The organism is Streptomyces sp. NPDC017056 (assembly GCF_044332485.1).
GTDB lineage: Bacteria > Actinomycetota > Actinomycetes > Streptomycetales > Streptomycetaceae > Streptomyces.
The window spans coordinates 1-115,343 of record NZ_JBIRPD010000024.1 but is presented as its reverse complement, the minus strand read 5'-3'; the positions used below and the strand labels follow the sequence as shown (position 1 = coordinate 115,343).

At 73.6% G+C, this 115,343-nt stretch carries 85 protein-coding genes (1 of these 85 running past the window's edge); 29 read left to right on the top strand and 56 right to left on the bottom strand.

The features are described from left to right. The 10 genes from ACH4OW_RS33370 to ACH4OW_RS33325 form a co-directional block, all read right to left on the bottom strand. Nucleotides 1-1,903 carry the 5' portion of a hypothetical protein gene (locus ACH4OW_RS33370; protein ID WP_398031657.1) on the bottom strand. It extends 794 nt beyond the left edge of the window, so the window shows 1,903 of its 2,697 coding nt (coding positions 1-1,903); it begins with the start codon at nucleotides 1,901-1,903; its stop codon lies off the left edge, out of view. Next, complete coding sequence (locus tag ACH4OW_RS33365) at nucleotides 1,900-5,385, bottom strand: tubulin-like doman-containing protein (RefSeq protein ID WP_398031655.1); 3,486 nt, start codon at nucleotides 5,383-5,385, stop codon at nucleotides 1,900-1,902. Before ACH4OW_RS33365 ends, ACH4OW_RS33370 begins: the two co-directional genes overlap by 4 nt. Nucleotides 5,386-5,499: 114 nt before the next feature. Then, nucleotides 5,500-7,821: a VWA domain-containing protein gene (locus ACH4OW_RS33360; protein ID WP_398031653.1), complete on the bottom strand. Its 2,322-nt coding sequence runs from the start codon at nucleotides 7,819-7,821 to the stop codon at nucleotides 5,500-5,502. Beyond that, on the bottom strand, nucleotides 7,818-8,330 hold the full coding sequence (locus ACH4OW_RS33355) for a Pycsar system effector family protein (protein WP_398031652.1): 513 nt from the start codon (nucleotides 8,328-8,330) through the stop codon (nucleotides 7,818-7,820). Before ACH4OW_RS33355 ends, ACH4OW_RS33360 begins: the two co-directional genes overlap by 4 nt. Then, the gene (locus tag ACH4OW_RS33350; RefSeq protein ID WP_398031650.1) at nucleotides 8,327-9,718 is read right to left on the bottom strand and encodes a hypothetical protein; all 1,392 of its coding nucleotides are present in this window, start codon (nucleotides 9,716-9,718) and stop codon (nucleotides 8,327-8,329) included. Before ACH4OW_RS33350 ends, ACH4OW_RS33355 begins: the two co-directional genes overlap by 4 nt. Continuing rightward, nucleotides 9,715-12,030, bottom strand: coding sequence for a hypothetical protein (locus ACH4OW_RS33345; protein ID WP_398031648.1), 2,316 nt, complete (start codon nucleotides 12,028-12,030; stop codon nucleotides 9,715-9,717). Before ACH4OW_RS33345 ends, ACH4OW_RS33350 begins: the two co-directional genes overlap by 4 nt. After that, nucleotides 12,027-12,857 carry a hypothetical protein gene (locus tag ACH4OW_RS33340; protein WP_398031647.1) on the bottom strand — a complete coding sequence of 277 codons (831 nt, stop codon included), beginning with the start codon at nucleotides 12,855-12,857 and terminating at the stop codon, nucleotides 12,027-12,029. The genes ACH4OW_RS33345 and ACH4OW_RS33340 overlap by 4 nt, the downstream gene beginning before the upstream one ends. A 66-nt stretch (nucleotides 12,858-12,923) precedes the next feature. Then, nucleotides 12,924-13,655: a Crp/Fnr family transcriptional regulator gene (locus ACH4OW_RS33335; RefSeq protein ID WP_360134814.1), complete on the bottom strand. Its 732-nt coding sequence runs from the start codon at nucleotides 13,653-13,655 to the stop codon at nucleotides 12,924-12,926. Nucleotides 13,656-14,033: 378 nt separating this feature from the next. Next, on the bottom strand, nucleotides 14,034-16,631 hold the full coding sequence (locus ACH4OW_RS33330) for a polynucleotide kinase-phosphatase (RefSeq protein WP_398031645.1): 2,598 nt from the start codon (nucleotides 16,629-16,631) through the stop codon (nucleotides 14,034-14,036). Beyond that, nucleotides 16,628-18,211, bottom strand: coding sequence for a 3' terminal RNA ribose 2'-O-methyltransferase Hen1 (locus ACH4OW_RS33325; protein WP_398031643.1), 1,584 nt, complete (start codon nucleotides 18,209-18,211; stop codon nucleotides 16,628-16,630). Before ACH4OW_RS33325 ends, ACH4OW_RS33330 begins: the two co-directional genes overlap by 4 nt. Nucleotides 18,212-18,499: 288 nt before the next feature. On the opposite strand from ACH4OW_RS33325, the gene ACH4OW_RS33320 reads away from it, so the two are divergent. Beyond that, entirely contained in the window at nucleotides 18,500-19,423 is a 924-nt protein-coding gene (locus tag ACH4OW_RS33320; RefSeq protein WP_398031641.1) for an LLM class F420-dependent oxidoreductase, read from the top strand. A gap of 146 nt (nucleotides 19,424-19,569) precedes the next feature. Here ACH4OW_RS33320 and ACH4OW_RS33315 read toward each other — a convergent pair whose 3' ends face one another. From ACH4OW_RS33315 to ACH4OW_RS33295, 5 genes are all read right to left on the bottom strand, one after another. Continuing rightward, complete coding sequence (locus ACH4OW_RS33315) at nucleotides 19,570-19,740, bottom strand: hypothetical protein (protein ID WP_360134802.1); 171 nt, start codon at nucleotides 19,738-19,740, stop codon at nucleotides 19,570-19,572. Nucleotides 19,741-20,153: 413 nt separating this feature from the next. Further along, complete coding sequence (locus ACH4OW_RS33310) at nucleotides 20,154-20,609, bottom strand: DUF6099 family protein (protein WP_360134799.1); 456 nt, start codon at nucleotides 20,607-20,609, stop codon at nucleotides 20,154-20,156. Between the two features lie 134 nt (nucleotides 20,610-20,743). Then, nucleotides 20,744-21,097 (bottom strand): nucleotide pyrophosphohydrolase, encoded by a 354-nt coding sequence (locus tag ACH4OW_RS33305; protein WP_398031639.1) that lies wholly within the window; start codon nucleotides 21,095-21,097, stop codon nucleotides 20,744-20,746. Then, the gene (locus tag ACH4OW_RS33300; protein ID WP_398031638.1) at nucleotides 21,094-22,485 is read right to left on the bottom strand and encodes a biotin transporter BioY; all 1,392 of its coding nucleotides are present in this window, start codon (nucleotides 22,483-22,485) and stop codon (nucleotides 21,094-21,096) included. Before ACH4OW_RS33300 ends, ACH4OW_RS33305 begins: the two co-directional genes overlap by 4 nt. Nucleotides 22,486-22,539: 54 nt before the next feature. After that, on the bottom strand, nucleotides 22,540-22,929 hold the full coding sequence (locus tag ACH4OW_RS33295; protein WP_360134790.1) for a cell division protein SepF: 390 nt from the start codon (nucleotides 22,927-22,929) through the stop codon (nucleotides 22,540-22,542). A gap of 223 nt (nucleotides 22,930-23,152) precedes the next feature. Here ACH4OW_RS33295 and ACH4OW_RS33290 point away from each other — a divergent pair, with 223 nt between their 5' ends. Together ACH4OW_RS33290 and ACH4OW_RS33285 are read left to right on the top strand one after the other, a co-directional pair. Continuing rightward, nucleotides 23,153-24,313, top strand: coding sequence for a magnesium and cobalt transport protein CorA (locus ACH4OW_RS33290; RefSeq protein ID WP_398031636.1), 1,161 nt, complete (start codon nucleotides 23,153-23,155; stop codon nucleotides 24,311-24,313). Nucleotides 24,314-24,545: 232 nt separating this feature from the next. After that, the gene (locus ACH4OW_RS33285; protein ID WP_398031634.1) at nucleotides 24,546-25,055 is read left to right on the top strand and encodes a hypothetical protein; all 510 of its coding nucleotides are present in this window, start codon (nucleotides 24,546-24,548) and stop codon (nucleotides 25,053-25,055) included. A gap of 476 nt (nucleotides 25,056-25,531) precedes the next feature. Here ACH4OW_RS33285 and ACH4OW_RS33280 read toward each other — a convergent pair whose 3' ends face one another. The 4 genes from ACH4OW_RS33280 to ACH4OW_RS33265 form a co-directional block, all read right to left on the bottom strand. Further along, complete coding sequence (locus ACH4OW_RS33280) at nucleotides 25,532-26,017, bottom strand: rhodanese-like domain-containing protein (RefSeq protein WP_398031632.1); 486 nt, start codon at nucleotides 26,015-26,017, stop codon at nucleotides 25,532-25,534. A 147-nt stretch (nucleotides 26,018-26,164) separates the two neighbouring features. Then, nucleotides 26,165-27,169 (bottom strand): helix-turn-helix domain-containing protein, encoded by a 1,005-nt coding sequence (locus ACH4OW_RS33275; RefSeq protein ID WP_398031630.1) that lies wholly within the window; start codon nucleotides 27,167-27,169, stop codon nucleotides 26,165-26,167. A 68-nt stretch (nucleotides 27,170-27,237) separates the two neighbouring features. Beyond that, nucleotides 27,238-28,284 carry a cupin domain-containing protein gene (locus ACH4OW_RS33270; RefSeq protein ID WP_398031628.1) on the bottom strand — a complete coding sequence of 349 codons (1,047 nt, stop codon included), beginning with the start codon at nucleotides 28,282-28,284 and terminating at the stop codon, nucleotides 27,238-27,240. Nucleotides 28,285-28,374: 90 nt separating this feature from the next. Beyond that, on the bottom strand, nucleotides 28,375-28,731 hold the full coding sequence (locus tag ACH4OW_RS33265) for an antibiotic biosynthesis monooxygenase family protein (RefSeq protein WP_398031627.1): 357 nt from the start codon (nucleotides 28,729-28,731) through the stop codon (nucleotides 28,375-28,377). A 106-nt stretch (nucleotides 28,732-28,837) separates the two neighbouring features. On the opposite strand from ACH4OW_RS33265, the gene ACH4OW_RS33260 reads away from it, so the two are divergent. The 3 genes from ACH4OW_RS33260 (at nucleotide 28,838) to ACH4OW_RS33250 (ending at nucleotide 31,001) form a co-directional block, all read left to right on the top strand. Continuing rightward, a complete protein-coding gene (locus ACH4OW_RS33260; protein WP_398031625.1) occupies nucleotides 28,838-29,320 on the top strand; it encodes a MarR family winged helix-turn-helix transcriptional regulator in 483 nt (160 codons plus the stop codon). A gap of 116 nt (nucleotides 29,321-29,436) precedes the next feature. Continuing rightward, complete coding sequence (locus ACH4OW_RS33255) at nucleotides 29,437-30,420, top strand: hypothetical protein (RefSeq protein WP_398031624.1); 984 nt, start codon at nucleotides 29,437-29,439, stop codon at nucleotides 30,418-30,420. A 134-nt stretch (nucleotides 30,421-30,554) separates the two neighbouring features. Continuing rightward, on the top strand, nucleotides 30,555-31,001 hold the full coding sequence (locus ACH4OW_RS33250) for a hypothetical protein (RefSeq protein ID WP_398031622.1): 447 nt from the start codon (nucleotides 30,555-30,557) through the stop codon (nucleotides 30,999-31,001). Between the two features lie 16 nt (nucleotides 31,002-31,017). Here the strand turns inward: ACH4OW_RS33250 and ACH4OW_RS33245 are convergent, their stop codons facing one another. Continuing rightward, the gene (locus ACH4OW_RS33245; RefSeq protein ID WP_398031621.1) at nucleotides 31,018-32,460 is read right to left on the bottom strand and encodes a PLP-dependent aminotransferase family protein; all 1,443 of its coding nucleotides are present in this window, start codon (nucleotides 32,458-32,460) and stop codon (nucleotides 31,018-31,020) included. 107 nt (nucleotides 32,461-32,567) lie between these two features. Between ACH4OW_RS33245 and ACH4OW_RS33240 the strand changes: the two genes are divergently transcribed. Next, nucleotides 32,568-32,924, top strand: a complete 357-nt coding sequence (locus ACH4OW_RS33240) for a cupin domain-containing protein (RefSeq protein ID WP_360134760.1) — start codon at nucleotides 32,568-32,570, stop codon at nucleotides 32,922-32,924. A gap of 33 nt (nucleotides 32,925-32,957) precedes the next feature. On the opposite strand, the gene ACH4OW_RS33235 is transcribed toward ACH4OW_RS33240, so the two are convergent. Beyond that, complete coding sequence (locus ACH4OW_RS33235) at nucleotides 32,958-33,719, bottom strand: class I SAM-dependent methyltransferase (protein ID WP_398031619.1); 762 nt, start codon at nucleotides 33,717-33,719, stop codon at nucleotides 32,958-32,960. Nucleotides 33,720-33,949: 230 nt separating this feature from the next. On the opposite strand from ACH4OW_RS33235, the gene ACH4OW_RS33230 reads away from it, so the two are divergent. Continuing rightward, nucleotides 33,950-34,765 (top strand): APH(3') family aminoglycoside O-phosphotransferase, encoded by an 816-nt coding sequence (locus tag ACH4OW_RS33230; RefSeq protein WP_398031696.1) that lies wholly within the window; start codon nucleotides 33,950-33,952, stop codon nucleotides 34,763-34,765. A 106-nt stretch (nucleotides 34,766-34,871) separates the two neighbouring features. Beyond that, complete coding sequence (locus ACH4OW_RS33225; RefSeq protein ID WP_398031618.1) at nucleotides 34,872-35,534, top strand: class I SAM-dependent DNA methyltransferase; 663 nt, start codon at nucleotides 34,872-34,874, stop codon at nucleotides 35,532-35,534. 28 nt (nucleotides 35,535-35,562) lie between these two features. Here ACH4OW_RS33225 and ACH4OW_RS33220 read toward each other — a convergent pair whose 3' ends face one another. The 10 genes from ACH4OW_RS33220 to ACH4OW_RS33175 are packed head-to-tail and all read right to left on the bottom strand — an operon-like array spanning nucleotide 35,563 to nucleotide 47,049. Beyond that, nucleotides 35,563-37,167 (bottom strand): ABC transporter ATP-binding protein, encoded by a 1,605-nt coding sequence (locus tag ACH4OW_RS33220; protein WP_398031616.1) that lies wholly within the window; start codon nucleotides 37,165-37,167, stop codon nucleotides 35,563-35,565. Continuing rightward, entirely contained in the window at nucleotides 37,164-38,012 is an 849-nt protein-coding gene (locus tag ACH4OW_RS33215) for an ABC transporter permease subunit (protein ID WP_360134745.1), read from the bottom strand. Before ACH4OW_RS33215 ends, ACH4OW_RS33220 begins: the two co-directional genes overlap by 4 nt. Further along, the gene (locus ACH4OW_RS33210; protein ID WP_398031615.1) at nucleotides 38,012-39,013 is read right to left on the bottom strand and encodes an ABC transporter permease; all 1,002 of its coding nucleotides are present in this window, start codon (nucleotides 39,011-39,013) and stop codon (nucleotides 38,012-38,014) included. The genes ACH4OW_RS33215 and ACH4OW_RS33210 overlap by 1 nt, the downstream gene beginning before the upstream one ends. Continuing rightward, the gene (locus ACH4OW_RS33205; RefSeq protein WP_398031613.1) at nucleotides 39,010-40,608 is read right to left on the bottom strand and encodes an ABC transporter substrate-binding protein; all 1,599 of its coding nucleotides are present in this window, start codon (nucleotides 40,606-40,608) and stop codon (nucleotides 39,010-39,012) included. Before ACH4OW_RS33205 ends, ACH4OW_RS33210 begins: the two co-directional genes overlap by 4 nt. 45 nt (nucleotides 40,609-40,653) lie before the next feature. After that, entirely contained in the window at nucleotides 40,654-41,469 is an 816-nt protein-coding gene (locus ACH4OW_RS33200) for a class I SAM-dependent DNA methyltransferase (protein WP_398031611.1), read from the bottom strand. Then, on the bottom strand, nucleotides 41,466-42,719 hold the full coding sequence (locus tag ACH4OW_RS33195) for an MFS transporter (RefSeq protein ID WP_398031610.1): 1,254 nt from the start codon (nucleotides 42,717-42,719) through the stop codon (nucleotides 41,466-41,468). Before ACH4OW_RS33195 ends, ACH4OW_RS33200 begins: the two co-directional genes overlap by 4 nt. Then, entirely contained in the window at nucleotides 42,703-43,851 is a 1,149-nt protein-coding gene (locus ACH4OW_RS33190) for a dipeptide epimerase (RefSeq protein WP_398031608.1), read from the bottom strand. Before ACH4OW_RS33190 ends, ACH4OW_RS33195 begins: the two co-directional genes overlap by 17 nt. After that, nucleotides 43,848-44,936 (bottom strand): PLP-dependent cysteine synthase family protein, encoded by a 1,089-nt coding sequence (locus ACH4OW_RS33185; RefSeq protein WP_398031606.1) that lies wholly within the window; start codon nucleotides 44,934-44,936, stop codon nucleotides 43,848-43,850. The genes ACH4OW_RS33190 and ACH4OW_RS33185 overlap by 4 nt, the downstream gene beginning before the upstream one ends. Next, a complete protein-coding gene (locus ACH4OW_RS33180) occupies nucleotides 44,933-45,793 on the bottom strand; it encodes a Rossmann-like domain-containing protein (protein ID WP_398031604.1) in 861 nt (286 codons plus the stop codon). The genes ACH4OW_RS33185 and ACH4OW_RS33180 overlap by 4 nt, the downstream gene beginning before the upstream one ends. Further along, nucleotides 45,790-47,049, bottom strand: coding sequence for an ATP-grasp domain-containing protein (locus ACH4OW_RS33175; RefSeq protein WP_360134722.1), 1,260 nt, complete (start codon nucleotides 47,047-47,049; stop codon nucleotides 45,790-45,792). Before ACH4OW_RS33175 ends, ACH4OW_RS33180 begins: the two co-directional genes overlap by 4 nt. Before the next feature lie 174 nt (nucleotides 47,050-47,223). Here ACH4OW_RS33175 and ACH4OW_RS33170 point away from each other — a divergent pair, with 174 nt between their 5' ends. After that, nucleotides 47,224-48,747, top strand: coding sequence for an alpha/beta hydrolase (locus ACH4OW_RS33170; RefSeq protein WP_398031602.1), 1,524 nt, complete (start codon nucleotides 47,224-47,226; stop codon nucleotides 48,745-48,747). A 1-nt stretch (nucleotide 48,748) separates the two neighbouring features. Here ACH4OW_RS33170 and ACH4OW_RS33165 read toward each other — a convergent pair whose 3' ends face one another. Further along, the gene (locus ACH4OW_RS33165; RefSeq protein WP_398031600.1) at nucleotides 48,749-49,783 is read right to left on the bottom strand and encodes an alpha/beta hydrolase family protein; all 1,035 of its coding nucleotides are present in this window, start codon (nucleotides 49,781-49,783) and stop codon (nucleotides 48,749-48,751) included. 314 nt (nucleotides 49,784-50,097) lie between these two features. On the opposite strand from ACH4OW_RS33165, the gene ACH4OW_RS33160 reads away from it, so the two are divergent. Then, nucleotides 50,098-50,427 carry a putative quinol monooxygenase gene (locus ACH4OW_RS33160; protein WP_360134713.1) on the top strand — a complete coding sequence of 110 codons (330 nt, stop codon included), beginning with the start codon at nucleotides 50,098-50,100 and terminating at the stop codon, nucleotides 50,425-50,427. Nucleotides 50,428-50,490: 63 nt separating this feature from the next. Here ACH4OW_RS33160 and cynS read toward each other — a convergent pair whose 3' ends face one another. Both cynS and ACH4OW_RS33150 read right to left on the bottom strand, forming a co-directional pair. Continuing rightward, entirely contained in the window at nucleotides 50,491-50,967 is a 477-nt protein-coding gene (cynS, locus tag ACH4OW_RS33155) for a cyanase (protein WP_398031598.1), read from the bottom strand. Nucleotides 50,968-50,992: 25 nt separating this feature from the next. After that, on the bottom strand, nucleotides 50,993-51,595 hold the full coding sequence (locus ACH4OW_RS33150) for a carbonic anhydrase (RefSeq protein WP_398031596.1): 603 nt from the start codon (nucleotides 51,593-51,595) through the stop codon (nucleotides 50,993-50,995). A gap of 144 nt (nucleotides 51,596-51,739) precedes the next feature. On the opposite strand from ACH4OW_RS33150, the gene cynR reads away from it, so the two are divergent. The 5 genes from cynR to ACH4OW_RS33125 all read left to right on the top strand — a co-directional run bounded on the left by cynR (nucleotide 51,740) and on the right by ACH4OW_RS33125 (nucleotide 57,261). Beyond that, nucleotides 51,740-52,669, top strand: coding sequence for a transcriptional regulator CynR (cynR, locus tag ACH4OW_RS33145; RefSeq protein WP_360134704.1), 930 nt, complete (start codon nucleotides 51,740-51,742; stop codon nucleotides 52,667-52,669). 23 nt (nucleotides 52,670-52,692) lie between these two features. Next, nucleotides 52,693-54,210, top strand: coding sequence for an SDR family oxidoreductase (locus ACH4OW_RS33140; protein WP_398031593.1), 1,518 nt, complete (start codon nucleotides 52,693-52,695; stop codon nucleotides 54,208-54,210). Nucleotides 54,211-54,316: 106 nt separating this feature from the next. Beyond that, complete coding sequence (locus ACH4OW_RS33135; RefSeq protein ID WP_398031592.1) at nucleotides 54,317-55,144, top strand: hypothetical protein; 828 nt, start codon at nucleotides 54,317-54,319, stop codon at nucleotides 55,142-55,144. A 66-nt stretch (nucleotides 55,145-55,210) separates the two neighbouring features. Then, nucleotides 55,211-56,491 carry a VWA domain-containing protein gene (locus tag ACH4OW_RS33130; protein WP_398031590.1) on the top strand — a complete coding sequence of 427 codons (1,281 nt, stop codon included), beginning with the start codon at nucleotides 55,211-55,213 and terminating at the stop codon, nucleotides 56,489-56,491. Then, nucleotides 56,491-57,261 carry a hypothetical protein gene (locus ACH4OW_RS33125; RefSeq protein ID WP_360134692.1) on the top strand — a complete coding sequence of 257 codons (771 nt, stop codon included), beginning with the start codon at nucleotides 56,491-56,493 and terminating at the stop codon, nucleotides 57,259-57,261. The genes ACH4OW_RS33130 and ACH4OW_RS33125 overlap by 1 nt, the downstream gene beginning before the upstream one ends. An 81-nt stretch (nucleotides 57,262-57,342) precedes the next feature. On the opposite strand, the gene ACH4OW_RS33120 is transcribed toward ACH4OW_RS33125, so the two are convergent. From ACH4OW_RS33120 to ACH4OW_RS33100, 5 genes are all read right to left on the bottom strand, one after another. Beyond that, nucleotides 57,343-57,573: a phosphopantetheine-binding protein gene (locus ACH4OW_RS33120; protein WP_360140727.1), complete on the bottom strand. Its 231-nt coding sequence runs from the start codon at nucleotides 57,571-57,573 to the stop codon at nucleotides 57,343-57,345. A 5-nt stretch (nucleotides 57,574-57,578) separates the two neighbouring features. After that, nucleotides 57,579-58,211, bottom strand: coding sequence for an isochorismatase family protein (locus ACH4OW_RS33115; protein WP_360140730.1), 633 nt, complete (start codon nucleotides 58,209-58,211; stop codon nucleotides 57,579-57,581). 17 nt (nucleotides 58,212-58,228) lie between these two features. Then, entirely contained in the window at nucleotides 58,229-59,890 is a 1,662-nt protein-coding gene (locus ACH4OW_RS33110; RefSeq protein WP_398031588.1) for a (2,3-dihydroxybenzoyl)adenylate synthase, read from the bottom strand. Beyond that, entirely contained in the window at nucleotides 59,887-61,092 is a 1,206-nt protein-coding gene (dhbC, locus tag ACH4OW_RS33105) for an isochorismate synthase DhbC (RefSeq protein ID WP_360140736.1), read from the bottom strand. Before dhbC ends, ACH4OW_RS33110 begins: the two co-directional genes overlap by 4 nt. Before the next feature lie 131 nt (nucleotides 61,093-61,223). Next, a complete protein-coding gene (locus ACH4OW_RS33100) occupies nucleotides 61,224-62,015 on the bottom strand; it encodes a 2,3-dihydro-2,3-dihydroxybenzoate dehydrogenase (RefSeq protein WP_360140739.1) in 792 nt (263 codons plus the stop codon). 110 nt (nucleotides 62,016-62,125) lie between these two features. Between ACH4OW_RS33100 and fhuB the strand changes: the two genes are divergently transcribed. Together fhuB and fes are read left to right on the top strand one after the other, a co-directional pair. Beyond that, nucleotides 62,126-64,444 (top strand): Fe(3+)-hydroxamate ABC transporter permease FhuB, encoded by a 2,319-nt coding sequence (fhuB, locus tag ACH4OW_RS33095; RefSeq protein ID WP_398031585.1) that lies wholly within the window; start codon nucleotides 62,126-62,128, stop codon nucleotides 64,442-64,444. 42 nt (nucleotides 64,445-64,486) lie between these two features. Continuing rightward, a complete protein-coding gene (fes, locus tag ACH4OW_RS33090) occupies nucleotides 64,487-65,704 on the top strand; it encodes an enterochelin esterase (protein WP_398031584.1) in 1,218 nt (405 codons plus the stop codon). Nucleotides 65,705-65,739: 35 nt separating this feature from the next. Here fes and ACH4OW_RS33085 read toward each other — a convergent pair whose 3' ends face one another. Both ACH4OW_RS33085 and ACH4OW_RS33080 read right to left on the bottom strand, forming a co-directional pair. Then, complete coding sequence (locus ACH4OW_RS33085) at nucleotides 65,740-67,197, bottom strand: DHA2 family efflux MFS transporter permease subunit (protein WP_398031582.1); 1,458 nt, start codon at nucleotides 67,195-67,197, stop codon at nucleotides 65,740-65,742. A 4-nt stretch (nucleotides 67,198-67,201) separates the two neighbouring features. Then, nucleotides 67,202-74,683 (bottom strand): amino acid adenylation domain-containing protein, encoded by a 7,482-nt coding sequence (locus ACH4OW_RS33080; RefSeq protein WP_398031580.1) that lies wholly within the window; start codon nucleotides 74,681-74,683, stop codon nucleotides 67,202-67,204. A 147-nt stretch (nucleotides 74,684-74,830) separates the two neighbouring features. On the opposite strand from ACH4OW_RS33080, the gene ACH4OW_RS33075 reads away from it, so the two are divergent. Continuing rightward, nucleotides 74,831-76,015 carry a M20 family metallopeptidase gene (locus tag ACH4OW_RS33075; RefSeq protein WP_398031579.1) on the top strand — a complete coding sequence of 395 codons (1,185 nt, stop codon included), beginning with the start codon at nucleotides 74,831-74,833 and terminating at the stop codon, nucleotides 76,013-76,015. A gap of 87 nt (nucleotides 76,016-76,102) precedes the next feature. On the opposite strand, the gene ACH4OW_RS33070 is transcribed toward ACH4OW_RS33075, so the two are convergent. Then, nucleotides 76,103-77,104 (bottom strand): ABC transporter substrate-binding protein, encoded by a 1,002-nt coding sequence (locus ACH4OW_RS33070; RefSeq protein WP_360140756.1) that lies wholly within the window; start codon nucleotides 77,102-77,104, stop codon nucleotides 76,103-76,105. 154 nt (nucleotides 77,105-77,258) lie between these two features. On the opposite strand from ACH4OW_RS33070, the gene ACH4OW_RS33065 reads away from it, so the two are divergent. After that, complete coding sequence (locus ACH4OW_RS33065; RefSeq protein WP_398031577.1) at nucleotides 77,259-78,059, top strand: ABC transporter ATP-binding protein; 801 nt, start codon at nucleotides 77,259-77,261, stop codon at nucleotides 78,057-78,059. A 30-nt stretch (nucleotides 78,060-78,089) separates the two neighbouring features. On the opposite strand, the gene ACH4OW_RS33060 is transcribed toward ACH4OW_RS33065, so the two are convergent. Further along, nucleotides 78,090-79,292, bottom strand: coding sequence for a glycosyltransferase (locus tag ACH4OW_RS33060; RefSeq protein WP_398031575.1), 1,203 nt, complete (start codon nucleotides 79,290-79,292; stop codon nucleotides 78,090-78,092). 259 nt (nucleotides 79,293-79,551) lie between these two features. Between ACH4OW_RS33060 and ACH4OW_RS33055 the strand changes: the two genes are divergently transcribed. From ACH4OW_RS33055 to ACH4OW_RS33045, 3 genes are all read left to right on the top strand, one after another. Further along, nucleotides 79,552-80,322, top strand: a complete 771-nt coding sequence (locus tag ACH4OW_RS33055; RefSeq protein WP_360140765.1) for a 2OG-Fe dioxygenase family protein — start codon at nucleotides 79,552-79,554, stop codon at nucleotides 80,320-80,322. 88 nt (nucleotides 80,323-80,410) lie between these two features. Then, nucleotides 80,411-81,070: a HemK2/MTQ2 family protein methyltransferase gene (locus tag ACH4OW_RS33050; RefSeq protein WP_398031573.1), complete on the top strand. Its 660-nt coding sequence runs from the start codon at nucleotides 80,411-80,413 to the stop codon at nucleotides 81,068-81,070. 55 nt (nucleotides 81,071-81,125) lie between these two features. After that, nucleotides 81,126-81,314 (top strand): CDGSH iron-sulfur domain-containing protein, encoded by a 189-nt coding sequence (locus tag ACH4OW_RS33045; RefSeq protein ID WP_398031695.1) that lies wholly within the window; start codon nucleotides 81,126-81,128, stop codon nucleotides 81,312-81,314. Nucleotides 81,315-81,330: 16 nt separating this feature from the next. On the opposite strand, the gene ACH4OW_RS33040 is transcribed toward ACH4OW_RS33045, so the two are convergent. Together ACH4OW_RS33040 and ACH4OW_RS33035 are read right to left on the bottom strand one after the other, a co-directional pair. Continuing rightward, nucleotides 81,331-82,308 carry an iron-containing redox enzyme family protein gene (locus ACH4OW_RS33040; RefSeq protein WP_398031571.1) on the bottom strand — a complete coding sequence of 326 codons (978 nt, stop codon included), beginning with the start codon at nucleotides 82,306-82,308 and terminating at the stop codon, nucleotides 81,331-81,333. A gap of 47 nt (nucleotides 82,309-82,355) precedes the next feature. After that, complete coding sequence (locus ACH4OW_RS33035; protein WP_398031569.1) at nucleotides 82,356-83,597, bottom strand: aromatic acid exporter family protein; 1,242 nt, start codon at nucleotides 83,595-83,597, stop codon at nucleotides 82,356-82,358. Between the two features lie 275 nt (nucleotides 83,598-83,872). On the opposite strand from ACH4OW_RS33035, the gene ACH4OW_RS33030 reads away from it, so the two are divergent. Then, nucleotides 83,873-84,142, top strand: coding sequence for a hypothetical protein (locus ACH4OW_RS33030; protein ID WP_398031567.1), 270 nt, complete (start codon nucleotides 83,873-83,875; stop codon nucleotides 84,140-84,142). A gap of 159 nt (nucleotides 84,143-84,301) precedes the next feature. Beyond that, nucleotides 84,302-84,958: a hypothetical protein gene (locus ACH4OW_RS33025; RefSeq protein WP_360139646.1), complete on the top strand. Its 657-nt coding sequence runs from the start codon at nucleotides 84,302-84,304 to the stop codon at nucleotides 84,956-84,958. Between the two features lie 42 nt (nucleotides 84,959-85,000). Here the strand turns inward: ACH4OW_RS33025 and ACH4OW_RS33020 are convergent, their stop codons facing one another. The 3 genes from ACH4OW_RS33020 to ACH4OW_RS33010 all read right to left on the bottom strand — a co-directional run bounded on the left by ACH4OW_RS33020 (nucleotide 85,001) and on the right by ACH4OW_RS33010 (nucleotide 87,383). Beyond that, nucleotides 85,001-86,071 carry a DUF2637 domain-containing protein gene (locus ACH4OW_RS33020; RefSeq protein WP_398031565.1) on the bottom strand — a complete coding sequence of 357 codons (1,071 nt, stop codon included), beginning with the start codon at nucleotides 86,069-86,071 and terminating at the stop codon, nucleotides 85,001-85,003. Nucleotides 86,072-86,161: 90 nt separating this feature from the next. Further along, nucleotides 86,162-86,356 carry a hypothetical protein gene (locus ACH4OW_RS33015; protein ID WP_360139640.1) on the bottom strand — a complete coding sequence of 65 codons (195 nt, stop codon included), beginning with the start codon at nucleotides 86,354-86,356 and terminating at the stop codon, nucleotides 86,162-86,164. Nucleotides 86,357-86,744: 388 nt separating this feature from the next. Then, nucleotides 86,745-87,383 (bottom strand): HAD family acid phosphatase, encoded by a 639-nt coding sequence (locus ACH4OW_RS33010; protein WP_398031563.1) that lies wholly within the window; start codon nucleotides 87,381-87,383, stop codon nucleotides 86,745-86,747. Nucleotides 87,384-87,630: 247 nt separating this feature from the next. Here ACH4OW_RS33010 and ACH4OW_RS33005 point away from each other — a divergent pair, with 247 nt between their 5' ends. After that, nucleotides 87,631-88,578, top strand: a complete 948-nt coding sequence (locus tag ACH4OW_RS33005; RefSeq protein ID WP_398031562.1) for an ATP-binding cassette domain-containing protein — start codon at nucleotides 87,631-87,633, stop codon at nucleotides 88,576-88,578. A gap of 21 nt (nucleotides 88,579-88,599) precedes the next feature. Next, nucleotides 88,600-89,445: an ABC transporter permease gene (locus ACH4OW_RS33000; protein ID WP_360139632.1), complete on the top strand. Its 846-nt coding sequence runs from the start codon at nucleotides 88,600-88,602 to the stop codon at nucleotides 89,443-89,445. Nucleotides 89,446-89,531: 86 nt separating this feature from the next. Here the strand turns inward: ACH4OW_RS33000 and ACH4OW_RS32995 are convergent, their stop codons facing one another. Continuing rightward, a complete protein-coding gene (locus ACH4OW_RS32995) occupies nucleotides 89,532-90,335 on the bottom strand; it encodes an alpha/beta fold hydrolase (RefSeq protein ID WP_398031560.1) in 804 nt (267 codons plus the stop codon). A 253-nt stretch (nucleotides 90,336-90,588) separates the two neighbouring features. Here ACH4OW_RS32995 and ACH4OW_RS32990 point away from each other — a divergent pair, with 253 nt between their 5' ends. Continuing rightward, nucleotides 90,589-92,058, top strand: a complete 1,470-nt coding sequence (locus ACH4OW_RS32990) for a histidine kinase (protein ID WP_360139623.1) — start codon at nucleotides 90,589-90,591, stop codon at nucleotides 92,056-92,058. Nucleotides 92,059-92,100: 42 nt separating this feature from the next. Here ACH4OW_RS32990 and ACH4OW_RS32985 read toward each other — a convergent pair whose 3' ends face one another. Beyond that, on the bottom strand, nucleotides 92,101-93,039 hold the full coding sequence (locus tag ACH4OW_RS32985; protein WP_360139620.1) for a TauD/TfdA family dioxygenase: 939 nt from the start codon (nucleotides 93,037-93,039) through the stop codon (nucleotides 92,101-92,103). A 199-nt stretch (nucleotides 93,040-93,238) separates the two neighbouring features. On the opposite strand from ACH4OW_RS32985, the gene ACH4OW_RS32980 reads away from it, so the two are divergent. Next, nucleotides 93,239-93,901, top strand: a complete 663-nt coding sequence (locus tag ACH4OW_RS32980; RefSeq protein ID WP_360139617.1) for a response regulator transcription factor — start codon at nucleotides 93,239-93,241, stop codon at nucleotides 93,899-93,901. A 153-nt stretch (nucleotides 93,902-94,054) separates the two neighbouring features. Here the strand turns inward: ACH4OW_RS32980 and ACH4OW_RS32975 are convergent, their stop codons facing one another. The 6 genes from ACH4OW_RS32975 to ACH4OW_RS32950 all read right to left on the bottom strand — a co-directional run bounded on the left by ACH4OW_RS32975 (nucleotide 94,055) and on the right by ACH4OW_RS32950 (nucleotide 115,323). Beyond that, on the bottom strand, nucleotides 94,055-94,858 hold the full coding sequence (locus ACH4OW_RS32975; protein ID WP_360139614.1) for an ABC transporter: 804 nt from the start codon (nucleotides 94,856-94,858) through the stop codon (nucleotides 94,055-94,057). After that, the gene (locus ACH4OW_RS32970; protein WP_360139611.1) at nucleotides 94,855-95,805 is read right to left on the bottom strand and encodes an ABC transporter ATP-binding protein; all 951 of its coding nucleotides are present in this window, start codon (nucleotides 95,803-95,805) and stop codon (nucleotides 94,855-94,857) included. The genes ACH4OW_RS32975 and ACH4OW_RS32970 overlap by 4 nt, the downstream gene beginning before the upstream one ends. Before the next feature lie 29 nt (nucleotides 95,806-95,834). Continuing rightward, complete coding sequence (locus ACH4OW_RS32965) at nucleotides 95,835-96,512, bottom strand: DedA family protein (protein ID WP_398031559.1); 678 nt, start codon at nucleotides 96,510-96,512, stop codon at nucleotides 95,835-95,837. 287 nt (nucleotides 96,513-96,799) lie between these two features. Continuing rightward, nucleotides 96,800-97,012 (bottom strand): MbtH family protein, encoded by a 213-nt coding sequence (locus tag ACH4OW_RS32960; protein WP_360139608.1) that lies wholly within the window; start codon nucleotides 97,010-97,012, stop codon nucleotides 96,800-96,802. Nucleotides 97,013-97,051: 39 nt separating this feature from the next. Continuing rightward, nucleotides 97,052-104,248 (bottom strand): amino acid adenylation domain-containing protein, encoded by a 7,197-nt coding sequence (locus ACH4OW_RS32955; RefSeq protein ID WP_398031557.1) that lies wholly within the window; start codon nucleotides 104,246-104,248, stop codon nucleotides 97,052-97,054. Next, nucleotides 104,245-115,323, bottom strand: a complete 11,079-nt coding sequence (locus tag ACH4OW_RS32950) for an amino acid adenylation domain-containing protein (RefSeq protein WP_398031555.1) — start codon at nucleotides 115,321-115,323, stop codon at nucleotides 104,245-104,247. The genes ACH4OW_RS32955 and ACH4OW_RS32950 overlap by 4 nt, the downstream gene beginning before the upstream one ends. Between the last annotated feature and the right edge of the window lie 20 nt (nucleotides 115,324-115,343).

Genomic DNA, 115,343 nt, shown 5'->3' with positions numbered 1-115,343 from the left:
CGGCGGCGCCGTGGGCATCGTGTCCCCGGACATCGTCGGCCGTCGTGGAGCGGTCGTACGACGGGCCGAACCAGTCGTCGTCCAGCAGGTCGCCATCCGCCGGGCCGCCGTCCGGCGGGCCGTACCCGTCGTCGCGCGCACCGCCTCCCATGGCCGCCCCGTTCCGTTCCGCCGCGGGGACGGGGTCGCGGCCCTCCGCTGCGTCCGCCGCGCCGCGGATCATCCCGGCCACCGCCCGCGCCCCGTCGGCGCAGTACAGCCGGGCGTCCGCGAGCAGCCAGTCCTGCGCCACGGCGTCCGCCAGCAGGCCGTCGAGCGCGTACAGCGCGTCCCGCGCTTCGGGGCCGCCGCCCGCCGCCCACCAGTCGTCGAGGGCCGCGGTCCAGCGGCGTACCGCCAACAGCGGCAGCGCGGCCACCGCCGCCAGCAAGGTGCTCAGGCCGACCCAGGCGGGCACCGCGAGCAGCAGGCCGAGCGCGATGCCGGCGACCGCGCCCAGCAGCCCGGCGCACGCCTGGGCCAGGGCGCCCGACCGGCCGCCACCGTCGAGATGCCCGTCGCCGGTACGTCCCGGGCGGCGGGCCAGGGCCAGCGCGGTCAGCCCCGCCCCGGCCAGCGCGGTCAAGGGACCCAGCACCCAGCCGGGCCCCGGCCACAACCCGGCCGCGGCGGCGGCCGCGCAGCCCGCGGCCAGCTCCGGGTAGGCCGCGCCGGGGACGTCGAACGGCCGCGCCCTGCCCATCCGCCGCGCCAGCCCGGGCGGGCACAGCTCGTCGAGCCGGCCGAGGCGGGCCGCGCTGCCGGTGGGCGTGGCCAGGTCGGCGAGCGCGCCGAGCCGGGCCGCGGTGGAGCGCAGCGGCAGCCGGCGGGCCAGCAGGCCCTGCGCGAAGCCGCGCAGCCCCGGGCCGACCCGGTCGCGGGCGGCCTCCGGCACCCGGGGCAGGTCGACGCCGCGTTCGTGCAGCCGCCGGCGCTGCTCCGGGGGCAGTCCGACGCCGTCGCCGTCGCGGAGGGTCTCGGCGACGGTCTCGCGGTACGCGGCCAGTTCGGCGGCGGCCGCGTCCAGGCTCTCCGCGAGGTCCGCCCCGCCAGGCGTGCGGCGGAGCAGTCCGCCCGCGCCGCGCTGCCGTTCGCAGGCGTCCTCGGCCTCCGTCAGCGCCGCCTCGCAGGCCCGGAACCGCTCGTCCACCTCGCCGCCGGGCCGCCGCCACCGCGCCTGTTCCACGCTCCTGGGCAGCCCGGCGCCGATCAGCGGCGCCAGCGCGGCGGGCACCCCGCCCGCCTCCGGGTCGGCGACCGTGATCCGGCCGCCGGGGTCGTCCTGGCCGACGAGGTCGGCCAGGGCCTGCCGCCAGACGCGGGCGCGCGCGGTGTGCGACAGGTCGTGTTCCAGGACGCGCAGGCCGGGTACGGCCACGCCGTCGGGGATCTCCGCGACCGCGTGCAGGACGGCGTCGAACACGTCCGGCGCGGCGAGGAGTTCCAGGAGCGGGCGCAGGGCGCCCGCGTCCTCGGCGGGGGTGGGGCAGGGCAGCAGTCCGCAGTGCGGGTCGAGCACCCACAGCACGCCGACGGCGGGCGGGCGCAGCGGGGAGGGCCGGTCCAGGGCCCAGGGGGTCGGCGCGGGCGGCACCGCGACGCCGTCGCCCGGTTCGGCGGGCGGGGCGCCGACGGCGACGCACAGCGCGTGGCCCGGGCCGTAGGCCAGGACCTGTTCGTAGGTCCGCTGGTGGCGGGCCAGGCCGGTGGCGGTGTCCACGAGCAGGAAGCGCACGGCCTGCCGGTCCGGCGTACCGGCCAGGGCGGCGCGGACGGCGCGGTGCAGCCCGTCCGCGCCGTCCGGTCCGGCGGCGCCGTCGCGCAGGTCGAGGGTGACGACCGGGGCGGTGGGGCGGGCGCTCACAGCAGGTCCTCCTCCCCCGGCTCGTCGTCCCACGGGTCGGCCCACAGGCCGGACCCGGGCCGGCCCGCCGGGCCCGGAGGCTCCTTGATCTGCTTGATCTGCTTGGTCTCCTCGGTCGCCTCGGCCTCCTTGGTCTCCTTGCGCCCGGCCCGCCCCGCGCCGACCGGCGTCCCGTCCGGGCCGGAGTCGTACGGGCCGGAAGCGTACGGACCGGAGTCGTATGGGCCGGAGTCGTGCGGGCCCGGGTCGTGCGGCCCGGAATCGTGCGGCTGCGCTTCCCTCGGCCGCGGCACCCCGTCGGGATGGTGGCCGTTGGCGTTGCGCAGCCGCGCCGGGGCGGCGCCGGACGCGCGCGCCTGTTCCTGCGCCAGCGCCAGGGCGCGCAGCGAAGGCCGGTTGGCCCGCAGGCTCCTGGGGAAGCGCAGGTCCAGCGCGCCGTCCAGGGTCGTGGTCCAGAAGTGGCGCAGCGGGTCGATCCAGTCCCTGGCGTCCTCGTCCAGTTCGCGGGCGCGCCGCCGCAGCCGGTCCGCCTCCGCCGGCGCCACCCGGCGCAGGAAGGTCCAGAACAGCGGGTCGGGCTCCCTCGGCGTGGTGCTCAGCCCCTCCGGCAGCGCCTCCATCAGCACCGAGCAGAAGTCCTTGACCGCCGACCCGGCGTCCAGCAGCGCCCACCGCTCGTAGGCGCGCAGCAGGTCGGACCAGCTGGAGACGTCCCGGTCGTACGGCTGGAGGGCGAGCGTCATGGTGGCCGAGTCGCCGCCGCGCAGCCGGAAGCAGACGCTCTCCGGGGAGAGCGGGTTGCCGGTGACCTCGACCCGGCCGTTCCACATCGCGCACAGCATGCGCTGGAGCACCCGCTGCCGGTCGCTCTCCGTGCTGGCCAGCCAGGAGTCGCGGTAGCCGGTGCGCTGGCGCCACTGGAGGTGGTCCTCGCGGCCCTCCCGGTCCCTGGCCCGGCCCCACAGGCGCAGCACCTGCCGCACCTCGGAGATGTCGGTCAGGCTCATCTCACTGCGGAACAGCACGACGGTGATCGACTCGGTGACCACGGCCCGGAATTCCGGCGGCAGCCGGTTCTCGTCGCGCGGCAGCAGCAGCGACTGCTCCAGGAAGCGGTCCACGCTGCCCTTGGCCTTGGTCTGCGGGCGCACGATGAGCGTCTTGAGCTTTCCGGTGCCGTCCGGGGTGAAGCCGGCCGGCAGCAGGCCCGCGAGCTGGGAGCGGAACTGCTCCAGCCACTTCTCGTCCACCGCCTCGGCGGACTCCTCGTCCCCGGACGCCGCCGCGAGCAGGTCGCCGAGGGACGGCAGCAGCGGCCGCTCCCGGTGGACGCCGGCCTCCCCGAACAGCTTCTTGATGCGGGCCTCCAGGACCTGCTTGACCTCCTTGACGGCGGCGCGCGGCGAGCGCTGGACGGCTTCCAGCGCGCGTTCCCAGTGCTGCGGTTCGACGATGCGGGCGAGCAGCACGGCCTCGTCCTGGTGGTCCGCGATGCCCTCGCGCTGGAGGAGGCGGGTCAGTACGTCGTCGTAGAAGGCGTCGAGCGAGTTCTGCGGCGGGAGCAGGTACGAGACACCCGTGCGGTCCTCGCGGTACAGCTCGCGGCGCCGTTCGCGGAACAGGCCGTTCTCTTCCTCCTCGTGGTCGCGGAACGCCCGTACCAGCGCGGACAGTTCCTTCATCGCGCGGTCGGCCAGCGGCCGCCAGCGCGGCTCCTGCTCCTTCCACCGGGCGTGCCACACCCGGCAGGCCGCCCAGCGGTACCAGGCGTCCTGCTCCTGGAGGGCGGCCTCCACCTCGGGGTCGCCCCAGCGCGCGGGCACCACGCCGCCCATCCGGCGGCCGATGCGCGGCACCTGCGGCGGGCTGGTGTCCACGCCCTCGGGGCGCTGCGGGCGGTTGCGCCGGTTGTCGAGCATTCCGGAGAAGCCGGCTTGCGCGACCCGGTCGCGGTCGCCCGGGTTGCCGGTGAACACCCGCTCCAGCCGGAACGGGTCGTGCTGCTTGAGCATGGTGAGCAGGCCGCGGCGCGGGTTGAAGCGCTCCGCCAGTTCCACCGAGCGGCGGTCCAGCTGCCGGTCGAGGGTGGCGAGCTGGTCCTCCATGTCGCCGACCCGGTCGCGCAGCGCCGTGCCGATGGCCTTGGCGCCCTTGGGCACCGGGTCGGGCACCGGCACCTCCAGCGCGTCCCTGGCCCACACCTCCTCCACGCCGGCCTCCTTGAACGCCTCGGCGACCAGGCCGCGGTGGCTCTCGCCGCCCTGGCGCGCCCGTTCGGCCAGGCCGCGTACGGCGCAGGCGAGCATGCGGGCGGCGACGATCTCGGCGAGTTCGTCGACGGGCACGGTCATGGAGGCGGCGAGGCTGGTGGACATGCCCTGGAGGCCGATGCCGGTGGCGGCGGCCGCCGACCGGCTGGTGCCGCGGTTGACGAAGCTGGCCGCGAACGACTGGTAGGCGTCGTCGGCCCGGCCGCGGGTGTTCTCCTCGCCCAGGTCCGTGCCGATCAGCGAGGTGACCATGGCGGTGATGGAGCGGCGCAGGTCCTCGGGGCGCATGCCGGCGGTACGGCTGAAGAGGAACGCCGTCTGGACGGTGGAGGTGCGCAGGCTCACCGGCACCATCTCGGGGTACTTCACGCTCAGCGAGCCGCGCTGCGCCACGTCGCCGAGGTCGGCGGTGGCGTCGGCCGCGTTCTGGTCGTCGACCAGGTGCGAGAGGTCCACCAGGGCGCGGGCCGCGTTCAGTTCGGCCTCCCGGCCGCCGCCGGACTCCGGGGGGAACGCCGAGGGCATCACGACCAGCGGGTAGATCTTGGCGCCCGGCAGGTTCACCGAGTGGAAGGCGTGCCCGAGCAGGTGCAGGAAGTCGTAGAAGATGCCCGCGCCCGTGCCGCCCGCGACGGAGAACGCCACGAACACGTCGTAGCCGCGGATCTGCCCGCCGCCCAGTTCCTGGAGGTCGCCCGCCGACTTGCTGAGCGCGTCGATCGCCGAGCGCAGCGGGCCGAGTACCTGGTCGGGCCCGTTGCGCATGGTGGCGAACAGTGCGGCCCTGCCCACGGTGGGCAGTTGCCCGGCGCCGGTGTGCAGCGGGGAGACGCGGGGCTCGTCCACCCGCGGCGGCAGCCAGCCGGCGGTCTCCTCGTGCTGGGCGATCCGCAGCATGCGGGTCATCTCGGGCGAGTTGTCGTAGGTGGGCAGCAGGTTGTGCACGGCGCGTGAGGTACGGGAGTAGGCGGCGGTCTCGGGGCCGCGGGCGCTCAGGTGCGGCAGCCGGTCCAGTTCGGCTTCGCTGAAGTCCGCGTACACGAATTGCAGGCAGTCCGGCAGCTGGAAGGGGACCCGTTGTTTGCCGCGGCCGACCAGGTCGGTACCGTCCGGGCCGCACAGTTCGCGGCGCAGGTTCCGCTCCAGTTCGGCGCCGATGCGGGCGCCGGTGCCGCCCAGCCCCACGAACAGCATGGGCTGGTAGATCTTCATGGTGTCGCTCCCCTCGTCCGCCCGTCGAGGGCGGCCTGTGCTGCTTCGGGTGGTGCGGCCCGCGGTGCGGGCGGGCGTGCGCCCGTACCGGGGGCCGGTGGCGCGGGCGGCGCCTCAGAACGCGGAGTCATATCCGGCCGATCCGCCGCCCGTGCCGGTCCCGGCCTGGCCGGCCGGCCTGCCGGTGCCGTTGGCCGCGGGGTTGGGCGCGCTGCGGGGGCCCGGCATCCGGCCGGGGCGGCGGCCCGGGGAGGGCCGTTCCCGGCCCTGGCCGCGGCCGCCGCGCACGAACAGCTCCAGGTCGTGGTCGAGCGCGAGGGGCGCGCCGCGCGGCACCGGCTGCTCGCCGCCCTTGGGGGACCGCAGCCGCAGCCCGTCGCCCTTGCGCACCAGCCGGTACGCCTGTGCCGCGCGCGCGTCGCGGCGGCGCAGCCCCGGGCGGGCCGAGGCCGCGCCGTCCACCACGAAGCAGAACACCTTCGTCCTGGCGCCGCGCACCTTGAGTTCGCCCAACGTCTTCCCGTCCCTGCGCAGTTCGACGACGATCCCCTGCAACGAGCCCTGGATGCCGCCGTACCAGACGCGGACGGCGACGACGGCGGCGGCCGCGAGCAGCAGCCCGGCGCCGACGACGACCGCCCACCACCACCGGTCCCACCAGGTGGGCGCGGGCGTGACGGTGACGGTCAGGAACCCGGAGCCGACCTCGCGGCCACCGTCGGTCAGGTCGGTGACGGTGATCCGCCCGCCGGCGTCGCCCGCCGGGGTGCCGCCGCCGAACGACACGGTGAAGGGCACCGGCTGCTGGGCGCCGGGCGCGACCGTGACGGTGGCCGGGCCGACGCGCAGCGCGGCCGCCGAGGACTGGTCGGCCAGGCCGAGCCGCAGCGTGTGCGGGCGGCTGTCGTTGTTGCGGGCCACCAGCTTGCCGCCGACGGCGCCGCCGGGGTGGACGCCGTGGCCGTCCAGCGTGACGCCGGCCGTCACCAGCGCGGGCCCGGAGGAGACCCGGGTGTTGTAGGGCCGCCGGTCGCCGGTGACGCCGGGCGCCGCGATCGCGCCGGCCAGCCGCAGGGCGCCGGTGGCCGTCTTCGGCACCGTCACCGTGCCCCCGTACAGGACGTCGCCCGCCTTCTCGTCGTGGCTCGCGCCGTCGTCGCGCAGCGGCACGTCCACCGGTTCGAAGCCGTCGCCGGACAGCTGGGCGGCGGCCCGTACCCCGGCCAGCAGCCCGGGGTCGGTGATCACCACGCCGCGCCGGGTCTGGAGGCGCATCCGTACGGTGACGCTCTCGCCGGCCCGTGGCGCGGACGGCTCCAGCGTCACCGAGGAGCGCAGCACGCCCTGCCAGATGGCCCGTACGGTGGCCGGCTGGTCGCGGTGGCCCTCGGGTGCGGTCAGCTGCACCCGCCACTGCCCCGGCAGCGGGTCCTTGACCCGCAGCGCCTCCACCGGCCCGTCCTGGCCGCTCACCTCGAACCGCGAACCGTCGGACTCCCCTTGCAGGGGTACCTCGCGGCCCTTCGGGTCGAAGTACCTGGCCCGCACCTTGGGGTCGCGCTTGGTCACCGTGATCGAGCCGTCGGTGGCGATCGGCGGGATGGTGACGGTCAGCTCGCCCGGGGGCTTGCCGCTGGTGCCCTGCTCGACGCGGGCGCAGCGGGCGGCCGCGAACGCGCCCTGGAGTGCCTGGTCCACGTCCGCCGCGCCGTCGACGACCTCCGGCCGCGGGCGGGCCCCCGGCAGGTCGGCGCAGCCGTTGCGGTAGCCGGCGTCGGCCATCTGCTGGAGGGCCTGCTTGTCGATGCCCTTGCCGAAGCCCAGCGGCCAGATCTGCACGTGCTCGCGGCGCGCCTGGGCGAGCACCTCGCGCAGCTGCTTCTCGCCCTCCAGCTGCCGGGCCTCCGGGTCGGCGCCGTAGGCGGGGCTGTCCTTGACGTTCAGCTTGCCGTCGGTGAGCAGGAACACGACCTTGGGCGTTCCTTCAGCGGCGCCCTCGCGCAGCCGGGCCAGGGCCTGGGACAGTGCGGCGGGGAAGTCCGTACCCGGGCCCAGGCCGTTGTCCGTGCGGTCGTTGAGCCGGCGGGCGCAGTCGCTGATGCGCTGCCGGCCGGCGGCGTCGACGACGGTGGGCGGGCAGACTTCCCGTACGGGCTGCTGCCCCTCCTTCTCCGCGCTGCCGAAGCCGATCACGCTCGCCCTGGACCGCTCGGAGATCTCGCCCTGGCCGATCAGCGCGGCCGCTTCCGCCTCGCGGGCCAGCGCGTCCTTGTCGATGCTGGCCGAGGCGTCCACGACGACGGCGAAGTCGACGGGGTCGGGCCCGGCGGCCGGTGCGGCGGGCGCGGACGCGGCCCACGCGGGCGGCGGGCCGAGCGGCACGGCCGCGCACAGCGCGGTCAGCGCCGCCACGGCCGCGCGGCGCACCCCGCTCACCACAGCCCACCGGCCAGGGCGCAGGTGCCGCCGGCCGCCAGGCAGCCGACTCCCCAGCGCAGCCAGCGGTACTTGGTCCCGAGTATGCGCCCGAGGGCGCACGCCTGCTCGACCGCCCACAGCGCGGTGTCCCGGCCCGCGAGGCTCACCCGCGGCAGCAGGGCCTCGGCCGAAGCGCCCCTGGCCAGGTGCGGGAAGAACGTCAGAAAGCCGTCCGCCGAGGTGCGGGTGCGCGGCAGCACGGCCGCCACGAACATCGCTATGCCGGCCGTCCACAGGACGGTGCCGGCGAGCAGGAGGGCGCCGCCGGCGGACGGCGTCAGGAACCGCCCGTCCCTGCCGAGGAGCAGGACGAGCGCCGCCGTGGCCCCCGTCATCAGGACGGACGCCTTGGTGTCGGCGCGGCTGATCTCCTCCCGTACGACCTTGAGCAGGCGTTCGGCCACGAAGTCGGAGCCGGCGTCGGGCTCGGGGCCCCGGCAGGAGCAGGGGCAGGAGCAGGTGCTCATTCGTCCCCCCAGTCCAGGCCCCGGCCGCGGCCGCGGCGCGGCGCGGGGCCGTCCCCGCGGTCGTCGCGCGGCTCGTCACGGAGGTCGTCGCGAAGGTCGTCACGGAAGCCGTCACGGAAGCCGTCGGACCGGCCGGTGCGGTAGTCGTCGCGTTCGGCGGCGGGCTGCACGCGGTCGGGCTCGTAGACACGGCCGGGCCCGTCGCCCCTGCCGTACGAGTCGTCCTTGCCGTACTGATCGTTCGTGCCGTACGGAACATCCTTACCGTACGGATCGTCCGCGAGGCCCGGCTCCGGGTCCGGGTCCAGGTCCGGGTCCTGCGCCCAGTCCATGCGCTGCCGCTCCCGTACCCGCTCGCGCTCGGCGTGGTGCTCGCCGTCCTCCAGTGCGCGCCGCCGCTGCGGCTGCTCCAGGAAGGAGTCGGCGGCGCGCCCCACCACCCCGCTCGTGGTCGACCGCAGGAAGTCGATGGCCGCCAGGGTCTGGTCGTTGAGGTCCTGCCGTTCGATCAGGCCGCCGTCCACGAAGCGGAACACCGTCTCGATCGACAGAGCCCGCTCCTCCCGGCGCTCCTGGAGGATCGCCTGATGGATGTCCCAGGCGCGGGCCTTGTCCCGTGCCATGAACCAGGCGATCCGGCTGTCGTCGCTGCCACTGAGCACCTGTTGCAGCTCGGTGGCCCTCATCCGCGTCAATTCCTGTTCCCGCCGTTCCCTTTTCAGTTCTTCCGCGTGCTGCCGCCGCGCGAGGTCGCCCTCGTGGTCGATGGCGGTGCGCTGCCGCTCCGCGCTGATGCCGCGTTCGCTCAGGTCGATCCGTACGAAGACGTCGGTCTCCAGGCCGAATTCCTCGCCCGGGCGCAGCCCGGCCAGCTCGCTCTCCACCGCCCGGTCCGCCTGTTCCGCCTCGCTGATGCGGTAGCGCCTGGTCACCCCGCGCAGCGCCTTGAGCAGCACCGGCGAGAAGTGCTCCGCGAGGTCCCACACCCCGGCGCAGACCGCCGCGTACGCGTCCACGACGCGCCAGCGCACCTGCACCTCGGCGCGGAAGGACTCCGCGTCGCCGGCCGCGGGCAGTTCGGTGCGGAACTCGGTCAGGTGCCAGCCCATCCGCACCTCCATGACCGTGAAAGGCCCTCTGAACAGCGGCTTGTTGACGTCCTCGCGGCGGTCCGGCCACACCACGCTGTAGCCGCCGTTCTCGTACCTGAGCACCGCGGCCACCTGCATGCCCGGCCGCCGGAAGCGCCCCTCGGGCACGTACTCCCGTACGAGCGGCCCCCGCACCGCCGCCCCGGGTCCCGGCCCCCGGCCGTGCCCTGCCGGCGCGGCAGGGCCCGGGGCCTGCCCGTAGCCGTATCCCGCGCCGTTCCCGCCGTCTTGCGTCATCGTCGTCCCTCTCCTTCCAGCACCGCCCGCATCCGCGCGGCCGCCCGGGGGGCGAGCGGTTCGTCACTGTCCCGCTCCAGCCGGGCGACCAGCAGCAGCAACCGGCCCCGGTCCCGCCGGTCCCACACCAGCCGCGGCAGGAACGCGCACAGCACGTCGAGCTGCCGCGGGTCCTCGGCCGCCCGCCGCATCCAGCGGGCCGTCTGCTCCTGCGCCGCGGCGCCCGCCCGTGCCGTGTTCAGCGCGCTGCGCACCAGGTCCGCCAGCCAGGGCGCCCGGTCCGGGTGGGCCGCCACCAGGGCGGCGGCCAGCGGCCAGGACGCGTACGGCTCCAGGGCGGGGCTGTCCTGGAGGCCCCACAGGTGGGAGGTGCGGGTGGACAGCGCGCGCAGCACCACCAGCAGTGCGAGGTTCTGCCGTACCTGCCGCCGGTCGTTGAGCCAGCGGGCCAGCCGCCTGAGCACGACCTCCGGCTCGGGGCCCGCCAGCAGCCGCACCACGCTGTACGAGGCGGCGTCGGCGGGCTTGCCGTCGTCCCGGCAGCCGATCCTGGCCAGTTCGTCCAGGGAGCCGGCGACCGAGCCCGCGACCATGCCGTAGCCGTGCGCGAAGGCCGCGGTCTCGCAGGCCGCCGCGTCCCCGCCGCGCGCCCAGTCGCGCAGCAGGCCGCGCACGGCGAGCCGGACCTGGGGGTCGCGGGACGCCTCGGCCAGCGCGGTGGCAGCGGCCATCTGCTGGACCGGGCTGTCGGCGCGGGCGAGCGGCAGCAGCAGTTCGGAGAAGCCGTACAGGTAGTCCCAGGAGCACAGGACGCCGGCGGCGATCGCGGCGCGCACCCACATCTGGGGGCGCTGGTCGTCGCAGAGCGACCGCAGCCAGCGGGTCAGCGGCCCGCGCACGTTGTGGTAACCGTCCCATGCCTCGTACAGGACGGCGGTGGCCAGCCTGCGTCCCTGGAAGCGGGCCACCCGTACGGGGATGGCCGCGTCGCCCAGGTCTTCCATGCCCCGGCCGGGGACGGCGCGCGCCGCGGCCAGCCGGGCCGCCGTGTGCGCGGTGAACAGCGGCCTGCCGGGCGCGTACTGGGGATCGAGGGTGACCGCCAGTTCCCAGGCGAGCAGTTCGCCGGACTCCGTCACCAGGCTGTCCGCCGAGCCGTTGAAGACGGCGAGGGACAGCCGCAGCGCCGCGGCGCGCAGGGCGGGCAGCGCCTCGGGCAGGGTGCCGGGGCGGTCGGCGCCGGCGAACCACTCCTGCGCCTGGCGCGGCGCGAACCACCGGCACTCGCGCAGGAGCCGCGCGTCGTCGGCGTCGCCCTTGGCGTGGGCGCACAGGTGGGTGGCGAGCCGGGCGGCCTCGCCTGGGCGCAGTTCGTCCAGGCCCAGCGCCTCTTTCACGTCGGCGCGTTCGGCGTTGGCGTGCGCCAGGTGCCGGATCGGTACGGGCGCGTCGGCGAGCAGGTCCGCCACGTGGCGTTCGAGGACGTCGGCGGCGGGCGGCGGTACGCACAGCGCGCCGTAACGGCCGCGCACCAGCCGGTCGGCGAAGTCACCGCTGCCCACGATCAGCACGCCGTACGCCCCGCGCCCGGCCAGCAGGGCACTCAGCCGGTCCAGGTGGAGTTCGGACGGGCGGCGTTCGGTGCCGCCGTTGCGGTCGGGCCCGGTGGGTGCGCCCGGTGCGGTACCGGCGTCCTCGGCGGGCAGTTCGAGGAGGTAGCCGCGGCCGGCTTCGAACTTCTCCTTGTCGACGCTGCCGAGCGTGGTGGACGGGTCGAGGCGGGAGACCCCGGCGGCGATGTCGTGGAGGAGGGCGAGGCCCGTCGAGGCGCGGCCGGTGCCGTGTTCGCCGCACAGGGCCAGCAGGTGGGTGCGCTCCAGCCGGGTCTTCATCGCGTCGTAGCCGGGGGCCCGGCAGTAGACCCGGTCCAGGTGCTCCAGTTCCTCGGCCGGCACCGGCCCGTCGACGAAGACGTCCTCGGCGCCGACCCTGACCTGTGTCTGGTAGAAGGTGTTGCCGTCGTAGATCTGGTTGTCGCCTTCCACGTGGAGGTTGGTGCGGGCCTCCCGCGCGGTGCGGGCGCCGCCCGCCTCTCCCGCGCCGCCCAGCGGGCTGCCCTTGGGGGCGTCCAGGCGGGGCTTCTCCTCGGGCGGCTCGCCGCCGGTCCCCTTGCCGTCGGCCTTCCCGTCCTTGCCGTCCCTGCCGTCCTTGCCCCCCTTCCCGCCGTCCTCGTCCCGGCCGCCCGGCCTGCCGTCGTTCTGCGGCGGGGGCTGTTCGCCGCCGGCCGCCGCCCCGTCGTCCGCGTCGGTCACCTGCCACCGCCTTCCGTGGCGCTGCCGGTCTCCGGGCCGGACGCGGTGTCGCGGACGCCGGTGAAGTCCCCGTTGAAGGTGTTGCCGTCGAAGATCTGGTTGCTGCCGCCGATGTGCCCGAAGTGGTACTTGGCGGCGTACTCGGGCGGCGGGGCCGATCCCCCGTGGTCCGCCCCGCCGCCCTGCTCCGGCGCCGGGCCCCGGGCCGCGTGCACCCCTGTCACGCGCGGCCGTTCCGGTGCCGGAAGCGGCGGGTACGGCAGCCGGGGGACGTGGAACCACGCCTCCGTGTCTGTCTCCTTCTTCGAGACCCGGGCCTTGCGGTAGTGCTCGGGTTCGATGCAGGCGCCGCCTTCCGCCACGACGTCGTGGTACAGCGAGTCGGACACCACGAACAACAGCGGTGCCCTGCGGGCGAGTTCGATGACGTCTCTGGCCGTGTCGCTGTCGCACAGCCGGCAGGTGAGGTCCACCGCGCGCCCCGCCAGCCCCCTGGCGTCCTCGGCGACGGGGCCGGCGTGCATGGCCACGCGCATCCGCAGCGGCTCGGCGCGCCCCTCGTTCTCCTGGCGCAGCCGCTGGTAGACCCCTTCGAGCCAGGGGCCGACCAGTTGGGCGGACGGTACGTCGGGGGCGAGCGCGACGAGCACGCCGTCACCGCGGTCCTCCATGCGGAAGGAACACTCGCCGACCCCCGCGGCGTCGAACCCCGACGCGAAGACCCCGTACATCGCCTCGCGCATCCGCAACTTGGCCCGCAAGCCCAGCCGTCCGGATCCGCAGACGTCTCCGTTGACGACGAGTCGGTGCAAGGCTTCCGTGCTCACTGGACCTCCTGGATCGTGCCGACGTGAAGCAGCATGGCCGGGGCGGGGAGTGGTGGCTGTAGCCGTTTACACAGCGGGCGGGGATTCCCCGATACGTCCGGAAGCGGCGTCGCCGACCGTGCGGCCCTCGGCGAGCAGCCGCAGCAGCGCGAGGTCGAGCACCGCCAGCCGCCGGGGCCCGGTCCGCACGACGCCCTGCTCCCGCAGCAGGCGCAGCGCCTTGGCCACCGCTTCCCTGGTGGAGCCGACGGCGGCCGCCAGGTCGTGCTGGGGCAGCGGCAGGTCGACGTCCACGCCGCCCGACCCGGCGCGCCCGGTGCGTTCGGCCAGCTCGGCCAGGCGCGCGGCCAGCCGCTGCAGCACCTTCTCCGAGGCCAGGGACCGCCGTTCGCCGTCCGAGCTGCGCAGCCGGGAACTGAACTGCCGCATGATCAGTACGGTCGCGACGGGCCGGGCCGCCAGGTAGCCGCGGAACCGGTCCCCTGGCACGACCACGGCGTCCACGGGGCCGAGCGCGGTGACGGTGGCGCTGCGCGGGCGGTGGTCGACGGCCGCCTGGTCGCCGACCACCTCGCCACTGCCGCGCAGCGCCAGGATCAGCCGTACGCCGCGCTCCGTCTCCAGGGAGACGGAGGCCCAGCCGTGCACGATGGCCACGACGAAGGTGGTGGTGTCGTGCTCCCTGAGGACGACCTCGCCCGGCGCGTAGCTGCGGCCCCGGCCGAGCGCGAGCAGCGCCCGCCGGTCCTGCGCGGGCAGCGCCCGCAAGAAGGGTCTGCCGTCCTCGAAGAGACTCATCCGCCCCCTCCCCCCGCCGTGTCGGTCGCCGGCCCCGGTCACCCTCGGGCCCCGTGGACCCCTCGGTCCTTGTGCATCTGGTCGCCCTGGGGCCCCGGCCCGGTTCCTCAGCGTGGCGGAGAAATGAGCTCGCCTCTGAAATCTTTCGTTACAGGCGAGGTTCTTGCGCAAATTGATCGAGCTGCGCTCGGTTGAGTTACAGAACAGTAGGCATATGACCAGACCCCGTCAACGCTCCACCGCTCCTCAACTGCCGTTATTTTCTTGCTCGTTGAGGAAGCCGAGGAAGCCGAACGCCTGTACTTCATTCGGCTTTTCGAGCGACGGGGGCGCGGGGGCGGGGAGCACGGCGGCGGGGAGCGCGGCGGGCCCTCCGTACTACAACCGCGGATCCACCGGCTCCGACTCCAGGGCCAGAACCGCGAACACCGCCTCGTGGACACGCCACAGGGGCTCGCCCTCGGCCAGGCGGTCCAGGGCCTCCAGACCGAGCGCGTACTCGCGCAGGGCGAGGGAGCGCTTGTGGCCCAGGTGCCGGACGCGCAGCCGCTCCAGGTTCTCCGGCCGGGTGTACTCGGGGCCGTAGATGATCCGCAGGTACTCCCGCCCGCGGCACTTGACGCCCGGCTGCACCAGCCGGCCGTCGCCCTTGCGCACCAGCGCGTCCAGCGGCTTGACCACCATGCCCTCGCCGCCGCCGGCGGTCAGATCGAGCCACCACCGCACGCCCGCCGCGACCGACGCCGCGTCCTCGGTGTCGACGACCAGCCGGCCGGTGTGCCGCAGCAGGCCGGTGGCGTCGTGCTCGACGAGCCGGTCCAGCCACGCCAGCTGCTGGTCGTGAGGCACGGCGGCCAGGCTGCGGCCCGGCGCGGCCAGGATCTGGAACGGTGCCAGCCGTACGCCGTCCAGGCCGTCGACCGGCCAGCAGTACCGCCGGTACGCCTCGGTGAACGCGGCGGCGTCCGCTGCCCGTTCGCGCTGCCGCGCCAGGAGTTCCGGCACCTCCACGCCGCGCGCCGCCGCGGCCTCCAGCGCGTCCAGCGCCCCGGGGAACGCCGCGCCGGCGGCCGCACCCACCGCCGCGTACTGCCCGCGCAGCAGGCCGGACGCCTTCAACGACCACGGCAGCAGTTCGGCGTCGAGCAGCAGCCAGTGCCCGGAGCCGGCCGCGGCGGGGGCCGCGAGCTCCTCCCACAGGCCCGCGCCCTCCACGGCTTCCCGTACGGACTTCACCACCTGCTCGGTGACGGCCGGATCGTCGAAGAACGGCCGGCCGGTGCGCGTGTACACCGCACCGCTCACGCCGCCCGCCGCACCGAACCGCTCGCGCGCCGCCGACTCGTCGCGGCACACCAGGACCACGGCACGCGAACCCATGTGCTTCTCCTCGCACACCACGTGCCGTACGCCGTCCGCCCGGTAGGACGCGAACGCCTCAGCCGGGTGCTCCAGGTAGCCGTCCTCCCCGGATGTCGCGCAGGGCGCCATCGTCGGCGGCAGGTACGGCAGCAGGCGCGGGTCGGCGGCGAACCGACTCATCACCTCAAGGGCGGCCGCGGCGTTCTCCTCCTTCACCGCCACCCGGCCCATGTGACGGGTCTCCACGACCCGCCGCCCGGCCACGTCCCCCAGGTCCAGCGGGCGCCCGTCGGCACCGCCCGGCGCCTCGTTGGCCAGCGGCTTGGCCGGCTCGTACCAGACCCGCTCGGCCGGTACGGACACCAGCTCCCGCTCCGGCCAGCGCAGCGCCGTCATCGCACCGCCGAAAACACAGCCGGTGTCCAGGCAGATGGTGTTGTTCAGCCAGCTCGCGCGCGGCGCCGGCGTGTGCCCGTAGACCACGGCGGCGCGGCCCCGGTAGTCCTCGGCCCACGGGTAGCGCACCGGCAGCCCGAACTCGTCGGTCTCACCGGTCGTGTCGCCGTACAGCGCGAACGACCGCACCCGCCCGGACGTCCGGCCGTGGTACTTCTCCGGCAGCCCGGCGTGGCAGACCACCAGCGCCCCGCCGTCGAGCAGGTAGTGGCTGACCAGGCCATCGATGAACGCGGCGACCTCGGTACGGAACGCCTCGTCCTCCCCCTCCAGCTGCGCCACGGTCTCGGCCAGCCCGTGACTGTGCCGCACCTTGCGGCCCTTGAGGTAGCGGCCGAGCTTGTTCTCGTGGTTGCCCGGCACGCACAGCGCGTGCCCGGCGGCCACCATGCCCATCACCAGGCGCAGCACACCGGGACTGTCCGGGCCGCGGTCGACCAGGTCGCCGACGAACACCGCGGTCCGGCCCTCCGGGTGCCGGGCGTCCACGGGGCGGCCGAGCGCGTCCCGCACGACCTCGTACCCCAGCCGCCCGAGCAGCGTCTCCAGCTCGGACCGGCAGCCGTGGATGTCGCCGACGACGTCGAACGGGCCGGTCAGGTGCCGCAGGTCGTTGAAGCGCCGCTCGGTGACGATCTCCGCCGCCGCGATCTGCTCCACGCCCCTGAGCACGTGCACCTTGCGGAAGCCCTCGCGCTCCAAGTGACGCAGCGAGCGGCGCAGTTCGCGCTGGTGGCGCTGGATGACGCGGCGCGGCACCCCGGCCCGGTCGGCGCGGGCCGCGTTGCGCCCGGCACACACCTCCTCGGGCACGTCGAGGACGACGGCCACCGGCAGCACGTCGTACTCGCGGGCCAGCTTCACCAGCTGCCCGCGCGCTTCGGGCTGGACGTTGGTGGCGTCCACGACGGTCCGCCGGCCGGCCGCGAGCCGCTTGCCCGCGATGTAGTGCAGCACGTCGAACGCGTCGCCGCTGGCGCTCTGGTCGTTCTCGTCGTCGCTGACCAGGCCGCGGCAGAAGTCCGAGGACAGCACCTCGGTGGGCTTGAAGTGCCGGGCCGCGATGGTGGACTTGCCGGATCCGGTGGCGCCGACGAGCACCACGAGGCAGAGGTCGGGCACGGCCAGCGGGCGGCGGTCGGTGGTGGAGCCGGTCATGTCACGGCCTCCTTTTCGGGCTGTTCGGGTGCGGGGGTGGGAGGGGAGGCGGGGGTGACGGGGGCCGCGGGGGTGACGGGGGTGGCAGGGCCCACGGGAGTGGTGGGGCCCACGGGGGTGGGGCCTACGGCGGTGGTGGGGGCCTCCGCCAGCCGGAAGTACGCCAGCTGGGTCGGCGGCCCGACCTCCGGGTCGTCCGGGCCCACCGGCCGGAACTCCACCACGTACCCGTGCCGGTCCGCCACCTCGCCGGCCCACGTACGGAACTCCTCCCGCGTCCACTCGAAGCGGTGGTCGCGGTGGCGTACGTGCCCGGCGGGCAGCGACTCCCAGCGCACGTTGTACTCGACGTTGGGCGTCGTCACGACGACCGTACGCGGCCTGGCCGAACCGAACACCGCGTACTCCAGCGCGGGCAGCCGCGGCAGGTCGACGTGCTCGACGACCTCACTCAGCACGGCCGCGTCGTAACCCTTCAACCTGGCATCCGTGTACGCCAGCGAACCCTGCACGAGACGTACGCGCTCGGCCTGCCGCTCCGGCATCCGGTCCAGCCGCAGCCGGTGCCGCGCCTCGTGCAGCGCGCGCATCGACACGTCCACCCCGACGATGTCGGTGAACTGCCCCTCCTTGAGCAGCTCGCCCACCAGCTGGCCCTGCCCGCAGCCCAGGTCGAGCACCCGCGCCGCCTTCGCGTCACGCAGCACACCGAGGATCGCGGCCCGGCGCTGCACGGCGAGCGGCACCGGCTGCTCCTCGGTGTCGGCCGCCTCGTCCACCGCGTTGTCGATCTCCTCGGCGGCCGTGTCGTCCACCTCGGCGAGCCGGGCCAGCTCCAGCCGCTCCAGCGCCTCGCGCGTCAGCGACCAGCGGCGGGCCAGGTAGCGCCCGGCGATCAGCCGCTGCTCCGGGTGGCTCTCCAGCCAGCCTTCGCCGGCCCGCAGCAGCTTGTCGACCTCGTCGGGCGAGACCCAGTAGTGCTTGGCGTCGTCCAGCACCGGCAGCAGCACATACAGGTGCCGCAGCGCCTCGGCGACCGTCCGCTCCCCCGCCAGCTCCAGACGTACGTACCGCGAGTCACCCCACTCGGGAAACGTCTCGTCCAGCGGCACCGGCTCGGCGCGCACCGTCCAGCCCAGCGGCTCGAACAGCCGGTGCACGAGGTCGGCGCCACCGCGCGCGGGCACGGCGGGCAGCGCCACACGCAGCGGCAGCGGCAGCGCGGGCAGCTCGGGGCGCGCATTGCACTGCCCCTTCATCGCGCTCGCGAACACCGCGCTCAGCGCCACGGCCAGCAGCGAAGAGGCCGCGTACGGGCGGTCGTTGACGTACTGCGCGAGGGCCGAATCCGGGGCGCCACCGCGGCCCTTGCCCCGGCCGCGCCGTACCAGCGCGACCGGGTCCACCTCCAGGAGGAGCGCGGCCGTGCAGCGTTCGGCGTCCGCCTCCGGGTAGAACACGTGGGCCGTGCCGTGCGCCGTCGAGAACGCCTGCGCCTTGGCGGGGTGCTTGTGCAGCAGAAACCCGAGGTCGGTCGCGGGGCGCTCGGCGCTGCCAGTGGTGGTTATCGTCAGGAACACGCAAACGAGTATCGCCCGATAGCGGCGATATGACCTAAGCGTTTTACGGACCAGAGGCTGCGAACACGAGGATTGCCATCCCCCTCCGCCCCGCCCATACCTGCCGCACTCCCCGCCCCTCTCCTCCCTCAGTCCCTCCCCCGCCCTCCGTTCCCTCCCTTCCCGCCCTCTGCCCCCTCCGACCCTCCCCTCCCGCTCCTCCCTCCCCTCTCTCCCCTCTCTCCCCTCCCTCCGTGCTCTGCCGTGCCTCTTCCGTGCTCCCGGCACGCGCAGGGCAAGATGGGCGGCATGGAACTCCGGATCTTCACCGAGCCCCAGCAGGGGGCCACCTACGACACCCTTCTCCGCGTCGCGCGGGCCGCCGAGGACCTGAACTACGGCGCCTTCTTCCGCTCCGACCACTACCTGCACATGGGCAGCACCGACGGGCTGCCCGGACCGACGGACGCCTGGATCACGCTGGCCGGTCTGGCCCGGGAGACCACGAGCATCCGGCTCGGCACCCTGATGACCGCAGGCACCTTCCGCCTCCCCGGCGTCCTCGCCATCCAGGTCGCCCAGGTCGACCAGATGTCGGGCGGCCGGATCGACTTCGGGCTCGGCTCCGGCTGGTACGAGGAGGAGCACAAGGCGTACGGCATCCCCTTCCCCAAGGAGAAGTTCGGCCGGCTGGAGGAACAGCTTGCGATCATCACCGGGCTGTGGAAGACGCCGACAGGCGAACGCTTCAGCTTCGACGGGAAGTTCTACCAGCTGACGGACTCGCCCGCGCCGCCGAAGCCGGCGCAGCCGAAGGTGCCGGTCCTCATCGGCGGGCACGGCGCCAAGCGCACCCCCGCGCTGGCCGCCGAGTACGCCGACGAGTTCAACATCCCCTTCGCCTCGCTGGACGCCACCGAGCAGCAGTTCAAGCGGGTACGCGCGGCCGCCGAGGCTCGCGGCCGCGACGCCGACGACCTGGTCTACTCCAACGCCCTGGTCGCCTGCGTCGGCAAGAACGACGCGGAGGTCAAGCGCCGCGCGGACGCCATCGGCCGCGAGGTCGACGAGTTGAAGGCCAACGGACTGGCCGGCTCCCCCGCCGAGGTCGTCGAACGCCTCGGCCGTTTCGGGGCCGTCGGCTCCCAGCGCGTCTACCTCCAGATGCTCGACCTGACCGACCTCGACCAGCTGGAACTGATCGCCTCCGAGGTCATGCCACAGGTCTCCTGAAAACACCGCTCGGCGGACGGCTCGGGCGGGCGGGGGCGCGGCGGCGGGCTGGGGGCGTTATGGCGGGCGGGGGCGTTACGGCAGGCTGGGGCCGGGGCCCGGGCGGCCATTCACCCGGCGGGCGGGGGCCGGGGGCGGGGCAGCCGTCACCCGGCGGGCGCGTCCCCGCCCTGCTCCCAGGCCCCCGGGCACCACTCCACCAGCAGCAGGGTCGCGTCGTCGCGCAAATCCTTGGCCTGGTCGTCGACGACGAAGTGGATCAGTCGGCGCAGCGTCTCGAAGGCCAGCTCCCCGCCCGCCGTCGCACGAATGATCAAATCCGTGAGCTGGCACCCATCATCGCCTCCAAGCGGGCCTACAGCGACACGTTCATACGGCAGGCCCGCACCCCAGCCACATCCAGACGCCCCCAGCCACACCCCGACGCCACCTTGACGGCACCCAGGCATCACCCCCGGCGGCAGCCCGGCATCCCCCCCAACCGCACCCCAGCGGCAGCCCGACGCCCCCGGCAGCAGCCCGACACCACCCCCGCGCCCAGACGCCGCACCCAGCCCCCTCGCCCCGCGCCCAGACCCCTCGGCCCCGCCTAAGCCCCTCACTCCGCGCCAGACTCTGCGCCCCACACCCAACCCCCGGCCCCACGCCCAGGCCACGCGACCGGCGCCCAGCCCCCACGCCCGACGGCCAGGGTGTCGTTCGGGAGAGCACGCGCCGGCGCGTGCTCCGGTCAGGCTGTGTCGCGGTCCCGTACGGCGAGGTGCTTGAGTATTCCGGTCACGCGGTCGCGGGATTCGTCGGCGACGTCCATCGCCTCCACGCAGATCCAGTACATCCCTTCCTCGTCCGCCGCGCAGACCACGCCCACCAGCGCCTCGCACACCTCGCCGAGCAGCCAGGACAGTCCCCGCAACGCCGCCTTGGTGTCCCGTACCTCGGACAGCTGGGCCGCTCGCGGCCCGCCGATCCTCGGCGCCGGAACCACCAGGGCCGCGCTCGTCCTCCCTCCCGCATCGCCCAATCCCCGCGCCCGGGACCGCACTTCGTGCGGGCCGGATATCGCGAGATGACTGCCCACCGCCTCGGCCAGAGCCTGGGCCTGCCAAGCCTCAAGGACGATCTCCTGGACCGTCCGCGCCTGCGCCAGTCCGCGCCGGCTGGCCGCGATGATGCGCACCGCGTCCATTCGCATCCCCCTCCCTCAGACCGTGGTCAGCTTCGCCGCATCTACCTGCCACTACCCAGCGTGAACTTGAACAGCCGAAAAGGCCAGAGGAATTCGCAAATCTGTGGACAACCAAGACGATGTGGAAAGATCCTTCACTCCATAGAGTGACGATTGGCTCGTTCGGCCCCCTTCACCGGAAAGCGCGTCTCGTTGCGTTCGATCTTGGCGGCCAGCGCAGCCAGCACATCGATGCCCAGGACGTCGCAGAACTGCAGCAGGTACGCCAGCACGTCGGCGACCTCGTCCTCGACCCGCCCGGCCGCCGTCGCGTCGGACATCACCTTCGCCGACTCCTCCGGCGTCAACCACTGGAAGATCTCCACCAGTTCGGACGCCTCGACGCTGAGCGCCGCCGCCAGGTTCTTGGGCGTGTGGTACTGCTGCCAGGCGCGGGCCGCCGCGAAGTCGGCCAGCCGGCGCTGCAATGCTTGAAGATCCTCACTCATGCCCCCAGGTGTAGCACCCGCACCCCCGGCAGCCCGTCGGCGGCCGACGCGTCCCGTACCGTCCCGAGCAGCCGGACGTGCCCGCGCCCCACCATCCGTACCGCCAGCTCCAGCAATGCGCGCGCCTGCCGGCCGTCGAGGCACCGGTCCATCCCGTCCGTCACCAGTCCCAGCACCTGGCGGGCGGAGAGCACCTCGCCCACCGGATCCATCGCCAGCACCTCCGGCCCCGTCAGGAGCACCAGCGCCAGCGCGAGGTAGCGCAGCTCCCCGTCCCCGAGTTGCTCCAGCGGCGTCGCCGGCTGCGCGCCCCGTTCGACCAGGGCCCGCATGCCGACGGTGCCCGCGCGCGACACCGGCTCGGCGCGGAGGCCCTCGACCGGCCCGACGCAGCCCGCCCCCACCGCTTCGACGAGCAGCGCGTGCCGCCGGGAGCATTCGCGGCTCGTCCGCCCCAGTACGGCGGGAAGGTTGTCGCAGGCCGTACGCAACCGCCCGTCGCCGGCGGACCAGCCCCAGCCGCCGCCGAAGGTCCCCCCGTCGTCCGCCATCCCGTCGCCACCGGAAACGGCTGCAAAGCCGCCGGCCGTTCCCGTTCCCGTTTCCGTTCGCGCGCCCGGAGCGGCGGCGCCACCGACCCCGCCGGCGCGCCCGCCGGCCCCGCGACTGCCGTCCCCGGCACCGGATCCGCCACCGGTTCCGGTCCCGGTCCCGCCTCCGGAAGGGCTCGCCCCCGCGCCGTCGCCCGATCCGGCTCCGGCACCTCGCATCGCCTCCGGCCGCGGGTCGCACGCGAACACCGTCCGCAGCGCCACGACCACCTGTTCCGCCGCCGCCAGCACCAGCCGCTGCCCGGCGGTCTTGCCCGCGACGCGCAACGGCAGCAGTGCCGTACCGAGCCGGTCGTCGGGCAGCGGCGCGCGTGTCACCGGCGTCGATCCGGCCGTGTACCAGGCGGCTTGGACCGCACGCCGGGCAGGGTCGGTCAGGGCCGTGGTCAGCAGCGTCTCGCCGCCGCCGGTCAGCCGTTCGCCGACGATGCGCAGTTCGGGGTCGGCCTGTACGGCGACGTCGAGCCGGACCGGTCCGACCGGCCCGTCAACCGTGCAGCCGATGCGGAAGCCGCGTCTGCCCTGCTCGTCCGGCCGCGCCCACGCCGGTACGCATCCGGTGGCGCCGCCCGGCACCGCCGCCACGGCCCGTTCGAGCCGGGCGCCGCTGCCGAGCCGCGCGAGGATCTCGTACGCCTGCAGCACGCCGGACTTCCCGCTGCCGCTCGCGCCGGTCAACAGCGTCAGCGGGCCCAGCGGGAAGGTCGCGCCGCGGTGCGACTTGAAGGCGGACAGGCGTAATTCGGTGACCGCCGGGCGCACACTGTCAGTGTCCATACGAGGACGCTAGGCAACCGGCGAAAGCAAAACCGTTACGGCTGCAACGCCTTCCTACGATCGGGGTACGGCACCGGCCGGTGGCTCGGCGACCTCGGTCCCCACGGGCGCGAGCAGGAAGACATTGGTGTCCACCCGGTGCATCCCGCTGGCGAGGCCGAAGACGACTCCGCTGGAGAAATCCAGGATGCGTTTGGCGACGTCCGCGTCGGCGCTGCTGAGGTCGAGCAGAACCGGAATCTGCGCCATCAGGTACTCGGCGACCTCGCGCGCGTCGGCGAAGGTCTGCACCCGGATGACGACGAACCGCCGCATCTCCTCGCCCGGTTCCTCGTCGGGCAGGGCACGGTGGTCGGGCCACGAAGGCCATTCACTGCTGCTGCGAAGGGGAACGACCTCGGCGAGCCCTTCCCACTGTTCGTCGGTGGCGTCGGGCCCGTTCACCGAATCACCTCTCTCGGAGGGGCGCTGGACAACTGCGGTATCTGCATCGCGTAATTCTAGGGATATACACATATACGTCGTCGGAAGCGACACACGGATGGCGTCACCTGGTCCCTCCATCCTGCACCATGGCCACTGACCAGCGTCGACACCCTGGGCATATATCCTGCGTCGAGTTCTCCTGTACCTGTTCACCCCACTTGTCACGGAGGTCGGTTCTGTCATGGGCACTGAGCCTCCCGCCCACGGGCGGCGCGGCCTGCGCGGACTGCGCAAACCCGCGAAGAAGCGCCCCTCGGACGCCGCCCCGCCGGCCGACGCCGCAGCCGGGCCGCCGGCGCCGGACCCCGGCCCCTCCACGGCGAGCAGCGTCATCAACGCCACCCTGTACCGCGACGGTCATCGCCTCAGTACCCACGACACGCTCGCCGACACCTTCCGGCAGCTGCGCACCACCGCGGGATCCATGGCCTGGATCGGCCTGCACCGGCCGTCGTCCTCCGAATTGGTCACCCTCGCCACGGAATTCGACCTTCACCCGCTGGCGGTCGAAGACGCGCTGGAGGCCCACCAGCGGCCGAAGCTGGAACGTTACGGCGGCACCCTCTTCGTCGTACTGCGCGCCGCGCGCTACCTCGACGACCCCGAAGAGGTCGAGTTCGGCGAGCTGCACCTCTTCGTCGGCCCCGACTTCGTCATCACGGTCCGGCACGGCGGCGCCCCCGACCTGCCGGCCGTGCGCCGCCGCATGGAAGCGACACCGGAACTCCTCAAGCGCGGCCCCGAAGCGGTCCTGTACGCGATCCTCGACGCCGTCGTCGACGATTTCGCGCCGGTCGTCGCCGGCGTCCAGAACGACATCGACGAAATCGAGACCGAGGTCTTCGGCGGCGACCCACGGGTATCCCGCCGCATCTACGAACTCTCCCGCGAAGTCGTCGAATTCCAGCGCGCCACCCGCCCCCTGAACCGCATGCTGGAAAGCCTGACGGCGGGCTTCGAGAAGTACGGCATCGACGAGGAACTCCGCCGCTACCTCCGCGACGTCGCCGATCACGCCACCCACACCACCGAACGCGTCGACGGCTTCCGCCAGGCGCTCCAGGACATCCTCACCGTCAACGCCACCCTCGTGAACCAACAGCAGAACGCCGAAATGCGAGCCCTCGCGGAAGCCGGGTTCGAACAGAACGAGGAGATCAAGAAGATCTCGTCTTGGGCGGCGATTCTGTTTGCTCCCACATTGGTGGGAACGATCTACGGCATGAACTTCGAGAACATGCCCGAGCTGGGGTGGGGGTTCGGGTACCCGTTCGCGATCCTGCTGATGGCAGGGGTGTGCGTGAGCTTGTACTTCATCTTCAAGAGGCGGGACTGGCTGTAGCGAGGCGTCGCAGGGAGTGATCAACTCGCGTACCCGAAGGACTCTGAAGACTCTACGAAGCCTCCTGGGGAGAATCCAGGGAGAATGCGCGACGCTGGGGAGTGGTGCACCGCCCGCATCACCAGCCATTGCACAACCCTCGGCCAGCCAATTTCCGTCGACATCCCCGCGTACGCCGTCACGGTGGGTGTTAACTGAACGGTCTACGCAACCGCGTACACAAGGAGGACGGTTGGAACCGAGGAGTGCTGCGGCGGCAGGGAAAGACTTTCCTTACACCGCCCGTACGACGTGCTACGTCGAGGTCCACGAAGACGGCACCGTGACGCACGGGGGCGGCCACGCCGCGTACGAGCGAGCCGTGGCCGGCAAGTCCCGTCTGTTCGCGGTCTGGCCCGGCGAGTGGTCGAGCCACTTGTTCGTGATCGACGACCTGGACGAGTACGCGAAGGCGCACGGCATAAAGCATGACGAGGAGCGCACCGGCCTCAAGGAGCACGTCCACGACGTGCAATGGGAGCCGAACCCGTACGGGGAGAGCAGCCCTCGAAGTCCCTACCTCAGCGTCAGCGTCACGCTGGACTGCGGCTGCGAGATTCACGACCTGCGTACCTTCGCCGCTCAGATGAAGGCGCAACAGGGGTGGGACGTGGCCACCAGCGGCGGCTGGGGCAGCAGTGGTGCACCTGGGGGAAAGAGGGAGTACTCACTGCGCGTTCGCCGTAGGAGCCTTACGGGCTGACCCGAGCGGCGCCCCAGAGTCCGCACAGCAAGGCGGGTGATACAGCATGTGCTGTATCACCCGCCTTGCTGTCCCCTCAGGCGCTGGCAAGGTCACAGCCCTGACCGGCGAGACCATCGCCAACGCGTACGAACGCGGCATCGCCCGCCTCATTCCAGGGGCCGGTCTCTCGGTCACGGTCGGCCGCCCCAACTACCCAACCGGGCACGAGCCTGGAAGAACGCGAAAGGAGGATCAACGCAGGTCAGGTACCCGATCGGTCATATTGCCGCTGGTCAGCGCCCCCAAGTAGAGCACTTAGAAAAGATCTTGTCGTGGGCGGCCATGCTCTTCGGTCCGACGCTGGTCGGCACCATCTGCGGACTGGCTCTGAGCACGGGGCTGGCTCTGAGTAATCGTCGTCAGTGCGTGCGCGCTGCCGGCCGGACTCCGCGGAAGCGCCGGGCGGATTGCGCCGCCCGGCCGGGCGGTGTCCTTCAACACGCGCAGGAGATGCCCGAGCGCGGAGCGGTCAGGTCGTCGACGGGGCGCTGTTCGACGCCGGTTGCGGAGTCGTAGGCGAAGCCCTCGCGTACCCAGTACTCGAAGCCGCCGAGCATTTCCTTGACCTGGTAGCCGAGTCGGGCGAAGGCCAGGGCCGCGCGTGTCGCGCCGTTGCAACCGGGGCCCCAGCAGTAGGTGACCACGGTCCGGGCCGGGTCGATCAACTGCGGTGCCAGGTCGGCGATCCGTGCGGTGGGGACGTGGCGGGCGCCGGGGATGTGGCCCTGGGCCCAGGCGGCGGCGCTACGGGTGTCGACCACTACGACGCCGGGTGCGCCGGATGCCAGATCGGCGTGGACATCGGAGACGTCCGCCTCGAAGGCGAGACGGGCGGCGTAGTGGGCGGCGGCCTCGGCCGGGGTGGCGGCGGGCACGCTCAGGACGGCGCCGGTGATCTCGGCGGGGGCGGTGACAGACATCGGGATACCTCTCGTTCTTTCTGGTCGGAACGGGTTTCTGCAGGCCGTGCCGGGTATCCCCGGCTGGTTACGCCCCCATCCTCCGATCCCCGGGCCCGCCCCACGAGTGGCGTAAACGCCTGCCGTCGCCAAGATTCCGCCAGCCACTCAGCCAGCCGTACGAAGTGACCCTCCTGGATGCGCGGGGACGCGGGTGAACGTCTTGCGGTAGGCCGTCGGTGTCGTGCGCATCTGGCGGTTGAAGTGGTGCCGGTACGTCGCGGTGCTGTCGAAGCCGACCGCGGCGGCGACCTCGTCCACGGTCCCCTCGCCGGATTCGAGCAGCGGCAGGCTGGCGGCCACCCGCTGGGCGATGACCCAGCGCATGGGGCTCACGCCGTTGCGGCGGGTGAAGTGCCTCAAGTACGAGCGTTCCGACATGCGCGCGGCCCGGGCCAGGGCGGGCACGGACAGCGGTGTGCGCAGATGGCGCAGCGCCCAGTTCATGCTCTGCGTGACGCCGTCGTCCTCGGGGCTGACCTCTCCCACCGCCGCCTCGATGAACTGGGCCTGCCCGCCCTCGCGATGCGGCGGGACCACAAAGCGGCGCGCCACCGCGTTGGCGACGGCCGCACCGTGATCGGCCCGGACCAGGTAGAGGCACAGGTCGATACCGGCCGCGCTGCCCGCGCTGGTGAGGACATCGCCGTTGTCGACGTACAGCACGTCGGGGTCCACCTCGACGCCGGGATGCCGTTCGCCGAGTGCGCGGGCGTACCGCCAGTGGGTGGTGGCGCGCCGGCCCTCCAACAGGCCGGTCGCCGCCAGCGCGAATGCCCCCGAGCAGATCGACACCAGTCGCGCCCCCCGCGCATGGGCCCGCAGCAGCGCTTCCACCAGGGCGGGCGAGACCTCCGCCCCGGCCTCGGCCACCCCCGGCACGATGACCGTGTCCGCCGCGGCCAGCGCGTCGAGCCCGAACTCGGCGCGCACCGTGAACCCGCCGACCGCCCGCAGGTCCCGGCCGGGTTCCTCGGCGCACACCCGCAGTTCGTACCAGGGCAGGTCGCCCAGCTCGGGCCGGGACAGGCCGAAGACCTCCACCACCACGCCCAGCTCGAAGGGCGCCATGGCATCGAAGGCCAGCACGGCCACGACATGCGTCTTCTCCATGGCTGGATCTTAGTGGTCGGCAAGTTCCAGCCAGGACGGTCGATGGTGGCGGCCACGGGAGCGTCGCATCAGGGCTTGAGTGCGGCCAGGCGCTCCGGGGTGTACGGCTCGGCGGTGCGGGTTGTTTCAGCGACCTGGGGGAGTTCGCGGTCGGAGAAGAGAGCGATGTGCCGGCTCGCTTCGCCGCACACGCTGGTGTGGGCGATGCCGAGCGGGATCCGGACGCAGTCACCCGGTCCGAGCCTGACGATGCCGCGCTGACTGACCAGGGTTCGGTGGCCGCTGACCTGGTACTGGATCTCGTCGGCGTCCAGCGTACGGTGATACATCCGCCCGCCCCCGGGCAGCAGCCGCACGGTGCCCAGGCGGAACCCGGCGCCGCGGTACAGCCAGGTCAGCCCGGGCTCGTCCGCGCCGGTGAGGACTTGGAGGCGTTCTTCGTCCGCGTGCACCTGCCGCAACAGCCGCAGTTCGTCGACGGGCGCGACGGTGATGTCATGCCCGGGAGCCCCCATGCACTGGGTGACCGCCTCGTTGGTCTTGCCCGCCTCCCAGCCGGGGAAAGGCGGGAAGACGGCCTCTGACTGCCGGATGGCGGCGCGTTCCTCCTGGACAGGAGCGGGTGTATAGAACAGCAGGTGGCTCTCCCGGCGCCCGTAGTTGTCGTGGGCGACGCCCCTGGGCAGCCGGGAGAACTCCCCCGGCCGGTGCTCGACGACTCCCAGTTCGGTCATCAGCGTGCGTTCGCCCGCGATCTGGTAGGAGATCTCGTCGACGTCGCAGTTGCGGTGGTAGAAGGGCTGCCGGTTGTCCATCGTCTGCCACTCGACACGGACCTGGGCGCTCTCGTAGATGCCCCGTGGTGGCGCGAACGGCACGGCCTCGTACTCCACCGGGAAGTGGACCACGCCGAGGGGTTCGTGGTCCCGCCAGAGCTTTATCGGGAACGGGCTGGGGTGCGGTGGGGAGAGCAGGAGATGCTCGTCGCGCTCGACCGTGCGGGAGGGTATGCCGGATGTGCGGGAGGGCCTGGCGGGTGCGTGGGAGGGGATGGCGGGTGCGTGGGAGAGTTGGTCGGAGAAGACGAGCGCGATGCGTTCGGTAACGGTGCCCATGAGACGTCCTTGTTCCGTGTTCCGTCGAGGTGAGGGCCAGAACTTCGGGCTTCGGCTCCGCCGGTTGCCCGGTCGGGGTACGGGCGGGGCTCAGGAGCCGGCCGTATCGGCGTGGTGCACGGACCGGACCTGCGCCAAGGTCGGGTCGTACGCCTGCGCGATGCCCGCCGCGTGCTGCACGTGCTTGCGGACCTCCGGGTCCCGTAGAGCCACGGCGTAGCTGGCCTGGTCGGCCCACTGGGCGTAGTTGACGACGCGGGTGCCGTCCAGGCTGACGTGCAGGTTGGCCGAGATGAAGCCGGGCATCTTCGTGAAGATCGATCGCGTGGCCTCGTCGAGGGCCTCCACCAGGGCTTCCTGCTGTTCGGGGGCGACGGTGAACATGTTCACCAGAGTCACCCGGGGCGTACCCGTGGTGACGGAGATGGTCGTCGCAGGACTGGTCATGGTGGTCCTCCTGATGCTTCGTACCGGGGCGCGAGGGCGTCGACCGGCGCTAAGTTAGCACGCTAATTTGCGTTAGCAGGCGAATCAAAGTTGCTACGCTAACGGCATGGCCTCCCATGCAAACCCGGAAGAATCCCTGGGCTTCGCGCTCAAGACGTTGCAGCAGACCCTGAGGTCCCGGATGGACGCGGCCCTCACCGAGGCCGGCCTGACGACACCGCAGTACCTGGTGCTCGCCCTCCTCGAAGACCACCCGGGCATCTCCAACTCCGAACTCGCCCGTCGCTCGGCGGTCGCCGCGCCCACCATGCTCAGGATCCTCGACGCCCTCGCCAAGGCCGGTTACATCGAGCGCGCGGACCGCACGCCGCAGTTGCGGACCCGGGGTACGACGCTGACCAGCAGTGGCCGCAACCGGCTCGCCCAAGCGTCGGCAACGGTGGAGGAGTTCGAGAACCTTCTGCGAGGCGCGGCGGGGGCGGACGAAGCCGTCATCTTCGCGTGGCTGCGCACCTGCACCGACCTGCTGACGGGGGCACCCGCCGCGCCCGAGCCGGAGACTTCGCCGGCCCCCGAGCGACGGCGGTAAGCGCACCGCATCCACATCCCGAGCACGCCGAGCACATCGAGCATCCCGGGCACGCCAAGCACGCCGAGCACATCGAGCATCCCGAGCACGCCGAGCACGCCGAGAAAGGTACTTTCATGCCGCTTCTGCTGAGCCGCTCAGACCTGAGCCGACTCGCCGCCGACGATGACGAACTCGACGGCGCCATCGACGCCGTCGAGAAATCGGCCGTCCAGTGCGCCACCGGGGACCGGGCGCAGACCATCTTCACGGGACTGGACCTGGCCAACGGCGACGAGTTGGCCGCGCAGTTCGTCTCGCTGGCGAGCGGCCCCGCGACCTTGCGGCTCTTTCCCAACAGGGTGAAGGGGGAACGTCCCAACGCATGGCTCGGGATGCAGCTGGACGGCACCACGGGCGCGGTCGACAGCATGATCGCGCTGGACGACTTCAACGTGCTGCGCACGTCGGTCCCCGCCGCTGTCGGTGTGCGCCACCTCGCTCCCGCCGGCGCCACCACACTGACGGTGCTGGGCAGCGGGGCACAGGCCCGAAGCCACGTGCGCACCATCCGTCGCGTGATGCCGGGTCTGAGGCACCTGAAGCTCTGGAGCCCGACGCCCGGGAGCCGGACGGCGTTCGGCGCGGAGCTGCGCGCTCAGCTCGGCGACGGGATACGCGTGACGGTGGCGGACACCATCGACGACGCAGTGGACGAGGCCGACGTCATCACCGCGGCGGGCCGCTACTCCCATGGCGAGGTGGCGGTGCCCGATCCCGGGTCCGTGCGTCCGGGTGCACTGCTGGTCAGCATGACCGGCGCCGGTGGCAACCTGCTCGAACGCGGCGCCCGCTTGGCGGTGCCTACGGCGCGTCGCCCGGAACTGGTGGCCTTCGGCTTCGCCAGTGGATTCATCGGCGACACCCCTCCGCCGCCGCCCGTCGGCGCGCTGGAACTGGCAGATGTGATCGCGGGCAAGGTGCCCGCCCGCGGCTCCCACACGGACACGATCGTGTTCGAGCTGGCCGCGCCCTACCAGTGGGACGTCCCGATCCTGGCGTGGATCCGAGCGTGGGCGGACCAGCGGGGGCTGGGCACCGCGTTCGACTTCTCCGGTTGACCGGTTGCCTGGGGGTGGGCGAGGTGGGCTGCGGGGCTGCGTGAGCCGTTAGCGGGACGTTAGTCGTACGGCGGTAAAGCATAAGCAGGGGGCGGCAGCCTGTTCTTACCAACCGAAGCCGAACGGGGAAGAACATGTCGCACCGCACCGCGCTCCGCCACGTCCGCAATGCCGCCGCCGCGACGGTGATCGCTGTCGCCGCGTTCGGGCTCACCGCCTGCCAGGACAGCGGAGGGCTCAAGACCTCGTCGTCCTCGTCCGCCCCCACGGACACCCAGCAGTCGCCCGCTTCCACCGCAAAGGGCGGTACCGCCAAGGGCGGCGCCTCGAAGGGCGGTACCGCAAAGGGCGGTACCGCCAAGGGCGGCGCCTCGAAGGGCGGTACCGCAAAGGGCGACACCTCGAAGGGCGGCGCTTCGAAGGACACCTCCCCGAAGGGCGGCACCCCGGCCGGTACCCCCAAGAAGTCCGGGGTGAAGTGCACCGACCAGGTCAACTACGCGGACGACCCCCGGTCCAACGCCGAGATCAACAGCATCGGCGAGGACACCGGCTACTGCCCGCCGATCCAGCACAAGTAAGCGCCGGGCTCCCGTGTCACACCGCCATCGAGCGCGTTGCCGTGCTCCCCTTCCCCTGCTCAGGGCGTCTGCCGTAGTCGTGCCACGCGGTGGTCAGGCGGTGCACCGCCTCGGTCAGGGTTTCGGGCGTGGCCAGGAAGTGGATGCGGATGAACTGCCGGCTTCCTCCTGAGGCGTCCAGTCCGCTGCCGGGCAGTACGGCTACTCCGTGGCGCAGGGCCACCTGGTTGAAGGAGTCGCCGTCGCCGTGCGGCAGGCGCACCCACAGGGTCTGGCCGCCCGTGACGGGCTCGGTCCGCCATTCCGGCAGGTGTTGTGCCAGTTGTGCGGCCAAGTGGTCGTGGCGGGCCTGCCGTTCTGCCGCCATGTCCTGGCAGTGGGCTTCCAGGTGGGGCAGCAGTTCGGCGGCGGCCAGTTGCGCGGGAAGGCTGCCTCCGAGGTCGTGGACTGCCCGTAGGCGGGCGAGGCGGTCGGCGGCGGGGCGGGGCGCCCGTATCCAGCCGATGCGCAGCCCGCCCCAGACACTCTTGCTGAGCGAGCCGACGGCGATGGTCGTTTCTTCGGACGCGGCGAGCGGAGGCGGCGTGTGGTGGCCGGGAAAGGCCAGGTGGGCGAGGACTTCGTCGTCGATGAGCGGTACACCGGCGGCAGCGGCCGCCACGGCGAGCCGGCGGCGCGCCAACCGTGGCAGTACCGCACCGGTCGGGTTGTGGTGGGTGGACACGAGGTAGGCGAGTTCCGGACGGCGGGACGAGGAGCGCAGGACCGCTTCGAAGCCGTCCAGGCCGACGGGGAGTGTCCGCAGGTGAGCGGCGTGCTCGCGGAACGTCTCCAGCGCGCCGGGGTAGGTGGGGGCCTCGACCAGCACGGTGCCGCCGGGCTGGACGAAGGCGCGGGCGAGCAGGGAGAGGGCCTGCTGGCCGCCGTTGGTGACCAGGATCTGCCCGGGGTGGGTCGGTACGCCGCGCCGCGTGTAGTGGTCGGCGACGGCGCGGCGCAGCTGCGGGTGGCCTGCCGGGTGGTAGCCGGTTTCCTCCGCGGCGGCCCCCAGCCGCGTCAGGGCCCGTTCGTAGGCGGACAGCACGATCGGTGGTGGTGCGGTGGGCGCGGCGCACGCCAGGAGGATCACGTCGTCGTCGCGGGGTTCCAGGAGGTGGAGGAAGACCGGTGCTCCGGTGGTCTCCTGAGGTGTGGCGCGTGCCGGGCCCGCGACGCGGGTGCCGCTGCCCTGGCGCCGGACGATCCGGCCTTCCAGGCGCAGTTGTTCGTACGCGGCGACGACGGTTCCGCGTCCCACCGCGAGCGCGGAGGCCAGCGGGCGGTCGGGGGGCAGCGCGGTGCCCGGTGGCAGCTCGCCCTCGTCGACGAGGCGTCGCAGCCGGGCGGCGAGCAGGAGGTAGAGGGGGCCGCGGCCGGCCGACCACCGGCCGAGGCGGTCGGCCAGTTCGGCTGGGTCCATGGCCAAGGTCGGTTCTCTCACGTCGGGTCGAGGATTGGTTCGCCGGGCGGACCAATTATGGGGCATTGGCTCTGTGCCGGTGTTCCGCGGGCGGCGATGATCACGGCATGACGACTCGACACGAGGATTCCCGCCATTACGCCGCCGTATCGGTGCCCGCCGCCATCGCCGAACTGCCGGGGCCTTTCCAGCAGCGCAACCTGGCCATGGTGAACGACACCACCGTTGTCCGCCTCGCCCGCATTGAAGGCGACGCCTGCCCTTGGCACCACCACGACGAGGACGAGATGTTCCTCTGCTGGGACGGCACCTTCGAAATCCAGCTGGAGGGGCGGGAGCCGGTGGTGCTCAAGGCGGGTGAGCTGTTCGTCGTGCCCAAGGGCGTACGGCACCGTCCCGTCGCCGAGGAGCCCGCGCACGTCCTGCTCGTCGAGCACCCGGACACCAAGCAGTACGGAAGTTGACCAAGCAGTACGGGGTCGGGTGCGGGGCGGGCGTCATGTCGTGCCCGCGACGCCCAGGACGAAGGCGAAACGGTCCGTGAACTCCAGGACCGGCCCCGGGTGCTGTTCGGCGATCTCCCGCAGCCCGTCGCGGAGTTCGGCGTCGGAGAAGGTGGACAGGACCGACATCCAGCGGTGGGCGACCAGGTGCAGCCAGTGGTCCCGCTCGACGAGCACCCGGAATTCCTCCGTGCCGGTGGTCACCGCCAGCCCGGCCCCGCGCAGTGCGGCGGCGACCCGCGCGGGTTCGGGCTGGGCGGCGGCGAACCGGTCCAAGGCCCGTGGGAAGAGCGGGTAATCGAGCTTGGGCGGGAGGGTGACGACGAGGATGCGGCCGCGGTCGGCCAGGCGGCCGGCGAGGCCGGTCAGCGTCTCCTCCAGCGCCGTGAAGTGGTGGACCGCCTCTTTGACCAGCACCGCGTCGAAGGTGTCGCAGGGCAGCGGTACGCCGTGGGCGGCGATCTGTTCGGCGGTGGCCGCCACCGGGCGCAGGCGGCGGTCCCTGGGGAGGCGGGCCAGCATCGCCGCCGAGGGGTCGACGCACAGCAGGGGCCTGCGTTCGGTGGCGTAGGGCAGCAGCCGGCGTGCGAACAGGCCGGTTCCGCCGCCGATGTCGGCGATCCACTCCCCCGGGCGGGCGCGGAGTCCGCGGCGGATGCGGTCGTGCATCCAGTCGAGGTACTCGGGGCGGTGGGCCCACGTCTCGTCGTACGTGTCCGCCAGCTGTGCGTAGTGGTCGTGGAGTGCCTCGTTCACGCGACGGCCTCCCGGGCCGGACGTGCCGCTCGTCATGGAGTGCCGCCTCTCGTGCCGTGGTCAGGTGGCGACCGCCGGTGGGATCACCGCCGCCCGGGAGGGCAGCGGCACCCGCATCATGCCCGCGGCGCCCGGCCTTCTTCAGGCGCGCGTCGGCCTGGGGCGTGTCCGCAGGGTGCCGTCTGTCCCGCCAGGAAACCCGGGTGCGCCGCGATCACCGCTCCTGGAGGATGGGCGGTATGGACAGTGCGCTGCGTCGCAGATATCCCGACCATGACTGGACCCGAGTGACCGATGGGGCATCCGGGGCCGCCGTGTACCACCTCACCGGCGGCTCCCGGGAGTTGTACGCCAAGCTGGCGCCCGCCGGTGCCGCCGCGGCGTCCGGGCTGAGCCTGCCGGCCGAGGCCGAGCGGCTGGTGTGGCTGGCGGAACAGGGCGTCCCCGTGCCGCGTGTCGTGGAGAGCGGTGGCGCCGGTTCGGTCGCCTGGCTGGTCACCGAGGCCGTGCCGGGGCGGCCCGCGAGTGCCGAGTGGCCGGAGCACCAGCGGCACGACGTGGCCGCCGCGCTCGCCGGCCTCGCCCGCTCGCTGCACGGGCTGCCGGTGGAGCGCTGCCCGTTCGACCGCGCTCTGGCGGTGACGCTGCCGCAGGCGGCCCGCGCCGTCGCGGACGGGGCCGTCGACCTGGAGGACCTGGACGAGGAGCGCGCCGGCTGGTCGGGCGGCCGGCTGCTGGCCGAGCTGGAGCGGACCCGTCCCGCGTCGGAGGACCTGGTCGTCTGCCACGGCGACCTGTGTCCGGACAACGTCCTCCTCGACCCCGGCACCTGCCGGGTGACCGGCCTGATCGACGTGGGCCGTCTCGGCCGGGCGGACCGGCATCTCGACCTCGCGCTGGTGCTGCGCGAGTTGGCGCACGAGGAGGACCCGTGGTTCGGTCCCGCGTACGCCGAGACGTTCCTGCGCGCGTACGGGAACGGTCACGGTACGGCGGTCTCGCAGGAGAAGCTGGCGTTCTACCGGTTGCTGGACGAGTTCTTCTGAGGCGCGCCCCGGTGGTGCGGACCGGTGGCTCGCCCCGGTGGCGCGGCCAGGTGGCTCGCCCCGGTAGTGCGGCCCGGCGGCGTGGCGGCCCAGTAGGGTCCTCCCCATGACCGAACCGAACTTTCTGCTGGACACCCGGGCTTCCTACGACGCCATGGCCGACGACTACGTCGCGTTCGCGAGCGGCGAGCTGGACGCGAAGCCGCTGGAGCGGGGGATGCTCGCCGCGTTCGCCGACCTGGTGCGGGCCGGGGGCGGCGGCCCGGTGGCCGACGTGGGGTGCGGTACCGGCCGCGTGTCCGCGCACCTGGCCGGCCTGGGTCTGTCCGTCTTCGGCGTCGACCTGTCGCCGGGGATGCTGGCGGTGGCCCGCCGCGAGCACCCGGGGCTGCGCTTCGAGGAGGGCTCCATGCTGGCCCTGGACATACCGGACGGCAGCCTCGCCGGCGTGGTGGCCTGGTATTCGACCATCCACGTTCCGGCGGAGCGGCTGCCGGAGGCGTTCGCCGAGTTCCACCGGGTCCTCGCGCCCGGCGGCCACCTGCTGGCCGCGTTCCAGGTGGGCGACGAGCCGCTGCGCCTGGAGGAGGCGTGGGGGCACCCGGTCTCGCTCGACTTCCACCGGTGGCAGCCGGACCGGTTCGCCGCCCTGCTGGACCGGGCCGGTCTGCCCGTACGGGCCCGCATGCTGCGCGAGCCCGACGTCGGCGCGTTCGCCGAGCGGACGCCGCAGGCCACCCTCCTGGCCCGTAAACCGGCCGCGGAGTAGCCCGCCGGAGCGGCCTTGGCGGGCCTGCTCACCTGGCCTGGGAGGCTGTCCGCTGCCCTGCCGACGCCTCGACCAAGGCCGCCGTGAAGGGGTGCTCCGGCGCGGTCAGTACGCGGTCGGCGGGGCCCTGTTCGACGACGTCGCCCGCGTCCAGCACCACGACGTGCCCGGCCGTGGCCGCCGTGCCGAGGTCGTGGGTGATCCACACCAGTGCCAGGTCCGGCTGCTCGCGCAGGTGACGGTCGAGGACGGTGAGGATGCCGCGCCGGGTGACCGTGTCCAGGCCCGAGGTGATCTCGTCGCAGATCAGCACACGGGGGCGGGCGAGGAGCGCGCGGGCGAGCGCCGCGCGCTGGAGTTCGCCTCCCGAAAGCTGCCCGGGGCGGCTGTGGACGTGCTGCTCGCCGAGCCCGACCTCGGCGAGCAGCGCGCCGGCCTGTGCCGTGGCGCCGGCCGGGTCCGCGCCGCGCAGGCGCACCGCCGTGCGGGCCACCTGCGCCAGTACCGTGCGGTGTTCGTCGAAGGACGCCTGAGCGTCCTGGAAGACGTATTGCACCGCGGCGAGTTGGCCGGGCGTGCGGTCGCGCAGGCTGCGCGGCAGCGGGGCTCCGTCGAGGCGGACGTCTCCCACGTACGTACGGTGCAGCCCGGCCAGGCACCGGCCGAGCGTCGTCTTGCCGCTGCCGGAGCGGCCGACGACCGCCACGCGCTCGCCGGGCCGGATGCGCAGGGAGACGTCGCGCAGGACGTCGGCGGAGCGGCGGGGGCCGCCGTGGTGGTGGGCGGTCAGGTCTCGTACGTCCAGGAGTGCGTCGGCTTCCGGCTCCGGGCGCGCGTCGGGAACGGTGCTCCCGCCTTCCTCCGGGCGCGCGTCGGGATCGGTGTTTGCGCTCTCCTCCGGGCGCGCGAACAGTTCGCGCGTCCAGGTGTGCCGGGGTGCCTGGGCCACTTGCCGCACGGGGCCGGACTCCACCACCCTGCCGTCCTTGAGGACCACGACCTCGTCGGCCAGTTCGCGCACCACGTCCAGGTCGTGGCTCAGCAGGAGGACGCCGATGCCCTGCCGGGCGACCGACGCCAGCTCCGCCACGATGCGGCGCTTGGTGAGGGCGTCCTGCCCCGTGGTCGGCTCGTCGGCGACCACGACCCGGGCGCCGAGCAGCAGGGCCTGGGCGAGCACCACCCGCTGCTGCTGGCCGCCGGAGAGCTGGTGCGGGTAGCGCGACAACAGGGCGACGCCGTCCGGCAGTTGGGCGCCGGCCAGCGCGTCCGCGATGCGCGCTTCGGCGGCCCTGGAGCGCTCGCGGCGCGGCAGGTGGCGTACCTGGGCCCGGGCGATGTCGGCCAGCAGGGCGCCGGCCCTGCGGGCGGGGTTGAGGACCGCCGCCGGGTGCTGCGGCACGTGCCCGACCAGGCCGTCCGCGACGGTGACCGCACCCGAGACCCGGGCCCCTGGCAGGTACGCGCCGAGCAGGGCCAGGCCCGTCGTGGTCTTGCCGCTGCCGGACGCGCCCACCAGGGCGGTGACCGCGCCCGCGCGGACCCGCAGGCTCACTCCGTCGACGACGGCCCGGCCGCCCACCTCCACCCGCAGGTTCCCGACCTCGGCGACGACGTTCGCTGCCGCGCTCACCGGCGGCCCTCCTTCGGTCCGTGGGTGTGCCTTCGCAGCCCGTGGGTGTGCCTTTGCAGCAGCGCGTCGAAGACCAGGTTGCCGCCCATCGACAGCGCCACGATCAGCAGCGCCGGCACGACCACCGCCCACGGCTGCACGAACAGCCCGGTCCGGTTGCGGTCGACCATGACGGCCCAGTCCGCCGCGTCCGGTTCCACGCCGACGCCGAGGAACGCGGCGGTGGCGACGAGGTAGAGCACGCCGGTCAGCCGTACGCCCGCGTCGGCGGCGAAGGTGCGCAGCGCGGACCTGCCGACGTAGCCGACCGCCGTGCGCCACCAGCTCTCGCCCTGCATGCGCAGGGCCTCGACGGCGGGGCGTGCGGCCGCGGCGGACGCGGCGGCGCGGACGATCCGGGCCGCGTCGGGGATGTTGACGAGCGCCACCAGCAGTGCGAGCCCGGCGGCGCCCGGCGAGAAGACGGCGGCGACCAGCAGGATGAGCAGCAGCGACGGCACGGCGAGCAGGATGTCCAGGGGGCGCATCAGCAGTTCTTCGAGCCAGGCCCGGTGGGTGAGGGCGGCGGCCAGGCCCAGGGGTACGGCGACCGCGTAGGCGAGGACGGTGGCGGCCAGGGCCACGAGCACCACGGACTGCCCGCCGAGCAGTACCTGCCGCCACACGTCGCGGCCGACGAAGTCGGTGCCGAGCCAGTGGCCGCCGTCGAGGGTGAAGGACGCGGTGCGCGGGCCGGGGCCGCCCGCGAACAGCGGTCCGAGGAGGGCGAGGAGGAGGGGGACGCCGGCGATCAGGAGCCCGGCCAGACCGGGCAGTCGCGCCGTCGTGCCGTTCGGCTTCGGCATCAGGCCGCCACCCCCGCCCGTGGCGCGAGACGGCGGGCGACCACGTCGGCGCCCAGGTTGAGGGCCACGGCGATGACGCCGAAGACCACGGCCAGGCCCTGGACCACGGGGACGTCGCGTTCGGCGACCGCGTTCATGAGCACGGTGCCCAGGCCCGGGATGACGAACAGCGCCTCGACGACGATCACTCCGCACAGCAGCCAGTCGACGGTGCGGGCGAGTTGCTGGGCGGCGGGCGCGAGGGCGTTCGGGAGGGCGTGCGCGTACCGGATGCGGGCGGCGGACAGGCCGTAGCGGGCGGCCTGCCGTACGTAGGGGGAGCGCAGTGCGTCGATCATCCCGGCCCGTACCAGGCGGCTGATCGAGCACACCGGGCGGGAGAGCAGCACCAGGACGGGCAGGACGAGGACGGCAGGCTGGGCGAGCAGGTCGCCGCCGGAGCCGACGGCGGTCGGCGGCAGCCAGCCCAGCCGCAGCGCGAACAGGGTCACCAGCAGCACGCCGAGCGCGAACTCCGGTACGGCGTACACGGCCAGGGTCGCGGAGCTGACGAGCCGGTCGGCGAGCGAGCCCTCGCGGCGCGCGGCCAGGACGCCGAGGCCCACCCCGGCCGGTACCAGCAGCACCACGGTGATGGCGGCGAGCAGCAGGGTGGGGCCGAAGCCGTCGGCGAGGTAGCCGGCGACGGGGCGTCCGGAGGCGAGGGAGTTCCCGAGGTCGCCGTGCAGCAGCCCGCCCACCCAGTCGGCGAACCGTTCGGCTGCCGGGCGGTCCAGGCCGAGTTCGGTACGGATGGCCGCGATGCGGGCCGGGTCGGGCTGGTCGCCCGCCAGGGCGACGGCGGCGTCCCCTGGCAGCGCCTCGGTGAGCGCGAAGACGAGCAGCACCACGCCCGCGGTCTGCGCCACGCCGAGCAGCAGCCGGCGCGCGAGCCAGGAGCGCAGCACCGCCGGCCCGGCGCGTCCCGCGCGCGCCGGGGACGGTCCGGTCGGTGCGGTCACGCCAGCCACACCTTGTCGAAGCGGGCCCAGTCCAGGGTGTTGGCGGGCGCGTCGTGCGCGACGCCGTGCACGCGGCGGGAGGTGCCGACGATCCAGTCGGCGAAGCCCCACACCAGGAAGCCGCCCTCGGCGTACAGGCGGCGCTGCATCCGCCCGTAGACCGCCGCCCGTTCCTTCTTGTCCTTGGTGGACTGGGCCTGCTGGTACAGGGCGTCGAAGTCCTTGTGGTGCCACTTGGTGGCGTTGGTCGTGGAGCCGGTCAGCAGCCGCTGCGAGATGTGCGACTCGATGGGCATGGCGCCGGAGCGGTAGCAGCACAGGGTGCCGGAGTCGAGGATGTCGCTCCAGTAGCTGTCCTTGCTGCCGGACTTCACCTGGAGGGTCACGCCCGCCTTGGCGGCCTGGTCGCGGAAGATGCCGGCTGCTTCGGTGAACCCGGCGGCGACGGGCGAGGTGTCGAGAGTGATCCGCAGGTCTTCGGCGCCCGCCTGCTTGAGGAGGTGGCGGGCCCGGTCGAGGTCCTGGTGGCGCTGCGGCAGGTCGCCCGCGTAGTACTCGTAGCCCTTGCCGAACAGGTCGTTGCCGATCTCGCCCGCTCCGGAGAGCGCGCCGTCGAGGAGTTCCTTGCGGTCGGCGATGAGGAAGAACGCCTCGCGGACCCGCTTGTCGTCGAAGGGGGCACGGTCGGTCTTCATCGCGAAGGACTGCATGGCGCTGTTGCGCAGCCGTACGATCTCGATCTGGCCCTTGCCCTCGTGGGCGCGCGCGGTGGTGGGGTTGAGTTCGTGTGCGTACTCGACCTGGCCGCCGAGCAGGGCGTTGATGCGCGCGGACTCCTCGTTGGCGACGACGAATTCCAGCTCGTCCAGGTGCGGAGCGCCGTCCCAGTAGGAGTCGTTGCGCTGCACGACGCAGGAACGGCCCGGTGTGAAGGAGACGAAGCGGAAGGGGCCCGAGCCGACGGGCTTGGCGAAGTCCGCGGTGGTCGTGCCGGCCGGGATGACGTACGCGCCGAAGGCGGCCAGTACGTTGGGGAATTCGGCGGTGGGCCGCTTGAGCCGGAACTCGACGGTGTCCGGGGAGACGGCGCGGCTGGCGGCCAGGTCGATGGGCTCCAGGGACGCCTTGGCGCGGTATGCCTTCTTGGGGTCGGCTATGCGGCGGAAGCTGTAGAGGACGTCGTCCGCGGTGACCGGGTTGCCGTTGTGGAAGGCCGCCTTGCGGAGGGTGACCTGCCAGCGGTCGAGCGTGTCGTTCGGTTCCCACTTGGCGGCCAGGCGGGGGCGGGCGGCCATGTCGGTGCCGCAGTCGGCCAGCTTGTCGTAGAGGGCCTTGGCGCGGGCGACGTCGGCGAAGAGGTTGGCCAGGTGCGGGTCGAGGGTCTCGGACGCGCCGCCCCCGGCGAAGGCGGCGCGCAGCCGGCCGCCGCGCCGTGGGGTGCCGCCGCCCGTGCCCGGCGCGCCGGGTCCGGTGCCGCAGCCGGCCAGGAGGAGCCCGGCGGCGGCCGTGGTGCCCGCGGCGGCGGCGAGGAAGCCGCGCCGTCGCAGTCCGGGGTGGCCGCCGGTGTCCCGGTCGTGGGGTGGGAGTTCGGTCATGGTGGTCTCGCCTCGTGTGAGTGGGTGGGCAGGGGGGCGGGGCGGTCAGGCGTCGCCCAGGCGGGCCACGAGGTGCAGCCGGTCGCCGTCGGCAGCGCTGCCGGGGGTCCTGGACGGTCCGGGCCGCCAGGGCTGTTCCGTACGGGGGCCGGGCCCGTCGTGCAGCTCCAGCACGGTGAAGCCGTGGGCGGCGAGCGCGTACCGCAGTTCCTGGGGGAACAGCAGCCGCCACGCGGAGTGCTGTTCGACCGGTGGCCCGCCGTCCTCCGTGCTCCACACCCTCCGCCGGCGCAGCAGTTGGGCCGCCCGGTCGACGGTGAGTGTCGTGACGGACCGGTAGACGGTGCCCTCCCATGCGAAGCCGCGGATCTGCGGTGCGTCCAGGAGTTCCGTACGGCCGAGGAAGAAGGCCCCGTTGCGCATCTCGGCGACCAGCAGTCCGCCGGGTGCCAGGGCGCGGCGGCAGGAGGCCAGGAAGCCGTCGAGTTCGTCGTTGGTGTGGCAGTACAGCAGCGCGCTGTCGAGGCAGACGACGGCGTCGAACGGCTGTGGCGCGAGGTCGGCCGCGTCGAATCCGCGCAGGTCGGCCCGCGTGTAGCGGGGCCCGGGGTGGTGGGTGCGGGCGTACGCGAGCATCGTGTCCGACAGGTCGGCGCCGGTGACCGTGCGGCCCGCGGCGTGCAGCTGGGCGGCGTCCCGGCCGGTGCCGCAGCCGATGTCGAGGACGTGCGGCCCGGCGCCGTACCGGCGCAGGACGTTCTCGGTCCAGCGGGCGGCGAGCCGTTCCGGGTCGGGGAACCGGGCCTCGTACAGGGCCGGGTTGTCGGTCAGCAGGTTGCGGGCGGCGGCGCTGTCCGTCATGCCGTCACCGCCACCGGCCGTACGGGCAGGGCCCGCAGGCGGTGCAGCCAGCCGACGCCCGCCGCCGAGAGGAGGCCGAAGGCGAGGCAGCACGCCCAGGGCAGCCAGCCGGCGCCGCCGTGGCCGCCCGCGTCCATGGCCCAGCCCACGACGGTGTTGCCGACGGCGGCGGCGATGCCGGAGACGACGTAGAAGATCCCGAAGTACGTGCCGGTCAGTTCGGCGCGGCCGAACTCGGGTATCAGCTCCATGACGAACGGCTGGGCGATCATGATGCCGACGTACAGGAGCAGCGCTCCGGCGAGGACGGGTACGAGCGCGAGCGCCGCGCGGCCCGCGCCGCCGCCCGCACCGGACATACCGGCGACGGCCATCGGCGGGACGAACGCCACACCCATCAGCGCCAGTCCGGCGGCGATCCACCGCGCCCGCTTGCCCCGCTCCTTGAGGGAGCGCGTGATGCGCATCTGGAGGGTGAGGTTGGCCAGCGTGCCGACGAGGAAGACGACGCCCGCGGCGCCCTCCCAGCCGGTGGCCCGCCTGGCGCCGTCCGGGAGCAGCAGGTAGAGCTGGTTCTCCATGGTGAACATGCCGACCATGGCGAGGGAGAAGGCGAGGAAGGCGCGGTTGGCGAGGACCTCGCGCCAGTCGCCGAGCACGCTGCCCTTCGAGGCGGGCACCTCTCGGGCGGGCAGCACGACGGCCTGGGCGACGGTCAGCAGGGCGAAGATCGCGGCGGCGGTGAGCGCGGAGGCCCGGAAGTCGACGAGCAGCAGGGCGCTGCCGAGCAGCGGGCCGACCAGCGCGCCGGTCGTCGCGAAGATGTTGAACAGGGCGAACGCCTCGGCCTTGCGGTCGCCGGCCTCCGCCGCCAGGTAGGCGCGCACGGCCGGGTTGAACAGGGCCCCGGCGAGCCCGCTGAGTATGGAGGCGGCGAGCAGGACGGGCAGTCCGTCGCCGAGGGCGAACAGCGCGAAGCCGACGGTGCGCAGGGCGCAGCCCGCGATGATCACGCCGCGGGCGCCGAGCCGGTCGGCGGCCGAGCCGCCGAGGATGAACAGGCCCTGCTGGCTGAGGTTGCGTACGCCCAGCACGATGCCGACCACCGCCGCCGACATTCCCAGGTCCTCGCCGAGGTGCGTGGCGAGGTAGGGGATGAGCAGGTAGAAGCCGATGTTCACGCCGAGCTGGTTGACCAGCAGGAGCCGGATGGCGAGCGGGAAGGCCCGCATCTCAGTCCACGTCTTCACGGTGGTGCCTTTCCTTCTGTGCTGCGGGCTGTGCTGCGCGCTGTGCTGCCGGCTCTGCTGCCGGGGGTGCGGGCGCGGTCCGCTCCGGGCGCGGGGGCGCGGGCCGTACGCCCAGTCCGGCGCCCGTTCCGGCCCGTACGGTCCCGTCGGTGCCGCCGATGCCGGTCCACGGGTCGTGCGCGAGCAGCAGGTGCCCATCCAGGTCGACCCAGTGGGCGCGGTCGGCGAGGTGGACGGCGGGGGCGATGCCGAGGGTGCTCGCGGTGAGGCAGCCGAGCATCAGCCGGGTGCCGCTGCCCGCGATCAGCTCCTCGATGCGCAGCGCCGCGTACACGCCGCCGCACTTGGCGAGCTTGACGTTGACGCCCTGCACCCGCCCGGCGAGCCGCTCGGCGTCGGCGGGGCCGACGGCGTCCTCGTCGGCGATGACGGGCAGCGGGGAGCGTTCGGCGAGCCGGGCGAGCGCTTCGGGGTCGCCGGGGGCGGTGGGCTGTTCGACGGCCGCGACGCCGAGTTCGGCGAAGCGCGGCAGCAGCCGTGCCGCCAGGTCCGGCGTCCAGGCGCCGTTGGGGTCGAGCAGCAGGGCCGCCGAGGGCGCGGCGTCGCGTACGGCCCGTACGCGGGCGAGGTCGTCCTCGGGGTCCGCCGTCCCGGCCTTGACCTTGATGACGGTGAATCCGCTCGCGGCCAGGCAGCGGGCCTGCGTGCGAGCCCGGTCGGCGGGCACGATGCCGATGGTGCGGGCGGTGGCGGCGGCCGGCCGCTCCCTGGTGCCGAGCAGCCGGTGGACCGGCTGCCCGGCCCGCTTGCCCACCAGGTCGAGCAGCGCCGACTCGACGGCGGCGGTGACGGCGGGCGGGATGCCGGGCGCGGGCAGCTCGCCGTCCCGCAGGGCGGCGAGGGCGCTCTCCGGGTCGGCGAAGCGGCCGAGTTCCCCGCCGGCACCGGCCAGCAGCCGGCACAGCGTGTCGGTGCCGAGTCCGTAGTACACGCTGGTCACAGCCTCGCCGTGACCGCGCGCCCCGCCGTGCTCGACGGTGATCCAGACGGCGTTCCGCTCGGTCGTCACCGACCGGGAGATGCGCAGCGGCTCGGCGAGCCGCAGCCGTACGACGCGCAGGGTCACGTTCACGCGGCCCCCTCCCCCACAGCCGCCGCCTTCGGGTCCACGACGGTGGTGCAGCGCGCCCAGCCGGTGGCTTCGGCGGCCGTGGGGTGCGGTATCTCCACCGGGCGGGTGGCGACGGGCTGCCCGGCCAGGCCGTGGGCGGCGGCGAAGTCCTCGTCGTAGACGGTGCCGAGGTAGCGGTGCAGGCCGTCGGGGAAGACGGTGGCGACGACGGCGCCGGGGTGCACGCGGGCCGCCCAGGCGGCGACCAGCGCGACGGCGCCGGTGCTCCAGCCGCCGCTGACGAAGCAGCCGCGGGCCAGCCGCCGGCAGGCGTCGGCGGCTTCGGCGGGGCCCACCCAGTGCACCTCGTCGAAGGCCGCGTAGGCGACGTTGCGCGGGTGGATGCTGCTGCCGAGGCCGCGCATCAGGCGGGGCCTGGCGGGCTGCCCGAAGATGGTCGAGCCGGTGGCGTCCACGCCGACCAGGCGCAGCGCGGGCCAGTGGCGGCGCAGCGGGCCGATGATCCCGGCGCTGTGGCCGCCGGTGCCGACGCTGCACACCAGGACGTCGAGGTGGTCCAGGTCGGCGGCCAGTTCGGCGGCGAGGGAGGCGTACCCGGCGGCGTTGTCGGGGTTGTTGTACTGGTCGGGCCAGTACGCGTGCGGCAGCAGGGTGCGCAGTTCGCGCAGCCGGGCGAGCCGGGCGGCCTGCCAGCCGCCTTCCGGCGCGGGCCGGTCGACGATCTCCAGCCGGGCGCCGTACGCGCGCAGCAACTGCCGCATCGACGGCTCCAGTTCGCTGTCGCAGACCAGGATCACGTCGTGGCCGAGCGCCTGCCCGGCGAAGGCCAGGCCGACGCCGAGGGTGCCGGAGGTGGACTCCACGACCGGCGCGCCGGGCCGCAGTTCGCCGCGCTCGCGGGCACCGAGCAGCATGGACACGGCGGCCCGCGCCTTCATGCCGCCCGCGCCGAGCCCTTCCAGCTTGGCCCAGAACCCGGGGTGCGGGCAGGGCAGGTCACCGGTGATGCGGGCCAGCGGGGTACGGCCGACGAGGGCGAGGAGCTCCCGGTTGGCGGCGGGCGCGCGCAGAACGGCGGCGGTCATCGGACGTCTCCTTGCCCCAGCAGCGCGTAATCGTCGCCGCCGGTGTAGCGGTGGACGACGCCGGGACCGCCGTCGAGCCAGAAGAACGGGTACGGCTCGGCGCACACGGCGCTCACCCCCGCGCCCAGCAGCCGCGGCAGCACGGCGCTGCCGGTCTGGGCGAACATCACCAGCGGCTTGCCGTGCCGCTCGCAGTGGGCACGCAGCGGCTCGAAGGTCCCGTTGCCCAGCGTCATCCCGGACGCCAGCACCGCGTCGCAGCCGTCCAGCTCGGCGAGCGCGTCGGTACGGATCGGCTCGCCCCACTCGGTACGGCCGCCCTTGAGGTCGCACGGTACGCACACCAGTCCGCGGGCGCGCAGCGCCTCCAGCAGCGAGTTGACGACGCCGACGACCAGGACGGTGCGGCCGGGCGCGGCGGGCAGCAGCCCGGCGACGCCCCGGGCGCGGGCCCGCGACTTGGCGAGCGAGTCGCCGGCGGGCAGCTCCCAGGGCTGCGCGCCGTTCGCGGGCGTGTGCGGCAGGGAGTGCATCAGGTACGCGTCCAGGGCGGCGACCCGTACCGGCGCCAGCGGGTGGTCGAGCAGCGTCGCGACGTCGGCGCCCACACAGTCCTCGATCGCGGCGGCGGGCAGCGCGCCGGGCTCGACGGCGCAGGACCCCACCGCGCCGCCCAGGCGCAGGCTGAGCACCTCGTTGCGGTAGCCGCCGCTGCGCCCTTCGTGGCGTACGGCCTGGCTGGTGGCGAAGGCCACCGCGATCTTCTGCGTGCGGGGGCCGGGCCCCAGCTCCCCGGCGCGCACCCGGCGTACGAGGTCCGGGTAGCCGCTCGCCACGGCCTGTCCCGTCGCGCTCATCGGTCGCCCACCACCCGCGGACACAGGCCGCCCAGCAGTTCCTCGACGCGGGCGCGCGCACCCGCTCCTTCGCCGTCGCCGGCCATGACGTGGCCCAGGTAGCCGTTGTTGCTGCCGGTCTCCTTGACGGCCTTGCCGGGCGCGGCGAGCTGCACCTCCAGCACGCCGGCCTGCCCTTCGAGGCCGTCGGCGCCCGTTATCCCCTCCAGCACGCCGGTGCGTTCCGGCACGAGGAAGCCGATGGCGGCGCTGCGCAGCCCGGTCTCGCGCGGTACGAGGTCCGGCTCGCGGCCGAGCGCCACCTCGACGAAGGCGGCGGCCAGGTCGATGCCGGTGACGTGCCGGACCAGTTCGGTGATGCGGTTGCCCGCGGGGCGCGGGTTGACCTCGACGACGCGCGGCCCGGCCGCGGTGAGCTTGATCTCGGTGTGCGCGACGACCTGGTCGAGCCCGAGCGCCTTGAGCGCCGCACGCGCGGTGTCCGCCGCCGCTCCGGCGTCGGCGGCGGTCAGCGCGGCGGGGAACATGTGGCCCGTCTCGACGAACGCCGGGGCGCCGCCCACGCTCTTGTCGGTCACGCCGATCACGTGCACCGCGCCGCCGTGCGACACGGTCTCGACGCTGACCTCGGGCCCGTCGAGCAGCTCTTCCAGCAGGACCACGGGGGCCCGCAGCTGGCCGCGCGCGTTGACCGGGAACCCGGCGAGCGCCCGGTGGGCGCGGGCCAGCTCCGCTTCGTCGTCCACCCGCCGTACGTACATCCCGGCACACAGGTCGACCGGCTTGAGCACCAGCGGGAAGCCGATCTCGCGTGCCGCCTCGGCGGTCCCCGCCCAGTCGGCGCAGACGGCGAACCGGGGGCCCGGCACCCCGGCCGCCTCCAGGGCGTGCCGGGTGGCGTCCTTGCGGCAGGCGGCCTCCACCGCCTCCGGCGCCGGCCCCGGCAGTCCGAGGTGCGCGGCGATGCGGGCCACGGCGGGCAGGTAGTAGTCGCACGAGCTGAGGACGCCGTCGAAGCCGGTTGCCGCGTGCAGGCGCTCGGCGTACGGGAGCAGCGTGTCGGTGTCGTTGGTGTCGGCGGTGACGATGTTGCGGGCCGCCAGCAGGGGGTGGGCGGTGCCCTCGGGGGCGGCCCGCAGGTAGTGGTGCAGGTCGCGGGTGAGGAAGGTGAAGTCGTGTCCGGCCTCGCGGAGGGCGCGGGGCAGCAGCCTGCCCATCGACCCGACCCAGCTCTCGACCATCAGCAGATGCGCCACAACTCTCCTTCTGCGCAGGCGGTTTCGCGTCCGGGCACGCCGCGGGGAGGCCCCGGGCGCCGCGGTGCGGTGTTGACCGAACGCGATGCTAACCGTAATGATTTTCATTGTCACCTCGCGGTCCGGCCTTTCCCACGCCCCCGCGCCCGCCGCCTCCCACGAACTGCGAGCCCCATGCCTCCCGCCCTGCGGCGCACCGCCCTGCTCTGCGCGCTTCTGACCAGCGCCGTCCCGCTCGCCACCGCCACGGCCGCCGAACCCGGCGCCCCCACCCCCGCCCCGGCCCTGCGCTTCGGCGCCTGCCCCTCCTCGGTCCCCGCGCCGCCCGCACCCGACCGCGTCGAGTGCGGCACGGTGAGCGTGCCGCTGGACCACCGCCGCCCGGACGGCGCACACCTACGGATAGCCGTCTCGCGCGTACGCGCCTCGGGGACGCCGGCCGAACGGCGCGGCGTCCTGCTGGTCAACCCCGGCGGCCCGGGCGGCTCCGGGCTGCCGTACGCCGTCACCAAGCGCGCCAAGCTCCCGGCAGCCGTGCGCCGCGCCTACGACGTGATCGGCTTCGACCCGCGCGGCACCGGCCGCAGCGCGCCCGCCGACTGCGGCCCGATGGGCGGGCTCTTCGACGCCCCGGGAACCGGCTCGGCGCCGCTCGATCCGGTACCGCACGACCACGCCGGCGAGCGCGCCTACCTCGACTCGCAGCGCCGGCTGGCCGCCGACTGCGCGGCGGGCGCGGGCGTCGCGCTCCCCCACCTCTCCACCAGCGAGACGGCGCGCGACATGGACGCCGTGCGCGCCGCACTCGACGAGCGGCGCGTCAGCTTCCTCGGCGTCTCCTACGGCACCTACCTGGGCGCGGCCTACGCGGCACAATTCCCCGGCCGCGTCGACAAGTTGGTGCTGGACAGCGTGGTCGGCCCGGAGGACTGGCACGCCTTCGACATACGGCAGGCCCGTGCCCTGCTGCGCCAGCGGGACGTGCTCTTCGACTGGCTGGCGCGGCACGGCTCCCGCTTCGGGCTGGGCGCCACCGCGCGCGAGGTCCGCACCGCCTACCAGCGCACACGCGACGGCCTGACCGCGCACCCCGTCTCCGGCTTCGGGGCGGCCGCCTTCGACCGTGCCGTCTACCGCGCCCTCGGCCGCACCGAACGCTGGACCGCCCTGGGCGACGGGCTGCGCGACTACCTGGACAAGGGCGCGGTCGACCGGCTCCGCCCCGCGGCGCCCTTCGACGGCGCCGAGTCCCGTACGTACGAGGCCGCCAACCGCATCGTGAAGTGCGCCGACGGGCCGGGGCCCACGCCGGCCCGGGTCCTCGCCGACATCCGCGGGCTGCGGCGCCAGGACCCGCAACCCGTGCTGACCGGCCTGGAGGCGGCGAGTTGCGCGTACTGGCACGCCCGCCCCACCGGGCGCACCAGCCTCGGCAGTCCCGCAGCGCCCCCGGCCCTCCTGGTGGCCTCGGCGCACGACCCCGTGACGCCCCTCGCCGGCGCACGGGCCCTCGGCCGCACCCTCCCGGGCTCCCGGCTGGTCACCCTCCACGACGACTACTCGCACGGCGTCTTCGCCAGCCGCGGCAACCGGTGCGTGGACGCCGCGGTCGCCGCCTACCTCGTCGGCGGTACCGTCCCGGCGGCGGACGTGCACTGTGCCGGTCCCGGACTGCCCGAACCGTCACCGCGACCGTGACTCAGCCCACCGCCGTGACCTCCGCCGGAAGCACGGACGCCGAACCCGGCACGCCCAGCAGGTGCTCCTCGAAGAAGGCGCCGGCGCACATCCGGGTGATCTCGATGCCGCGGCCGCCGGGCAGGGAGCCGAGTTCGAAGGCGTAGTCCTCCGCGTCGGTGAACTCCCGGTAGCCGAGCGGCCCGGCGAGGGCGTCGAGGTCGGTGGCCGACGCGTGGCCGCCGCCGGTCACCAGCAGGTGGCGGCGGGGGCCGCGCAGCCGCTTCCAGAGCCGTTCCCTGGCCGCCGCCTCCTCCGGGTACTCCGGGTCGTCAGGTGTGAACTGGAGGATCAGGAAGGGGAGTTGCAGGCCCGTACGGAGGACTTCGCCGTACGGAGTGCCGTCGATGTCCGCACCCGCCGAGAACCCGTCATCGAGCCGCATGGCCTCGGCCGCCGCCGCGCCGCCCAGCGAGTGGCCCGCGACGCCCGCCCTCGACGGATCGAGGAGGGCATGCCACCAGAAACCGGGGGCGGCCAGCCGCTCGCGGGCGAAACACAGGTCGGCGGCGCGGGTCCGCAGATAGCGGGTGGCGAGGTCGCCGGTGTCCCCGTCTTCGAGGCCGTCCGGCTCGCGGTACGGCACGATCCGGCCATCGGGGAACTCGACGCCGAGCGCGTCCGAAGGATGGTCCAGGGCCGCCACCAGGAAGCCGCGGCTGGCGAGGTCCTCGCCGAGCGCGGTCAGGCTCGCGCGGTACTGCGCGTGGCCCGGTGACAGCAGGACCAGCGGGCAGCCGCCTGCGTCCGGCGCGGGCGGCGCGCCCTCGGCGGCGTGCACGACGACACCGGCCGCCGTGTCGCCCGGCAGCCCGGAGCAGCCCGGCTCTTCCTCCCAGGAGTCGACGACCAGAGGGGAGAGCGCGTCCGGCACATACCGGCCCGGGGCCCCGGCGCCTTGCTGCGCCGGATACCAGAGCTGCGCCATCAGCTCCCGCGGGCGGCCGGGCAGGAACGGGTCCTGCCGGTCGTCGTCGACGAGGTGGGCGGTACGCACGCCCACCGGATGGCGGCCGGTGGGGCGGGGTAACGCCGGCCGCGGATCACCGTGCTGTGTCATCGTGCTCGTGCCCTCTCCTCGGTGTCACCGGCGGCCCATCCGATCATTCCCGACGGGCGGCGCGCACCCGGTTTTCGGGGCGGGCGGCCGGTGGGGCGGCGGGGCCCGCCGGCGGATTTTCCGGGAGGGCCGGAATGCGCGGCGATCCTCCTCCGCCGGGTGGGCGGCGACGCCCACCATGGAGGCGAAGCGGGCGGCAGCCCGCCCGGCCGCGCAGGCGCAGGCCGGTCCGTACCAGCGCAGGAGCCAGCATGATCTTCATCGTCGTCAAGTTCACCGCCCGGCCCGAGTACCGGGACTCGTGGCTGTCGCTGGTGGACGACTTCACCCGGGCCACCCGGCAGGAGCCGGGCAACCTGTTCTTCGAGTGGTCGACCAGCGTCGACGACCCGAACCAGTTCGTCCTGGTCGAGGGCTTCGCCGACCGGAAGGCCGGGGACGAGCACGTGAACTCCGCGCACTTCAAGGCGGGCCTGGAGGCGATGGCCGGCGCCATCGCCACCACCCCGCAGATCATCAGCAGCGAGATCGACGCCGAGGGCTGGTCGGCCATGGGCGAGCTGTCACCGCGCGAGGCGTGAGCCCGGAGGGCGAAGCCCTCCCGCCGGCCGCGCGGGCCGCGTGCCCGCGCGGCCGTACGTGTCTCAGAACGGCTCCGCCGGCAGGTACTTGCCGTCGAGGGTGATCACTGCGCGGGTGCCGCCCTCGGGGTCGGCCACCTTCTTGACGTCCAGGCGGAAGTTGACGGCGCTGATGATGCCGTCCCCGAACTTCTCGTGGATCAGGGCCTTGAGGGTGGTGCCGTAGACCTGGAGCATCTCGTGGAAGCGGTAGATGGTCGGGTCGGTGGGGACGCCGCCGGGGAGGCTGCCGCGCAGCGGGATGGTCCGGAGCAGGCGTTCCGCCTCGGCGTCGAGGTCCAGGCGCTCGGCGAGGGTCCGGGCGGCGTCGGCGGGCAGGGCGTGCTGGCCCAGCAGCGCGGCGGTGACGAAGGCTTCCGACAGGCCGGCGGCGTCGGCCAGTTCCTGCCAGGTGAGGTCCTTGCGGGTCTTGGCCGCGACGACCGCCTGGGCCAGGTCCAGGCGGGCCTGCGGGTCGAGCTGCGCGTGGGTGTGGGGCATGGCGGGGTCCTTTCGGGGTGGGCGCTCAGGAGAGCGGGGTGAACGTGCCGCAGGCGGGGTCGAGGACGTCGACGGCTCCGGTGCGGATGTCGTGGGTCCAGCCGTGCAGCGTGACCGCGTCCCGCGCGAGGGCGCGGGCCACGGACGGGTGGGTGGCGAGGTGGGCGAGCTGCGCGACGACGTTGTCGCGGACCAGCGCCGGGACGGCGGTATCGCCGCCGCTGCCGTCCCCGGCCGTGGCGGGCCCGGCCGCGTGCAGCCAGCCGGCGACGGCCGGCAGCCCGGCCAGGTCCTCGCCGGCGGCCAGGGCCGTCATGGCGCCGCACGCGGAGTGGCCGCACACGACGACGTCGGTGACGCCGAGGACGGCGAGCGCGTACTCGATGCTCGCCGAGACCGCGTCGGGCTCCGGTCCGTACACCGGGACGAGGTTGCCCGCCGTGCGGATCACGAACAGCTCGCCCGGCTCGGACTGGGTGAGCAGTTCGGGGACGACCCGGGCGTCGGAGCAGCCGATGAACAGCGCGGCCGGGCGGTGGGTGGCGGCGAGCCGCTGGAAGAGCGCCGCTCTGGCGGGGTGGACGTCGCGCCGGAAACGCAGGGCGCCGTCGGTGAGGTGGTCGTGCACAGCAGCTCCTCGCGGGTCGGGCACCGGCCGGAAGCCGATGTCTCCACCATGGATGGCCTGCCGCTATAGCGTCCAAGACGCACAACTCATGGCAGCCATCAGCGCTGCCTATACCTGCTGTCCAGCCCGCCTACAGTGGGCGGCATGGCTCTGGAACTGCGTCATCTCCGCTATCTGCTCGCGGTCGCCGAGCACGCCAGCTTCACCCGCGCGGCCGAGGCCCTGCACGTCTCGCAGCCCACGCTCTCCCAGCAGGTCAAGCAGCTGGAGCGGGCCTTGAAGGTGCAGCTGCTGGACCGTACGGGGCGCACCGTGCGGCTGACCGACGCGGGCCGGGCGTACGCCCACTACGCGCGAAGCGCCCTGCGCGACCTGGACGCGGCCGAGCGCGCGGTCCTGGACGTACGGGACCTGACCCGCGGGACGCTGCGCCTGGCCACGACGCCGACCTTCACCGCGTACCTCGTCGGCCCCCTGGCCGCGGCGTTCCACACCCGCTACCCGGGCATCTCGCTGATCCTGCGGGAGCTGCCCCAGGACCGGATGGAGGCCGCGCTGCTGGCCGACGAGCTGGACCTCGGCATCGCGTTCAGCGGCCCGCACCTGCCGGGCGTCACCGGCACCGCGCTGTTCACCGAGACGCTCGGCCTCGTCGTCGGCCCCGCCCACCCGCAGGCCGGCCGCACGGCGCCGCTGCCGATCCGCTCCCTGCGCGACCACCGGCTGGCGCTGCTCAGCGCCGACTTCGCGACCCGCCTGCACATCGACACGCACTTCGGCGCGCACGGCGTGCAGCCGCGCATCGCCGTGGAGGCCAACTCCATCACCACGCTCACCGAGCTGGTCCGGCGCACCACCTTGGCCACCGTCCTGCCCGACGCCATCACCCGCGAGCAGCCCGGCCTCCACCCCGTCGGCCTGTCCCCCGCGCTGCCCGCCCGCACGGTGACCCTGCTGCGCCGCGAGACGGCTTACCGCAGCGCCGCGTCCGGCGCCTTCACCGGGCTCGCCCGGGAATGGGGGCGGGAGCACGAGGAGGGCGCGGGTCAGGGGCACCATCGCGGGTACCGGTAGGGGCCGGAGACAGGAGGCGCGGCATGGAACGGTGTCTGGTGACCGGGGCCAGCGGGTACATCGGCGGGCGGCTGGTGCCGGAGCTGCTGGCCGCGGGGTATCCGGTGCGGTGCCTGGCGCGTACGCCCGGCAAGCTGCGGGACCACCCGTGGTCCGGGCGGGTGGAGACGGTGCAGGGCGACGTCACCGACGAGCGGTCGCTCACGAAGGCCCTGGAGGGCGTCGGCGTCGCCTACTACCTCGTGCACGCGCTCGGCACGGGCAAGGACTTCGAGGAGACCGACCGCAGGGCGGCCCGTACGTTCGCCGAGTGCGCGCGGAAGGCGGGTGTACGGCGAATCGTCTACCTGGGCGGGCCGGTGCCGCGGGGCGCCGACGAGCAGCGGCTCTCGCCGCACCTGCGGTCCCGCAGCGAGGTGGGGCGCATCCTGCTGGGCTCCGGCGTGCCGACCGCGGTGCTGCGGGCCGCCGTCATCATGGGGTCCGGCTCGGCGTCCTTCGAGATGCTGCGGTACCTGACCGAGCGGCTGCCGGTCATGGTGACGCCGAGCTGGGTGCGTACCCGCATCCAGCCGATCGCGGTACGGGACGTGCTGCACTACCTGGTGGGCTGCGCCGGGCTCCCGGACACGGTGAACCGGGGCTTCGACATCGGCGGCCCCGACGTCCTGACGTACTGGCAGATGATGCAGCGCTACGCGCGGGTCGCGGCCCTGCCCCGGCGTCTGATCGTGCCGGTGCCGGTGCTGACGCCGGGGCTGTCCAGCCGGTGGGTGGGGCTGGTGACGCCGGTGCCGGCGGCCATCGCCCGTCCGCTGGCGGAGTCGCTGCGCCACGAGGCCGTGGCCAAGGAGCACGACATCGCCCGGTACGTGCCGGACCCGCCGGGCGGGCCGGCCGGCTTCGACCGGTCGGTGGAGCTGGCGCTGCGGCGCGTACGGGAGGCGCGGGTGGCCACCCGCTGGTCGTCGGCCTCGGTGCCCGGCGCCCCCAGCGACCCGCTGCCGACCGACCCGGACTGGGCGGGCGGCAGCCTCTACACCGACCGCAGGGCCCGTGTGGTGGACGCCTCGCCCGAGGCGCTGTGGGACGTCATCGAGGGCATCGGCGGCGAGCACGGCTGGTACTCCTTCCCGCTCGCCTGGGCGTTGCGGGGCCGGCTGGACCGGTTGGCGGGCGGCGTGGGGCTGCGCCGGGGGCGGCGGGACGCCGAGCGGCTGCGGGTCGGCGAGGCGCTGGACTTCTGGCGGGTGGAGGAGATCGAGCGCGGCCGGCTGCTGCGGCTGCGCGCGGAGATGCGGCTGCCGGGGCCGGCCTGGCTGGAGCTGGCGGTCGCGCGGGACGCGGCGGGCCGTACGGTCTACCGGCAACGGGCGGTGTTCCATCCGCACGGGCTGGCGGGCCACGCGTACTGGTGGAGCGTGGCGCCGTTCCACGCCCTGGTGTTCGGCGGGATGGCCCGCAACATCGCCGCGGCGGCCCGGGACCGGGTGGGGCGGAAAGCCTCACCCTCCGTCGACGACATACCGGCGAACGGGTGATACCCGCGGGTACCGCGTCCTCAGTCGGACGCAGGGGTGACGCGATCAACCGGTGACGTGGAAGGGCTTGTGTAGTTCAGGCACTACCGGCAATGGAGGCAACAGCATGCCCGCACCCCGTTCACGCACCGGCCGGCGACGGCTCGGTCCTTGGTATCCCCTGCTCGTCGGCGGCGTCGTCGCCGGACTGGCGGCCCCGGCGGCGCTGGCCGCCGACCCCGGCACACAGGACACGAAGCCCCGGCCGAACACGGCCCCGGACGCCGCCCTCCTGCAAGCGGCCAAGCAGGCCAAGCAGTCAGGCCGGCGGGTGGAGGTGCAGTCGCAGCGCACCGCGACCGCCCGTGTCTACGCCAACCCCTCCGGCACGTACACCACCGAGCTGCGGCTGCCGGACACGCGCGCCCCGAGAGGCGGCGTGGGGCTGTGGACCAGCGTCAACAAGAGGTATCCCAACACCAAGTACTGGAACCGGACGGGGAAGGTCGCGCGCGTCGGCCACGAGAACCAGTCGGGCGGCACCTGGCGCTCGTACATCACCATGAACACCAGGGACCTGCACAATACGGGCCCGATCCGCAGCGCCCGGTTCCGGATCCTGAACACCTACTCCTGGTCGTGCGCCGCCCGGCCGGTGCAGATCCGGGACACCAACACGGTCGACGAGAACACGACGTGGAACAGCACGGTGAACCGTAACTGGGACCGCTACAAGGTGCTGGACACGGTCAACGCCGCCAAGGGCCACGACGCGAACCGCTGCCCGGCGGGCAACCTGTACTTCCGGGTCACCGACAGCGCCAAGGCCGCCCAGAAGTACAAGTGGCGGACCATGACCCTGGGCCTGGGCGCCCAGAACGAGAACGACACCTACGGGTGGAAGAAGTTCGACGCGACCACCTCCACGCTGATCGTGGACTGGGCCCGGCACTGACCCACCGCCCTCCCTCGGCCGCCGCCCGTTTTGGAACCGGAGCCCGATCCTCAATACGATCCGGCGATGATCACAAGAAAACGGCTGGCGGCCGGGGTGTGCGGGCTGCTCGCCGCCCTGGCCGTGGGGCTTCTCCCCACCTCTGCCACCGCCGCCGACGAACCGGACGGCAAGAAACCCTCCCCCAAGGTCGAGCTGGTGCTCGACGTCAGCGGCTCGATGCGGGCGCGCGACATCGACGGGCAGACCCGGATGGCCGCGGCGAAGCAGGCGTTCAACGAAGTGCTGGACGCCGTGCCCGGCGGGGTGCAGCTCGGCATACGTACCCTCGGCGCCAACTATCCGGGCCCGGACCGGCAGACCGGCTGCAAGGACACCAAGCAGCTCTACCCGGTCGGCCCGCTCGACCGGACCGAGGCGAAGACCGCGGTGGCCACCCTCGCGCCCACCGGCTGGACGCCGATCGGCCCGGCCCTGCTGGGCGCGGCCGACGACCTCAAGGGCGGTGACGCGACCCGCCGGATCGTGCTCATCACCGACGGCGAGGACACCTGCGCCCCGCTCGACCCGTGCGAGGTGGCGCGGGACATCGCCGCCAAGGGCATCCACCTGACCGTGGACACGCTCGGGCTGCTGCCGGACGCCAAGACCCGCCGGCAGCTCAGCTGCATCGCGGAGGCCACCGGCGGAACCTACACCTCCGTCAAGCACACCAGCGAACTGCGGGACCGCGTACACCAGTTGGTGGACCGCGCGGCCGACCCGGTGGTGACGCCGGTGGCAACCGAGGGCGCCGACCGGTGCGACAAGGCCCCGGTGCTCAAGCCGGGCCTCTACACCGACCGGGAGAAGTTCGCCGAGCACCGCTGGTACCGGGTGGACGTACGGCCGGGGCAGGAGTTGCGCGCTTCGGCGAGCATCGGCGCCGACCGCGCCGTCAACAACGACTACGGCGTCCTGCTGCGCGCCTCGACCGTGCACGGCCGGGAGATCGTACGCGGCTCGGAGGCGGGTGACGGGCGTACCGACGTCGTCTCGTCCGGGCTGCGCTACCCGAAGGCGCCGCTGAACAACGCGGACGGCGCCGCGAAGGACGCGCCGGAGACCGTCTGCCTGCGGCTCAGCAACTCCTTCGCGGCGCCCGCCTCGGTCAAGACCGAGCCGGGGATGCCGGTGGAGCTGGCCATCGACGTGGTGGACGGGCCGTCCGACGCCTCGGACGCCGCCTCCTTCGGCCTGGGCCGCGGCTGGTGGTTCCTGGGCGCGCTGGTGCTGGCCGGCCTGGTGGCCGGTCTGCTGTGGGGCTGGCTGTCGCGCTGGCGTGTCGCCGTCTGGAGGACCAACTGATGCGTACGCGCACGTTCCTGACCGCCGCGGTGCTGGCGGGTGCCGCGCTCTTCGGCGTGGCGGGCCCGGCGGTGGCGGACAGCCCGTCGCCGTCCCCGAGCGGCAGCGCCGCCGCCGCGGGGCCGACCGAGGCGGGCACCTCGTTCCGTACCGCGACACCGGTCAAGCCGGGGCAGAAGGCGACGGCCGGGGCGTCCACCGGTGACTACCTGTACTGGGTGGTGCCCGTGGACACCGGGCAGCGCGCCACGATGAAGGCGAAGGTCACGCTGCCGGAGGCGGCCCGGCACGGCGCCGCGACCTGGCAGCTCGACGTGTACGACGGGCTGCGGCGCCGCCAGGCGTGCACCTACGGCGCGCAGACCAGGGCGGCGGCAGCGGACGCCGGTTCGGTGGAGCTGTCCTGCACGCTGCGTACGGTCCGCTCCTGGGCCGAGCCGTGGTCCAACGACCCGCTGCCGGGCAGCTATTACGTACGGCTGACGGTGACCGGCCTGCCGCAGGACGACCTGGGCCTGCCGGTGCGTGCCGAGTTCGAGCCGGCCGTGGCCGGGGCGGGCGGCGCGCAGGCCGTGGACGGCAAGCTGGCCGCGCCGCTGGTGCCGGGTGCCGCCAAGGTCGAACCGGACGGCGGCTGGTCCTCGGGCCGGTGGAACGACCGGTGGGTGTGGACGGCGGTGGGCGGCCTGCTGGCGGCGCTCGCCGGGATCGCCGGGTACGCCGTGACGCGGGGCTCCGGCCGCCCGTCGCGGGTGCCGCCGGGCGCCTGACGGTCCTTCGGGCACGACGCGGCGGGGCGGCGCACGGTGGTCCGTGCGCCGCCCCGCCGCCGTACGGGCCGGGTGCGGCGGTCAGCCGGTGGCGCCGAGCAGCACCGCCCACTTCTCCAGGGCGGGCTCCTCGGACAGGTCGGTGACGGCCACGTCGATGCCGTGGTCGCGGTTCCAGCGGCCGGCCAGGGCCATCAGGCGCACCGAGTCCAGGCCATAGTCGACGAGGTTCTCGTCGGCGGGGATGTCGGCGGGGTCCTCGCCGAGGACGTCCGCGACGTCGTTGCGCAGCTGTTCCAGGGTCAGCGCCATGGTGGTCACTTTCCTTCCAGGACGGTGGCGGTGGTGGTGACCACGGCACACTTGCCGGCCGCCCAGCGCAGTGCCATCGCGTGGTCCTCGGCGGAGAAGTCGGCCACCGCGTCGGCCACGACGAACGCCTGGATGTCGCGCATCCACGCGTCGCAGGCGGTCATCAGCACCCCGATGTGGGCGTAGACGCCGGTGACGACGATCTGGTCGCGGCCCAGCTCGCGCAGCCGCTCCTCCAGGTCGGTGCGGACGAAGCCGCTGTACTTCCACTTGGTCAGCACGGTGTCGTCCGGGCCGGGGGCGACCGCGTCGGCGATGGCCGCCGCGTGCTCGTCGGCGGGCAGGCCCGGGCCCCAGAAGTCCTGCTGGAGGCCGCGTTCGGCGGGGGTCTGGCCGCCGGGCTGCGCGGTGTAGAGGACCGGGATGCCGAGCCGGGCGGCCTGTTCCTTGAGGGCCGCGACGTTGCGCAGCAGGTCGGTGACCGGGGCGGCCTGGGTGTCGTAGGCCGACAGGAAGTAGTTCTGCAGGTCGTGCACGAGCAGCACGGCGCGGGAGGGGTCGGCCGTCCAGTCCACGCGGTTCGCGGGCAGGTCGCCGGCGGACGGCATGGGGTAGGGGGCGATGGCGGGCAGGGCCATGGTGCGGTGCGGTCCCTTCAGGACGGGTCGGTGGTGCGGGCGGCGGCGGACCTGAGGTCCTTCTTGGATATCTTGCCGACGCCGGTCTGCGGGAAGGTTTCCACGAACTCGACGCGGTCGGGCACCTTGTAGGCGGCGAGGCCGCGGGCGCGGACGAACTTCTTGACGTCGACGGGCCGCAGCGGTTCGGCCCCGGTGCGCAGGATGACGTAGGCGCAGGTGCGTTCGCCCAGGTACGGGTCGGGTTCGGCGACCACGTTGGCGTCGTGGACGGCGGGGTGCGCCAGGAGGTGGTTCTCGACCTCCTCGGCGGCGATCTTCTCGCCGCCGCGGTTGATCTGGTCCTTGGCGCGGCCCTCGACGACCAGGTGCCCGGTGGGGGTGAGCCGGACGACGTCGCCGGTGCGGTAGAAGCCGTCGGCGGTGAAGGACCGGGCGTTGTGCTCGGGCGCCTTCCAGTAGCCGCGGATGGTGTAGGGGCCGCGGGTGAGCAGGTGGCCGGTCTCCCCCGGGGGCAGGTCGTTGTCCTGGTCGTCGACGACGCGGATCTCGTCGTCGGGGGAGATGGGGCGGCCCTGGGTGGAGACGATGGTCTCCTCCGGGTCGTCGAGCCGGGTGTAGTTCACCAGGCCCTCGGCCATGCCGAACACCTGCTGGAGGGTGCAGCCGAGGGCGGGCCGCACGCGCCGGGCGGCCTCCTCGCTGAACTTGGCGCCGCCGACCAGGAGGACGTCGAGGCTGCTCAGGTCGTACGGCGTGGCCGGTGCGGCCTCCGTCCAGACGAGCGCGAGGGGCGGTACCAGGCCGGTGATCGTGACGCGTTCGCGCTCGATGAGCGGGAAGGCCACGTCGGGTGTCGGCTGCGGGCTCAGTACGACGCGCGCGCCGGCGTACAGGGCGCCGAGCGTGCCGGGCGAGGACAGCGGGAAGTTGTGGGCGGCGGGCAGGACGCACAGGTAGACGCTGTTCTCGTCGACGCCGCACAGCTCGTTGGAGCCCCACAGGGAGTAGATGTAGTCGTCGTGGGTGCGCGGGATGAGCTTGGGGACGCCGGTGCTGCCGCCGGAGAGCTGGAGGAAGGCCAGGTCGTGCGGGGCCGGTTCGTCCCAGGCCGGGCCGCCGGCGGGCGGGTCGGCCGGTACGTCGGAGAGCGCTTCGAAGGCGCCGGCGTCGCCGCCGGTGACGAAGACGTGCCGCAGGCCGGGGACCCGGTCCCGTACGGTCGCGGCCAGTTCGCGGTAGTCGAAGCCGCCGTGTTCGGCGGCGATGACGTAGGCGGCGGCGCCGGTGAACTCGCAGAAGTAGCGGATCTCCGTCTCGCGGTGCGCGGGCAGCGCGAAGACCGGGAGGGCGCCGAGGCGGAAGAGCGCGAAGACGACCTCGAAGAACTCGGCGGTGTTGGGGAGCTGGACGACGACGCGGTCGCCGCGGACGATGCCGCGGGCGTGCAGCCCGGCGGCCAGCCGGGTGGCCCGGCGGTCCAGTTCCCCGTACGTCCAGCGGCGGCCCTGGCCCGCCGGGTCGACGACGGCGACCCGGTCCGGGTGGGCGGCGGCCCGCTCGCGCAGCATGCCGCCGAAGGTCTCGCCGCGCCACCAGCCGGCGGCGCGGTAGCGTTCGGCGAACTCGTCCGGCCAGGTGGGGGCGTGGGAGCGGGCGTAGGCGTACGAGTCGCTCACAGCTCGGCCCCCACGGCGCCGAGGAAGGTACGGAACTTGGCGCCGGTCTCGGCGGTCTCGGCCTCCGGCTCGGAGGCGGCGACGATGCCCGCGCCCGCGTACAGGCGCAGGCTGCGCTCCTCGGCCTCGGCGCAGCGGATGGTCACCACCCACTCGCCGTCGCCGGACGCGTCGCCCCAGCCGACCATGCCGGTGAAGAAGCCGCGGTCGAACGGTTCGGTCTCGGCGATCACCTGGCGGGCGGTTTCGGTGGGGGTGCCGCAGACCGCCGGGGTGGGGTGCAGGGCGCAGGCCAGCTCCAGCGCGGAGGTGTCCGGTGCGGCCAGCGTGCCGGTGACGGTGGTGGACAGGTGCCACATGGTGGCGGTGCGCAGCAGGGTGGGCTGTGCGGGGACCTGGAGGTCGGTGCAGTACGGGGCGAGCGCCCGGTGGACGGCGTCCACGACGACGGCGTGCTCGTGGAGGTCCTTGGTGGACTCCAGGAGCGCCGCGGCCCTGCGGACGTCCTCGGCCAGGTCGGCGCTGCGCGGGGTGGAGCCGGCCAGCGGGTTGGCGACGACGCGGTGGCCGCGCCGCGAGACCAGCAGTTCGGGGCTGGCGCCGAGGAGGGTGCGGCCGGGCGCCGTGGGCAGCGCGAAGGTGTAGCCGGAGGGGTCGCGGCGGGCGAGGCGCTGGAGCATCGCGGGGATGTCGAGGGCGCCGGGGGTGCTGAGTTCGAGGGTGCGGGCCAGGACGACCTTGCTGAACTCGCCGCGCCACATGCGCTCGACGGCGGCGGCCACGCCGGCGCCGTACGCCTCGGGGGCCGGCACGGGTCTGATGTCCCAGTGGGCCGCGGCGGGCGGGTCGGCGGGCAGCGCGATCAGCGGGTCGGCGGTGAGCGGCGGCGCGGTCCGCGCGGTGGCGGGGACGGCGAGCGCGGCGGGGGCCGTCTGGTCGAAGGGCACGGCGCCGACGACCAGCGGCGCGCTGTGCCCGGCCGCCCGCGCGGCGCCGAGGGTCGCGGCGACCCGCTGCGGCAGGGGCCGCTCGTCGTGCGGTACTTCGCTGTGGGTGCCCTGCGCGAGGATGGTGCGCGTGGGCGTGCCGAGGAAGCGGGCGCCGGGGGTGTAGGCGTCCAGGAGCGAGGTCGCGGCTCCTACGGCGGGGTGGGCCGGCTCGGCGAGGGGGACGTGCGTGGCGACTTCGGGTGCCGTCGGCACGGGAGCTCCATTTCTCGGAATTCGGCGGTCGGTTCCGGGGAGTGACTGATGCGGGCGGGGGGCGTTCGGTGAGCGGTTCCGGCGCGGGGTGCCCGCCCTCGCGGAGGGTGGGCGGCGGGGCGCGGCGCGGGTCAGCGGAGGGTGGCGCCGCCGTCGACGTACAGCTCCTGCATGGTGATGTGCCGGGCGCGGTCGGAGGCGAGGAAGACGACCGCGTCGGCGATGTCGGACGGGTCGGCGATCCGGCCGAGCGGGATGCCGGTGCGGTACGTCTGCGGGTCCCCGGCGATCACGCGGCGGGGCGCGTCGTCGTCGGTCCACAGCGCGCGTTGCATCGCGGTGTCGGTGGAGCCGGGCGCGACGATGTTGCAGCGGACGCCGCTGCGGGCGAGTTCGAGCCCCAGGCACTTGGTGTACATGGCGGCCGCCGCCTTGGAGGCGGCGTAGGCGGCCATTCCGGTACGGGGGACGCCGGCGGCGTTGGAGCCGACGGTGACGATGCTCCCGGAGCCGCGCGCGGCCATGTGCGGGGCGACGGCCCGCGCGGTGTGGAAGACGCCGGTGGTGTTCACGGCGAAGGTGTCGGCCCAGTCGGTGTCGGAGAGTTCGGCGGCGGGTCCGGGGCGCAGGATGCCGGCCACGTTCACCAGGACGGCGATCGGGCCGAGTTCGCGCTCGACGCGTTCGACGACGGCGGCGACGGCGGCCGGGTCGGTGACGTCCATGGCCTCGGCGGTGACCGGCCCTGCGGTCTCTCCGTCGGGCTGCGGTACCGCGGGTGCGGTGCGGTCGGTGGCCACGACGTGGGCCCCTCGGTGCGCCAGTGCCGCGGCGACCGCGGCGCCGATGCCCTGCCCGGCGCCGGTGACCAGGGCGATGCGCCCGGTGAACTCGGCACGACCGTCCGGTATGTGCTCAGGCATGAGCAACCTCCCCTTTTTGTTAGGCAAGCCTAACCTAATATAGGACAGGCACCCAGCCACTCCGGCATTCCGCCCCGACGTGCCCGAAATGGTTAGGCTAGCCTCACCTTATGCAAAAGCAGCGCACGGGCATAGCCGCCCCGCCCCCCGAACCCGTCACCGAGGACGGTTCGTTGCCGGTGGCGCGAAAGGACACCCCACCCGCCGCGGACGACCCCCGCTTTGCCTCCGCGTCACCGGTGGCAGGGCCCGGCGGCCGGACCGCGCCCGACCGGGCAGCGCGCCGGACCGTCGCGCTCGCCGTGGCGGGCTTCGCGGCCGCCGTCCTCGTGCTGGCCGCCGTGTCCCTGTGCGTCGGCGCCGGCGAGGTCGGCGCGAGCGGCGTCCTGGACTACCTGCTCGACCGCGGCGGCGCCCGCACCGACCCGCGCCTCGCCCTGGTCGTCGGCGACCTGCGGCTGCCCCGTACGCTCACCGCCCTGCTGGTCGGCGGCGCGCTCGGCGTCGCCGGCTGCCTGCTCCAGGCCGTCACCCGCAACCCGCTCGCCGAGACCGGCCTGCTCGGCGTGAACGCCGGCGCCTCCCTCGGTGTCGTCGCGGGCATCGCGCTGCTCGGCCTGGACAGCGGCTACGCCTACCTAGTCTGCGCGTTCGCCGGCGCGGTCGTCGCCAGCGGCCTGGTGCTGCTCATCGCGGGCCGCAAGGGCGGCGGTTCCCCGATGCGGCTGGTGCTCGCCGGGGCCGCGCTGGGCGCCACCTTCGGCGGCCTGACCAGCGTGATCGTGGTCAACTCGGCCGAGACCTACGACCGGTTCCGGTTCTGGGTGCTCGGTTCGCTGGCCGGGGTGGAGGGCTTCGGCGAACTCGGCCGCCTCGCCCCGGTGCTCGCCGTCGGCTTCCTGGTGGCGCTGCTGGTCGCCCGGCCGCTGTCCGCGCTCGCGCTCGGCGACGACCTGGCCCGCAGCCTCGGGCACCGGCCGCCGGTCATCCGTACCGTCGTCGCCGTCGGCGTGACGCTGCTGACCGCGGCGGCCGTGGCACTGGCCGGCCCGATCTCGTTCCTGGGGCTGCTGGCGGGCTTCTTGGCGCGGGCGATCGCCGGCACCCGGCTGGCCGCGCGGCTGCTGCTCGCCGGGCTGATCGGCGCCGCCGTGCTGATCGTCGCCGATGTGGCGGCGCGGGTGGTCTCCCGCCCGTTCGAGGCGCCCGTCTCCGTCATCGTGGCGCTGGTGGGCGCGCCCGTCCTGATCGGCATCGTCCGTTCCAAGCAGCTCACCGCGATGGGCATGACGGAACCGGCCGCCGAGGAACGCCCGTCGGGCAAGCCCGCACGCGGAGCGCTGCGCGCGCTGCGGCGGCTCCCCCGCCGCGCCCCCAGGCCCGGCCGGGTGCGCCCCGCCGACACGCTCGTACTGCGCCGCGGCCCGCTCTCCCTGCTCGTCGCCCGGCGCGCCACGCTCGCCGCGCTGCTGCTGGCCGCGCTGCTCCTGCTGGCCGTCGTGCTGTCCGCGTACGCCGGGCAGAGCGACATGGGCGTGACCCGCACCTTCCAGGCGATCTTCGGCCAGGGCGACCGGTTCGACGTCCTGCTGGTGCAGAAGTTCCGGCTCGGGCGCATCGTGGCGGGCCTGGCGGCGGGCGCCGCGCTGGGCCTGGCCGGCTGCCTCACCCAGACACTGGCCCGCAACCGCCTCGCCACCCCCGAACTGCTCGGCGTCAACGACGGCGCCACCGCCGCCGTCCTGCTGTCCGTGACGCTCAGCGCGACGGGCACCTTCGGCGCCTGGTGGGCCGGGCCGCTCGGCGCGCTGGTGGCGGCGGTCGTGGTCACCGTCGTCTCCGGCGGCCTCGGGCAGCGCGGCTACCGCGTGCTGGTCGTGGGCCTGGCGATGTCCGCGCTGGCCTCGGCAGCGACGCAGGTCGCGCTCTCCCGGCGCTCCCTCAACTCGGCCAGTTCGCTGTACGTGTGGACCTCGGGCAGCCTCAACGGGCGCGGCTACTCCGTCGCCGTGCCCGTCCTGATCGGCCTGGCCGTCCTGGTCCCGCTGAGCCTCGCGGTCGCCCGCCACCTGGGCGTGCTGCGCTTCGACGACGCCACCGCCTCGTCGCTGGGTGCCGCTCCGGGCCGTACCCGCGCGGTGTGCCTGCTGCTGGCGGTGGCCCTGGCGGGCCTGGCGGTGGGCATCTGCGGGCCGGTCGGCTTCGTGGCGCTGGCGTCGCCGGTCATCGCGTCGCGGCTGGCGGGGCCGCTGCGGGTGCCGCTGGTCGGCACGATGCTGACGGGCGCGCTGCTGGTGGTGGCCGCCGACACCGTGGGGCGGATCGTGTTCTCGGGTACGGAGCTGCCGGTGGGCGTGGTGACGACGGTGCTGGGCGGACCGTTCCTGCTGTGGGTGCTGCTGGGCAGGTCGGCGGCCACCCGTGTGTGACGAAACCTTTGCGCTGACCGCGCTCCTGAGAGGAGTACGCACGTGACCGCTGTCCGCAGCCCGCTGCTGCGCACGCTCGCCGCCGAGGTGCGGGCCGGGCGGCCCGGTGCCGAGCGGGAGTTCTGGCGCCGCGCCGAAGCGGCCGGCACGCCGCTCGTGGAGCCGGACCCGGACGGCGACCCGGACCACGTCCTCGTCACCTTCGTGTGGCGGGACGACCCGGCGCGCCCGGCCACGGACGTCCTGGCGCTGCTGCACACCGTCACCGACCGGGACCGGCACGCGGGCGACCTGACGCCCAACCTGATGGCCCGCGTCGAGGGCACGTCGGTCTGGGCGCTCAGCCACCGGCTGCGGTCCGACCACCGCGCCTCGTACCAGTTCCTCCCCGGCACCGGGCCGCGCGAGGAGATCCTGCGCACGGACCGGCAGGCGTGGCTGAAAGTCCTGGACGGCGCCGTACCCGACCCGTTGAACACCGCGCCCGCCCTGCCGTCGCGGGACGGCCGCAACCCCGCGTCCGTACTGGAGCTGCCCGGCGCCCCGGCGCAGCCGTGCACCGGACGCCGCTCCGGCGCGGCACGCGGCACGTCCGTGCGTACCGAGGTGGACGGCCGGCACGTCACGGTCCACCTGCCGCCCGGCCACCGCGCCGACGGCGGCCCGTACGCGGTCGCGGTGCTGTTGGACGGCGAGATGTGGGGACCGGTCCTGTGTGCCGGAGACCTGCTCGACAACCTGCACGCCGACGCCGCCGTACCGCCCACGGTCGCCCTGCTCGTGGACACCATGGGGCGGCGGATGGAAGACCTCAGCTGCAACGGTGACTTCGTCGACTGGCTGGCGGACACGCTGCTGCCGTGGGCGGCCGACGCGTACGCGGCGGGGCTGCGCCCGGAACGCACCGTCGTCGCAGGCCAGAGCGCGGGCGGCCTGACCGCGGCGTTCGCCGCCTTCCGGCGCCCCGACCGGTTCGGCCTGGCACTGTCGCAGTCCGGGTCGTTCTGGTGGCCGGACGACGAGCGCGGAACCGAGTGGCTGACCCGGCAGTACGCCACGGCCGAACGCCGCCCGGTGCGGCTGCGGCTGGAGGTCGGCCTCCAGGAGTGGATGCTGCTCGCCGAGAACCGACGCCTGCGCAACGTCCTACGGGCACGCGGCTACGACGTGACATACGAGGAATTCAACGGCGGCCACGACTACGCGTGCTGGCGCGGGGGGCTGGCTGCGGGGTTGGGGGCGTTGTTGTCGGGGCACTGAGCCCCGGACGGCAACGCCCCCGGTGGCGGCGGTCCTCAGCTTGCGGCCGGCGCCGCCGCCCCCTCACCCGCTTCCGCTTCGTCGCCGGGGCCGTCGTCGAACGGTGGTGGCTGCGGTGGTTCCTTCGGCAGTCGTAGGGCGATGAGCGCGCCTGCGGCGACCAGGCCCGCCGTCACCCACACCGCGATCCGGTACGGGCCCGGGCCGGCGGTGCCGGTGCCGTGGCCGCCGATCACCCCGGCGCAGACGGCGATGCCGAGGGCGCCGCCCAGGGTGCGCACGATCTGGAAGAGGCCCATCGCGTGGCCCATGTCGGGCGGCGCGATGTCCTCGAACCCGGCGAGCTGGACGGTGAGCACGGCCGTGCCGAGTACCAGGCCGATGGCGAACATCAGGCCCCGTACCAGCCAGGCGTTGTCCGCGGCGCCCGGTACGGCGAGGGCGGCGAAGACCACCGCGGCGAGCAGCAGCGCGGGCACCACGAGCCGTCGCGGGCCGATGCGCGGCAGCAGCCGGTCGACGACCTGGGAGGCGAGCATCAGGCCGACCGCTTCGGGGAAGACGCTCAGGCCCGCGTCGAGGGCGGAGGCGCCCAGGGCCGCCTGGTAGAGCAGCGGGAAGACGAACAGCACACCCATCAGGCCCGCGGCGGTGAGCACCGCGAGCGCGGAGGCCGTGCCGTACGCGCGGTCCGCCAGCAGCCGCAGTTTCAGCAACGGCTCGGGGGCACGGAGCTGGTGGGCCACGGCGGCCGCCGCCAGCACCGCGCCGAGTACCGCGGCGGCCGCGACGGCGGGCTGCGTCCAGCCGTGCGACGGGCCGAACCCGAGCGCGTAGGTGAGCAGTCCGAGCCCCGGGGTGGCGAGCCAGAACCCGGCCCGGTCGAACGGCCCCGGCACGCCCTCGACGTGCTCGCGCAGCCCGAAAAGGCCGAGCAGGACGGCGGCGGCGCCGATCGGCACGTTCACGAAGAACAGCCAGTGCCAGGACAGGTGCTGGGTCAGGAAGCCGCCCAGCGGCGGGCCCAGCGCGGGCATCAGGGCCGTCGGCACGATCAGCACCTTGCCCAGCTTGGCCCGTTCGTGCGGCGGGAACGCGCGGAACAGCAGGGTCATGCCGACCGGGGTGAGCAGGCCGCCCGCCAGGCCCTGCACCGCCCGCGCCACGACCAGCGCGGACAGGTTCGGCGCCAGGCCGCAGGCGGCCGAGGCGGTGGTGAAGACGGCGAGCGCGCCGAGGAAGACGCGCTTGGTGCCGTAGCGGTCGCCGAGCCAGCCGGCGGCCGGCAGGGCCAGTGCGAGGGCGACGAGGAAGGCCGTCTCGACGGTGTTGGCCGCCGAGACGGGCTGTCCGAAGTCGCCCGCGATGGTGAACAGGGCGGGGTTGACGATGGTCGAGTCGAGGCCGTTCATGCACATGGCGGCGGTGTAGACGAGGACGACGGCGGTCCTCGGGTTCAGCCGGGGCCGGGTGGTCGGTTCGGTGGTGGTCACCTGGTCACCCCTCCAGTTCGGTGAGGCGGTCGGCCACCACGCGCGCGATGTGCGCGATGGGCTCGGGCAGGGTCATGTCCTTGTGGGAGCACTCGATGTTGGTGTTGTCGATGCGGCCGGTGACGTACGGCGTCCAGGTGTCGGGGGTGAGGGTGTCGTCGATGGTGTCCACGACGGCCCGGAAGAAGAGCACGTCGCCCCGGAAGACGCGGTGGTCGTAGGCCCGTACGAGGTCGTTGGTGTTGAGGTAGATGGTGCCCAGGGCCTTGATGGTGTCGGTGGACAGGGTGGACAGCGGGCTGCCCTCGCGCTGTAGGACCTCCACCACGTTGGCGGTGGTCAGCGGCTTGCCCTCCAGGCTGTCGGGCCCGTAGCCGCCCATGGTGAGCAGCGATTCGAGCGCTTCGGCCTCGTCCGGTACGGGCAGGTCGCGGAAGCCCTCGGCCGGGTAGGCGTCGAGGATGGCGAGGAGTTCGACCTCGTGGCCCTCGTCCTGGAGGTGGGTGGCCATGGCGTGCGCGATGATGCCGCCGGTGGACCAGCCGAGCAGCCGGTACGGGCCCTCGGGCTGCACCTCGCGGACGCGCGCGGCGTAGTGGGCGGCCAGCTCCTCCAAGGTGGCGGGCAGCGGCTGGTCCGCGGTGGCGGCGCCGACGCCCTGCGCCTGGAGGCCGTAGATCGGCACGTCGGCGGGCAGGTGGCGGATGATGCCGGCGTAGCACCAGCTCAGGCCGCCCGCCGGGTGGACGCAGTGCACGGGGGCGCGGCTGCCCTCCGCACTCGGGTCGGCGGGGCGCAGCGGCAGCAGCACGTCGAGCGGGTCGTCGTGGCGTACGGCGTCCAGGGCCGCGTCGAGGGCCGCGACGGTCGGCGACTGGAAGACCGTGCCGATGGACACCTCGGTACCGAGCACGGCCTTGACGCGGCCGGCCAGCCGCACCGCGAGCAGCGAGTGCCCGCCGAGGTCGAAGAAGTTGTCCTCGACGCCGACCCGGTCCAGGCCCAGCACCTCGGCGAAGACCGAGCAGAGCTGCTCCTCGCGCGGGGTGCGGGGCGGGCGGCCGGTGGCGGCCGGGCGATCGGGGGCGGGCAGTGCCTTCCGGTCCAGCTTGCCGTTGTTGGTCAGCGGCAGCCGGTCGAGGAGGACGACGGCGGACGGGACCATGTGGACGGGCAGTTCGGCGGCCGCGTGGTCGCGCAGGGCGGCGGGGTCGGGCGCCTGGCCCGCGGCGGGCACGGCGTAGCCGACGAGCCGCTTGTCGCCGGGGGTGTCCTCCCGTACGACGACGGCCGTGTCCGCGACGGCGGGGTGCGCGGCGAGGACCGCCTCGATCTCGCCCAGCTCGATGCGGAAGCCGCGCAGTTTGACCTGCTGATCGGCGCGGCCGAAGTACTCCAGGGCGCCGTCGGCACGGCGCCGGGCGAGGTCGCCGGAGCGGTACATCCGGCTGCCCTCCTCGCCGAAGAGGTGGGCGTACGGGTCGGCGACGAAGCGGGTGGCGGTCAGCTCCTCGCGCCCCAGGTAGCCGCGGGCCAGGCCCTCGCCCGCGACGTACATCTCGCCGGTGACGCCCGGCGGTACGGGCTGGAGCCGGTCGTCGAGGACGTAGACGCGCAGGTCGGGGATGTTGACGCCGATGGTGCTGGAGGTGGCGCCGGCGGCGGTGGCCCGGTCGAGGGGGAAGTAGGAGACGTGCACGGTGGTCTCGGTGATGCCGTACATGTTGACCAGGACCGGCGCGTCGTCGGCGTGCCGCTCGTACCAGTCGTCGAGCCGCCCCAGCTCCAGCGCCTCGCCGCCGAACACCACGTACCGCAGCGCCAGTCCGGCGCCGTCGTTCTCGCGGTCGGCGGCGGCGAGCTGGTAGAAGGCGGACGGGGTCTGGTTGAGGACGGTGACCTGCTCGGTGGCCAGCAGTTGCCGGAAGGCGTGCGGGTCACGGCTGGTCAGGTGCGGTACGACGACGACCTTGCCGCCGTGCAGCAGCGCGCCCCACAGTTCCCAGACGGAGAAGTCGAAGGCGTAGGAGTGGAAGAGCGTCCAGACGTCGTCGGGGCCGAAGCCGAACCAGCGGTCGGTGGCGGTGAACAGCCGGGTGACGTTGTGGTGGGTGACGACGACGCCCTTGGGGCGGCCGGTGGAGCCGGAGGTGTAGATGACGTACGCGGCGTCGTCGGGGCGCAGCGGCCGGGTGCGGTCGGCGTCGGTGAGCGGGGCCGCGTCGTACCCGTCCGCCGCGCCGCCGTCCACGGTGATCAGCGGCAGGGCGTGGGCCGGGAGGCGGGGCGCGGTCGCGGTGTCGGTGATCAGGGCCGCCGGGCGGGCGTCGTCCAGCATGTAGGCGAGGCGGTCGGCCGGGTAGTCCGGGTCGAGCGGCAGGTAGGCGGCTCCGGCGAGGGAGACCGCGAGCAGGCCGGTGACCAGGTCGGCGGAGCGCGGCAGGGCGAGCGCGACGATGGAGCCGGGGCCGATGCCGCGGGTGGCGAGCAGCCGGGCCAGGCGGTGGGCGCGGTCGGAGAGTTCGGCGTAGGTGAGGGACTGTCCTTCGTAGCTGACGGCCGTGCGCCCGCGGTGGCTGCCGGCGGCGGCCTCGTAGACGTCGGCGAGCGTGGTGGCGGGGCGGGCGGCGAGGGGTTCGTTGGGCGTGTTCCAGGCGACGAGGGCGCGGTGCCGCTCCTCGTCGCCGAGCAGGGGCAGCAGGCCGAGCGGGGTGTCCGGGGCGTCGGCGGCCGCGGTGAGCAGCCGGGCCAGCCGGTCGGCGAGGGCCTGGACGGTCGCGCGGTCGAAGAGGTCCGTACGGAACTCGAAGAAGCCGCCGATGCCGCCGCCGGACTGTTCGCCCGCGTTGAGGGTGAGGTCGAACTTGGCCGTGCCGGAGGGCACCGCGGTCAGCGCGGCGGTCGCCTCCGGGCCGAGCGCGAACGCGGCGTCCGGGACGGACTGCCAGGCCAGCATCGTCTGGAACAGCGGGTGCCGGGCGAGCGAACGCGGCGGGTTCAGCGCCTCGACGAGGTGGTCGAAGGGCAGCGTGTCGTGCTCGTACGCGGCCAGGGTGGCGGTCCGTACGCGCTCCAGGAGCGTACGGAACGCGGGGTCGCCCGAGGTGTCGGTGCGCAGCACGACCGTGTTGGTGAAGAAGCCGACGAGGGCGGCGGTGGCGTCGTCGGCGCGGCCCGCGACGGGGGTGCCGAGGGGGATGTCGGTGCCGCAGCCGTGCCGGGTGAGGAGGGCGGCGAGGCCGGCCTGCACCGTCATGAAGACGCTGGTGCCGGTGGCCCTGGCGAGGCGGCGCAGCGCGTCGTGGGCCGCCGCGTCGAGCGTGAAGGGGACGGTGTCGCCGGCGTGCGAGGCGACCGGCGGGCGCGGCCGGTCCATGGGCAGGTCGAGCTGGTCGGGCAGGCCGGCGAGGGCCTGCTTCCAGTGCGCGAGCTGGGCGGCGGCGAACGCGGTGGGCGCGGCGGGCGTGCCGAGGATCTGCTGCTGGTGGGCGGCGTGGTCGGCGTACTGGAAGGGCAGCGGCGCGAACTCGGGTTCCCGGCCCGCGTGGCGGGCGGTGTAGGCGGTCGCGAGGTCGCGGGCCAGCGGGGTGGTGGAGGCGCCGTCGCCGGCTATGTGGTGCAGCAGCAGGAGAAGGGTGTGGCGGTCGGGCCCGTCGCTGAACAGGGTGGCGCGCAGCGGGGGTTCGGAGGCGAGGTCGAAGCAGTACCGGACCGCTTCGGCGAGGTCCGCGCCGGGCGCCGCCAGGTGCACCACCGGCCGGGCCAGAAGGTGCCCGACGGGAAGAATCCGCTGGTAGGGCTGCTCTTCCGGAGCGTTGTCAGTGGTCGGGTATACCGTCCTGAGTGTCTCGTGACGAGCGGTCAGGTCGTGCAGGGCGAGCTGGAGCGCGTCGCGGTCGACGGGCCCGTCGATGCGCAGCACCAGCGGGATGTTGTAGGTGGGGCTGGGGCCTTCGAGCCGGTGGAGGAACCAGAGCCGCTGCTGAGCGGGCGAGAGGGGGAGAGGTCCGGTGCGGGGAACACGGAACGGGGGCAGCAGCGCGGACGGCTCCCCGGCGCCGTCGGCCGGGGCGGCGGCGTGCACGAGCGCGGCGAGCGCGGCCGGGGTGGAGTTGCGGAAGACGTCCGCGGTGCTCACGGGCGCCTGGAAGATCTCCCGAATACGGGCGGCCAGGCGGGCGGCCAGCAGCGAGTGACCGCCCAGGTCGAAGAACCCGGCGTCCGCCGGGGGGCTGGTGTCCAGGGACAGGAGGTCGGCCAGGAGACCGCGGATGATCTCGGTGTGCGGGTCGTCGGTGACGGCGGGGGCGGTGCCGCCCGCGCTGTCGCCCGGGCCGCCGCCGGTGCCGGTGCCGTCGCCACGGTCGGGGACGCCCGGCTCGGGGTCCGGCAGGGCACGGTGGTCCAGCTTGTCGTTGGCGGTGCGCGGCAGCTCGGCGAGCAGCGTCACCGTGGCCGGGACCATGTGCGCGGGAAGGGCGGCCGCGAGGTGCGCCCGCAGGTCGGCGGGGGTGGGGGTGGGCGGGGCGGGGGAAGCGGAGGAGGAGGAGGTCTCCTCGCCGTCCGTGCGCGCCACCGCGTACGCCAGCAGTCGTTTGCCCTGCGGGGTGTCGCGGGCGATGACCGCGGCCTGGGCGACGGCCGGGTGTGCGGCCAGCCTGGCCTGGATCTCGCCGAGTTCGACGCGGAATCCGCGGATCTTGACCTGGTCGTCGCCGCGGCCCAGGAACTCGACCGTGCCGTCGGCCCGGCGCCGCACCAGGTCCCCGGTGCGGTACATCCGCTCGCCGGGCCCGCCGTACGGGTCGGCGACGAAGCGTTCGGCGCTCAGGTCGGGCCGTCCCAGGTAGCCGCGGGCCAGGCAGGCGCCCGCGACGTACAGTTCGCCGGTCACGCCGTCCGGCGTGGGGCGCAGGCAGGAGTCGAGGACGTAGACCCTGGAGCCGCGCACGGGCCGCCCTTCGGGGGCCCCGTCTCCGGCTGCCCCGTCTCCGGCTGTCTCGTCCCCGGCTGTCTCCGGCGCCGTCCAGTAGTACGCGTCGACGGTCGTCTCCGTCGGCCCGTAGAGGTTGACCGCGTGCAGTCCGCCGGTGGTGGTCAGGCGCTCCCACAGCGGTACGGGTACGGCCTCGCCGCCGACGACGATCACGGCCGGGTGGTGCCGCCCCTCGTCCAGCAGACCTTCGGCCAGCAGTGCTTCGGCGTAGGACGGGGTGACGTCGAGGTAGTCGACGTACTGCTCGTCCACGTACCGGGCGAGGGCGGCGGGGTCGCGGTAGGACGCGTCGTCGAGCAGGTGGAGTTCGTGCCCGTGCACCATCCACAGCACCGGGTCCCAGGACGCGTCGAAGGCGAACGACGCGCTGTGTGCCACGCGCAGCCGGTCCCGGCCGGTGCGGGCGACGGCGGGCGCGACGTGGTCGGTGCCGTGCCCGGCGTACAGGTTGGCGAGGGAGGCGTGGGTGACGACGACGCCCTTGGGGCGCCCGGTGGAGCCGGAGGTGTGGATGACGTAGGCGGCGTGGCCGGGTGCGGGCGGGGTGGCGGGCGCGCCGGCGGGCTGCCCGGCGAGCGCGGCCGCGGTGGCGTCGGTGTCCAGCGCGACGACGGGCAGGCCGTGCGGCGGCAGTCCGGCGAGCGTCGCGGCCGTGCCGACGACGCATACGGGCCGGGCGTCTTCGAGGACCGCCAGGGTGCGGGCCGCGGGGTGGCCGAGGTCCAGGGGCTGGCAGACGCCGCCCGCCTTGAGGACCGCGAGCAGCGCCGTCATCGTGTCGGTGCCGCGCGGCAGCGCGAGGGCGACGGGGCGTTCCGGGCCCGCGCCCAGGCCGGCCAGGAGGTGGGCCAGCCGGTTGGCGGCGGCGTCCAGTTCGGCGAAGGTGAGCGCGGTGTCGCCGGTGCGGACGGCCACGGCCTGCGGGGTGCGGGCGGCCTGTTCGGCGAAGTACTCGGGCAGGGTGCGGGTGGCGGGCGGTTCGGCGCGTCCGGTGGTGGCGCGGTGTATCTCGTCGGCTTCCAGCAGGTCGATGGTGCCGATGGGGCGGTGCGGGTCGGCCAGCAGCAGTTCGGCGAGGCCGTCGAGGTAGCGGAGGAACGTGCGCCGGTGTCCGTCGAGTTCGGCGCGTCCGTAGCGCCCGCTGTGGGCTTCCAGGCCGATGCGCAGCCCGCCGTCGGCGTCCGGGGAGGCGCCGACGGCGAGGTCTTCGACGGGGCCGGCGGCGAGGTTGTGGAGGGTGCCGGGCAGGCCGGCGAAGTCGAGGTCGGCGTCGAACGGCTTGATGTTGATCATGGGGCCGGTCAGCGGTGTGCCGGCCGAGGAGAGGGCGAGGTCGCGGCGGATGTCGGCCTGCGGGTAGCGCTGGTGGCGGCGTACCGCGCGCATTTCGAGGACGACGCGGCGCAGCAGTGCGGCGCCGGTGTCGTGGGGGCGTACGGCGATGCGCAGCGGCAGGACGTTGACGGTCATGGCGGGGGTGCGCAGGGCGGCGGGGCCGCGGCGGTTGGTCACCGGCAGGCCCAGGACCACGTCTTGGGCCCCGGTGACGCGGTGGAGGTGGCCGGCGGCCGCGGCGACGACCAGTTCCGCCCAGGTGGCCTTGGCCGCCTCGGCGGCCCGGGTGAGCCGGTCCAGGGCGCCGGCGGGCAGGTCGGTGCCGGTCCGCAGGACGTCGCCCGCGGCGATGGCGTCGGCGAGCGACGCGGCGGTGGTGTCCGCGGCGCCGGGTCCGGCCGTACGGTCGTGGTCCTCCCCCGCGGCGTCCGGTTTCGTCGCGCCGCTCGCGAGCGTCACCAGGTCCGGGCGGCCGGCCATGCGTTCTGCCCAGAATTCCCGGTCGGCCGCGTACTGCTCGCTCTCCAGGTAGCGCGTCTCGTCCTCGACGAGGTCGCGCAGCGGGGCGAACCGGTTCTCCGCGGGCTCCTGTCCCGTGGCGAGGGCGGTGTAGAGCTCGGCGGCCCGGCGTCCGATCAGTTGCAGGGCGTACGCGTCGACGGCTATGTGGTGCACGCGCTGGTACCACCAGTACCGGTCGTCGGCGAGGCGGAACAGGGCCTGGGTCATGAGCTGTCCGGCCCGGCCGAGGTCGGCTGCCCTGGTGAGGTCGGCGCGCATCCAGTCGCGCGCGTCCTCGGCGGGCCGCTGGGCGCTCCGCAGGTCGATGCGGTGCAGCAGCCGGTCAGCGTCCGGCGGGACCACCTTCTGCGAGGGGATGCCGTCGGTCTCGCTCACACACACGCCGAGCGTTTCGGCCTCGGTGACGGTACGCAGCAGGGCGCGCTCGAACAGCGGCTCGTCCAGGGGGCCCTGGATCTCCACGACGTCCGCGGTGTTGAGCGCCGGGCTCTTGGGGTCCAGTTGACTCGCGTAAAGGATGCCGGCCTGCGCGGTGAGCAGAGGGAATCCTTCGGGCTCCGCCGGGCCCTTCGCGGGGGCACTGGGCTGCGGCGGCGCCGCGGTGGCTGCGTGGTCGACCGGACGCTGATGCATGTGTGTGACAACTCCCATGAAGGAAACCGACCTCCGCGCACCGGCCGAAGGGCCGAGCGCAAACTTAGGGAAGCCTAAGTTATTTTTACCTTTCCGCGGTGCCGCCGACCGTCATCGGCACCGGCCACCGAGCCCGAAGAGGAGACGATGACGTCCGCCCCCAGCCCCGCCCCCGCTCCCGGACCCGCCCCGCTCGCCGCCGTCAAGGACGCCGTGCGGCAGCGTGTCACGGAGCTGGGCGCCGAACTGACCGGCCTCAGCCGCCGCATCCACGGCCACCCGGAGACGGCCTTCACCGAGCAGAAGGCCGCCGCCTGGTGCGCCGGCCTGCTGCGCGAGCACGGCTTCGAGGTGACCGCGCCCGCGCACGGCCTGGACACCGCGTTCGTGGCCACCGCCGGGTCGGGCCCGGTCACGGTGGCCATCGCCTGCGAGTACGACGCGCTGCCGGACCTCGGCCACGCCTGCGGCCACAACCTGATAGCCGCCGCCGGGGTCGGCGCCGCGCTGGGCCTGGCCCCGTACGCGACCGAGCTCGGCCTGACCGTACGGGTGCTGGGCACGCCGGCCGAGGAGCGCGGCGCCGGCAAGGCGCTGCTTCTGGAGGCCGGGGCGTTCGACGGGGTGGACGCGGCGATGATGGTGCACCCGTGCCCGTTCGAGATGTCCGACTTCCGCTCCTTCGCGCTCGGCACGCTGTCCGTCACGTACACCGGCCGTACCGCCCACCCGAGCCTCAATCCGCACGAGGGCCGCAACGCGGCCGACGCGCTGACCGTCGCCCAGGTCGCCCTGGGCCTGCTGCGCCAGCAGCTGCCGCCGCAGTGGCGGGTGCACGGCGTCACGACCTCGGCGGGCTCCGCGCCCAACGCGATACCGGACCGCGCGACCGCCGAGTACGAGATCCGGGCGCTGGCCGCCGAGGACCTGCGGGAGCTGCGGGAGCGCGTGGAGGCATGCTTCCGCGCGGGCGCGCTGGCGACCGGCTGCGAAGTGACCCTGGAGCGCCCGGAGCCCGACTACCTGGACTTCCGCGGCGACCCCGCGCTGATCGCCCTGTGGGAGGCCAACGCGCGCGCTTTGGGCCGCCCCGAGCCGGTCGAGCGCGGGCCCTTCGCCTGTACGGACATGGGCAACGTGTCCCATGTGGTGCCCTCCATCCACCCCGTGCTGGACATCAGCGGGGGTGCCTGCGGGCCGCACGAGCCGGAGTTCGCCGAGGCGGCGGTGTCCCCTGCGGCCGAACGGGCCCTGCTCGACGGTGCGGTGGGCCTGGCCTGGACGGCCGCGGACTTCGCGTACGCCGGGAGCGGCGGCGCGGCCCGCACGTGACGGAGGTGCCGGTGGCGCCCCGGGGAGTTCCCGGTGGCGCCGCCGGCACCACGGCGGCCGTGCGGACCGTCGTACGGCCGCCCCGGCTCAGGACGCGGACAGCGCCTTGCTGATGTCGTTCATGACGACCTCGCTGGCGAGCGGGCCGCCGCGGGTGGACCACACGGAGCCGCTGACCGTCACGACGTGGTTCTTCTTGACCGCGCCCAGCTCCTTGTAGGCGGGCTTGGTCTGCACGTCCTTGAGGGCCTTCTCGCCGTCGGAGGTCAGGGTGGACAGGAACAGCCAGTCGCCGTCGATCTCGTTGATCTTCTCCAGGCTGAGCGACGGGGCGTGCGCGTTGCCGTCCTTGTTCTGGTTGGCGGGCCGCTTGAGGCCCATCTCCAGGGCGACGCCGCTGGCGAACTGCTTGGTCTCCATCCAGCTCGGACCGTCCGGGTTCCAGCGCACGATGGAGACGGCCGCGCCCTTGTTCCCGCCCAGCTTCTCGCCGGCCTTCTTGGCGGCGGCCTCGTGGTCGGCGATGACCTTGTTGGCGTCGTTGAGCTTGTTGACGGCGTTGCCGATGCCCCGGAAGGAGATCTTCCAGTCGTCGGTGGGGGCCATGGTCACCAGGGTGGCGGGGGTGATCTCGCGCAGCTGCTTGAGCACCTGCTCGTCCTGCATGTCGCCGGCGAGGATCAGGTCGGGCTTGGCCGCGACGACCTTGTCCATGACGGGCTTGAGCAGGCCGCCGACGACGTCGATGCCCTTGACCTTGTCGGCCAGGTAGGCCGGCGGCTTGTCCAGGCCCTGCCCGTTGGTGATGCCCACCGGCTTCATGTTCAGCGCGAGGACCGCGTCCAGGTCCTCCTGGGTCAGCGTGACGATGCGCTGCGGGTTGGCGGGCACCTCCACGACCTTGCCGGTGGCGTCCTTGACCGTACGGGTGCCGGAGGACGCGGCGTCCTTGCCGTCCTGCCCCTTTGCCTTGTCCGCGCCGGAGTCCGAGCCGCAGCCCGTCAGCAGCAGCGCCGCGGCACCGAGGGCGGCGACGGCCGATGCGGTACGGCGTCGGGCGGTGAGAAGAGGGCGGCGGGACACGGTCATCGAGGACTCCGGGTTCAATGGGACATGGCGTGACGAGGCGTGCGCACGGCTGCCTGGGCAGCCGCAGATCCGCCGGTTAGCGTTAAGGTTAGCCTTACCTTATGACAAATAGGCAAGAGGTGTGACCTCTCGCCCTGGAGAAAGGCCGGCACCAGTGGAACTCCGCGTCGAGCAGCTCACCGCCGGATACGCCGGCCACCCGGTCGTCGACGGGGTGGACCTGACGGTCGAGTCGGGCAAGGTGGTCGCGGTGGTCGGCCCCAACGGCTGCGGCAAGTCCACGCTGCTGCGCTGCATGGCGCGCCTGCACGAGCCCGCCGCCGGCCGGGTGTTCGCGGGCGACGCGGACGTCTGGCGGCTCAAGCAGCGGGAGGCGGCCCACCGCATCGCGCTGCTCCCCCAGTCCCCGCAGGCCCCCGAGGCGGTCACCGTCGCCGGCCTCGTACGGTACGGACGCCACCCGCACCAGGGCCTGTTCCGCCAGTGGTCCCGCGAGGACGAGCGGGCCGTGACGCGCGCCCTGGAGGCGACCGGCACCACCGGCCTCGCCGAGCGCCGCCTCGACCAGCTCTCCGGCGGCCAGCGCCAGCGCTGCTGGCTGGCCATGGCGCTGGCCCAGGAGACCCCGGTCGTACTGCTCGACGAGCCGACCAGCGCCCTCGACATCGGCCACGCCGTGGAGGTGCTGGACCTGGTGCGCGAGGTCGCGGCGGGCGGGCGCACCATCGTCATGGTCGTCCACGACCTCGCGGCGGCGGCCCGCTACGCCGACACGGTCGTCGCCATGCACGCGGGCCGCGTCGTCGCCTCGGGGCCGCCCCGCGAGATCATCGACGCGGCCCTCGTCAAGGAGCTGTACGGCATCGACGCGGAGATCCTCGCCGCGCCCTCCGACGGCGCTCCGGTGGTCGTGCCGACGGCCCGCGCGGCGGCGGAGCAGGCCGTGGGAGCCTGAGCCCGCCGCCGCGCGGGGCCTGACGGCGTCTCAGGCGATGAGCTTCTCCAGGTCGGCCACGACCTGCCCGATGTCCGGCAGGGCGAGGCTGGCGAGCTGGGCCCGCCGGACCCTGGCGGCGATCTCGCGGTCGGCGAGGATCTCCCGGCACACGGCGGCCACGGCCTCGGGCCGGGTGTCGGTCAGGTGCCGGCCGAGGCCCAGCTCCTGTACCCGCTCCGCGTTGGAGTGCTGGTCGCCGAAGTTCGGCAGCACCGCCATCGGCGTGCCCGTGCGTACCGCTTCCCGGACGCTGTTGTAGCCGCCGTGTGTCACGAAAAGGTCGGCGCACTCCAGCAGCAGCGGCTGGGCGAGACGGTCCGTCAGGTGGATGTGCGAGGCCGGTTCCACACCCTCCAGTTCGACACCGCCGGTCGCCACGACGGCCGTGCAGTCCAGCTCGGAGAGCCCGGCGACGATGGTCTTCAGCAGCTCGACGGGCTCGGTCATCCCCGGCGGCAGCGGGGTGCCCTCGGGCAGGATCTCGCGGAACATCGGCATGGCGGTACCCATCGCCGCGAACACCAGCGGCCGGTCCGTGGGCAGGTCGGCCACCCAGGCGGGCAGCCCGTCCGTGCGGTCCACGACGGTGGTCTGCCGGTAGGCCAGGATGGGCGTCGGGTGCCGGGCGAAGGAGTACTCGGCGGGCAGGTAGTCGAAGCGCCCGTGCGGGTACAGCGACGACGGCGACTCCTGCGCGGGGAGGCCGAGGTCCTCGCGCAGCCCGTTCAGGGCCGGCAGCAGGTCCGCCGGGTCGACGATGTTGACCGTGCCCGCGGGGATGGGCAGCTGGGGAATGCCGAGCTGCTCGGCGAGCAGGCAGGAACCGAGGTCCATGCCGTCGCGGATGATGGCGTCCGGGCGGAAGCCACGGGCCAGCTCCGCCAGTACGCGGTGGCTCTGCACGGCCATGTCGCCGGCCAGCCGGTCGATCAGCATCCGCTTCATCTGCGGGTCGTCGTCGGCGCCGGCGGCAGGTGCGCCCTGCGCCTCCTCCGCGTCGGCCGGCGGCGTGCCGAAGTCGAGCCGGGGCAGGCACACCTCGACCCTGACGGGGTCGGCGGCGAACACCGGCGCCACCTCGGCCGTGGTGGCCACCGTGACCTCGTGTCCGGCCGCGGCCAGGGCGCGGGCCAGCGGCAGCAGGGCCCGTCCGTGCGACGGTGATCCGGTCGCGGTGCACAGGACGCGCATGGATGGTTCCTCTTCTCTGGGCGAGGCGGGCGGTGTGATCACCGTAGGAAGCGCCGAAACCGCATGTCAACGCGGGATGACGAGGTCAGGCGACATTGCGCCAACCGGCATGGAACGGCCGTTTCGCGGGCAGCGCGCGGCCCTTCGCCCCGTCCACGGCCGACGGAGCCGCGACGGAGATGCGATCAGCGGCCGGCCGCCACACGATGGGACCACGTACGCGCAGCCGCGCACGGCCGAAGAAAGGCGGACAACCGACGTGGACCACATCGACGACCGCTCGGCGGCACCGTCCGGCACCGCGGGACCGGCCGGGGCCGCGTCCCCGGTCGACGCCGCCCGCTCCTGCCTGACCTCGTCCGCCGTCTGCCTGATGGCCCCCGCCTCGGTACTGGCCCAGATGGGCGCGGACGAGATCTCCTGGGCCCGCTTCGCCGGGCACTGGGACGAGCTGGGCGAGGACCGCTACGCGGCCGAGCGCGGCACCCGGCGGCAGCGCCGCTACGGGCAGTTCTCGCTCACCCCCGCCACCGGCGAACTGGTCCGGCTGCCGCACACGCCGTTCGTACAGCCCAAGGACACCAATCCGCTCTACGAGACGGTGGACCGGCACTTCGAGCCGCTGACCGACGCGTTCGTCGCCGACCCGCTCCTGCGGCCGCTGCTCGACCTGCTGGGGCAGGCGGCGAGCGCCCTGGAGGACGCCGGGCGGTGGATCGTGAAGGTGCATCCCTTCCGGGTCGTCGCGACGGCCGACGACGAGGGCGACCCCACTCCTGAGGGGCGGCACAAGGACGGTGTCACGCTGGTGTCGTCACTGCTCGTCAACCGGGAGAACGCCACCGGCGGCCAGAGCAGCGTCTACACCCACGACGGGCGGGAGCTGCTGTCCACCACCCTGTACCGGCCGGGCAGCCTGCTGCTGTCGGACGACCGGGACTCGCTGCACTGCGTCTCCCCGATCCGCCCGATGGACATGTCCCAGGCCGCCTACCGCGACGTACTGGTGACCACTCTTACGGCCGCATAGCCGTCGGCTTCCGCAGGGTCGCCCGCGCGTCGAGCGGCAGGATTCGCCAGTCGCGGGATAAACGAAGCATTTCGGGTACCCGGGACAGGTGTTCTTCATCAAGCCCCCCGGCGTGTACGCGCCTCAGGAAGACACCGGCATGCTGGCGGCAGCGCTCCGGCGCGAAAGCCTGCGGCCCGGCGCCGAAGTGCTCGACGTGGGCACCGGCAGCGGGGCCCTGGCGGTCGCCGCGGCCCGGCTCGGCGGGCGGGTCACCGCGATCGACGCCGCCTTCGCCGCCGTGCTCACCACCCGGCTCAACGCCTGGATCGCCGGGCAGCGCAACCGGGTGAGCGCACGGCGGGGAGACCTGCTGCGCCCGGTGGCCGGGCGGCATTTCGACCTCGTCATGGCCAATCCGCCGTACGTGCCCTCCGCTGCGCGCATGCTGCCGAGCGGCGGCCGGGCGCGGGCGTGGGACGCCGGTCCCGACGGCCGGGCGGTACTGGACCGGCTGTGTGCCGAGGCGCCCGCGCTGCTGGCCCCGGGCGGCGTGCTGCTGCTGGTCCATTCCGTACTGTGCGACCCCGCGCGCACGCTGGACCTGCTGGACGGGGCGGGGCTCCGCACCTCGGTCACCGACCGGCGGATCATCCCGTTCGGGCCCGTCCTGCGGGAGCGAGCCCCCTGGCTGGAGGCCCAGGGGCTGATCGCCCCTGGCCAGGAGAAGGAAGAGTTGGTGGTCATCCGTGCCCGGCGGCCCGCGTGAACACGAGCCCGCGCAGGAACGCACCGAGCCGGTCGTACGCGGCCGGGCGCGCCGGATCAGCGCGGAGCCGGGCGGGCCCGTCCTGGTGGCGGGCCCGGTCGAGGTGGTGCTCGGCGACGGGACGACGGCCCGTTCCGACCGCCCGTGCGTGGCGTTGTGCAGGTGCCGCCGCAGCCGGTCCTACCCCTGGTGCGACACCAGCCACCGCCCCCGCAGGCGACCGCCGGCCTCTCACCAGGGCTAGCAGCCGGCATGCCGTCTCACAGCGGCGCGAACAGGGAGGTCGCCCCGGCCTGCCAGGCGCCGAGGAGATGCGCGCCGAACCGGTCCTCCAGCAGGTCGGTGGCGGCGATGCCGAAGGCGACGTCCGGGGCGAGCGCGGGCTCCTCCTCCAGCAGGCCCCGTACGACCTGATGGCGCACCAACTGCTCGTGGACGGCGTCCGCCTCCACGTGCTCGGCGTAGAAGTGCACGGCCGCGGGCCCCGCGCCCACCCGCTCCAGCGCCTGCGCGAGGCGGCGCGAGCCGGGGGGCGAGGTGACCTCCACCCAGGCGAAGTGGCCGACCAGGGAGCCGCGGTGCGCGCGGTGCAGCCCGAAGAGCGACATGAGGTTGTTGACGGCGAGCATCTGCCGCGCGCAGGCGCCCAGGTACCGGCCGTAGGCGGAGTCCAGGCCGAGGTCGTCCATCAGGCCGGCGAAGAGCCGAGCGTGCACGCGTTCCGCGCGGCCCGCCCCGAACTCGTCGTACTCGACCGCCACCATGCCCGCCTTGGCCTCGCCCCACAGGCGCGGCACCACCCACAGGTGGGGGTCGGCCTCTTTGAGGTGGTACAGGGACCGCTGGGCGGCGTACTCGCGCAGCTGCCAGTGCTCGCCCCGGTCGCGCAGGAAGTGGGAGACCCCGTGGCCGTCGGCCGGTTCCACCAGCAGGTCGTCGAGCAGCTCGGCGACGCCGCCGGGCGCCGGTACGTCGGCCCGCAGCGCGCCGAGGAACGCGCGTTCCATCGCCGCCCTGAACCGCAGCAGGTCCGGGTCCCACTCCCAGGTGTCGGGCACCGCCTCGAACCCGCGGTAGTGCAGTTCGTAGCAGAGGGCGAGGGCGAGTTGCAGGTCGTCGCCGTACGGGTCCGCCGACGCCACCGTACGGGCGTCCGGCAGGCGTGCGGTGCCGGGAGAACCCTCCAGCGCGGTGACGACCGCCGCCGACAGGTCTCCGCGTGCCGGGGGACGTTTCACGTGGCCGGCCTTCCCTTCACCCGGTCGGTGCACCGTGCACCGTGTGCTCACGGGTGCCCCCGCCGCCTGCGGAAAAACGCGGCCGGCCGGCCCGTGCGGACGGGCTGCCCGGCGGCAGTACCGCCCCGTTCCTCCGCCTCGACCAGCTCCCACAGCAGCTGTTTCATCTCCACGAGCAGTTCGCCGCCGGCCGCGGCCGCGGGGGCGCGCTCCCCGCGGAAGTCCTCCGCGAGCCCGTCGTAGAGGTCCCAGACGCGCTCGCGGGCCTCGCGGTACCGCTCCCCCGCTGCCGCCCGCTCGTCGTCCGTCTGCCCGCCGTCCGCCAGCAGGACCTCCTCCGCCTCGCACAGCGCTGCCGCCTCGTCCGCCAGATCGGCGTACCGGCGCAGGAACGCGGCGCCCGGCGCGGTCAGCCGCGCCTTCTCGCCCACGGAGCCCGCCAGGGTGCGGGTGATGGCCGTAAGGTGGCCGGTGGCCCGTTCCCATACGGCGTCGGCCTCCTCGGGAGGCGGCGGGCCGGTACGGCGCAGCCGGAAGCCGGGGTTGAAGCGGGAACTCTCCGCGTTCCACCGCCGCGCGCTGGCGAGCGCCCGCAGCACCTGGTCCAGCCGCCGCGCACGGTCGTGCCAGCCGGCCGCGTCCGCGGCGCTCCACTCCTCGCCGCGCAGCCCCTCGGCCATCGTCCGCAGCAGCTCGGCGCTCTCCCGCGGCAGGCGCCTGAGCTGGTCGTAGACGTTGCGCAGGTGTACCGGCGGGAGGACGAACGCGTTGACGGTGATGCCGATGACCGCGCCGATCATGGTCTCGACGAGCCGGTGCCCGACCTCGCTCGCCGAGTAGGCGCCGTAGGTGATGACGAACAAGGCGGTCGTGCCCCCGTAGATGCCCTGGGCGCCCAGCCTGCGGTGGGTGCCGACCAGCGTCATGACGGGCAGGGTGACCAGCATGGCGCCCAGCGTGCTGCCGTCGGTCGCGGCCATCGCCGCCGACGCCAGCAGGGCGCCGACCACGATCACCACGAGCTGCTGGAGCCCGGAGCGCAGCGAGCGGTAGACGGTGACGTCGACCAGCACCAGCGCCGTCCAGGGGGCCATCAGCGCCAGCGGGGCGTTCAGCCACCAGCCGGTCAGCGCCCAGGCCGTGATGGCGGCGCCGGCCGCTTTCAGGGACTGCACGACGGTGTCCCGCTCCGGCCCGGCCTGCCGCGCCGCGCCGCGCACCGTACGGCCGACCGCGCTGACCTCCCACCACAGCCACCGCCACGCCGCCGCCACCCGCGCCTGTGCCAACTCCGCCTCCGCAGCCTCGCTCCGCCTCCGGGTCAGGGCGCGCCGGAGCCCGGCGACCCGGCGCGCTGGGTACCCGTGATCGTCCGCGGTAGTCCCGGCGGGCTCTGGAGTTCGAGCCCCTCGAACACGTCCGCCGGTGGTGTGCGCCGCCCGGGTGGACCGGGCCCCCCGTAGGGGTGATCGCGGGGGCCGGGGCGCTTCGAAGGCGGCCCTCCGCACCTTGACTGGGTGCCCGTCCCGCCCGTACCCGTCCACCGACTCCCATGGAAGTTGAGATGCGCATCCGTTCCGCAGTCATCACAGCAGTCGCCGCGGCCGGCGCGGCCGCCGCGCTCGCCCCGCAGGCCGCCGCGGCTCCGGCCGCTGCCTCGTCCCCTGCGGTCTCGGCCCTCACCGACAACGAGGTCGTGCGGCTGCTGCGGATTCCGCTCAGCGAGTCCACCATGAAGGGGGCGCTGGGCACCCTGGAGAACGCCGCCCGGCCGCTCAACATGGAGAAGGGCGCCTCGCTCACCGGTAAGGGCGCTTCGTTCCCCGGGAAGTGACGCCCTCGCGCCCGGCACCCGCACGCCCGGCGCCCGAGGGCGCACATACGTACGAGCCACCGCGCGCGTGTGCGCCCCCGTCTGCGCCTGCCCGCCCCCTCGTCGCGGCGTCACCGTGGAGTCGGAACGGTACGCCGCACCCTCGACGAGGAGAGCGAAGTGATCCACATCAGCGAGACACTCGTGCTGCAGACGGTCGAGGACTTCCTCACCTCGGAGGAGGTCTCCCGGCTGGTGAAGATCATGGACAGCGAGGCGGCCGGGTGGCGGCCCCGCCACCAGGCCGAGGTCCTCAAGGCCCCCGCGACGGCCCAGGAGGTGCTGGCCGACGCGACCCTGCGGGCGCTGCCCGCGATCCGGCGGAGCATGCCGTCCATCGCCGCGGCCGGCCACTGGGGGTACACCGAACTCGCCGTGGGCCAGGGCGTGCCCACCCACCTGGACGGGATCAGCAGCCCGCGCACCCCGCCGCGGCGCATCGGCCGGATCGGCGTCACGATCGCGGACGCGGCGGACGGCGGCCGGTTCTACATCGAGACGACGTCGGACTCCGCCCCCTGGTCCGACACGCTGCTGGGCCCCGACGACGGGTACGAGCCGGGCACGCCGCTCAGCCACAGCCTGCCCCACGGGCCCGCGGTGCACGAGGAGACGCCGCAGTGGCTCGTCTCGCCGCGCAAGAGCCGCTGGCTGACCGACGCCGGGCCCGGGGTGGCCGTGGCGTACGGCGCCCAGGTCATCCACGGCGTCACGCCGGTGCTCAGGGGGCGGCTGCGCAAGTTCGTCACCGATCTGGTCGACACGGCGGAGGACTGAGCCCCCCTGCGTCCGCGGGCCGGCGGTGGTGGTGTGAGGCCGTTACCCCGCGGACCGGTGGCGGTGCTGGCCGCGGCTGCTGTGCGCGTGCCGGGCCGCGGCCGGCGGGGCGATGGCGTGGTCGAGCTGGCGTACGAACTGGTGGAAGCAGAGCAGTACGGTCAGCGGCGGCAGCCCCGCCACGGCGATGCCCGACGGCGACGGGTGCACCTGCGCGATGCACAGCAGCATGGCGACGGCGGCGAAGAAGATGACGACGGCCCAGGAATGCAGGGTGCGGCGCCGGTAGGCGCGGGCGCGCAGGATGGACAGGGTGGCCGCGATCCAGGGGCCGTAGATCAGCAGGGGCCACAGCGTGGCGACGTCCGCCGGCGCGACGCCGTCCGCGATGGCGCGCAGGGACGGGTACGAGGCCACCGCGCCCAGCGCGGCGACGGCAACAGCGATCACCGCCGTCGTCAGCACCGACACCCCGCTCAGCAGGCGCGACCACGACCAGTTTTCGGGGGCCCGGCCGGGGAGGTCTTCGTCCTCGTCCGGGTCCGGCTCCGGGTCGGTGACCAGGTCCGGGTCCGCGGCCGCTGGCTCGGCGGGGTGCGGGAACACGGGCTCGGCGGCGCCGTACGCGCGTTCCGCGGTGTCGTACGCGCGCTCGACGGGCTCGTAGGGATGCTCGGCGGTGTCGAACGCGGGGCCCGGGTACGGGTATCCGGCGTCCGTCGGCGCGAACACCGGATCGGCCGGCGAGAAGACGGCGTCGGGCGCCGGGAAGAAACGGTCGGCCTGGGGGTAGGGCGGGTAAGCCGGGTCGGCCTGCGGGATGAAGTAGCCGTCCGGCAGGAAGGCCGGATCGACGGTGTGGAACGGGGCCTGGGGCCCCTCGGCCACGTAGGGCTGCTCGGCCGTCTCCCACAGCTCCGCCAGCTCGGGGCCGAGTTCCTGCATGACGGCGGCATCCCACCCGTCATCGGCCACGCCCCGGTACCCGGCCCCGTCGCGCGGGTGCGGCACGCCGACGCCCTCGGAGAAGGGGACGGCGTCGGCCGCGCTCCGGCGCGGCAGCCGGTGCCGGCCGGAGCCAGGGGGCACGGGGACCCGCGGGATGTCGTTCACAACAGCTCTCACAGGAATCGGTGGTGGCCGGTGGGGAAGGGGCCGGCCGACGCGCCGCCCGGTGGGGCGGCGGGCGCCGGGAGCGGACCGCTACCGGTCGTCCTTGCTGCCTTCGAGATCGGCGAGCAGCTGTTCCAGCAGGTCGGCGGTGTACTCCAGCCGGACGCGCTGCCCGGGGCGGTGCAGGTGCGCGGTCGGCCGCCCACCGGCCCCGGTGCGAGCCCCCGTCGAACTCAGCTGCCAGGCTCCGAGCTGCCGGGTGGGGGAAAAGCTCGTCTCAGTCATATGTCGTCAACGACCTACGCGCGGAGCGAGTACTGCGGCATACGGGCGAATCGGAATTAAGATAACTAATTCCTCATAATGGTGCCCCAGCCACGTATCGGGACACGACCCGCGCCACCTTAACGCGGTTCCCCGCCCGCTTCCCGTACCGGCGGCACGTTGTCGTCCAGCTGGAACACGTGTCCCGGGGGTCGTGGACCGCTCTCAGCCCAGCCCCAGCAGCCGCGGGCCACCGCGCGCAGCGGTACGTCCAAGTGGTGTGCGAGCCGCGGCACCATCTCCGGGTCGGGCCTGGAGACGCAGCCCGGCCGCTTCGATACCTGCGGCCGGGCTGCGTCAATTTCTCACACCAATGGGCTGCTCACGCCCGTGGGCGTGATCGGCCGGGTCAGGAAAGCTGGCCGTCGTAGTCCGGCAGCTTGACCGTGCTTTCCGCGTGACCGCCCACCAGGTCGGTGGAGTTGTTTCCTATGTTGGCGATGATGGAGTAGCCCTTCGACTCTATCTCCGCGCGCTTCGCCGTCTTGAACTCGCTGACACTGCCGAAGATGTCACCCAGACCCCGGTCGTACAGACCGGTCACCGGGTATCCCACCTGCTTCAGGTTGTTCTGGGTGATGGAGCCTATGATGCCCGGGCGCGCGGTGACGAAGAATATGCTCACGCCCTTGGAGTTCGCGGCCTTGACCGCCTTCAACACCGGCTGGACGGCGGGCGTCGGAGGCAGCGGGTGGAAATGCGTCTCCAGGGAGGTGTTGTCGATGTCCAGGACGATGGCCAGCTTTTCCCGGGAAGCATCCTCACTGCGCTTTTCGATGTACGGAAGAGCGTCGGCCACGGCCCGCTCCACGTCGCGCTTCCAGACGTCGTAGTCGACACTCGCTGTTGCCACGGCCGCCACCGGCTTCTTGCCCGCGGGCGGGCCTTCGACCTCCGCCGCGGTGGCGGTGGTGGTCATGGTGGCGGCGCTTGCGGCCACCACCGCGGAAATGACGACGACTCGATGCTTCAGGCCACCTCTAGCCATACCGCACGAACCTCTTTCTCGTTGGCCGTCTTCGATAGGAAACTGCACGCGCAAAAACCACACTTGCCGAAAGCCCCGGCTCTCAACCGGTCGCGACTTTCCGCGACTTGGCCCGACAGGCCATGAACTTACTTCCTCCGGGCCCCCGCCAACTATGCGAACCTAATTACCGGCCGGAACACTAGGGAAAACCTTGGAGGGCAGGGCGGACCTTGACTCCCGCAAGCGCATCGCAAGAGTGTTGGGCATGAGCGATCCGATGATCGAAGCCGATCAGGTCAGCAAGACATTCGGGGCTGTCACAGCACTCGACCGCGTCGATATACGGGTACCGAGGGGATCCGTGCTCGGCTTGCTGGGCCACAACGGCGCGGGAAAGACCACGCTCGTTCACGTGCTGTCCACCATGCTCGCGCCGGACGGCGGGACGGCGCGGGTCGCGGGGCTCGACGTGACCCGGCACGCCCACGAAGTTCGCGGCCGTATCGGGCTCACCGGCCAGTTCGCCTCGGTCGACGAACAGCTGCCCGGGGTCGACAACCTGGTGCTCATCGGCCGGCTGCTGGGCGCGAGCAGGCGGGACGCGCGGGCGCGCGCGACCGAGCTGCTGGAGGTGTTCGACCTCGCCGACGCGGCGTCCCGGCCCGCGCGTACCTACTCCGGCGGTATGCGCCGCCGCCTCGATCTCGCGGCGAGCCTCGTCGGACAACCCGAGGTGATCTTCCTGGACGAGCCCACCACCGGGCTCGACCCCGCCAGCCGGGTCGCTCTGTGGCAGATCGTCGAGCAGCTGGTCGGTGACGGGACCACGGTGCTGCTCACGACCCAGTACCTGGAGGAGGCCGACCGGCTGGCCGACTCGATCACGGTGCTCTCCGAGGGCCGCGTCGTCGCCTCGGGCACCGCCGCCGAACTCAAGGAGCGGATGGGCCGGCGGGCCGTCCACGTCACGCTGACCGACCCGGGCACCGCCGGGCCCGCGCTGCGCGCGCTGACGGACGCCGGACTCCGCCCGTCGCACGACGAGTCCACCGGGGTGCTCAGCACCCCCTTGCAGGCATCCAGCGACCTCACGGTGGTGCTCAGGGCCCTCGACCAGGCCGGCGCCGAGGTCGCCGGCCTGGACCTCGCCGAGCCGTCGCTCGACGACGTGTACCTCCACCTGTCGAAGAAGGCCCGGGCGACCGCCGCCTGACACTGGTAACTAGGAGCCCTGATGACCGCCACCACCGTCGCCCCCGGCCCGGACCGTACGACCGCGGCCCCCGGCTGGCGCGGCACCGGCTATCCGCAGCAAGTCCTGATACTCACCGGGAGATCCGTCAACGCCCTGCTGAAGAACCCGCAGCTGGTCGTCTTCAGCCTGTTGCAGCCGCTGATCACCCTCACCCTGTTCAGCCAGGTCTTCGGCACCGTCCTGGAGAGTTCGACGCTGTTCCCCGCCGGGGTCAGCTACATCAACTACCTGATGCCGGCCATCCTGATCATCAGCGGTATCGGCGCGGCCCTCCAGTCCGGGATGGGCCTGATCAACGACCTGCGGAACGGTGTCCTCGCCCGCTTCAGGTCGCTGCCGCTGCGGTCGAGTTCGGTGCTGGTCGCCCGCAGCCTCGCCGACCTCATCCGGACCGCCGCCCAGATGCTCCTGCTGCTGGTCTTCGCGACCGCCGTGTTCGGCTTCGCACCGCCGGGCGGCTTCCTCGGCGCGGTGCTCGCCGCGCTCCTGGGCCTGGTCGTCAGCTGGGCGCTGACGTGGCTGTTCCTCGCGCTCGCCGCCTGGCTGCGCAACAGCGAGGTGATGCAGGCCGTCGGCTTCCTCGCCACGTTCCCCATGATGTTCGCGTCGAGCGCCTACGTACCGGTGGACGGGCTGCCGGGCTGGGTGCAGGCCATCGCCATGTTCAACCCGCTGACGTACGCGGTCGACACCGCCCGCGACCTGACACTCGGCGACCCGGTGGGCAACGGCATCCTGCTCTCGCTGGCCACCACCGCCGGAGTGCTCGTGGTGTGCATGTCCCTCGCGGTCAAGGGCTTCCAGCGCCCCTTGCAGTCCCGGTGAACCGGGGGCCTGCCAGGCCCGTACGAACGCCGGCCGCCCCCGAGCGAACCCGCGGGGGCGGCCGCACGCCGTGCGGCACGCGGTTCCTAGCCCGTCCGGAAGAAATCGAGGATGCTGCGGTTGATCCCCTCCGGGTTTTCCAGGTAGCCGTAGTGCCCGCAGTCCTGGAACAGTTCGTGGCTGGCGCCGGGGATGGCGTCGGCCACCTCTCTGCCGTGTTCGGGCGGGGTGATCAGGTCGTCGGCGAACGAGATCACGTGGCACGGGACGGAGATCGACCGGTAGGCGGCGAGCCGGTCGGGCAGCGGGTCGAGGGCCAGCTGTGCGCGCAGCCCTGGACCGCTGGGTTCGGAGAACTCCATGACGTCGAGCCAGTCGGCGACGGCCGCGTCGTCCAGGAGGGTCTTCGGCGACAGCGACTGCATGGCGCGTACCACCGCCTGGTACTCCGGGGGCAGCTTCGCGCCGGAGTCGGCGAGGGCCAGCTCGGCCCTGGCGAGCGCCGAGCGCGCGACGTCGGACCTGGCGCGGGTGGCCATCAGCACGGCCTGCCGCACCACATCGGGGCGGCGCAGGGCGAGTTCCTGCACGATGGCGGCGCCCATCGACGTGCCGACGAAACGGGCGGGCGCGATGTGCAGGTGGTCCACGAGCGCGAGGACGTCGTCGACCATGTCGTGCAGGGTGAATCCCCCGGCGCACTCGGACGTCGGCGGAATTCCCCGGTTGTCGAAGGTGACCACGCGGTATCCCGCCGCCACGAGAGCGGGAACCTGGTGGAGATGCCACGCGCGTGCGCCACTTCCGGTGCCCATGACCAGTACCACGGGTTCGCCCGCGCCCTGTTCGTAATAGCTGAGGCGGATTCCGTTGAGCGTAGCGGTGGTCATCGCGACCCCGTTGAGAAAATCATGCCGTCCAGCTAATCGCCGGCACAACGGGTGGTCAATGGCGCAGGGTTGGAGCACGCGCAGCTCTGGTGGGATCGCCAGACCTGGAGCCGGGTGGCCGCTGGTACCGTGCACCGACGTGATGACACTCCTGCGCCGGCGTATCCGGCCCGCGGCGCCGAACGACGTTTCGTTAAACCCCCGGCTCGTTCTGAACGACCTGGCACTGTGGGTGATTCTCATTCCGTCGGTCGTGCCTTTGGTGCTCGACCGGCGCAGCGCCCCGTCGTTCTGGTGGGAGCTGGCCGGCATGCTGTTGCTGATCGGCGCGGCGGTGTTCAGCGGCCGCCGGTTCCCGGCCCTGGCGATGTTCATCGCCGCGGTCCTGATCATGCTCAACGTCTGGTTCTCCGTGACGCTGCTGGTCATGAGCTATCTGGCCGGGCGCCGGATGGCGTCGCCGCGTACGGCGCTGCTCACGTTCACCGCGATCCTGGTGTCGGGGTCGGTGCTGAACCTGGTCCTGCGGGCCGCGGCGTGGAGCTGGTTCACGGCGGTGTGCGCGCTGCCGCTGGTCATGGTCTTCCCCTGGATGGTGGGCCGGTACTTCCGCCTCCAGAACGAGCTGGTGGTGAGCGGCTGGGACCGGGCGCTCCAGCTGGAGCGCGAGCAGCACCTGCTCGCCGACAAGGCCCGTATGCGGGAGCGGGCACGCATCGCCCAGGACATGCACGACTCCCTCGGGCACCAGCTGACCCTGATCTCCTTGCAGGCCGGTGCCCTGGAGGTGCAGTCGGACCTCGCGCCGCACCACCGCGGTTCGGTCGCCCAGCTGCGCGAGTCCGCGACGCAGGCCACGGAGAGCCTGCGCGAGACGATCGGCACGCTGCGCGAGGACGCGGAGCCCGCGGCGACCAAACCTCTGGGCAAGAGCATCCCCGAACTGGTCGAAGGGGCCCGTGCGTCGGGCATGGTCACGGGGCTGCGCCGGGTGGGTACGGCCGAGCTGTCGACCCTGACGGACCTGGCGGCCCGGCGGGTGGTGCTCGAATCGCTGACCAACGCAGGGAAGCACGCCCCGGGCAGTCCCGTCACCGTCGAGGTGCTGCACGGGACGGGCGAGACCACCGTACGCGTGGCGAACCAGGCACCGCCGGACGGGCCGCCGCGGCACCCCGTGCGCGGCGGGCTGGGGCTGGTCGGCCTCGACGAGCGGGTGCGGCTGGTGGGTGGCACGCTGCGGGCCGGGCCGCTGGACGACGGCGGGTTCGAGGTGGTCGCGCGGCTCCCGCACAAGGCGGGAGCCGCCATCTCGGCCAGTCCGGACTTCGTGGGGGCGCCCGTGAACCCGGAGCGCAAGCTGCACCAGGCGCAGCGGCGCACGCGCTACGGGCTGTTCCTCACCATCGGGGCGCTGACGACGGGCGTCGCCATCGCGGTGACGCTGACCGCCACCATCGTCTACCAGTTGCTCAACTCGGTGCTGCGGCCGGCCGAGTTCGAGCGCATCAGTGTGGGCCAGTCGCAGACGCTGCTGGAGCAGACGCTCCTGCCGCGGGAGGAGTACCAGCAGGGCGCGAGGAGCGTGTCGGAGTCCCGGCCGCCCGCCGGCGCGGTGTGCCGGTACTACCGTTCCACGCCCGACATCTTCACGCCCGCCGACGTGTACCGGCTCTGTTTCGTGGACGGGCGGCTGGTGTCGAAGAACGCCTTCTCCCCCTGAGCCGCGAGGGGTTGAGGGCACAGGGGTTCGGGACTCAAGGGCTCAGGACATGGCGACGAGGATGCGGCGCGGGCCGGTGAACGGCCGGCGTCCGTGGCCGACGAGCAGGTTGTCGATGAGCATGACGTCGCCCTCGTGCCAGTCGACGTCCACCGCGTTCTCCAGTCCGCGGTCGCGCACCTGTATGGCCCACTCGCCCGGGATGGGGGTGCCGTCGGCGAGCGTCACCGACTGCGGCAGTTCGTCCTCCGGCATCAGCTGCGCCAGCTCGGCGGCGGTCTCGTCGTCGAGCGCGGCGGGGTGCCACTGGTCGGACTGGTTGAACCAGACCTCGTCGCCGGTCTCCGGGTGGGTGATCGTGGACCTGCGCTGCTGGCGGATGCGCAGGGTGTCGCCGGGCAGCCATTCCCACTCGGCCTCGGCGCCCCGCAGGAACCGCTCGACCTCGTCCTTGTCGTCGGTCTCGAAGGTGTCCTGCCAGGACTTGCCGAGGCCCCGGCCGCCGTGCAGGTTCTGCGTGTACCGGACGCCGCCGCGGAACGCCTCGCGGATCTCGGGGTCGAGGGACTCCAGCCACAGCCTGCCGTCGACGACGGGGGTGGCCCCGCCGGTCGCGGGGGCCTTGGCGCAGAAGAACATCAGCCGGGTCGGCCACGAGGAGGAGTAGGACATCTCGTTGTGCATGGAGATGGTGTACTCGGGCGGGTACTCGGTCGAGGTGTACACGTTCTTGCCGACTTTGGTTCTCGGCGAGTTTCCGTGTACGTACGCGAGCCGTTTCGGCAGCAGCAGTTCCATCACCGATTCGACGCTCTCCTCGGTGACGTGAAAGCCACGGAACACGATGGCCTTCGACTCGGTCAGCAGCCGGTCGAACTCCGCGTTGCCCCGGATGTAGTCGATCAGCCCCTCCGCGGTCGGTGCGGTGCCCGTCTCCTGCGGGGTGATGTCGCGCGGTTGCCAATGACGAAGGTCGCTCACCCTGGAACTCCATTCACAGCTGGTCGCTTTCCCGAAGCCCAGCATCCACCGGGAGAAAGGGGACCGGCACGTATGGCGGCGAAGACTAGAAGAATCGCTGGTGTTCCCCGCCCGGCGCGGCCGGCGACGGGTCGGCGCGACCCCGCGGCACCCTCTAGGATCAGCACGTCAGGGATCGGAACCGGAGCGGGAGCTGCTGATGGTGGTTCGGGTCGTCCTGGCCGACGACGAGGGTCTGGTCCGCGCCGGAGTGCGGGCGATCCTCACGTCGGCGGCGGACGTCGAAGTGGTCGCCGAGGCCGAGGACGGGATCCAGGCCATCGAGGTGACCCGGAAGTACCGTCCGGACGTCCTGCTGCTGGACGTGCAGATGCCCAACCTGTCGGGTCTCAACGCCATTTCCAGGATTCGCGAGGTCGCGCCCGACACCGCGGTGATCGTGCTGACGACGTTCCTGGAGGACGACTACATCGCCAGCGCGCTCCATGACGGGGCCCTCGGCTTCATGCTCAAGGCGGCCGATCCGCGTGAACTGATCGACGGGGTCAGGGCGGTGGCGGAGGGGGCGGCGTACCTGTCGCCGCGGGTGGCGCGGCGGGTGATCGCCGGGCTCGGCGCGAGCCGGATGAGCCGCGAGGCGACGGCGCGCAGGCTGGTGGAGGACCTGACCATCAGGGAGCGCGAGCTGCTCGGCCTGCTCGCGGCGGGGCTGTCCAACGCCGAGTTGGCCCGGCGGATGCACCTGGCCGAAGGCACGGTGAAGAGCTACATCAGCACCATCCTGAACCGGCTGGGGGTCAGGAACCGGGTGCAGGCGGCGATCATCGGGCACGAGGCCGGTCTCGCCCCCGAGGAGCCCTGAGGCCCGGAGGAGCCCGCAGGCCCGCGGGAACCCGCAGGCCCGCCCGGTTCGCCCCGAGGGGCGCGTACCGGGCGGGCGAAACGGCGTACCGCCAAGGCGCGGGGGTCGCCTTGACGGTACGCGTTCTGGGGGTGGAGCGGCCGGGCCGCCGGGTCAGGCGTCGCGCCGCCGGAGGGCGACGTGTCCGGCGATCAACGCCCCCACGGCCCACGCGGCCACGATGAACAGGCCCAGGGTCGGCGGGTAGTACACCTCTTCGCTCAGCATGAAGCGCAGTCCCGCCATGCTCGGCATGAAGTCGACCGCCTGCTCGATCCCGGCCATCTTGCTCATCTGGAGGAGCATCGGCAGGGCCAGCAGCAGGACGAAGGAGACCGTGAGGGTGCCCGCGACGCTGCGGAGCACCGCGCCGAAGCCGATGGTGAGCACGCCGCAGAGGGCGAGTACCGCGCCCATGCCCAGGATGGCCCGTAAGGCGCTCCCCGTGGAGTACGGCGTGCCGTACTGGCCCAGGATCCGGTCGGCGAGTACGACGCCCACCAGACCCATCAGCGCGCCCGTCGCGAACAGCACCGGTGCGACCACCGCGCACTTGGCCAGGAGCATGCGGGTGCGGACCGGGATCCACTGGAGGGTCGTCCGCATGCTGCCGCTCGCGTACTCGCCGGCGATGACCAGGACGGCCAGCGCGATGACGGCGAGCTGCGAGACGACGACGGCGTCGACCGCCGACTCCGGCGCGGACGAGGTCGCGGCGTCCGGCCGGCCGCTGATGTGCTGCGACTTGACCGACAGGGCCTGGAAGAAGACGTAGCCGCCTTCCATGGACACCGCCGCGGCCAGGATGACCCAGGTGGAGCGCAGCGACCACAGCTTCGTCCACTCCGCCGCGACGGCGCCGGGGAACCCGCCGCCCCGGTGGTGGCGTTCGCGCGGGCGCAGTTCCATCGTGCTCATCGCCCGGCCCCCGTCCGCGAGGTGGCGGCCTGGGGGCTCGGCGCGCCGTACTCGACGCCGTCGGCGGTCATGTTCATGAAGACGTCTTCCAAGGAGGGTTCCGGCGCCGCCAGGCCGTGCAGGCGTACGCCGATGTGGTGGGCGATGTCGCCGACGTGCTCCACCGTGGTGCGGTACAGCGTCAGTTCGTCGGCGGCGGTCTGGCGGACGTCGATCCACTGGCCGGCCAGCACCTCGCCGAGCATCCGCAGCTGCTGCGGGTCGGGAATGCGGGCCGTGACCACGCCGAACGAGCCGCTCTTGATCACCTCGTCCATCGGCGCGTCCATCACCAGCTTGCCGCGGGCGATCACCACCAGGTGGTCGGCGGTCAGCTGCATCTCGCTCATCAGGTGGCTGGAGACGAAGACCGTGCGGCCCTCCTCCGCGAGGGAGCGCATCAGCTCACGGATCCAGCGCACCCCGTCGGGGTCGAGTCCGTTCACCGGCTCGTCGAAGAGCAGGATCTCCGGCCGCCCGAGGAGCGCTCCGGCGATGCCCAGGCGCTGGCCCATGCCGAGGGAGAAGTTGCCCATCCGCTTGTCGGCGGCCGACGTCATGCCGACCGTCTCCAGCACCTCGTCCACCCGGCGCTTGGAGATCCCGTTGCTGCGCGCCATGGCGAGCAGGTGCTTGCGCGCGGTCCTGGCCGGGTGCGTCGCCTTGGCGTCGAGGAGCGCCCCCACCACGCGGAGCGGGTGCTTGAGCTCCGCGTAGTGCTTGCCGCCGATCAGCGCCTGGCCCGAGGTGGGCCGGTCGAGACCGAGGACGGCGCGCATCGAGGTGGACTTGCCCGCGCCGTTGGGGCCCAGGAAGCCGGTCACCTTGCCCGGTATGACGTCGAAGGACAGGTTGTCGACGACCTTCTTGTCGCCGTACCGCTTCGTGAGGCGCCGGAGTGTGATCATGCTGCTTCCCTCACCCTTCCCGCGCCGGCTCAGCGCGCGTGGCTGCCGCGGCGGCTGTTGTCCTTGCGCAGGCGGGAGACGCGCACCACCACGAACAGGACGATGGCGAGGCCGACACCCACGATGACGACCTTCTCCATGATTCCGGCGTACTGCTCGACCCGGTGCCACTGGTTGCCGAGGCCGTAGCCGGCCATGACCAGGACGGAGTTCCAGATCGCGCTTCCCAGGGCCGTCAGCAGCGTGAAGGTGAGCAGCGGCATCCGGACGACGCCGGCGGGCACCGAGATCAGGCTTCGGAAGATCGGGAGTACGCGGCCGAAGAAGACGGCCTTGGTGCCGTGCTTGGCGAACCACGCCTCCGTCTTGTCGTAGTCGGACACCTTCATCAGCGGGATCTTCGCGATGATCCTGCGGAGGCGGTCCCGGCCGATCAGCGCGCCGAGGAAGTACAGCACGAGGGCGCCCACGACCGAGCCGGCCGTGGTCCACAGCAGCGCCTCGGCGATGCCCATCTTGCCCTGGCTGGCGGTGAAGCCGGCCAGCGGCAGGAACAGCTCGCTCGGCAGCGGCGGGAAGAGGTTCTCGGCGAAGATGGCGAAGCCGGCTCCCGGTCCGCCCAGGCTCTCCATCAGGTCGACTAGCTTACCGGCCAGGCCGCCCAACTCGGGTTCGGCCGCGGATGCGAGGGTCAGAGCGGACAACACGGACTCCCAGTGGTTCCAGTGGTCGAGGGCGGCTGAGGGGTGGGCAGGCCGGGCCGTAGACGCCGGGCCGGGCCCGTTTCGAGGCCCTCGCTCGTTTCACCGAAAGCCTACGAACGGCACTCCGCGCGGCGCAGCGCACCAACGGCCCTTGTCGGTACCCACTTTCGTTGGGACGCCCGCCGCCCCCGGTACCCACTTTCGGCGGGACCGGGCCGCGGGCGCGCGAAAGGGCGGCCCGCCGGTGGCGGGCCGCCCTTTCGTGTGCTGCCGGGGAAAAGGGCCGGCGATCAGCCCTCCATGGCCGCCACGAGGCTCTTGGGGCGCATGTCGGTCCAGTTCTCGTTGACGTAGTCGAGGGCCGACTGCCGGTCGGTCTCCTTCAGGGCGACGGTCCAGCCCGCCGGCACCTCCGCGAAGGACGGCCACAGGGAATGCTGGCCCTCGTCGTTGACCAGTACGAGGTAGGTGCCTTCGGGGTCCTCGAACGGATTGGTACTCATCGGCGATCTCCTTGTCCCGTCTGCTTTCGCATGCGAACTTTACAACGCGCGGGCTAGTGAATTTCCTATACTCTCGACCACGTCCGGCCTGGTCATCATCTCACCGTGTTCGCAGTCGACCTCGTCGACCACGATTTCGCCGGCCACGTGCGGTTTCCACGCGGTCACGTTCAGCAGGCCCGCCAGCTCTTCCTCGGTCAGGCTCGCCCGCATTTCGGCCCCGATGCGCAAGGCGGCGACGAAGAGCACATCGGCGCGTATCCGGTCGGGCCGGTGGCCGCGCATCAGGCGAATGTTGTTCACGTACATATCCCGGACGCGCAGGAATTCCTGTTCGTCCATCCGTATATCGGTCTTCCCGGCCTCGATCAGATACGCGCGATATCGGCGCAGTACGGCGTCCTGGTCTGCCACCAGTTCGTCGAAATCGAAGGCGAATCCGACGGCCCGGAGATTGTTGGCGACGATCTCGGTCTCGTCGGGTTCGACGCCGTGCAGCTTCGGGTTCGGCGGATAGGTGTCGAGCAGGCAGAGCAGCTCGACCTCCTCGCCCTGCCGCTCCAGCGTGGCCACGACCGCGTGTGCGACCAGCCCGCCGAAGGACCAGCCCAGGACCCGGTAGGGGCCTGTGGGCTGCACGGTGCGCAGTTGCGCCACGTAGTCCTCGGCCATCGCGGCGACCGACACCGCGAACGGCTCCTCGCCGTCCAGGCCGCGGGCCTGGATGCCGTAGACCGGGACGTCGGCCGGGACGAAGGGCAGCAGCCGGGAGTAGCACCAGCTCAGGCCGCCGCCGGGGTGGATGCAGAAGAGCGGCGGCCGGGTGCCCGTGGACCGCAGGGGGATCAGTACGCCGAGCGAGGACCGCCCGCCGCCGGCCGTCGGGGGGCTCGCGGCGAGACCTGCCACCGTGGGTGTCTCGAAGAGCTGCCGGACGGTGAGTTCCGTGCCCAGCTCGGCGCGGATGCGGGCGAGCAGCCGGGTGGCGAGCAGCGAGTGACCGCCCAGTTCGAAGAAGCTGTCGTCGATGCTCACCTCTTCCAGCCCGAGCGTTTCGGCGAACAGCCGGCACATCACGGCTTCCCGCTCGTCGCGGGCCGCCCGTCCCCGCGCCTCGGCCTCGGGTGCGGGCAGCGCGCGCCAGTCGAGCTTGCCGTGCGCGGTCAGCGGCAGCCGGTCCAGGACGACGAAGCCCGTCGGCACCATGTAGTCCGGCAGCGTGCGGGCGAGGTGCTCGCGCACCGGGGGGACGTCGAGGCCGGTGCCGTCCGCCGGGACCACGTACGCGACCAGCCGCTTGATGCCCGGGGAGTCCTCGCGGACCAGGACCGCGGCGCTCGCCACGGCCGGGTGTCCCGCCAGCGCGGTCTCGATCTCGCCGGGTTCGATGCGGAAGCCCCGTATCTTGACCTGCCGGTCGGCGCGCCCCAGGTACTCCAGCTCGCCGTCCGGCGTCCAGCGGGCGACGTCCCCGGTGCGGTACATCCGCTCGCCTGCCGGGCCGAAGGGGGACGGTACGAAGCGCTCCGCGGTCAGTGCCGGGCGGCCCAGGTAGCCGCGGGCCAGGGTGCGGCCTGCCAGGTACAGGTCGCCCCGCACGCCGGGCGGCACGGGCCGCAGCCGCTCGTCGAGCACGTAGCAGCGGCTGTTGTCGATCGGCGCGCCGATCGGGGGCGCCGCCGGCCACGCGCCGGGGTCCTCGGCCAGGGAGGCGGCCGTCACCACGTGGGATTCGCTCGGGCCGTAGTGGTTGCGCAGCCGCCGGCCCGGCCTGGCGAAGAACGACCGCATGGCGGCCGTCGGCACCAGCGCCTCGCCGGCCTGTGCGACCTCCCGCAGCGCCGGCAGCTCCGCCTCCTGCTCCGTCGCCGCCTGGCAGAGGGCGTCGATCACCAGGTTGGGGGCGAACAGTTCGTTCACCTCGTGCCGGCGCAGCCACTCGACCATGGCGGCCGGGTCGGCGCGTACCGCCTCGGGGCAGACCACCAGCGTCCGGCCGGAGGTCAGGGCGGACAGCAGTTCCTGGAGGGAGACGTCGAAGCCGATCGCCGTGAACTGGGCGACGCGGGCGCCGGCGGGCGCGGGTGCCGTGCGTTCGTGCCAGGCCAGCAGGTTCACCAGCGGGCCGGCGGGCATGACCACGCCCTTCGGCCGCCCGGTCGATCCGGAGGTGAAGACGACGTAGGCGGGGTGCGCGGGGGCGTAGGCGGGGCGCTCCGCCACGGTCAGGTCCGTGCCGGGCAGGCCGCTCAGGGTGCGGTCCGCTTCCTCGGCCAGGATCACCGGGGTGGCCGGTCCCGGCGACAGCCGTGCGGCCAGCCCGCGGCTGGTGATCACCGCGGCGGGCCCGGCCTCCTCCAGCATGTGGGCGATCCGGTCGTCGGGGTGCGCCGGGTCGACGGGGAGGTAGGCCGCGCCCGCCTTCAGTACGGCGAGGAGCGCCACGACCAGTTCCGGCGAGCGGGGCAGGGCGACCGCGACCAGGCGCTCCGGTCCGGCGCCCAGCGCCGCCAGGTGCCGGGCCAGCCGGTTCGCCCGGGTGTCGACGTCCGCGTACGAGAGGGCGGTGCCGTCGCACTCGACCGCGGGGACGCCTGGTGTGCGGGCGGCCTGCCGTTCGAAGAGTGCGGCGGGCGAGAGCCGCTCGGCGGGTTCGTGCGCGGTGTCGTTCCAGCCGGTCAGTACGCGGTCCCGCTCCGCCTGCGTCAGGACGGGCAGTTCGGGGACGGGCAGCCGGGCGTCGGCGACGGCTGCGGCCAGTACCCGCAGCAGCCGCTCGGTGATCGCCTGGGCGGTGTCCCGCTCGAAGAGGTCGGTGCTGTACTCCAGCGTGCCGCGCAGCGCCTGTTCGCGGCCGCCGGCGCGCTCTTCCTGGAACGCGAACAGCAGGTCGAACTTGGCGATGCCGAGCACGGCGTTCTGGTTGGCGCTGGCCACCAGCCCGGTGCTGTTGTCGGTCCGTTCGCCGGTGTCGACCGTGTTGAACGTCAGCATGACCTGGAACAGCGGGTGCCGGGCCAGTGAGCGGCCGGGGTTGAGGACCTCGACCAGGCGCTCGAACGGCACGTCCTGGTGCGCGTACGCGGCCAGGGTGTGTTCCCTGACGCGGCCCACCAGCTCCTGGAACGTCGGGGCGCCGGAGGTGTCGGTGCGCAGCACCAGGGTGTTGACGAAGAACCCCACCAGGCCCTCGACCGCCTCGTCGGTACGGCCCGCGACGGGCGTGCCCAGCGGCACGTCCGTGCCCGCGCCCAGCCGCGTCAGGAGCGCCGCGACGGCGGCCTGCACCACCATGAAGACGCTGGCGTTGCAGTCGCGTGCGAGCGCGGCGAGTCCGCGGTGCAGCTCCGGCGGGATGTCGAACGGTACGTTGCCGCCCCGGTGCGAGGCGACGGCCGGACGCCGGTGGTCCGCCGGGAGCGGCAGCTCTTCGGGGAGGCCTGCCAACTCCGTCTTCCAAAAGTCGAGTTGACGCGATATCACGCTGTCCGGGTCGGCCTCGGAGCCGAGCACGTCCCGCTGCCACAGGCTGTAGTCCGCGTACTGCGCCGGCAGCGGCGGCCACACCGGCGCGGCGCCGGCGCGGCGGGCCTCGTACGCGGCGGTCAGTTCGCGCATCAGGATCGGCATCGACCAGGCGTCGCACGCGATGTGGTGCACCAGGACGAGCAGGACGCACTCGTCCTCGTCGAGCTCGAACAGGTGGACGCGCAGCGGGGGTTCGGCCGTGAGGTCGAACGGGAGGCGGGCCGCTTCGCCGAGGCGTCCGGGCAGTTCGGACTCGGACACCTGCGCCGTGCGGACGACCGGGGCGGCCGCGTCCGGTTCCAGCACCACCTGGTGCGGTTCGCCGGACCGCTCGTCGGGCTCGCGGAAGACGGTCCGCAGGCTCTCGTGCCGGGCCGACACGTCCCGGAGCGCGAGCCGGAGGGCGTCGTGGTCCACGCCGCCGGTGAGCCGCAGCGCCGCCGGGATGTGGTACGTCGGGCTCGGCCCTTCCAGCTTGTCCAGGAACCACAGCCGCCGCTGCGCGAACGACAGCGGGATCCGGTCGGGCCTGGGCACGGCGGGCGTGACACCGGCGCGCGCCGTCCGGGCGCCGTCGAGGGCGGCGTCGAGGGCGGCCACCGTCCGGGTCTCGAACAGCGTCCGTACGGCGATGTCCCGGCCGAGCACCGACCGCACCCGGCTCACCAGCCGGATGGCGAGCAGCGAGTGGCCGCCGAGGTGGAAGAAGTCGTCGTCGATGCCGACTTCGGCGACGCCCAGCACGTCGGCGAAGAGCCCGCACAGGATCTCCTCGCGCGGGTTGCGCGGCCTGCGGCCCGCCGAGGCGGCGCCCTCCGGCGGCGGCAGGGCCTTGCGGTCGATTTTGCCGTTGGGGGTCAGCGGCAGCCCGTCCAGCTCCACGAACGCCGACGGCACCATGTAGTCCGGCAGGGACTCCGCGAGGCGGGTGCGCAGCGCGGCGGCGCCGGGGGCGGCGCCCGGCGCGGCCGGGACCACGTAGGCCACGATGCGTTTGTCGCCGGGCCGGTCCTCGCGGACGGCGGCCGTGCACCGGGCCACGCCGGGGCAGGCGGACAGGGCGGCCTCGATCTCGCCGAGTTCGATGCGGAAGCCGCGCACCTTCACCTGCCCGTCGGCGCGGCCGAGGAACTCCGTCTCGCCGTCGGCGCGACGCCGCACCACATCTCCGGTGCGGTACATCCGCTCGCCCGGCGCCCCGAACGGGCACGGTACGAACCGCTCCGCCGTCAGCCCCGCACGCGCCCAGTACCCGCGCGCCAATCCGGCACCCGCCACATACAACTCACCGGCCACGCCCACCGGCACCGGACGCAGCATCCCGTCCAGCACGTACACCCGCATGTTGTCCAACGGACGGCCGACCGGCACCGTCACCGGCACCGCGTCGGCCGACGGCACCCGGTACGCCAACGCGATGGTCGTGACCTCCGTCGGGCCGTACGCGTCCACCACGGCGAGGCCCTCGCAGTGCTCCAAGAGCCGCCGCACCGCCCCGGCCGGCACCACGTCGCCGCCGGACCACACCTCGCGCACCCCGCGCAGCGTCTCCGGCGCCTCGTCCGCGACCAGGCCGAGCAGCCCCACCGACAGCAGGAGGCCCGTCACCTCGTGCTCGGCGACCGTCCGCGCGAGCACGGAGACGTCCATGTCACCGGGCGGCGCGACCACCACGCAGCCGCCCGACAGCAGCGGCACCCACAACTCGTACGTCGACGCGTCGAACGCCAGCGGCGCGTGCATCAGCACCCGCTCCTGAGCACCGGTCGCCCACCGCGCGTCGGCCGCGAAGTCCACGATGCCGCGGTGGGTGATCGCCACGCCCTTCGGCGTGCCCGTCGAGCCGGACGTGTACATCACGTACGCCACCTGGTCGGGCAGCACGGGCTCGAAGTCCGCTGCCGGGCCGTCCAGTTCGGCGGCGAAGAGGGCCGGTACACCCAGCCGCCCGGCGCGGTCCACGCGCGACCGGTCCGTGAGCACGACGGCGGCGCCGGCCTCGGCCACGGCGTGCCGCATGCGGTCCTCCGGGCTGGCGTCGTGCAGCGGCACGTAGGCCGCGCCCGCCATGAGGATGCCGAGGACCGCGACCACGACGTCGGGCGAGCGTTCCATCAGCAGGGCCACCCGGTCGTCCCGGACGACGCCGTGCCGCCGCAGCCCGCGGGCCACGGCGGCGGCCCGTTCGTGCAGTTCGCGGTAGGTGTAGGCGGCCGTACCTCCGCCGTCCGGCCGCGACCACCGCACGGCCGCCGCCTCGGGGTGGGCGTCGGCGTAGGAGGCGACGAGCCCGGGCACGGAGCCGGCGGGTACCGCGCGCACCTCGCCCTCCCCGGCCGCCAGCAGTGCGCGCACGCCGTCGGGCGCCAGGCCGTCGAAGGCGCCCACCGGGCGTTCGGGCTCGTCGGCCAGTGTCCGCAGGGCCCGCAGGAACTGGTCCGCGACGGCCTGCGCCTGCTCGGGGCCGAACAGGTCGGTCCGGTAGCCGAGCTTGCAGCCGATGCCGTCCCGGGGGGCGGCGACGAGGGTGAGCGCGTAGTGCGTTCCCTCGCGGGCCGTCGCGCCGGTGATCCTGGCCGCGTCGCCGGAGCCCCCGGAGCCTTCAGAGCCCCCGGCGTCCTGCCCGCCCCTGGCCGTCGGGTAGTTCTCGTACACGAGCGCGGTGTCGAACAGCTCCCCCAGCCCGGCCTGGCTCTGGATGACGGCCAGGCTCAGGTACTGGTGGTCCAGCAGCCGCGCCTGCTCGCCCTGGATGCGGGTGAGCAGGGCGTGCAGGGACTCGCCGGGACGCAGCCGCACGCGCAGCGGCACGGTGTTGATGAAGAGCCCCACCATGCCCTCGACGCCGGGCAGCTCCGGCGGGCGTCCGGAGACGGTCACGCCGAACACCACGTCGTGGGTGCCGGTCAGGCGGGCGAGCACCTGCGCCCAGGCGCCCTGCAGCACGGTGTTGAGGGTGACCCCGGCCTTCTTGGCGGTCTCCGCGAGGCGGTCGCACAGGACGGTGTCGAGGCCGAATTCGAGCTGGCCCTGCCCGCCCGCGTACGGTCCGGCGCCTGCGCCTGCGCCCAGCAGGGTCGGCTGTTCCAGCCCGGCCAGGGCCTCCCGCCACACCTGGCGGGTGCGGTCCTGGTCCTGTGCGCCGAGCCAGGCGAGGTAGTCCTTGTACGGCCGCACGGGGGGCAGCCCGCGCGGGTCGCCCTTGCTCGCGTACAGGGCCATGAGGTCGCGCATCACGAGGGGCAGCGACCAGCCGTCGATCAGGATGTGGTGCATGGTCAGCACCAGCCGGTGCAGCTCGTCGCCCAGCTTGAGCAGGGTGAACCGGATCAGCGGCGGCTTGGCCATGTCGAAGCGCCGCGCGGCGTCCCCGGCCGCGATGCGGTCCGCCTCGGCCGTCCGCTCCGCCGGGCCGAGGCCGCTCAGGTCCGTCTCCTGCCAGGGCAGCCGGACCTCGCGGGGGACGAGCTGCACCGGGCGGCTGAGCCCTTGGTGGCGGAAGGCCACCCGCAGGCTGGGGTGCCTGGTCAGCAGCGCCTGTGCGGCGGCTTTCAGCGCGGCCGTGTCCAGCGCGCCGTCCACGTCCAGCGATCGCTGGATGACGTAGGTGTCGGGCCCGGCCTCGTCGTAGAGCGTGTGGAACAGCAGCCCTTCCTGGAGCGGGGCCAGAGGCAGAATGTCCTCGATCTTGCGTGAATTCCTGCTCACTCGTCCGTCTCCCAGTCAGCTTCCAGCAGATCGATCTCTGTCTGGTCCAGCTCGGTCAGTGCGACGTCGGACGGGGTGAAGCCGCCGGCGTCCACGTGGTCCGCGTGCCGTGCCATGCCTTCCAGCGCCCGGAACCACCCGTCGGCCAGCTCCCGCACGGCGTCGGCCGGCAGCAGCTCCCCCGCCCAGGTCCACTCGGCGACCAGGCGGGGCCCCTCGGGCCCCACGACGGTCCGGGAGTTGACCTCGACGACGTGGGCCAGGGGGGTGCGCGGGTCCGTACCGGCGAGGCCGACGCCACCGGGCAGCAGGGCGAAGTCCGCTGCCTCGCCGTCCCCGGCGGCGAATCCGCCGCCGAACCGGCCCAGGTAGTTGAACCCGATCTGCGGCGCGGCGAAGGCCGCCAGGGTCTGCCGCGTCTCCTGGTTGAGGTGGCGCAGGAGCCCGTAGCCCATGCCGTTGTCGGGGACCGCGCGCAGCTGTTCCTTGATCCGCTTCAGCACCTCTCCGGCGGCCGGGCCGCCCTCCAGCGCCTCGGCCCGGTCGAAGGCCCCCGGGGCGAGCCGTACGGGGTAGATGCTGGTGAACCAGCCGACGGTACGGGACAGGTCGGCGCCCGGTACGACGGTTTCCTCGCGGCCGTGGCCTTCAAGGTCGATGAGTGCCCCGTCGCCGATGCCGCGCCAGCCGTGTGCCGCCACCGCGAGGGCGGCGAGCAGCACGTCGTTGACGCCCGCGTGGAAGGCCGTGGGCACGCGCGTCAGGATCGCCTCGGTGACCTCGGTCGGCAGCGTCAGCGACGTCCGCTCGGCGGTGCCGTACGTGTCCAGCGCAGGGTCCAGCGGCCGTTCGCCGAGGAGCGGTCCCGGCTTGTGCACCATGTCGATCCACAGCGGCAGTTCGGCGGCGCGTGCGGGTTCGTGGGCGGCCTCGGACAGGCGCGTCGCCCAGTGCCGCAGCGACGTGCCGACCGGCTCCAGGTCCGCTTCCCGCCCGCCGGCGGTCCGCTGCCACGCCTGCGCGAGGTCGGGCAGCAGGATCCGCCAGGACACCCCGTCCACCACCATGTGGTGCAGCACCAGCAGCAGTGCTCCGGCGTGGCCCGCGCCCCGGTCGAACCAGACCGCGCGCAGCATGCGGCCCGCCTCCGGGGACAGTTCCCGGCGTGCCGTCGTGCCGTGTCCGGCCATCACCGTCGGCAGGTCCGCCTCGGCCGTGGCCGAGACGTCGACGCGGGTGAGCAGGTCCCGGGCGGCCACGGAGCCGGGCCCGGTCACCTCGAAGAGGGTGCCGCCGGTCTGGCGCAGCCGCAGGGCGTCGTGGTGGTCGACGACGGCCTGGAGCGCCGTGGCGAGGGCCTCCGCGGTGGCGCCCACCGGTGTCGTGACCGCCATGGACTGGTTGAACTCGTCGGTCGGCCCGCCCTTTTCGAGCAGCCACCGCAGGATCGGGGTGGCCGGCAGGGAGCCGGCACCGCCGGTGTCCTCCCGTGCCGCGTCGTGGTCGCCGGACGTGCTCACCGCGGCGAGCGCGGCGGCCGTGCGGTACTCGAAGACGTCGCGTACGGCCAGGGTCAGCCCCGCGCGGCGGGCCTTGCCGACGAGTTGGATCGACAGGATGCTGTCGCCGCCGAGTTCGAAGAACCCGTCGTCCGCGCCGACCTCGGGGAGGCCGAGGACCTCGGCGAAGAGCCCGCACAGGACTTCTTCGCGCTGGTTGCGCGGCCGTGCCGTGCCCGCCGTGACGCGCTGCTCGGGAGCGGGCAGTGCCTTGCGGTCCAGCTTGCCGTTGGTCGTCAGCGGAAGCTCGGCGAGCGGGACCACGGCCGACGGCACCATGTAGTCGGGCAGGCTCTCCCCGAGGTGCTTGCGGACCGCGGCCAGGTCGGCCGACGCCGGCTCCTCCGGCACCACGTAGGCCACCAGGCGCCGGTGTCCCGGCTGGTCCTCGCGGACGAGAACGGCGCTCTGGGCGACGCCAGGGGTGCGGGCCAGTGCGGATTCGATCTCGCCGAGTTCGATGCGGAAGCCGCGCACCTTGACCTGTTCGTCGGCGCGGCCGACGTAGGACAGGGTGCCGTCGGCGCGGCGGCGTCCGACGTCGCCGGTGCGGTACATCCGCGCGCCGTGCCCGTGGAACGGGCAGGCCACGAACCGCTCCGCGGTGAGCCCGGCGCGCCGGAGGTAGCCGCGGGCCAGGCCCGGGCCCGCCACGTACAGCTCGCCGCGCACGCCGGCGGGCACCGGTTGCAGGTGCTCGTCGAGCAGGTAGACCCGCAGGTCCGGCAGGCCCAGGCCGATCAGGCTGCGGGACTGGGTCGCGGCCGTCTCCCGGTCCAGGGCGAGGAAGCTGACGTGCACGGTCGTCTCGGTGATGCCGTACATGTTGACGAGCCGCGGCGCGTCGTCCGCGTGGCGCGCGTACCAGTCGTCCAGGCGGCTCAGGTCGAGCGCCTCGCCGCCGAAGACGACGTACCGCAGGGCCAGGGAGCGGCCCACGTCCGGGGCTTCCCGGTCGGCCTGCATGAGCTGGTAGAAGGCGGACGGGGTCTGGTTGAGCACCGTCACCTTCTCCCGGGCCAGCAGTTCCAGGAAGTCGGCGGGTGAGCGGCTCACCTCGTGGCTGACGACGACGAGCTTCCCGCCGTGCAGCAGCGGCCCCCACAGCTCCCACACCGAGAAGTCGAAGGCGAAGGAGTGGAACAGGGTCCAGACGTCGTCGGTGCCGAAGCCGAACTGCGGCTCGGTGGTGGTGAAGAGCCGGTCGACGTTGTCGTGGGTGACCACGACGCCCTTGGGCCGTCCTGTGGACCCGGAGGTGTAGATGACGTACGCGGGGTGCTCGGGGCGCAGGGGGCCGGTGCGCTCGGCGTCGGTGAGGTCGCCGCCGTCCACCGGCTCGGCGGTGTCGCCGTCCTCGTCCACGAGGAGCAGCGGGACGCCGTGCGCGGGCAGCCGCTCCGCCTGTTCCGCTGAGCTGAGCACGACCGAGGGGGACGCGTCGCCGAGCATGAAGGTGATGCGCTCGGCCGGGTAGTCCGCGTCGATGGGGACGTACGCGCCGCCCGCCTTGAGCACGCCGAGGATGGCGACGACCGTCTCCGCGGAGCGGGGCAGCGCGATCGCGGCGAACTGCTCGGGGCCGAAGCCGCGGGCCCGCAGGCGCCGCGCGAGCCGGTTGGCCCGGGTGTTGAGTTCGGCGTAGCTGTACTCGGTGTCCTCGAAGACGACCGCGGTGGCGTCCGGTGTGCGCGCCGCCTGCCGCTCGAAGCGGTCCGGCAGGCACCGCGGGGCCCGCGCCTCGTCGGTCCCGTTCCAGCCGGCGAGCAGGCGTTCGCGCTCCGCGGGGTCGAGGACGTCCAGTTCGCCGAGCCTGCGGGAGGGGTCGGCCGCGACGGCTTCGAGGACGCGCAGCAGCCGGTCCACCATGGAGCGGACGGTCCCGGCGTCGAACAGGTCGGTGCTGTACTCGATCATGCCGCCGATGCCGGCGGCGTCCGTGCCGGTGCGCCGCAGCTCGGTGAAGCCGAAGAGCAGGTCGAACTTGGCGGAGCCGGTGTGCACCTCCTCCCGGCGCAGCGTGAGCCCCGTGTTCGGTACGGAGCCGGTCGCCCGGTGGTCGGCGGTGTTGTTGTAGTTGAGCATCACCTGGAACAGCGGGTGCCGGGCGAGCGAGCGTTCCGGGGCGAGCGCGTCCACGAGCCGTTCGAAGGGCACGTCCTGGTGCTCGTACGCGGCCAGGTCGGTCCGCCGGACCCGCTCCACCAGTTCGCGGAAGGTCGGGTTGCCCGAGATGTCGGTGCGCAGCACCAGCGTGTTGACGAAGATGCCAACGATGCTTTCGAGCGCGTCGTCCGTGCGCCCGGCGATCGTGCTGCCCAGCGGGATGTCGCTGCCGGCCCCCAGCTTGCCCAGCAGGGTGGCCACCGCGGCCTGGACGACCATGAAGGGGCTGGCCCCGGCGTCGCGGGCCAGGGCGAGCAGCCGCCGGTGCAGGTCGGCGGAGACCTCGAAGGTCACGAGGTCTCCCCGGCCGTCGGAGACCGCGGGGCGCGGCCGGTCGAGCGGCAGGTCGAGTTCGTCCGGGAGGTCCGCCAGGGTGTCCTTCCAGTGGGCGAGCTGGCGGGCGAGTTCGCTGCCGGGGTCGTCCTCGGAGCCGAGGGCGTCCCGCTGCCAGAGGCTGTAGTCGCCGTACTGGACCGGCAGCGGTTCCCAGCCGGGCGCGCCGCCGGCGGCGCGGGCCGCGTACGCCGCGACGAGGTCGTCCGTCAGCAGGGGCATCGACCAGGCGTCGCCGGCGATGTGGTGGACGAGGAGGAGCAGTACGTGCTCGTCGCCGACCCGGAAGAGCTCGATGTGCAGGGGCGGGTCGGTGGCCAGGTTGAACCGGTGGCGGGCGGCCTCGCCGAGCCGTGCGGCGAGTTCGTCCTCCGGCACGGGCACCGGGGTGACGGCCGGCCACTCGGCGGCGTCCAGGACGACCTGGAAGGGGCCGTCGGCGTCGTCGCCGATCACGGTGCGCATGCTCTCGTGCCGCGCGACGACGTCGCCGAGGGCCGAGCGCAGGGCGTCGAGGTCGAGCGGTCCGGTGAGCCGCAGGGCCAGCGGGAGGTTGTACGCGGCGCTGGGCCCGTGCAGGCGGTCGATGAACCACAGGCGCCGCTGCGCGAACGACAGCGGCACCCGCCGCGGCCTGGGTACGGCGGCCGTGACGCGCGGCCTGGCGGCCCGGCCGGCGTGCGAGGCCAGCGCGGCGGCGAAGCCGGCGACGGTCGGCGTCTCGAACAGCCGGCGTACCGGGACCTCCACGCCGAGGGCCGAGCGGACGCGGCTGACCAGGCGGGTGGCCAGCAGCGAGTGCCCGCCCAGCTCGAAGAACCCGTCGTCGATGCCGATGTCGTCGAGTCCGAGGACGTCGGCGAAGAGCGTGCACAGGAGCCCTTCGCGCTCGTCGCGCGGGAGCCGGCGGGCCCGCTGCGCCCCGGGTTCCGGCGCGGGCAGCGCGCCGCGGTCCACCTTACCGTTCGGGGTGTACGGCAGTGCGTCGAGCCGGACGAACGCGGACGGCACCATGTAGTCCGGCAGCCGGGCCGCCAGGTGCTCGCGGACGGCGGCCCGGTCCGGCTGCCCGACGAGGTAGGCGACGATCCGCTTGTCGCCGGGCCGGTCCTCCCGTACGGCGACGGCGCAGCGCTCCACGTCCGGGTGGGCGAGCAGCGCCGACTCGATCTCGCCGATCTCGATGCGGAAGCCGCGCACCTTGACCTGCTGGTCGGTGCGCCCGATGTAGGCCAGGGCGCCGTCCGGTGTCCACCGCACCAGGTCGCCGGTGCGGTACATGCGGGTGCCGGGCCGCCCGTGCGGGCAGGCCACGAAGCGTTCGGCGGTCAGGTCGTGGCGGCCGAGGTAGCCGCGCGCGAGTCCGTCGCCCGCGATGTACAGGTCGCCGGGCACGCCGGGCGGCACCGGGTTCAGCCGCTCGTCGAGCACGTACACCTGGGTGTTGCCGATGGGTTCGCCGATCAGCACGGGCGCGTCGGCGGTGAGTTCGGCGGCGGTCGACCAGATGGTCGTCTCGGTCGGGCCGTACAGGTTCGTCACGGACCGCGCGCCGGCGACCAGCCGCCGGGCGGCCTCGCCCGGCAGGGCCTCGCCGCCGACGAGCACCCGGACGCCGGACAGGTCGGGCCGTTCGTCGAGGACCGCCTGCCACAGGCTCGGGGTGGCCTGCATGTGCGTGGCGCCGGACGACCGCAGGAGGCCGGCCAGCGCGGCCGCGTCGCGTACGTCGTCGGGGGCCGCGAGGACCACGGCGGCCCCGCGCAGCAGGGGGAGGAACAGTTCGAGACCGGCGATGTCGAAGCCGACCGTGGTCACCGCGAGCAGCCGGTCCCCCGGGCCGAGCGGGAAGCGTTCCTCCATGGTGGCGAGGAAGTTCGCCAAGGCACGGTCGGGTACGGCCACGCCCTTGGGGCGGCCGGTCGAGCCGGAGGTGAAGATGGTGTAGGCGACCCGCTCCGGCCACCGGCGGGCCGGCAGGGCGCCCGCGGGGGCCTCGTCGGCGTCCGCTTCGGGTGTCGTCCACGGGCAGCCGTCGGGCAGGCGCGCGGCCAGGCCGTCCGTGGTGACCGCCAGGACGGGATCGGCGTCCTCGAAGACCATGCCGATCCGGTCGGCCGGGTACTCGGGGTCGACGGGCAGGTAGCCGGCGCCGGTCTTCAGTACGGCGAGCATGGCGACGACCAGTTCGGTCGAGCGCGGCAGCAGAAGGGCGACGAGCCGTTCGGGTGCCGCACCACGGGCGTGCAGCCGCCGGGCCAACCGGCCGGCCGCGGCCTCGAGTTCGGCATAGCTGAGGCCGGTGTCCCGGAACGTGACGGCGGTGGCGTCCGGCGTCCGAGCGGCCTGCGCCTCGAACCGGTCGATCACCGAGCCGGCCGGAACCGTCAGCGCGGTGTCGTTCCAGCCGGCCAGCACGCGGTGGCGCTCGTCCGTACCGAGGACGTCGTACCGGTCGATGGAACGGTCCGGGTCGTCGGCGATCCCGGTGAGCAGCCGCGACAGCCACCGCGCCAGGGACTCGGCGGTCGGGCGGTCGAAGAGGTCGGCGCTGAACTCCACGCCGCCCCGCAGCCCGGCGGGCCCGCCGTCGGCGTCCGTCCGCTCGGTGAAGCCGAAGAGCAGGTCGAACTTGGCGATCCCGGTGCCGACGCGCGGCGTGCTCACCTGGAGGCCGTCGAGCGCCGAGGCGGCCTCGGTGATCTCCTGCGTGTCGTTGTTGTCGAACGACAGCATCACCTGGAAGAGCGGGTGCCGGGCGAGCGAACGCGCCGGGTTGAGCACCTCCACCAGCCGCTCGAACGGCACGTCCTGGTTGCCGAAGGCGGCCAGGTCCGCCTGGCGCACCCGCTCCACGAGGTCGCGGAACACGGGGGTGCCCGAGGTGTCGGTGCGCAGCACCAGCGTGTTGACGAAGAGGCCGACGACGTCGTCCACGGCGTCGTCACCGCGTCCGGCCACCGGGGTGCCGAGCGGGATGTCACTGCCCGCGCCCAGCTTGGACAGCAGGGTGGCCACGGCCGCCTGCACCACCATGAACACGCTCGCGCCGCACGCGGCTGCCACGGCCCGCAGCTTCGCGTGCGTGCCGGCGGACAGCTCGAACGGCACGGTGCCGCCCCGGTAGGACGCCTCGGCCGGGCGCGGCCTGTCCACGGGGAGCGCCAGTTCCTCCGGCAGGCCCGCCAGGGCCGACTTCCAGAAGGCGAGCTGCTGCGAGATCTCGCTGCCGGGGTCGTCCTCGGAGCCGAGGACCTCCCGCTGCCAGAGGCTGTAGTCCGCGTACTGCACGGGCAGCGGCTCCCACTCGGGGGCGCGTTCCGCGGTGCGCGCGACGTACGCGGTGACCAGGTCGCGCATCATGCGCGGCATGGACCAGCCGTCGCCGGCGATGTGGTGGACGAGGACGAGCAGGGCGTGCTCGTCGGGGGCCGACCGGAACAGGGTGACGCGCAGCGGCGGTTCCGCCGCGAGGTCGAAGCCGTGCCGTACGGCCCGGTCCAGTTCCGCGTCGAGCGCGGCCTCCTCGACGGGCACCACCGCGAGCCGGGGCGTGCTCCCGTCGAGCAGCACCTGACGGGGGCCTTCGGCGTCCTCGGTGAAGACCGTACGCAGGATCTCGTGGCGGGCCACCACGTCGGCGAGGGCCGCTTCGAGCGCCGGAACGTCGAGCGCGCCGGACAGCCGCAGCGCGACGGGGATGTTGTAGGTCGGGCTGGGCCCGGAGAAGCGGTCGAGGAACCACAGGCGCTGCTGGGCGTAGGACAGCGGTACGCGGTCCGGGCGGGGCACCACCGCGGTGACGCCCCTCCTGGCGGGTGCCGCGGCGTCCAGCCGGGCGGCGATCCCGGCCACCGTCGGCGCCTCGAACACCGTACGCACCTCAAGGTCCACGCCGAGCCGGGTCCGTATCCGGTTGACCAGCCGGGCGGCCAGCAGCGAGTGGCCGCCGAGGGCGAAGAAGCCGGCGTCGATGCCCACTTCCTCCCCGGCGGGCAGGCCCAGCAGCTCGGCGAAGAGGTCGCACAGCTGCCGCTCCCGCGCCGTGCGCGGCGCACGCGCCGCCGGGCCGTCCGTGCCGGGCATCGGCAGGGCCCGGTGGTCCAGCTTGCCGTTGGGAGTCAGCGGCAGGGCGTCGACGGGCACGAGCACGGCGGGAACCAGGTGGTCCGGCAGCAGCCCGGCGAGGTGGGCCAGGACCTCGTCGGTATCCACGGCACCGGCGGCCGGGACCACGTAGCCGACCAGGCGCCGGTTGCCCGGCTGGTCCCCGCGGACCAGCACGGCGGCCTGCGCGACGCTGTCGTGGCCGGTCAGCGCGGCTTCGATCTCGCCCGGCTCGATGCGGACGCCGCGCACCTTGAACTGTGCGTCGGCGCGGCCGAGGTACTCCAGCTCCCCGGCGCCGCTCCAACGGGCCACGTCACCGGTGCGGTAGAGACGTCCGCCCGCGGTGAACGGGTCGGCGACGAAGCGCTCGGCGGTCAGCCCCGGCCGGTTCAGGTAGCCCCTGGCCAGGCACGCGCCGGCGAGGTACAGCTCGCCCGCCACGCCCGGCGCGACGGGGTTCAGCGCCTCGTCGAGCACGTAGGCGCGAGTGTTCGCGATGGGGCGGCCCACCGCGGGGGCCACGGGCCAGTCGGCCGGGTCCTGCGGCAGGGTGGCGGCGGTGACGACGTGGGTCTCCGCCGGGCCGTAGTGGTTGTGCAGCCGCCGCGGCGCGCCGCCGCGGGCGAACAGGTCGCGCATCGCGCCGGTCGGCACCAGGGCCTCGCCGGCCTGCGCCACGTCGGTCAGCCCGGCCAGCGCGGTGCCCTGCTCGGCGGCGGCCGCGTACAGGGCGTCCAGGACGGTCTGCGGCGCGTACAGCTCGGCGACGCGGGAGTCCTCCAGCCAGGTGGCCAGGGCGTGCGGGTCGCGGCGTACGTGCTCGGGGCAGACCATCAGCGTCTTGCCCGCCAGGAGGGCCGACAGCATCTCCTGTACGGACACGTCGAAGCTGGGCGCGGTGAACTGGGCGACGCGCCGTCCCGCCTCGCCGGGTACGGCCTCGTGATGCCAGGCGAGCAGGTTCAGCAGCGCGCCACCGGGCATCACGATGCCCTTGGGCCGACCCGTCGAACCGGAGGTGTAAATCACGTACGCGGGGTGTTCCGGCCGGATCGGCGGGGTGTCCAGGGGCGACGTGTCGAGGGCGGCCCAGGCCGGGTCCGCGCCGTCGGTCACCACGCAGCGGTACCCGCCGGGAAGCCGCTCGGCCAGTTCGCCGGTGGTCAGCACGAGTGCCGGTGCGGCGTCCTCCAGCATGAAGCGGATGCGCTCGTCCGGGTACTCGGGGTCGACCGGCAGGTAGGCCGCGCCCGCCTTGAGGACGGCGAGCAGCGCGACGGCCTGGGTCGTTGAGCGCGGCAGAGCGACGGCGACGAAGCTCTCGGGCCCGGCGCCGAGGCCGGCCAGGTGGCGGGCCAGCCGGTTGGACTCCGCGTCCAGTTCGGCGTAGGTGAGGCCGGTCCCGTCGTACTCCACCGCCGTGACGCCGGGCGTACGCGCCGCCTGCGCGGCGAAGAGCGCGGGAACCGACGTGCCCGGCAGGTCGCGGACGGTGCCGTGCCACTCGTCGAGCACCCGCCGCCGTTCGTCCGCCCCGAGGACGTCGATCCGGCTGAGCGGCGTGCCGGGATCGGCGACCACGGCGTCGAGGACGCGGATCAGCCGGTCGGCGACGAGCTGAACGGTCCGGCGGTCGAACAGGTCGGTGGCGAACTCCACCGTGAGGTTGAGCCCGGAGGGCCGGCCCGCGTCGTCCACCCGCTCGTAGAAGCCGAAGAGCAGGTCGAACTTGGAGATGCCCAGGGCAGAACTCTCCCCCCGGACGGTGAGACCGGGCAGTCGGCCGACGGCGTCGAGGGCGGCGCGGTCGTCGATGTTGTTGAAGGAAAGCATCACCTGGAACAGCGGGTGCCGGGCCAGGGAACGCGTCGGGTTCAACACCTCCACCAGCCGCTCGAAAGGCACATCCTGGTGCGCGTACGCGGCAAGCGCACCCTCGCGCACCCGGCCCACGGCCTCCCGGAACGTCGGGTCGCCCGACACGTCCGTCCGCAGAACCAGCGTGTTCACGAAGAACCCGACCAGCTCCTCGACGGCATCGTCCGTACGACCCGCGACCGGCGTACCCAGCGGCACATCCGTACCCGCACCCAGCTTCGACAGCAGCACTGCCACCGCCGCCTGCACCACCATGAACACACTCGCCCGGCACTCCCTGGCGAGTCCGGCTAGGGGCTCGTGCACCGACGCCGGGATGTCCACGGTGATCTGGTCACCACGGTGGGTCGGAGTCGCCGGCCTCGGCCGGTCCCAGGGAAGCGACAACTCGTCCGGCACGTCCGCCAACGCATCGCGCCAGAAGTCGAGTTGCGCGGCAATCGCACTGCCGGCGTCGTCCTCCGAACCCAGCACGTCCCGCTGCCACAGGCTGTAGTCCGCGTACTGCACCGGCAACGGCGCCCAGTCCGGAGCCTTGCCGCCGCTGCGCGCGAGGTACGCGACACTCAGGTCACGCGCGATGATCGGGAGCGACCACCCGTCACCGGCGATGTGGTGCACGAGGAGAAGCAGCACATGGCTGTCCTCGGCCAGCTCGAACACCGTCACGTGCAGGGGAATGTCCGTGGCCAGGTCGAATACGTGGCTGACGGCCTCGTCCAGCTCGGCAGGCAGCCGGTCCTCGGAGGTCCGGACCACCCGCGGAGACACGCTGACACCGGCCGGGTCCAGCACGATCTGGTGGGGGCCCTGGTCGTCCTCCGCGAAGACCGTCCGCAGACTCTCATGCCGCCCCACCACGTCATCCAACGCACCGGCCAGCGCCTCAAGATCCAACTCACCGGTCAGACGCAGCGAGAGCGGCACGTTGTAGGTGGGATTCGGGCCCTCCAGCCGGTCCAGGAACCACAACCGCTGCTGCGCATACGACAACGGCACCCGCCCCGGCCGCGGCACCACCGCCACCACACCCCGCCCAGCACCCTCCC

What these genes read in the sequence shown, in the direction of transcription:
- ACH4OW_RS33365 (WP_398031655.1), bottom strand. Translation starts at nt 5,385, where the DNA reads ATGAAGATCTACCAGCCCATGCTGTTCGTGGGGCTGGGCGGCACCGGC.
- ACH4OW_RS33355 (WP_398031652.1), bottom strand. Translation starts at nt 8,330, where the DNA reads ATGAGCACCTGCTCCTGCCCCTGCTCCTGCCGGGGCCCCGAGCCCGAC.
- ACH4OW_RS33350 (WP_398031650.1), bottom strand. Translation starts at nt 9,718, where the DNA reads ATGACGCAAGACGGCGGGAACGGCGCGGGATACGGCTACGGGCAGGCC.
- ACH4OW_RS33335 (WP_360134814.1), bottom strand. Translation starts at nt 13,655, where the DNA reads ATGAGTCTCTTCGAGGACGGCAGACCCTTCTTGCGGGCGCTGCCCGCG.
- ACH4OW_RS33330 (WP_398031645.1), bottom strand. Translation starts at nt 16,631, where the DNA reads ATGACCGGCTCCACCACCGACCGCCGCCCGCTGGCCGTGCCCGACCTC.
- ACH4OW_RS33320 (WP_398031641.1), top strand. Translation starts at nt 18,500, where the DNA reads ATGGAACTCCGGATCTTCACCGAGCCCCAGCAGGGGGCCACCTACGAC.
- ACH4OW_RS33310 (WP_360134799.1), bottom strand. Translation starts at nt 20,609, where the DNA reads ATGGACGCGGTGCGCATCATCGCGGCCAGCCGGCGCGGACTGGCGCAG.
- ACH4OW_RS33305 (WP_398031639.1), bottom strand. Translation starts at nt 21,097, where the DNA reads ATGAGTGAGGATCTTCAAGCATTGCAGCGCCGGCTGGCCGACTTCGCG.
- ACH4OW_RS33300 (WP_398031638.1), bottom strand. Translation starts at nt 22,485, where the DNA reads ATGGACACTGACAGTGTGCGCCCGGCGGTCACCGAATTACGCCTGTCC.
- ACH4OW_RS33290 (WP_398031636.1), top strand. Translation starts at nt 23,153, where the DNA reads ATGGGCACTGAGCCTCCCGCCCACGGGCGGCGCGGCCTGCGCGGACTG.
- ACH4OW_RS33280 (WP_398031632.1), bottom strand. Translation starts at nt 26,017, where the DNA reads ATGTCTGTCACCGCCCCCGCCGAGATCACCGGCGCCGTCCTGAGCGTG.
- ACH4OW_RS33275 (WP_398031630.1), bottom strand. Translation starts at nt 27,169, where the DNA reads ATGGAGAAGACGCATGTCGTGGCCGTGCTGGCCTTCGATGCCATGGCG.
- ACH4OW_RS33270 (WP_398031628.1), bottom strand. Translation starts at nt 28,284, where the DNA reads ATGGGCACCGTTACCGAACGCATCGCGCTCGTCTTCTCCGACCAACTC.
- ACH4OW_RS33265 (WP_398031627.1), bottom strand. Translation starts at nt 28,731, where the DNA reads ATGACCAGTCCTGCGACGACCATCTCCGTCACCACGGGTACGCCCCGG.
- ACH4OW_RS33260 (WP_398031625.1), top strand. Translation starts at nt 28,838, where the DNA reads ATGGCCTCCCATGCAAACCCGGAAGAATCCCTGGGCTTCGCGCTCAAG.
- ACH4OW_RS33255 (WP_398031624.1), top strand. Translation starts at nt 29,437, where the DNA reads ATGCCGCTTCTGCTGAGCCGCTCAGACCTGAGCCGACTCGCCGCCGAC.
- ACH4OW_RS33250 (WP_398031622.1), top strand. Translation starts at nt 30,555, where the DNA reads ATGTCGCACCGCACCGCGCTCCGCCACGTCCGCAATGCCGCCGCCGCG.
- ACH4OW_RS33245 (WP_398031621.1), bottom strand. Translation starts at nt 32,460, where the DNA reads ATGGACCCAGCCGAACTGGCCGACCGCCTCGGCCGGTGGTCGGCCGGC.
- ACH4OW_RS33240 (WP_360134760.1), top strand. Translation starts at nt 32,568, where the DNA reads ATGACGACTCGACACGAGGATTCCCGCCATTACGCCGCCGTATCGGTG.
- ACH4OW_RS33230 (WP_398031696.1), top strand. Translation starts at nt 33,950, where the DNA reads ATGGGCGGTATGGACAGTGCGCTGCGTCGCAGATATCCCGACCATGAC.
- ACH4OW_RS33225 (WP_398031618.1), top strand. Translation starts at nt 34,872, where the DNA reads ATGACCGAACCGAACTTTCTGCTGGACACCCGGGCTTCCTACGACGCC.
- ACH4OW_RS33215 (WP_360134745.1), bottom strand. Translation starts at nt 38,012, where the DNA reads ATGCCGAAGCCGAACGGCACGACGGCGCGACTGCCCGGTCTGGCCGGG.
- ACH4OW_RS33205 (WP_398031613.1), bottom strand. Translation starts at nt 40,608, where the DNA reads ATGACCGAACTCCCACCCCACGACCGGGACACCGGCGGCCACCCCGGA.
- ACH4OW_RS33200 (WP_398031611.1), bottom strand. Translation starts at nt 41,469, where the DNA reads ATGACGGACAGCGCCGCCGCCCGCAACCTGCTGACCGACAACCCGGCC.
- ACH4OW_RS33185 (WP_398031606.1), bottom strand. Translation starts at nt 44,936, where the DNA reads ATGACCGCCGCCGTTCTGCGCGCGCCCGCCGCCAACCGGGAGCTCCTC.
- ACH4OW_RS33180 (WP_398031604.1), bottom strand. Translation starts at nt 45,793, where the DNA reads ATGAGCGCGACGGGACAGGCCGTGGCGAGCGGCTACCCGGACCTCGTA.
- ACH4OW_RS33170 (WP_398031602.1), top strand. Translation starts at nt 47,224, where the DNA reads ATGCCTCCCGCCCTGCGGCGCACCGCCCTGCTCTGCGCGCTTCTGACC.
- ACH4OW_RS33160 (WP_360134713.1), top strand. Translation starts at nt 50,098, where the DNA reads ATGATCTTCATCGTCGTCAAGTTCACCGCCCGGCCCGAGTACCGGGAC.
- cynS (WP_398031598.1), bottom strand. Translation starts at nt 50,967, where the DNA reads ATGCCCCACACCCACGCGCAGCTCGACCCGCAGGCCCGCCTGGACCTG.
- cynR (WP_360134704.1), top strand. Translation starts at nt 51,740, where the DNA reads ATGGCTCTGGAACTGCGTCATCTCCGCTATCTGCTCGCGGTCGCCGAG.
- ACH4OW_RS33140 (WP_398031593.1), top strand. Translation starts at nt 52,693, where the DNA reads ATGGAACGGTGTCTGGTGACCGGGGCCAGCGGGTACATCGGCGGGCGG.
- ACH4OW_RS33135 (WP_398031592.1), top strand. Translation starts at nt 54,317, where the DNA reads ATGCCCGCACCCCGTTCACGCACCGGCCGGCGACGGCTCGGTCCTTGG.
- ACH4OW_RS33130 (WP_398031590.1), top strand. Translation starts at nt 55,211, where the DNA reads ATGATCACAAGAAAACGGCTGGCGGCCGGGGTGTGCGGGCTGCTCGCC.
- ACH4OW_RS33125 (WP_360134692.1), top strand. Translation starts at nt 56,491, where the DNA reads ATGCGTACGCGCACGTTCCTGACCGCCGCGGTGCTGGCGGGTGCCGCG.
- ACH4OW_RS33120 (WP_360140727.1), bottom strand. Translation starts at nt 57,573, where the DNA reads ATGGCGCTGACCCTGGAACAGCTGCGCAACGACGTCGCGGACGTCCTC.
- ACH4OW_RS33115 (WP_360140730.1), bottom strand. Translation starts at nt 58,211, where the DNA reads ATGGCCCTGCCCGCCATCGCCCCCTACCCCATGCCGTCCGCCGGCGAC.
- ACH4OW_RS33100 (WP_360140739.1), bottom strand. Translation starts at nt 62,015, where the DNA reads ATGCCTGAGCACATACCGGACGGTCGTGCCGAGTTCACCGGGCGCATC.
- fhuB (WP_398031585.1), top strand. Translation starts at nt 62,126, where the DNA reads ATGCAAAAGCAGCGCACGGGCATAGCCGCCCCGCCCCCCGAACCCGTC.
- ACH4OW_RS33080 (WP_398031580.1), bottom strand. Translation starts at nt 74,683, where the DNA reads ATGCATCAGCGTCCGGTCGACCACGCAGCCACCGCGGCGCCGCCGCAG.
- ACH4OW_RS33075 (WP_398031579.1), top strand. Translation starts at nt 74,831, where the DNA reads ATGACGTCCGCCCCCAGCCCCGCCCCCGCTCCCGGACCCGCCCCGCTC.
- ACH4OW_RS33070 (WP_360140756.1), bottom strand. Translation starts at nt 77,104, where the DNA reads ATGACCGTGTCCCGCCGCCCTCTTCTCACCGCCCGACGCCGTACCGCA.
- ACH4OW_RS33060 (WP_398031575.1), bottom strand. Translation starts at nt 79,292, where the DNA reads ATGCGCGTCCTGTGCACCGCGACCGGATCACCGTCGCACGGACGGGCC.
- ACH4OW_RS33030 (WP_398031567.1), top strand. Translation starts at nt 83,873, where the DNA reads ATGCGCATCCGTTCCGCAGTCATCACAGCAGTCGCCGCGGCCGGCGCG.
- ACH4OW_RS33015 (WP_360139640.1), bottom strand. Translation starts at nt 86,356, where the DNA reads ATGACTGAGACGAGCTTTTCCCCCACCCGGCAGCTCGGAGCCTGGCAG.
- ACH4OW_RS33010 (WP_398031563.1), bottom strand. Translation starts at nt 87,383, where the DNA reads ATGGCTAGAGGTGGCCTGAAGCATCGAGTCGTCGTCATTTCCGCGGTG.
- ACH4OW_RS33005 (WP_398031562.1), top strand. Translation starts at nt 87,631, where the DNA reads ATGAGCGATCCGATGATCGAAGCCGATCAGGTCAGCAAGACATTCGGG.
- ACH4OW_RS33000 (WP_360139632.1), top strand. Translation starts at nt 88,600, where the DNA reads ATGACCGCCACCACCGTCGCCCCCGGCCCGGACCGTACGACCGCGGCC.
- ACH4OW_RS32995 (WP_398031560.1), bottom strand. Translation starts at nt 90,335, where the DNA reads ATGACCACCGCTACGCTCAACGGAATCCGCCTCAGCTATTACGAACAG.
- ACH4OW_RS32980 (WP_360139617.1), top strand. Translation starts at nt 93,239, where the DNA reads ATGGTGGTTCGGGTCGTCCTGGCCGACGACGAGGGTCTGGTCCGCGCC.
- ACH4OW_RS32975 (WP_360139614.1), bottom strand. Translation starts at nt 94,858, where the DNA reads ATGAGCACGATGGAACTGCGCCCGCGCGAACGCCACCACCGGGGCGGC.
- ACH4OW_RS32970 (WP_360139611.1), bottom strand. Translation starts at nt 95,805, where the DNA reads ATGATCACACTCCGGCGCCTCACGAAGCGGTACGGCGACAAGAAGGTC.
- ACH4OW_RS32960 (WP_360139608.1), bottom strand. Translation starts at nt 97,012, where the DNA reads ATGAGTACCAATCCGTTCGAGGACCCCGAAGGCACCTACCTCGTACTG.